This is a genomic window from Leptolyngbya iicbica LK (assembly GCF_004212215.1).
GTDB classification, from domain to species: domain Bacteria; phylum Cyanobacteriota; class Cyanobacteriia; order Phormidesmidales; family Phormidesmidaceae; genus Halomicronema; species Halomicronema iicbica.
Window position 1 is genome coordinate 267,465 of sequence record NZ_QVFV01000002.1, and the last position, 103,722, is coordinate 371,186.

Consider the following 103,722-nt stretch of genomic DNA (forward strand, 5'->3'; position numbering starts at 1 on the left):
ATGAGCTTGCCGGGCGGCACCCGCACCACCGCCGCATCATCCGGCGATGCCAACCCCACCAGCACATGGTCTGTTTGACTCCCGACCGTAAGGTTGTTACCTCCCTTTTTTAAGGATGTGGGGGAAATCGCCAGCCGTGCCAAGGCCCGCCGCAACACGTCACTGCCCACCTTCGAGCCACACCCGGCGCAATACATCGACGGCGCAGGCGCAGCGGCGATCTCTGGCTGTCCTCGACTGGGCGACTCCGCCCCCATGTCAGGAAAGGCGCTGAACAGACTCATGAACTTGCGATCGATGCGATTCTTCCATGCCCGCATGAGCTTGGATTCAAACGTGAAGGGACCACGGGAAGCGATCGCGCTGCCATCCCCGGTATCAATAATGTTGAGGTACTGCTTTTGCGGGGCGAACGGTTGCAGCGGTTCTCGTTTCAGATATGCCTGCAAGTTATGAAACAGCGGCGGCCCTTGCCTTACGGCGAACACGCCTGCCTTGGGCCGGGGATGGTTTTGCATGGTCGCCACATCCCCCGCCGCGAAGACGTGGGGATGAGAACAGCTTTGCAGGGTGTCTTTCACCAGCAGAAAGCCGTCGTCATCGGTGGCGAGTCCGGAACCCTGAATCCAGCCGGGGGAGGAGGCATTCGTAACCCAGAAAACGCGATCGCACTCCACCACCAAGCCCGACTCGCACCGCACCCGCCGCTGGTCATCACCGACGGGCTCGATGGCACACACCGACTCCTGCAAATGCAGTTGCACGCCTCGTTCCACAAAGCGGCGATGCAGTAGCTTGCGAGTGCTGCGGTTGCGGCCATTGGCGATTTCCTCACCGCGATGAAACAGGTGGATGGTGAGGTCGTCGCGCGATCGCCCCAGCTCGTCCAGCAAGTGCCACAGACGCATCTGCATGTTCAACGTCAGCTCGACGCCCCCCACGCCGCCGCCGACTACGGCGAACGAAATCGGTCCTGGAGCCGAGTGCTGCACCTCCTCTAGAAAACCAGCCCAGGCTTTGAGCAAATCGGGCACGGGTTTCGCCGGAATCGCGTATTCCTGGGCACCGGGCACGGCCACCGTCGCTGGGGTGCTGCCCGTGTCGATAGAGAGCACGTCAAACGCTACGGGAGGATGGTGAGCGCAGATGACCTGCTGATTCGCGACATCGATCGCCACGGCTCGATCCATCAGCAGTTGGCAGTTCGCAAATCGGCTTAGGGGGCGCAGGTCAATATGCGACTCATCGAAGTCGTACAGGCCGGAAATGTGGCAGGGCAACATGCCGGAATAGGGCGTATCGACCAGATTCGTAATCAGCGTCAGGCGCACCCCCGGCAGGGGATTCATGCCAAACTTGCGCAGCACGATCGCGTGGGTATGCCCGCCCCCCACAAACACCAAATCTTTGACAATCGGCGTTGCCACCTGCATGTTTCACACCCGGCTTGAGAACCCCTTCAGCATATCGACTCTATTTGAGAGATTCCTGAATGTTCCAGCCTCTTGTCATCCAGTCAGTCGTTCCGCCAGCCCTCGTTTACCTGATTTGACCGCGCCGCCCCAGCTGATGGGCGCACAAGGGAACTTGGCTTGCTATGCTCGTTGCCAGTGACATCAGGAATGTGATTTTTTGTTTGCTGCTATTACCACCACGGCCACGGGGGCGCGATCTCTCATTCTGGTTTGTCAGGCCTTACCAGCGACGCTTTGGTTGCCCGAGACAGTGGCCTCCACGGTCGATCTCCCCGCCGACCTGGCGGTTAAAACCTACTCGGGTTCCCTAAAGGCGGTGGTTGCCCAGTTGTGGCCCGCCCAAACCGGATTCATTTTTGCGCTGGCTAGTGGCGCGGTGGTGCGTCTGATTGCGCCGCTGCTCACTGATAAAGCGACCGATCCGGCGGTGGTGGTGGTGGATGACGCGGGGCAATTTGCCATTAGTCTCTGCGGTGGGCACCAGGGGGGCGGCGATCGCCTCACCCAACGCATCAGCCAGCTGTTGGCCGCGACTCCCGTGATTACCAGCGCCGCCCAGCAGCAACAACTACCCGGAATTGATGTGCTCGGTGAGCCCTTTGGCTGGCAGCGCGGGACTGGCAATTGGACAGGGGTGGCGAGTGCGATCGCCCGGGGTGAGGCCATTCAAGTCATCCAAGAGGCGGGCACGACTCTGTGGCAACAACATTTGCCCGCTCACCATCCGTTTCAGTTTGGCTGGCCCGAAGTCCCCACCCCGGCGAGCAAGACCGCAGTCTCGCCCCAAGCCAGGGTTTGGATTAGTCCGATTCAGCGACGGTTTGATGTCGAAGCGACCATGCCGAAAGTGCAGTGGCATCCGCGCGTGCTTTGGGTGGGGCTGGGGTGCGAGCGGGGTACCTCCCAAGCATTAATGGAGCGGGCGATCGCGGACACATTGCGATTGCGCCATTTGGCCCTAGCCGCTGTGGCGGGCATTGCTACCCTCGATCTCAAGGCTGATGAAACGGGGCTGCTAGCCCTGTGTCAGGCTCATCATTGGCCGCTGAAATGCTTTACTGCCAACGAATTGAGATCGGTGCCCGTCCCCCATCCTTCTCCCGTCGTGGAGCAGGCAGTAGGGACTCCCAGCGTGGCTGAAGCCGCAGCGATTCGGGCGGCGATGGCGATCGCTCCCCCGTCCACCTCAGCAGGCGATTGCCCTGTGAAGACTGCCGAAAACTGCCTTTGCATCACCAAAAAGGTGATCCGCGAAGTGGGGGAACCGGGCGCAGTGACTGTGGCCGTCGCGGAAGCCAATGGAGAATATACCGGACGCCCAGGACAGTTGAGTTTAGTGGGCACCGGCCCTGGCAGCCTCGATCAAATTACCCCTGCCGCCAAAGACGCCTTGTCTCAAGCGGATGCCATTATCGGCTACAGCCTGTATGTCGATCTGATTCGCCCCTTATTGCGACCGGGGCAAATCGTCGAAGGATGGCCCATCACTCAAGAACAGCAGCGGGCGGAGCGGGCGATCGCTCTGGCCCAGTGGGGCCTCACGGTGGCAGTGATCTCCTCGGGCGACTGCGGCATTTACGCGATGGCGGGCCTGGTGCTGGAAACGTTGCAGGCTCAGGGATGGGATGGCCAAACGCCCACCGTGACCAGCTATCCGGGCATTTCGGCGTTGCAGGCGGCAGCGGCCCGAGTGGGGGCACCGTTGATGCACGATTTTTGCGCCATTAGCCTCAGCGATCTGCTGACGCCCTGGCCGGTGATCGAAAAACGATTGGCAGCGGCAGCGGCGGCGGACTTTGTCATCGCGCTATACAACCCCAAATCGCAAAAGCGCACCGAGCAGATTGCGATCGCTCAGCAGCTCATTCTCCAGCATCGCTCGGCGGAGACTCCCGCAGCACTCGTGCGATCGGCCTATCGTCCCGATGAAAGCATCATCGTCACCACCCTGGGAGACCTGTTAGACCACCCCATCGACATGCTGACCACCGTCATCATCGGCAATCGCAGTACACAGCTTTATGCCAATCAGTTGATCACCCCCCGAGGCTATCGGCTTTAGCAGAACTTGACCAGGTTGCGACATTCTCCTCATTGGCAGCGCTCCAGAGCGACGCAGTCAGGCATTCTCGTGAATGAGGCGTAAGCTTTATCGCTCATCGAGTTTTAAGCTCTGGCTGGAGGGCCGCCTGCTCAAAATTTGGGCATCCTGTGGGAAATGATTGCTCTTTCTCGGTCGATGCTGACCGATTTGCCTGATTGCAAGCGAGCCCCCACAACATTGCTATGACTATTGCGGTTTCCGTCATTATTCCGATCTATAACGGCATGCAAGATCTGCCGGATTTAGCCGCCTGTTTACTGGCGCAGACCTTCCCCGCTGCCCAGGTGGAATTTTTGCTGGTGGATAACCATAGTCAAGACGGTACCTGGTCACAGCTACAGGACTTGAGCGATCGCGCCCGCCAGCAAGGCGTCACCGTTCGGCCTCTGTCTGAGACGGCAATTCAAAGTTCCTACGCCGCGAGAAACCGAGGGATTCGCGCCGCCCAGGGCGACATTTTGGTCTTTACCGATGCGGACTGTCGCCCCGAGCCAACATGGCTCACGCGGATGGTCGCTCCCTTCGACGCCGCATCCGTGGGGTTGGTGGTCGGCGAAATTAAAGCCTTGCCCGGGGATTCCTGGCTAGAGCAGTTCGCGGAGCAGCGGGAAATTTTGTCCCAAAAGTTCACCATTGCTCACTCGTTCTATCCCTACGGTCAGACTGCGAACCTCGCCGTCCGCAAAGTAGCGCTGCAAAAGTCTGGCCTGTTTCGTCCCTATCTCACCACCGGGGGCGACGCAGATTTGTGCTGGCGCATTCAAATGACAGGCGATTGGAAAGTGCATTTTGCCCAAGACGCCATCATTCGCCATCGTCACCGCTCAACCCTCAAGGATTTGGGCAGTCAGTGGCGACGCTACGGTCGATCGAATCGGTATCTGCATGAACTCTTTGATGTGCCGCTGCAACCGGAGTCGCCGCGCTTTCATGTGGCGAATCGGCTGACTCGCTGGTTACTAAAAGGATTGCCGGTGGCGGCGTGGCGATCGCTGCGGGGGCAGGCTCCAGCCATTGAAATGGTGGGGCCACCGCTAGATTTATTTTGCGGGCGATCGCGCGAACTGGGGCAGCGCACGGCGAAGTTGCCTGAGGCGGCTCGCGACATTGAGTGGCTAGAGGACGCGGCAGTTCAGCCTGATCCCGCTGCTCAGTCGGACACCCGCAACTAAGATCCCCAAAAAGTGGCTAAACAATGGACCTCCTCTAGCCGTCAAAGTGGGCCGATCAGGGGACGGGTCCCTGTTGGCTCAGCCGATATGGTTAGGAGGTGGCCAAGGGACCCGTCCCCTTTTGATTGCGGCAACAGTTCCGTTTTGGCTGACTGGGTCGATGCCAGCAGGGCTTAGGGATGACCTGAGCGACTGGCTGCCGTGAGGGGAGGACGAGATTTAGACGGTTCCGTGTAGAGTGGGAGGCGAATTTTGACCTCGGTGCCCTGCTGCGGGCGGCTCTGGAGTTGGATGTCGCCGCCGTGATTTTCCACAATGACTTTGGCGATCGCGAGCCCGAGTCCCGAGCCACTGGTGGCCGAGCGCTGCCGAGCCGGATCGACCCGATAAAAGCGATCAAAAATGTGGGGCAGTGCCGCTTCTGGAATGCCCACACCGTTGTCTTTGATGGTGATGGCGATCGCGGCTTGATTTTGCCACTTCTCTTCTTCCAGCGAAATCTCGATGCGGCCATCCTCGGGGGTATATTGCAGGCTATTGCTGATGATGTTGGTAAACAGCCGCAGCAGTTGGTCCGCATCTCCCTGGACTTGCCAATTGGGCAGGGATGTCGGTGGGCAAGGGGCCGACGGGACTCCTGCAAGGGAAACCAGGGCCGTTTCACAGGCTTGGCAGTCAAGTTGAATCTGCTTGTGATCGGCGATCATGCTCTGCTCTTCAATCACGTCGGTCAGGAGCAACGAAATATCCACCGGCTCGGCCTCAAAGGGCACCAGGCCCCCTTCCTGTCGGGCCAGAAACAACAGATCATCCACCAGGCGGCCTAGCCGTCGGGTCAGGCGTTCGATGACTTGCAGTTGCTGCTGTTGGGCAATGGCATCGGGTTCGGGGTCGGCGAGGGCCACCTGAGCATTGGTCTGAATCACCGCGATCGGATTCCGCAGTTCGTGGGAAGCGTCCGCCGTGAACTGTTTCAACTGTTGGTAAGACTCGCGCACGGGGGCGATCGCGATGCCCGACAACAGCCAGCCAATAAAGGCAACCGCCGAAATCATCAGACTCAGGCCCAGGGTGAGATCTTGCAAGAGCTGACGGCTGGGCTTCGTCACCTCAAACCAGGGGTGGCTGACCCGCAGATAGCCCAAAATTTGGTTGCCCGCCACAATGCGATCGGTGACCTGACGCACCACATGTTCTGCGTCAATGGGGACGGTTTTGCCTTCGGGGTTCACTTTGACCGGGAGGTTGAGCGGCTCCGACAAAGTGGACCACAGCAAGTCTCCGGTGGGACTAAACCACTCCAAATCAATGTGGTCGTCTTCGGTCGTAGTGGTGTTGTCTCGAAAGCTGGCTTCCACATTTACCTTGAGAGCCGGGGCAACTTTGCCCACTGCCGTGAGCACCTGCTCGTCGGAGGCGGCACCGGGCTCAATCACCAGCGATCGCTGCACAATTTCCACCACATGGTTAAGGGTGTCATCCACCCGCTCTACCAGCGTCGTGCGCACATACCAATAGACGCCGCTGGCAAACAGCAGCAGCACGATCGCCGTCACGGTGGTGTACCACAGGGCCAAGCGGCGGCGAGTGGTTTGGAACATGGCAGTAGGGGGAGCAACCATAGCTTTATTGTGCCGATAAATCGCTGGCTGAGGCTGAGCTGTGAATGGTCAGGGTGCCGCGATCGCCATCTAAGGTTGCCGATATCCCCACGGGCAGCGCCGCGTTGACGCCATCATGACCAAAGGGCAACTCTGCCACCACGGGAATGCCTAAATCGCTGAGGCGATCGCGCAACACCTCCTCAACCGTGAAGCTGGGCACATTTTCCGGCGGCTCACAGCGGCTAAAGCGACCAATGGCGACGCCCCCCAGGCAGGACAATTTGCCCAACATGCGCCAATGGGTCAACATGCGATCGAGGCGATAGGGCGCTTCGGTCACGTCTTCCAGCGCGAGGATGGCTCCCGTGAGATCGGGTTCATGGGCGGTGCCCAACAGGTGGGTGGCCACGGTTAAATTCGCCGGGAGAAGAGGCCCCGTTGCTTGCCCTGTCACCCAGGTTTGGCCCATGAGGGGCGGCAGCGATCGCCCCGCCACCCAGTCAAATAACCGCTGTTGTGACCAATCTGGTTCCTCGCTGAGGGTCGTCATCAAGGGGCCATGCACGCCCGAGATGCCTTGCTGGCCGAGGCTCCACAGCAAACTGGTAATGTCCGAAAAGCCAATCAGCCATTTGGGTTCGGCCAACGGCCACTGCCACGATTCCAATAAACGGGTGCCGCCAAACCCACCCCGCGCACACAGCACCCCCCGACAATCAGGATCTTGCCAAGCCGTCAGCAATTGCTGACGACGGTGCTCATCCGTGCCTGCCAGGTAGCCCCAGCGCGCGTCAAAACCGGGCATCAGCTTGATGTGATAGCCCTGATTTTCCCAAAGGGTGAGACTGGCTTGCAGGGCTGCCGACTCGCGGAGGGCACCACTGGGAGCCACCACGGTCAGCGCGTCACCGGGTTGCAACGGAGGTGGGCAGGTACAGGCCAGCATGAATCACCACAACTAATGGAAGTCTCACCGGGGGGGCGATACTGTCGCAAGGGGCATCGTCTTTAGCAGAGACGGAACCCTCATGACCGCTTTTCGCGAATCGCAATCGCCTCGTCCTAAGGAGCACAATCGTACCGTAAAACCGCTGCCCCAGCGGGAGTGAGCCAGATTTTGCCGATCTGCTGGCGGGTGATGCGGAGGAGTCCTTGCTCGGCTAATCCGGCGATGAGGGCCTGGCGTTGATCGTGCGGCACTTTGTAAGCAATCTGGTCAGGGTGGATGCTGCGATCGCGGCAGGACCGCAACACCCACTTTTCATCGGGGGTGACGGGCAAAACTGACCGATCTAATTGCAACAGCATCCGACCAGTTGCCGAGAGGCCAAACCGCGTCACCACCACGTCAAAATCGACCAAGCCCTTAGCTTTGAGTTGTTGCCAGAGGCGATCGCGGCGCACGGTCGAAAGTTGCGGCAGCGGCAGCGGAACTGCTAACGCCTCGTGATTGTGCGAGGCGTGCTGCTGTAGCCACCGCAAACACTGCCACTCAGATGCCGATAACTGCAAAGCCACGCCCTCACATTAAGGCCATGATAGTCATTGTGCGAAGGGGTTTATGGGGCCGCTGTAGAGCGAACTCTGCGGCGAATCACCCCAGCTTTTCCGGTTGACAGAGCCCCGGCTGATCGCACTCACGTTAAGGAATCAATGGTTATAGCAATCCAACTTTACGAAAATTTGGACTTTGTTGTCGTCGTTTAGTCAAAAGGGATAAAACTGGGCAAATTGGCAAATATTTGTCACTTTCGCCACAAAGTATCGGGTTCAAAGGCACCAAGCGGGCATTAAATAAAACAGTAGATGCATGATTATCAGCAGCGGAATTATTAATTCTACGATTAACGAATTTAGTGCTCAGGTTTTGCCCAGTGTCCGTCAGGAATCGTCGCAACGGCCACGGAGCGATCGCCTGAATCTATGCCCTGCCAACCATCGGCTGAATGGTTTTTTGACGCCTCTTTTACGCTTGGTTTGGTGTGATGTACGATTCTCTCCCCTCCGATTACGCATCTTCCACCAAGAGCTCGGAAGTTTTGAAAACTGCGATGAGTAGCAATTTAGCGCCTGGTATTCCGTCGGCAGTAGCCACTTTTTTGCCGCTGTTAGAGCAGGTTGGCGAAGGGGTTCAGGTGTTTGACGAGCAGGGCTGTCTGCTCTATGCCAATGAAATGGCGGCCAAGAATCTCGGTTTTGCCACCCAGACAGCTTTTCTCAAAGCCCATCATGATCGCTTTTGTGGCCTGCAAATCGTAAGTTTTTGCACGACCGCCGGGATGCCTCTGGCTCTCGATGACTATCCTTGTGTCCAGGCATTGAAAGGTAAACGAGTCGCCGAGCAAACGCTGCATTTTCGCGATCGCCAACAGCGCGATCGCTGTCTCGCGATCCAGGCGATGCCGCTGCGCGATGACGATGGCACTGTGCGTTATGGCGCTGTATTGAGCCGCGACCTAACCGCCAGCCAAGCGATCGCCCAAAAGCTAGAGCAAAAAACTCGTCAACTGCGTCAGTTAGTTGATGTTGTCCCCAGTTTAGTCGCTTGTTTAGACGCTCAAGAACACCACATTTACGCGAATGAGGCTTATCTCAAAGCGTTTCGCACCAAGGCGGTTGACTTGCCGGGCAGCCTTTTGTCAGAGATTATAGGACCAGTGCTTTATCAGCAGTTGCAAGTGCCTCTAGGGCAAGCCCTGCAGGGCGAAATTGCCGACATCTGCGTCCCCATCGATAGCTGGCAAACCCGTTTACAGTACAGCCGCGTCAGCATCATTCCCCAACTTGAAGGGCAGGCAGTCACAGGCGTTTACTTGATTTTTAGTCAGATTGCGGCTCACAAACACACCAACGATTTATTACAGACTGAGACTAACTTCTTCCGCCATTCCCTCGAGGCAGCCTCGGTCGGCACTTGGGATTGGCACTTAATTCATCAAGAACTGCTGTGGTCTTCGCCCCAAGAACAGTTGTTTGGGTTAACCCCTGGCAGTTTTGATGGCCGCCCCGAGACCTTCTTTAAACTCGTGCATGAAGAGGACCACGATGAACTGAAGGAGGCGATCGCTGAAGCCATGCATACCCATCAGCAATTTGCCGCTGAGTTTCGCGTCAAGCTGCCTAATCAAAACATCCGGTGGTTGTCGCAGCGGGGGCAGGTGTTGCGCAATTCTGAGGGTCAGGTCGTGCGCATGGTGGGGGTCACCTTTGACACCACGGCTCAGCACACTGCCCAAGCATTGCTGGTGCAGCAAATGCAGCGCGATCGCCTCATTGCCAAACTGTCCCAAGACATCAGCCGCACTGATCAGGTCGGCAAAGCCTTACCTGGCATCTTTGAAGCAGTGCGGCAGCATTTAGAGCTGGATCGTCTGGTGCTCATTGACCTGCGTGAAGACGCTGGCAAAGTCATTGCTGAGGCTCAAACCCCAGCGGTTGAGTCCATGTTTGATTGGAAAATGCGGCACCCCTGGTCGGTGAAAGCGGTCTACCTGGAAAAGTTTAAGTTGGGGCATCCGGTTGGCATTGCTGATGTCCAGCAACAGCCGTTAAGCGAGGCTGAACTCAGCTTTTTGAAATTTTTTGACGTGCAGGCAGATCTCTCAATTCCGCTGTTGGATGGTGAGCAGTTGTGGGGACTGCTATCAGCGCAATCACAACAGCCCCGCGACTGGTTGCCAGAAGAAATTCGGCTGTTAGAAACAGTCGGTATGCTCGTCAGTACCGCTATTGAGCGCGATCGCTTACATGCCTATCTCACTCGCGCTAATCGCAAGCTAAAGCGATTTGCCTATCTGGATGGGTTGACCCAAGTCGCCAATCGCCGTCGGTTCGAGCATTTTCTCCATCAAGAGTGGCGGCGACTCATGCGCGAGCAGTCACCGATGGCTCTCATCATGGTCGATATCGATCATTTCAAAGCTTATAACGACGTCTATGGTCACCAAGCTGGGGATGATTGTTTGCGACGAGTTGCGGGTATTTTGCGCAGTGCTGTCCAGCGTCCGGCAGACATCGTTGCCCGTTACGGCGGCGAAGAATTTGCTGTCGTGCTGCCCAACACCGATGTCGAGGGAGCTGAGACCATTGCCGAGAAAATTCGAGTCCTGATTCATCGGGCTCAGATTCCCCATAAGGGCTCACTCGTGAGCAAATCAATCACCCTGAGCATCGGCCTTGCAGCCCTCTATCCACACCCGCTGAAAATGCCTGACGACCTGATTAAATTGGCCGATAAAGCCCTCTATCAAGCGAAAGAAAATGGGCGCGATCGCATCGTTGCCGCCCCCGCTAAACCCCGCCCTCATTAAGGCACCGGCAAGGTAACTGACGAGAGTGGATTGGGGGATGAGTGCTGAGTGCATTTGTTTGGATGCCAGAGCTTTCAAGTCGCTCAAAAAACGCTAGGATTAGCGCCGAGGAAGCCTTTGGGAGAGCGGTTAAATCAGGCTGTTGAACGACAGCGAATTGACTGGGCGTAAAGAGACATCTCTGCTGAGTTTGAACAACCAAAAGGTCGCTGGTCTGTCGTCGTATTTGCTGACTTGGCCGCATCAACTCATGCCCCACTGACCGTCCCATCCATTGGCGTTCGTCACTTTTCCGATAAGATGCCTGCAGAGGTCAACAGGTGATGACAAAATTTATGGTGCCGAGTGGGCAGGAAGCCGATAACCAACCTTTGCATGTCGCCATTTCTGAGCAGTTAAAGGCAAAGATTGAGTCGGGCAAATATGAACCGGGTGAGCGCTTACCCAGTGAGTTTGATTTAGGCGAAGCGTTTGGTGTGAGTCGGACAACTGTGCGAAAAGCGATCGCCAACCTCATCCAACAAGGGTTAGTCACCACCCAGCAGGGCAAGGGCATTTTTGTCACCGAGCAGCACAAAATCACCTTTTCCATGTCTAACCCGCTGATGACCTTTGATGCCGCGCTTCGGCAACAAGGCTACCAGGGGCGGGTGCAGTCGCTCCGATTTCAGCGGGTCAAAGCCAGCCCCGAAATCAGTCATCGCTTACAACTCTCAACTCGTGGCGCCGAAGTCTATTGGCAAGAAAAAATCATCTATGCAGATGAGTCACCCATCGCGCTAGACATGGTTTACTACCCAGAAACTATCGGCAAAAGCTTATCGGCACAGCTACAGGCCGGGTTTACCTACAGCACCCTGCTGGCCAATGGGATCGACCTCAACGCGGCCAAAGTTACTCTAGAAAGTATTCCGGCCACTTACGAGCTGAGTGAATATTTAGCCGTTCCCCTGGGCATGCCGCTGCTGGTCTTTAATTACGTGGCTTATCAAGGCAATCATCAACCGATAGTTTGCGGCAAAACTTTGTCCCGTTCTGATTGGACTTGCTACAACGCTGAAATCAATCTTGATTAATGCGGCACTATCGCGGTGGTGCATTGACCTCAGGAAAAAGTCGCCGTCGCTCACTGGGACTGTGGCCTAATGCTGGAGCATTTGATCCTAGTTTTGTGATGCCGGATTTAGCGATCCTTTAACGCTGCTGGAAGCGTGCCTAATGGTCACGACGCGGGGAAGGCGCTCGCTCGCGCCAATACCAAACGACGTAAGCTAACGCAGCTGTTTGTAACGGCAACAGCAGCAAAAAAGGTTTGGCAAACAGCGGTACTTCTACCTGGCTCAGCGTTCCTAAGCAGGCAGTGCTCATCAGGACAAGCACTAAGTTGACAGGCAGGTTCACTTTCAGCATTAGCCTTTCTGGTTCACAAGTACGGTCAAACAGCGGGAAAAAGTCGCGGATTGATTCACAGCGCGATCGCCCCTGCGACCAATTGCTGCCAGGCGATAGTGTCATCCAAGCCCCAGGGGAGCGAGGGTAACGTGTAGCGAATCCACAGGCGCAAGCCGTAATACATCACATACAAGCTCAAGAGCAGGACCGCCGATCGCGATCGCCATAGCCCCTCATACCAATGGACTAGGGAACGTCGGGTGACCAGTTCAAAGCTAGTGGCCAGGGTTAACGCCGTCGCCAACACCACAAAGACTGGGCCAAACAGGTGATAGCTCAGCGATCGTGACCAATCCCCCGCCATCAGCGCCACCACTGATCGCGTCAGCCCACAACTCGGAGCCGGAAACCCAAACGCCCACTGAAACAGACAGGGCGGAAACGGAAACCGTAGGCCCCACTGGCTGACGGCTATGGCGATCGCTAAAGGACTCAAAAAGGTCGTCAAGGTCACGATGCGCCAAAAGGGTGACCTTAGTTGTGGCAGCACCGCTACCGGCTGATCATCCATTCCCATGGGTGGCCGATGATTTGAACAAGGCAAGCGTAAGAGCCGCTTCATATCAGCATCCCGCTAACAAACACCAGCTGAGACTAAAACCATCCCTTTTTGTTTTGCACATAGGTGGCATCAAATTCTTCATCGGTTTTGGTGAGGTACAGGATGCCCTCAATTAAGCCGATGATGCCCATCACGGCCCCCCCAAAGCCACAGGTCAAGACGGTAACCGCCAGCATGATAATGCCTTCGACCGTGTAGCCCAGCACAAACTTGTGAATGCCCAGAGCCCCTAAAAGGATGCCTAAGACGCCTGCAATAATTCTCTTGTCGCTTTTGTTGCCATCAGGATTGGTCATGCCTGTCGCCTTTGAGTTCAAAATGAATTGACCTGAGCCTAAATACTCGCGGATTTTTGCTGACTCAGTGCCGATATTCAAAACTCTTAAAATTTTTGACCTATCCTGACGCCATGCTGGCCGCTGTAGCGGGTGTCTTAATTCTTCAGAAAGGTCACAAGCGCTTCGACTTTATCCCAGGCGGCACCACTTTGCAGCAGCGATCGCGCCTGGTCAATGCCATTCGCAATTTCGGCCTCAAAGCTGCCGCCTTGGGTGCGCCCAGCTACCTTCAGCGCGAGGGCTGCGTTCAAGCAGACCACATCTTGCTGGGCCTGGGTACCCTTCCCTTGCAGCAAGTCCCGCATGATAGCGGCGTTCTCTTCCAGTTCGCCGCCTCGTAGTGCGGTTTTGTCGGCGGCAACCAGACCAAAGTCACGGGGATTCAGCACTGTCTCTGTCACTGTGCCCTTTTCGAGCACCGCCAGGTCCGTACTGTCGCCTAATCCCGCCTCGTCTAATCCTTCACGCCCGTGTAGCACGATCGCCAGCGGCACTTCTAGCTGATTCAACGCTTCGGCCATCGGCGTAATGACGGCGGGATCAAACACCCCGATCACCTGTCCCGTCGTACGCAGGGGATTCACTAACGGGCCAAGCAGATTAAACACCGTACGCACTTTCAAGGTGCTGCGCAGCGGGCCAACCGCTTTCATCGCTGGATGCCAGCCCCGCGCAAACAAGAAAGTGATGCCCACTTCTTGGAGGGCAGCCTTTGCCTTTTCGGGGGGAGCACTCAGGTCGATGCCCAGCGCTTCTAGCACATCGGCCGACCCCACCTTGCTGGAAGCTGAACGGTTGCCGTGCTTGGCCACAGCGACCCCCGCCGCCGCCGCCACAAAGGCCACCGTGGTGGAAATATTGAATGTGTGCGACCCGTCGCCCCCGGTACCGCAGGTGTCGATGCGCGGCGTGGGCAACTCGGCATCAGCCGACTCGCCGCCTAAAGATTGAGCCTGTAATACCCGTGCCATGCCTGCCAGCTCTGCCGCTGAAACCCCCTTGGCTTGAATCGCGGCCAAAAATGCCCCTGACAATACCGGCGGAATGTCTTCTTGCAACCAACCTCGCATCAAGGCTTCGGCCTGCGGGGGGGTGAGCGATTGCTGGTCGATGATTTGCTGCAACAGAGCTGACCAGTCAAAGGTGGGGGTATCCGCGATCGCAGTAGTCACAGTATTTAGCCGTCAATAAACATCAAAAATGACTGGCCAGACAAAAGTATCTGACCAGTTAAGGCAAGGCTAAGGGCAGCGGCGGCAATTGAGGCAAGCGCCGCTTAAAACGCAGAGTAGGCCATGGTCGCTGCAACTTGGCTGACCCCTTGGGACACCACTTGCAACACCAAAAAGCCCAAGATGGGGGAAAAATCAATGCCGCCCAACGGGGGAATCAGCGATCGGAACAAGTTGAGGTAAGGATCCGTTAACTGACTCAGGGTCGCAAATGGCTGGCTCATCCAGTCCACATTAGGGAACCAGCTCAGCAAAATGCGAATAATCAATAAGACAAAATAGATGTTCAAGAATGTTGCAAATGCTTGCGCAAACATTCCGACAAATGAAGATCCCATGTATCTAATCGACTCCTTGTAGATAGCAGGCTTCTTTACTGGTCTCTAGTGTACTTGATGCCTGTCAAATGTATGTGGTGGAAATATCCTCACCAGGGCTCCTGACTTGTGCTGCTCACCTTGGGCAATGGTTAAGGGATGGCCTATTGACCGCGATCGCACCCTCTCACGACCCTAAGCCATATCCACGTTGAACAATCTGCCCACGTGACAGCTACTAAAATTTTGCGCTTAGCCAGCAGCTGCGCTCATGTTGAGTGCTGCAAGGGAGACACCACTTCCCCTAATCAAACATTGCGCTCACACCGAAACGGATTCTGAAACTGAGACAGACTCCGAGCCTACCAGCACATTGGGATCCATTGGACAGTTGCAAGACTCTTGCTCTAACCACTGCTCGCCCAACTGCTTCAGAGACATCATCAAGGGTTGAATTTCCAGTCCTTTTGCCGTGAGTGAATACTCAACGCGAGGGGGGACTTCAGGAAACACCTTGCGATCTACAAGCCCATAGCTTTCCAGCTCTCGTAGGCGAGCTGTCAGGGTTTTGGTGCTGATGCCCGGTAAAGCGTCTAAAAATTCATGTGTGCGGCGACTACCGGAAAAGAGCTCCCGCAAAATGAGGATTGCCCATTTGCTGCCCACAATTTCCAATACAAATTGAATGGGACAGCGAATTTCTTTGCACTGGGTTTGGTATTCCATAGTTCTTAAGGGGGAGACCGGGGTAAGTACAGCCATCAAGTACAACATTAGCGACCATCATGGCTGCAGCGTGCTAGAAACGCTCAAGACATTACAGTTCTTTTTATTTTTCAATGACCAAAATATCCTGCAAATGTTAAGCACAGGATACTCCGAGAAATCTTTTCGGCCTTCCTCAAATTCCCTGTATTCCAGCACTTAAGCCAGATGACAACAGATCCGGTTTGCCTGCAAAACATTAAGCCGCTGGTTCATTTAGCGATCGCCACTGCCACGTTTTCGGTGCTGTTAGCGAGCCTTCCACTTCTAAAAGTTGCCATTGCTCGTCTGCTGGAGACTCCTGCAAAATGAGCGAAAATGGTACTTCAGATTGGGTTAAGGGCGATCGCTGAGGATACCGCAATTTATACCGATACGTCCCAGTCACTTCATAGGCCAGTTCGTCGGCCACCCGTACCTGGCGCACTCGGTCCACCTGGACGCGATTTACCGATAATTGCGGCAGCGAGGTGTCATTGGCCGATAACTGTCGCCACAAGTCGACTTGTTCCTGCTGGGCTTGCTGCGTCACTGCCGCCGTCACCACATGATGCGGAATGGCTGCTTTCAACTGTCCACATCCCGTCAGGCCAAGCCATAAGACAGCCACCGCCAACAACAGTTGCAATCGCTTAATCATAAGTCTGCAAACTCCTGGGATCTAACGCATCGCGCAGACCATCGCCCAGCAAATTAAAGGACAACACCGTCAAGACGATCAAAATTGCTGGTGGCCAGATTAGCCAAGGATTGAGCACCAAAATTGACGCATTACTGGCGAGCGAGAGCATATTGCCCCACGAAGGATCGGGTTGCTGAATGCCAAGCCCGATCAAACTCAGCACCGCCTCGGCCACAATAAAACTGGGAACGGCCAACGTCGCTGAAATAATCACATAAGTTGCCGTCTGCGGCAGAATGTGACGCACGATGATGTAAATTGATTGCCCACCCATAGCCTGCGAGGCAGTGACAAAGGTCTGCGACTTTAAAGACAGCACTTGCCCTCGAATCACCCTTGCCAACCCCGTCCAACGGACAAATGAAGTAATCACAATAATCAGCAAAAAGCGCTGCGTGCTTGACAGGGTCGCGGGCAATACTGCCGCCAACGCCACCAGCAAGAAAATATCGGGAATCGTCATGATCACCTCGACCAGACGCATCAAGGCAGCATCAATCCAACCGCCAAAGTAACCGGCAATGCCGCCGACCAACATTCCGAGAGGAAAGGTCAATGCGATACCAATCAAACCAATGCTCAGGCTAATGCGACCACCGTGGATGAGGCGACTCAACTGGTCGCGGGCCTGTTCGTCTGTACCTAAAATATGCCAGCGACCGGGACCAATTGTGCCGAATAAATGAATGTTCCCTTGAATGCCAGGAAACAACTCGACCTCCTGGAATCCCGGCGCTGATAACGAAAACTGAGTAGGCAAGGGCACCACCAAGCGCAACCACCGGTATTCGTCGCCCTGGACAAATAGCCGAATGGGGCTAGGTTGCTCAAAATCCACGAATACCTCACGTTCCCCAGTCTCAATCGACACCGGCCCCTGAGTGGTGGGATAGACATGCGGCCCGATGAACTCGCCCGTTGTCTGATTACGCCAATAAACCTCAGTTGGCGGCAACAAGGACGCACTCGGGGCCGAAAAGTAGGGATCATACGGAGCCGTGAATTCCGCCAGCGCCACGGTGACGTAAAACGCTAACAGAATGAGAGCCCCCACCTGCGCTAGAGAATTCTTCCGAAGCTTTTGCCACCAGGTCATGCCGGCCTCAAAGGTGAATTAAGTTGGAACGACGCTTTTTTCGTTCTCAACCATAAACACATTTGAGTATAGATTGGCAATGATTTGTTTGCCTTCTTGGGTGAGCGACAAATATCGTAAGCCGTCTTGGATATAGGGATGCACCACATTCCAATAGAACTTGGGGTAGTTGTGCTTGAGATCGTCAGGGTGGCGATAGTTGAGGTACTTGTTCTGCCCGGTTTCTTCAAACTCGTAGAACAATGCCCCAATTTTCTTGAGGTAGCGAGGGTCGCTCAATTGCCCAATCAGGTCAGCAGCCCGAACTAAGCCAGGGAAATATCGCGTGTCTTGATGATCTTCTTCTTTCGGCACCGGGAATCGGGTCAGTTCGACGTTGCGCTTGATGATTTCCGAATCAATGATGCGATTCTTGCCAAAGCGCTCTTCGATGAAGAGTTTGCCGCGATCAACGTGGTAAGGCGTGAGAGAGGCATCCGAAGCACCGGGGCTGAGTTCCACCATTTCTTCGCCATTGCCGGTGGCGTAGAGATGTTCGCGATCGCGATCCATCCGGCAAACGCCCTTCACATAACCGATGTCGTGACAGACCAACGAAATGATGAAATGGAGCCAATCTTCGGTGCCCACCCCGCCTTCGCGAATTTGTTTGCCCCGTAGAATCTCTTGACCGACTAGCGTCACCAAAATCGTATGTTCTACGTTGTGATAGAGGGCATCGCTGTTGGCAATATTCTCCAGCGCCATGCTGCCCGCCCAAGCAATGATGTCCTCATAGTCAGGATTTAAGCCGCCGTAAGTCCGGTGGTATCCTGCGCGCAGCTTTTCGACGAAATCAGAGATGAGAATCTCAGTTGCATTAAACATGCCGATGCCTACCTAAACGTTCCAAAACCATTGACCGCTCTCGTTTCAGGAACCCTTTCGACAAGATGCTAACGAGTATAGCGATAGTCTCCGTACTCACACCGTTCTTTCTAAAGAATTTAGCAGTGTTGGCAGCTAATGCCTTATGCGGGCTCGCGCTAGCTGCCAACATTGCTCGATTAGCGATCTAAAACGAATTCGCGATCGCAAAGGCTCACACTAAGTTATCTCAGCAGGGAAATGTCGAAGTGTGTGTGATTTCGGTCAAACATTCATCTCCAGTTCAGCTTACCCAGACCATCGGTGTCGCCAACGACCGCTAATGAATCACGACGAGGAACTTTGCAGCTACATGCAGTGATGAGGAGAATCTTGCCCAAAAGATAATTTGCTGCTCGGAGTCTCTACCCCCAGTGAATTTTGGTAAAAATAACTATAATAAAAGTCCTCCTGGTTAGCCTTTTTCACTAAAACACTGTCATATGTTTACGACTGCTCCGTCTAAGTCAGCGACCGCCAACCTCCCGTTAGACCTCTTTGCTGCGATTAATGAACTCAAGCAAGAGTTAAATGCCGTAATTCTGGCGCATTACTATCAGGAGTCCGATATTCAAGACATTGCGGACTATATTGGCGATTCGCTCGGTTTATCGCGCCAGGCCGCTGCTACCGACGCTGAAGTGATCGTATTTGCGGGGGTTCACTTTATGGCAGAAACGGCCAAAATTCTGAATCCTGACAAGCTGGTATTGCTGCCCGATCTGGATGCCGGATGCTCATTGGCTGATACTTGTCCGCCCGATCAGTTTGCCGCGTTCAAGGCGCAGCATCCCGACCACATTGTGGTGTCTTACATCAATTGCTCGGCCGAAATTAAGGCCATGAGCGATATTATCTGCACCAGTTCTAACGCGGTTAGTCTGATTGAGCAGATTCCTGCCGACCAACCCATCATCTTTGCCCCGGACAAAAATCTGGGCCGCTATGTCATGCAGCAGACAGGGCGCGATTTAGTGTTGTGGCAGGGCAGTTGCATGGTGCATGAAATCTTTTCCGAAAAGAAGTTGGTGCAGCTCAAAATGACTCATCCTGAAGCCGAGATCATTGCTCACCCAGAATGCGAGGAGCCGGTACTGCAACATGCTGACTTCATTGGCTCCACGACGGCTCTACTGAAGTATGTGCAACGGAGCGATCGCCCCCAATTCATCGTCGTCACGGAACCGGGAATCATTCACCAGATGGAAAAACAGGTGCCGAATAAGCAGTTTATTCCCGCACCGGCAACGGGCAACTGTGCCTGTAACGAGTGTCCGCATATGCGGCTCAACACTTTAGAAAAGCTATATCTAGCGATGAAACACCGCCAGCCCGAAATCACCATGCCAGAGGCGACTCGTGTGGCGGCGCTTAAGCCCATTCAGGCCATGCTGCGCATGAGCGCATAGCCGTTAACCCTTAGTTAGAGAGGGTTCATGCTCCGGTGCGATCGCCATCCGTGACTTGGAGTCGTTCTTAACTGGCATCGGCCAAGCAAGGCTAATTTAGAGAGATTGTGAGGCTCTACGACTCGGCTAATCGCTTAAATTCGCAATTGCTTGAGCTGATAGGTCAGTCTATAACTTTAATGCGACCATTCTGGATGGCGTCAAAAAGGCGATTAATCTGGCGTAATTCTTCCTCATCAACGCTGCCGTCGGCAAGCACCAGTTGTGAAAGGTTCTGATACTGCTGTTGGGTGATTTTTCTGGCTGCTAATAATTGGTCAACCAGATTGGTTAAAGCACAGGTGTCTTCAAATGCCCCTGACACGATTGCCTCCTGAAATTGCCTTCTACTAGACGTGACGACAAAGTTGTGTCTCCCAGACACTGCACCCTTGGGCCGCATCAACCGTTGAATGCTCTCAATTTAATACGAATTTCTCCATTGCAAGCTAAACGCTTCATGTGCGTTATCATCTGCGGGCTTTGGGCGCTCTGATTCTTGCTGCGTGGCTCGGTTGGGGCTCATAGCTTGCTGATCGCCGATTTCGGGCAACCTGTGATCGGTGCATCGGTAGGACAATTTAGTGACTAAATCGTCGGGATCTGATTTAGCGATCGCTCAAGCTCGACTCCAGAAAATCTGGGGCTATTCAGCGTTTCGACCGCCGCAAGACACGGTGATTCAAGCCCTGTTACAGCATCAAGATGCGCTAATCGTTTTACCGACTGGGGGCGGCAAGTCGCTGTGCTTTCAGCTGCCGGCGTTGCTCCAAACGGGGCTAACGCTAGTGGTGTCGCCCCTCGTAGCGCTAATGGAAAATCAAGTGCAGGAATTGCGCGATCGCCATCTACCCGCCGCAACCTTGCACAGCGAACTGCCTAAGCAGGAAAAGTTTCGGGTGCTCAAAGCGCTAGAGCATCAACGCCTGCGACTGCTCTATCTTTCCCCCGAGACGCTGCTGAGTGCAACGGTATGGGAGCAATTGACCCGAGCCGATCTGCGGATTAACGGCCTGGTTTTGGATGAAGCTCACTGTTTAGCCCAGTGGGGTGAGACCTTTCGGCCCGCTTATCGACGATTGGGCGTGGCCCGCCAAGCCTTGGAACGTAGCAAATCACGACACTCCAAAATTCCTATTGCGGCGTTTACGGCGACGGCTGATCCCCAGGTGCAGTCAAGCATCGGCGATACGTTGGCATTGCGATCGCCCCAGCTGGTGCGGCTGAGTCCCTATCGCCCCAATTTGCATCTCACCGTGCGCTCCGTTTACACGCCCCGGGGCCGCAAACAACAACTGCTGCAGTTCATCAAGCAACATCAACGACAAACTGGGTTGGTGTATGTGCGTACCCGTCGCGACAGTGAGGAATTGGCCAGCTGGCTCCGACAGCAGGGCCACCGAGCCTTGGACTACCATGCGGGACTCGACGCAAGCGATCGCCGCCATCGTGAGCAAGCGTGGATGAGCAACCAAGTCCGCATTGTCGTGGCGACAAATGCCTTTGGCATGGGCGTCAATAAACCTGATCTACGGTGGGTCATTCACTATCATGTGCCAACTTTGCTGACAGAATACGTGCAAGAAATTGGTCGCGCTGGACGAGATGGCAAACCAGCCCAAGCTTTGTCGCTGGTAAGTGAACGGACGGGATGGCTCGACCCGACTGACCAGCAGCGATCGCAATTCTTCCGCCAACAAACTCAGCAATTGCAAACTAAGGCAGGGCAACTTAGCCGCAAAATTCCTACTGAGGGCAGCTTGGCAGATGTGCAAAAGCAATTCAAAGACGGCGCGATCGCCTTGTCTTATCTGCATAGCCAAGGCCAATTGCAATGGACAGACCCGTTTCATTACCGACTATTGCCTACCCCAGCTGCAGTCCCCGTCGTGAAGACCACGGATGATCATTCGATCAGAAAATTGCTGTATGGCCATGGGTGCCGATGGCGCACTATTGTGCAGCAGTTTGGGTTTCGTCCGGCGCGACCCGATTGGCGCTGTGGTCACTGCGACAACTGTCAGCGATAAGTGTCGGCCCCAAAATTCCCCCATCCTAAAGACAGCGGTGGTGAAGGCAACCGATACAATAAGGACTCTGTTGCCATTGATCGCTCCTATGGAAGTTATTCCCGCTATTGATTTGCTTGAAGGTCGTTGTGTTCGTCTGTATCAGGGCGACTACAACCAGTCTGAGGTGTTTGGTGAAAATCCGGTTGAGGTAGCTCAGCGCTGGGCTGATGAAGGGGCTACCCGGCTGCATCTCGTGGACTTGGACGGAGCGAAGGCCGGTAAACCGGAAAATATGCAAGCGATCGCGGCGATCGCCGCCGCTCTCAACATCCCCATTGAGGTCGGTGGGGGGTTGCGTGACCGAGATCGGGTCGCCGCCCTGTTTGACCTCGGCGTGCAGTACGCCATCCTGGGCACAGCCGCCGTCGAAAATCCAGATTTAGTTCACACCTTGAGTCAAGAATTTCCCGGCCAAATCATTGTGGGGATCGATGCTCGCGATGGCAAAGTCGCCACTCGGGGCTGGCTCGAAACCTCAGAGCTAGATGCGATCGCCCTCGCCCAAGACATGGCTGAGCGCGGCGCCGCCGCTGTTATTTACACCGATATTAAGCGCGACGGCACCCTTCAAGGCCCCAACCTAGAGGCCCTACGGGCGATCGCTGAAGCTACCTCGATTCCGATCATTGCGTCTGGCGGCATGAGTTCCGTTGCCGATCTGTTGAGCCTATTGAAACTAGAACGGCTCGGCGTCAACGGCGTCATTATCGGCAAAGCTCTCTACACGGGGGATATTGTGCTGAAAGAAGCATTACGTGCAATCGGGCCGGGGCGTTGGCAAGACGTACCAACAGATATCGGCTCTTCTTTCGCCTAGCCCGCATCATTTCATCAATTGCTTGCCATCACGATTGATAATGTTGATGGCCTAATCTCAGCAACATCCATAAAACAAAAGGTCAGCAGTGTTGCTGACCTTCCCGGCATCCTAAACATTCAAGTAACGCAATCTAGCCGTTGCCTGGTTGTGACTTGAGCGCTTCCAACTCAGCTCGTAAAGTCGATAATTCTTGAGTCAACGCCTCGAGCTCAGTTTGCACAGACGCATCAGCAACGGGACTGGCATAAGCATCCACCGTCGCCTCTGATGCCGGAGTCGGCGCGAATGGGTTAGGCATCTGCCCCATCTGACTCATCAAAGAATCCACTACGGCCCGGGCTTCTCGCTCGGCATCAGTGCCTTTGGCCTCTAACTCTTGAGCCAGCACTTCAAAATCAGAAATATTGCCAAACTTCTCTTGAGAAGCCTGCGGATCTCGCAACGCATCGACCAAAGAAGCGGTTGCTCCCAAAGTGACACGGACGCCTTTTTGAATCGTCTCAGTCAGCGTCTCTGAATTCATAAGGAACCCTTGAACCTCCATATGCTGTCATTAGCGATCACGCTAGATTCTAGCGTGGAGTGGTCTTGCCTGATGCCAGGTACTGAGCAGCGAGTCCTCAACCTGCTGACTAAAAAACCAGCATGCATCCAGGCCCAGACTTCTTGAATGACCGCCACAAGCCTTGTCCGATCATGATTTTTGATGCATGGACATTTTACTTATAAGTTCTTGATAATCGTAAAAACTCACTGTCAAAACTACTTAAAAGCGCTTTCAGCCCCACCAAAATGAGGCTTGTAAGGCGAGATCGAGGTTTACCGCAGCTTCTGGATAGTACGGGTAAACTATAAAAAAGTGTGTTTTTTGGGTGAATTCTGTCGGATTTTTGCGGAAAAAGAGTGGTAGTCAACTTGTTAGTGCGGCTACAATCATGTGAGGCAGGTCACAAACTTAGACTCAGAAGGGTCTAATTTGCTTGCTGTAAACCAGAAGGTTTTTGTTTAGCTTTAATCTGTTGCAGTCTGTCTTTGGGTTTTAGAGACATTTTCTCGCCGCGTTTTAAGTATGGCGGTCAGGGATCTTGCTCGTTTAACCACATCTGGCCCTGAGGCCATCACAAAAACAGGGTGTTAAGCTGAACGGGCCTTTGATTTGAAAGCATCACGCACGAAGGAGCACGAGGAACGCGGCATGACTCAAGCGAAAGAATTGCTCGGAGCAATCAAGCCCCAAAACGAGTTGGAGCTCTTAATTGATAGCGATAGTAGCTCATCAAAATTCGATGATTCTGACGATGCTGGCGCAGCCAAAGCTCCCGCAAAAGCGGCCAAGAGCAAGACAACTCGCCGTAGCCAAACTAAGAAGAAGCATTACACAGAAGATTCGATCCGCCTCTATTTGCAAGAAATTGGCCGCATTCGCCTCCTGCGGGCCGAAGAAGAAATTGAGCTTGCTCGTAAGATTGCTGACTTGCTGGAGCTAGAGCGCATCCGCGATGAGTTGATGGATGGCTTGGACCATGAGCCGACTGATGCTGAATGGGCTGAAGCCGTCGATATGCCTTTGCCCGCTTTTCAAAAGCGGTTGCATCTGGGTCGCCGCGCCAAGGACAAGATGGTGCAGTCCAACCTGCGACTGGTTGTTTCCATTGCGAAGAAGTACATGAATCGTGGTCTGTCTTTCCAGGACTTGATTCAGGAAGGCAGCTTGGGCTTGATTCGGGCGGCTGAAAAGTTCGACCACGAAAAAGGCTACAAGTTCTCCACCTACGCTACTTGGTGGATTCGCCAGGCAATTACTCGAGCGATCGCGGATCAGTCCCGCACGATTCGCCTCCCCGTCCACCTTTACGAAACTATCTCGCGGATTAAGAAAACGACGAAGCTGTTGTCGCAAGAGTTGGGCCGCAAGCCAACTGAAGAAGAAATTGCCACCAGCATGGAAATGACTATCGAGAAGCTGCGGTTCATCGCCAAGTCGGCTCAGCTACCAATTTCTTTGGAAACTCCCATTGGTAAGGAAGAAGATTCTCGTTTGGGCGACTTTATCGAGTCGGACGGTGAGACACCTGAAGATGAAGTTTCCAAGAGCTTGCTGCGGGAAGACTTAGAAGGTGTTTTGGGTACCTTGAGCCCGCGTGAGCGCGACGTTTTGCGTCTGCGCTATGGCCTAGATGATGGCCGCATGAAAACTCTGGAAGAAATTGGCCAGACTTTCAACGTGACACGCGAACGGATTCGTCAAATTGAAGCGAAAGCGCTGCGTAAGCTACGTCACCCCAACCGCAACAGCGTGCTGAAGGAATATATCCGCTAAACGAGATCGCACTTAAATAGCACACCTGCTGAAACCGCCCTGGAATAGTTTTCCAGGGCGGTTTTTGGGTTGATTGACTATAACTTTCCGGCGGCCTGTCACCTAATGAGAGGTCATGGTTTTTCTTCCTCGACGCCGGAGATGACCGCCAGGGCATGGGCATAGGTGGCGAGTTCTTGCCGTAGGTTTTCCAGTTCGGCGCGGAGGGTGGGTTCTTCCGCCCAGGCTTTTTCGTGCTCCTGCGGGCTCAAGTCCCCAGTGTTTTGCGCTTCCCAGGCTTGCAGGCGCGGGTGCCATTCTGACATAAAGGGGCGCAATCCTTGATTGAGCACGGCGATCGCAATGCCCCCCACCGATTTTCGCGATGCCCCAACCTTGGGGCCCGCTTTGCGCAGAATGTCACGGGTGGTGCCAAACAATGTGTAAAGCGAACTCAGAGCTTCGCGCACGGTGCCCTGCTGGGCATCCAAAGACTGTACAGCGATGCGGGTGACCAATTCGATGTAGAGTTCCCAGGCGGCATTTTGCTCGGTAGGGTCAGCTTCCCAGGTGGCCCCTCCCATGCCAAAGGGCAAGTTCACCGACACGGACTTTAAGATAGCGGGCGGATCTTTAGGCATAAGTCAAAAGAGGGCAGGATTCGTCAAACGGCTGGGCAGATGCTTGCTTCAAGTTTAATCCCATCCAGCGATCGCACTCGGCTGATTACAATGACGGTGCAGTGCGATCGCTAATGTTTATGCCTGAATCCACAAAGATGTCCGTTTGGGATTACAAACCCTGGTGGTGCCAGCCCTGGTCAATTTTGTTGACGGGCGTCAGCATTATTGGCGGCAGTTGGTTCCTGTTTCACCGCTATTGGGTGACCGGATTGGTGGCAGTACCAATCCTGGTTTGGATGGGCTTCTTTTTGCTCGTCTATCCCCGTTTGATGGCGGAAGCGGGGGCATTGCCCGAGCCACCGGATATCCCCACCCCCGATAATCTGCCCAAAATTTAAATCGCTTGCTTGTTTCTGCTCTCAAGCCCCAGCGCCCCGCAGGATTTTCTCGACAATTTGTTTTGATGAATACAACGCCCTAAGCGGCTCCCTCTTACAGTCTCTATTGTGATCTGAAGCACATTTACTCGGCTGAATCAGGAGCAATCGATATGGTGTGGGGTATGAGTCGAAAGGGGCGTTTTGCGCTCATGAGTTTGGGGGCGACGGCGCTATTGATAGCGATCGCCAGTTTGAGTAACGGGGTCGGGTTAGGGCAGCGGGCAATCGCGCAAACTATGGCGGACCATTACCTGGCCGCGACTGCCGATACCGTCCATTGGGGCTATTTCAGCCAAGATTTAGCACCAGAACTCGTCATGAACTCCGGCGAAACGGTGACCGTCGAAACCTTGACTCACCACGCCAACGACGATGCCTCGCTCATGGTCATGGGCGATCCGGGGGCTGAAAGCGTATACGAGTGGACTGAAGATGGCAAAGGGGTTGACCGCCGAGGTGCGGGTTCCATCGACCCTGAAGTGTATACCGTTGGCGCGGGTGAAGGTGCGGGCGTCCATATCTTGACTGGCCCCATTTATGTGAACGGGGCTGAACCGGGCGATGTGTTGGAAGTCGAAATCCTCGATGTCGCGCCGCGTCCTAGTGCGAATCCTGACTATGAGGGCCGCACCTTTGGCAGCAACGCGGCGGCCTGGTGGGGCTTCCATTACAACGACATGCTCGAAGAGTCGCGAGAAGTGATCACCATTTACGAACTCGACTCCACTGGCGAAGAGGACTACGCCACGGCTCTCTACAACTTTCAGTGGACGCCGCAGACTGACCCTTACGGGGTCGTTCACGAAATTATTGACTATCCTGGTGTACCCGTCGACCACGACACGGTGGAAGAAAACTACGAAGTGCTGGAAGGGGTGACGGTGCCCATTCGGCCTCACTTTGGAGTGATTGGGTTGGCCCCCGCCGAGGCGGATATTGTGGACTCGGTGCCCCCTAGCTACTTTGGTGGCAATATTGACAACTGGCGCATCGGCAAAGGCGCCACCATGTACTATCCCGTGGCGGTCGAAGGGGGGCTGCTGTCGATGGGCGATCCCCATGCGGCGCAGGGCGATTCGGAGTTGGCGGGGACGGCGATCGAAACGTCGCTCACGGGCACCTTCCGCGTCACCGTCCATAAGCAGGACGAACTGCCCGACACCGTCCTCGAAGATCTCTACTATCCACTGTTAGAGACGGATACTGAGTACATCGTCCACGGCTTCAGCTATCCCAACTACTTGGCTGACCTGGGGGAGACGGCCCAGCAAGACATTTATGCCAACTCGTCCATCGACAAGGCGATGCGCGATGCCTTCCGCAAGATGCGGCATTTCCTCATGACGACTCAAGGCTTGACCGAAGACGAAGCCGTTTCGCTGATGTCAGTGGCGGCGGACTTTGGCATTACCCAGGTTGTCGATGGCAACTGGGGTGTTCACGGCATCATTAAAAAAGAAGTGCTGCCCATGGCTTGATGTGTTGCGCTCGAAACAGTTGTCGTCGGGCGGTAGACCTTAGCCTTTAGCGGCAGCACGATTTAATTTCAGCGATTAGACGCCTTCATGAACAACAGGTTCATGGGGGCGTTTTTAGTTGTGCTCTACTCTAAATAGGCTGCGGCCAACCCTTCGTCCAGTAACTCCTGGTTGAGGTTGTGCCATTGCTCCGCAACTCGATAGTGGACTGTGCCCAGCAGGCGACCATACTTGCCGGTGCTGTCTTTGTGAGTCTCGATGATCAGGCGGTCAGCCTGCCGGAGGCGCTGCTCCACGATGTCGCGCACAACCAAACCCTGCTCTCGTTCAACGCCGCGCAGCTCTGGGGTGTCGATGCCGTAGAGGCGAATCGGTTTGTTGAGTTGCCAAATATTGAATCCGAGGGAGAGATCGACGCGGATTGTGTCGCCGTCATACACCGAGACTAACCGGGCTTCGTAGTGGTACAGAAATTCATCCATGGCGTTGATCGGGGCTACAGATTGGTTTGGAAGAGATCTTTGAGCAAGTCTTGGACGTTGTCAGTGGTGCCGGTTTTGACGGTGGATTCGCGCAGGGCAGCGATCGCGGCTAGTTCGCCCTCATTGACATCGCCATAGGCAATGGGATAAACGCGAATGCCGCTATAGCTAATCAACTCTTCCACATCATTGAAGTTGTAGCCGCGATTGGCTTCGCCATCGGTGAGCAGTAGCAAATAAAATCGCCCTTCCGGATCAGACTGTCGCTGTTTCATCAACTCGCCCATGCCCATGAGCATGGCGTCATACATGGCAGTGCTACCGTCGGCCCGCAAATTATCGACAGCGGCGAGTAAGCGCTGATGCTGCAGTTGATCAAACGCAGCGAGGGGCAGGCGGTAAACAGCGCGATCGCCAAAGGTAATCAGCCCCACTTGATTGCCGGCATTAATCACCGAACTCGCCACCTGCAAGCCTTCTTGCACGGCATTTAGGGGTTCCCCTTCCATTGAGCCGCTGGTGTCCACCACAGTCATGAGGTAAACCGTGCGGCCCCCGTCTTTCCGAGCCTTCCAATAGCTTTGAGCGGCGGTCAGCACCTCCCCCGAGGGAATCGGCGGAGCTTGGCCGCTTTCTAAATACGGCGTTGGCTCAAAGCCTTGCTGAGCCGCTAGCGCTTGCATCTCGCTGGCCATGGCAAATTCGCCAAACTGCGCCAAGGCTTCGGCTTGAGCGGCAGAGTTCCAATCAAAGCCGACCAGAGGATTGTTGTGGGGAATGCCGAAGGGCACGAACTGCACATTCTCGAAGCCGGGAAGTTGGATCAGGCTCTGATAGTTCTGATACTCCAGCGGAAACGCCTGTAACTTGTCGGGGTCGCGAATAAAGATCTCCTGTAAGTCGAGGGTGGTGGTGGTGGTAATCAAAACCTGCTCTTGGAAGGCGCTGAAGACGGAATTGACTTCTGGGGATTCCAAATTGGCGACGGTTAAAGCAGCGTCTCCCGACAAGCCAGCCGATCGCCAAAACAGGCTGTACAGCAGGTTCAGCGCGGTGGAACTGGTGTAAGGGTTAGGGTAGCCTGCGGTCAGCTGTCCCGAAATCATGGCGTCGAGCACTTGGGCAAAGGTGACTTCGCCGCCACCCAGGGCGTTGTAAGCTTCCCCTTGCAGCACCAGGCCAGCGGTGTTGGGCACCAACCGAGATTGCACCGCTGTGGTGTTGACGCCCTCACTGTTGATCATCTGTACCCAGAGATCGTTGGACGGGGAATAGCCAGCGGGTTGGACGGTCCCTGCGGCCAGTAGCCTCGCCGCCGTACCCGAGGGGATCTGGCGAATCCCCACCTGAATAGGTTGGCCGCCGCTGGTGGTGACGCCCTGTTGGTTAAAGGCGTCGGCCACTTCTACTAGCCAGCGTTCGTTCTGTTTATCCACATTGGCTTTTTCAGAAGAGCTGAAAATTTCGAGATATACCGTCTGTCCATCATTAGGCGGTTGCGCCGCGTAGAGGGGGAAATCTTCGATCGCGGGCAATGGCTCGCTGATCGTGTCGGTGCTGTAACGACTGGCGACGGCATCGGCGACAAAATCTTCTTCCCAATCGAGCCTGGGCATGACGGTTTCCAGTAAAACCGTTTCGGCTTCGGCTTCTGACTCCACCGAAGGAATGCCTCCACCGCCGACGCTTGCACAGCTCCACACCAAAGTCAGGCAAAAGCTGGCTAGCAAGGTGAACACAAAGGGACGCTTGAGCAGGGCGAATAATCGAGGAATCAGCATAGGGGTTAGGTGGGGTCGTCAGCAGCGGTTTGCAAGGTGGTTTTGTTCGCTTCGATGAGCAATTGCAGGCGATCGGGCAGGGCTACACTCGCATTGGCATCGGCGGAGAGTTGCGCCAGGACAATTTGGTCGCGTAAAGCCTGGAGCTGATGATGGGTTTCCTGAAGGCGATCGCAACTCTTCTCCAACTGTTGCTGAGTCAGGGTGCGGTATTGCTCGGTTTGCACTTGTTCCAACGCCACAGTGCTGCCAGCGATGTTGGCGGCGAGCCCTTCGACGGTGTACAGCGCTTCTAACAGATCGGGTATCAGGGTCGAGTCGCGCTCGGCAATTTCGGCAGCGGCGGTCTGACTCTCGCTAGACCATTGATAGGCATTCACCCAGGGACTTTGCATATCGATGCCGGGAAATTTCGCGGAGATCGCATCCAAATGCTCCAACATGACGGTGCGATCAAGCAGATTGCCTGTGGTGTTGAGGCGATCGCCCCGAAACTGGAAAAACCACGCGCCCAACATGCCGACGGCAATGATGGCTCCCACCACTACACCCACCCATTGGAAGCCGGTAAATACGACGAGCGCCAAAAAACCCAAACCGGCCCCGACTAATAAAAAGGTGGTTTGGGGATATCGAAATGCGCTACGCCAGCGAATACTCATGCGATCCAATCGAAAATTGCTGGTCTGATCATACCCATGACTTTGGGTCGCGATCGATTTCTTTACGCGCCGTGAAGGGGAACGAGCTTGCAGTTCCCAAACTGCTTGACCTGATCCCAAGCTTAAGTAAGCTGCAGATGATAGGTGCCGCTGCTCATTCGGGGCTGTAGAGGGCTAGCAGTATCAAACCCCAACAATCGGGGATGCTATGTTCAAGCAATTTCTTAAATGCTCGTGATGATCCTCATCAAAGTCAGCAAATCTCTAAAATAGAGGTTTAGCGATCGCCCATACTTCTGAAGCAGGAGATTAGAATAGTGCGTGTTGCTACAAATTTTGTCGTTTATTGCTTGTGAACACCGATGAGTAACCAACCCCAGCCTGACCGCATCTTAATCTTTGACACCACTCTTCGCGACGGTGAGCAATCTCCCGGCGCGACGCTAAACGTGGATGAAAAGCTTACGATCGCGCGGCAGCTGGCACGACTGGGGGTGGACATCATCGAAGCGGGGTTTCCCTTTGCGAGCCCCGGCGACTTTGAAGCGGTAAACAAGATTGCGGCTCAGGTCGGGACGGAGGATGGCCCCACGATTTGTGGTTTGGCCCGAGCTACTAAGGGCGATATCGAAACGGCGGGTCGGGCGATCGCCCCGGCGGCCAAAGGTCGCATCCATACCTTCATCGCCACTTCCGACATCCACATGCAGTACAAACTGCGCAAAACCCGCGAAGAAGTGCTCGCCATCACGGAAGAAATGGTGGCTTACGCCAAAACCTTCACGGACGACATCGAATTTTCGCCGGAGGATGCCGGACGTTCTGACCCCGAGTTCATGTATCGCGTGTTGGAAACGGCGATCGCGGCAGGGGCCACCACCATCAACATTCCCGATACCGTTGGCTACTTGACCCCGTCAGAATTTGGCGGTCTCATTCGCGGCATTCGGGAACACGTACCCAACGTGGATCAGGCGATCATTTCCGTCCACGGCCACAATGACTTGGGCTTGGCCGTCGCCAACTTCTTGGAAGCGGTGAAAAACGGGGCGCGTCAACTGGAATGCACCATTAACGGCATCGGCGAGCGGGCCGGTAATGCGGCGTTAGAAGAGTTGGTCATGGCGCTACACGTCCGCCGCAGCTTCTATAATCCGTTCTTTGGTCGCCCCGCTGAGTCGGAGGCACCGCTGACGAATATTGATACCACCGAGATTTATCCCACGTCTCGCTTGGTTTCCAACCTGACGGGCATGTTTGTGCAGCCGAATAAGGCGATCGTCGGGGCCAATGCCTTTGCCCACGAGTCCGGCATTCACCAAGATGGCGTGCTGAAAAACAAGCTCACCTACGAAATCATGGATGCGGAGTCCATCGGCCTCAACAAAAACCAAATCGTGTTGGGCAAGCACTCGGGCCGCAACGCCTTCCGCACCCGGTTAAAAGAACTGGGCCATGAACTGGGTGATCAGGAACTGAACCGTGCCTTCTTGCGCTTTAAGGATTTAGCGGATAAGAAAAAGGTCGTCACCGATTGGGATATTGTGGCGCTGGTGAATGACGAAACCCAGCAAGCGCCTGAGCATTTCCATATCGAGTTAGTACAGGTCTCTTGCGGCGACCACGCCTGCCCCACCGCCACCGTGACCCTGCGCACCCCTGAAGGTGAGGAACTGACGGACGCGGCAACGGGGACTGGTCCCGTGGATGCGGTGTATCGCGCCGTCAACCGCGTCGTCAACATTCCCAATGAACTGATTGAGTTCTCGGTGCAGTCGGTGACGGCGGGTATTGATGCGATCGGGGAAGTGACGATTCGCATTCGCCATGAAGAGCGCGTCTTTTCTGGCCATTCCGCGAACACGGACATTGTCGTGGCTTCGACCCAGGCGTATCTGAACGCGCTCAATCGCCTGTACGCCTCGATTCAAGGCGGCAAGACCATCCATCCTCAAAAAGATGAAATGGCCACCGCAGCCACGGCGCGCATCTAGCGATCGTTAGGCTGATCACGATTCTCCCCATAGTTTTAGAAAGGCACGCAGCAATCTACTGCGTGCCTTTCTTTATGGGCTCTAGCCTTGGCTATTACTGAGATCTCTCAGGGGACGTTAGCCCCCTGGAGAGAATTCACTACGCTGGCGTAGATGCCGGTGTAGTTGCGTCTAGCGACAGCACAAAATCATTGAAGTCGAAGTCAGTGAAGTCTTCAAAGCGCCAGACATTGCCATCACGCTCAATGCGACCCATGCCGCCAATGGCATCGTCAATGGTGACCAGGTTATGGATATTGCCATCGACCAGTAGCGCTGGGGCATAGTAAGCGCCGCCCGCTAGCAGGATGTCTTCCTCCACCGTTGAGAGATTCCCCACCGTCAGTTCTATGCCTTCGAGCAAACTGGTGCGGACGGCATCTTCGTAGCCGCTGTCGCCAGGCTTTAGCCCTGCGACTTGGCCTTGAGCGTCGGTTGCATAGAATTGGAGAATGTTGTCGAAAGCTGCTTCGCGAGACAAGGTCAGTTCAGCGGTGACTTCACCATCAAAGCCTGTGAGGTCGAGTAATTCGGCGATCGCGGGTTTATCAGGCGCATCTGATATCGACGCCAGCCCCTGAAAATTGATCTCACCATCATCCCCAATCATGCCCAGATTAGTAGCCAACCCAGTTGCCAGATCAACGGTGTATAGAGAAGCATTCGACACCACAAAGGCCGTGTTGTCATCGGGTGACGCCGACACAATGTCGAAACCGCCCAGGGTATCGATATCGAATCCTAAATCGCCAATAGTTTGCAAGACGCCATCATTGGGTGGATTTTGTAGCAACAGACTGTCGAGGACGGCATCAATGTCATAGAGCTGAGTCGCGTCTGTACCCGCAAAGGCGTTGGTGTAGGCAGCGGCGGTCACGGTGGGATTCACCCCAGCGTTGGCATCACCCGCGGCAAAGGCCAGATCACCATCGACAATCACCTCGCCAGTATCAACATTGATGCGGAAGTCTTGCTCGTTGTCTCCCACCAGGCGGAGGCGATCGGCCACAGGATTAAAGTCAAATCCTGAAATGCTGTCGCCCTCAAACGGTAGAGACAACGTACTCACGAATTCCGCCACATTATCGCTGGTTGCCAGGTTGCGAAGGATGGGGCCATTCTCCCCCGCTGCCCCCTGGTGTAGGTGCACCGCACTTTGAGGATTACCTTCGACATCGGGGGCTCCTACTGGCAGTAGCGGACTGGTCAGCTCGCTAAAGGTGCCCTCAGTGGTGAGCTGGTTAGTTGAGTCGTCGTAGATGATCCCGAAGCTACCGATCGCAGGGCTATCGGGTGGCGTAACGGCCCCCACTTGCTGACTTTCCTCGATCGCAATGCCGCTGGCGACGATATCGTTTTCTAACTCAATATCGACTTGACCGCGCAATTCGCCGCTGCCGAAGTCTGCCGTATGTAGGTTGATGTAAAACGCATCATCCAACAGCAGCGCTTCTTCCTCGTCGGTGAGGGTAAATGCCCCGGAGAAACTGCCGCTGGGATCGACGGTAAAGTTTCGCACGATCGGCCCATTCGCCCCCGCCATGGCATTATGCAGGTGAATCGCACTCTGGGGATTGCCTTCGGCATCCGTTGCGCCCACCGGCAATAGGTCGCTGGTCAAGTCGCTAAAAGAACCCGTAATGGTCAGCGCGTTGGTGGCATCGTCATAGATCACGTCAAACATCCCGGTAGCGGGACCGTCGGGCACCACGGCTCCGACTTGCTGCGCCTCTGACATCACCAGTCCGGTGGCAACGACGTCGTTTTCCAATTCAACGGCTACTTGGCCCCGCAGTTCGCCCCCATTAAAGTCTTGGGTGTGCAGGTTGATGTATAGTTCGCCATCTTCTAACAAGACCTGCTCGGCATCAGTCAGGGTAAAAGACCCGCCAAAGTCGCCACTGGCAAACCCTGTAGGGTCAAGGGTGTAAAGCTCGTTGGTGGACGTCAGGCCATAGATCAACCCGTTAGCCGGTCGAGTATCAATACCCAGCAAATTGCCGTTAATTCCGGTCACGGGAATCGACATCGTGTCTTCTGGGCTGGTCGGGTCGAAGGCCACTAGGGCGTTGTTATCCGTGAGGGCAAAGAGTTGTGTGTTAGCAGCTGCTCCGGTGAAGAGGGGCTGAATCGTGCCTGCTGCGACGGGGGCGGTAATGCGGAAGGCTTCGCCGTTGCCCAGGTCTAATCCGGGAGGGGCGTTGCCCATAGCAGCGGCATCGATCGCCGCTGAAATTTCTGTGGGAATCGTCAACCCGTGCAGCACAATCTCTCGGTTGGGCAGCGGCGTCAGGTTGTTGTACTGACGCAACTGATCCGGATCGCTCAAGTCAAAGGTGTAGGTCGTGTCGAGGTTGAACTCTGAGCCCGAGGGAAACAGCTCAGCCGGGTTGATTTCGCCCGCGCCAGCCAAGTTTAAGAAATGGGTGAGCGGGGGGGTGCCATCAGGGGCGGCTTCAATTTGTTCAGAGGTCAGATTCAGCACTACGGGGCCGTAGTTGGGCCGACCTTCCAAAAAATTGAGAAAGCCATCGCCATCTAAATCGCTATCTGCCAGAGTGGGCAGGATGGAATTAGCCGGATCGCCGCCCGTACCATCAAAGAAGCTGCCATCACCTTGTTGCAGCAGGGGGCGATCGGCATTGCCTGCAAACTGTCCGTGGATATGGGCAACGTGGATACCGCCAATATCCATGAGATCTTCCAGACCCGTCGCTGCGAGCTGTACGCGCAGGGTACGAGTTGTACTGGTGGGTGCATCGAGCGTCAGGATGGCTTCACCCATTGCCATGGAGTTAAAGGGCTGAGCTCCATTTAGCGTGAATAGATTGGTCGTAAACTGTTGCATGAGTAATTTGCTCTAGCTTTTATTTACATCATTCGAGCGATCGCAGACGGCTGGAACAGACCCGCCAGCCGCCACGACAAGCTGTGGGAGATCGGCCACCCTGGGGACGGGATGGCGATGCGATCTCCCCGAGTCAGCAATTTGAAAAAACAGGGTTAGCGGTTTTCGTTAAACCTTCAGGACCCATTGGTCGCGAGTGTCGGCACTGACAAAGGCTGCGGGGACATACTCAATTGCCATGCCCAAACTGATGAAGGCGGCGCGAATCGTAGTAGCGTGGGAAGCTTCGGCGGCGGCGATCGAGGCTCCGGCAGTGACCAGGGCTGGTGTCATTAAGCGGGCCACTTCATTGGCATAGGCGATCGCCGCATCGGTTTCCAGGGCTAGGGCCAACTTGGCGATATTCACATCTGAATCCAGGCCACCATCGCCCCGCTCTAAATAGCTAGAGAGGTCATAGCTAGACTCGGCCATGACGGGCATACCCCCGAGGTCGCCAATCACCTGAGCCAAGGTGTCGCGGTGAATCATGTGATCGGCTTGATTAGCCAGGGCAATATTCAACACCGCTTGTCCCACATCGGAATCACTTAGCTCACCAGCCGCCGCACTGTAGGCCCAAATCGCCTGGTGCTCGTAATACAGTGCCCCGTTCAAAATCTCGACATCATTCATGGCCGCGTCGCTAGACATCATGCCAGCTTGGGCGGGCCGTTTGGTCAAGGCCGCGAAACCCAGGGCCCCCGCGAGCCCGGTGACCGCGCCGCCAGCGACTAATCGACGCCGAGACACCCCTTTGGCCAACTGAGTTGAGGAGTTAACGAGAAACTTGTTCATGGGCTTATCCTTTAAGCGCTAACATCATGGACGGGCTTGCTCTTGCAGAACCCAACCTTCATACGAGCAATCGCTGTAATCGGATTGCCGATTTCTCAAGAAATCCAAATTTCTGCCTTAGTCGTATTATTGGCAGCCCTCATATGCCTCCGTTCATGACCCGTTCAGACGCTGCTGACTCAGATAGCGATCGCGAGTTGGTTCTCAAGCTGCAAGCGGGTGATACTGACGCTCTGGCCCTGCTTTATGACCGCTATGCCCCCATGGTCTACACCCTGGCGCTGAAGATGTTGCAAAATGCGGCGGAAGCCGAAGACCTGACCCAAGAAGCCTTTGTCAATTTTTGGCAGCAGCAAAAATACGACCCCAATCGGGGAAGTGTGGGCAGTTACCTGGCTACTTATACGCGATCGCGGGCCTTAGATCGCCTGCGCGTCGGGGGCGGACGTCGCAACATTATGAAAAAGGTGGAGCGCATGACTGGGGCCACCCCACGTCCCGCGACACCGTTAGAACAGGCGGCCCAAAGCGAACGCCAGCAACGACTGCGAGAGGCCCTCGATCGCCTGTCACCCGCCGAACGAGAAGTGCTCGAAATCGCTTATTTTGAGGGTTTGAGCCAGTCACAAATTGCCCAACGGCTGGGCCTGCCCCTCGGCACGGTCAAAACTCGCTCCCGCCAGGGATTACTCCGGCTGCGCGATGACCTCGGAAATGATCTTCTTTAATGGCGTCCTTTTCTTTCATGAACTCCAATCCGCTCCCCGACAATTGGCGATCGCTCCTGGCTGGTTATGTCCTCAATGATCTGACCGCAGAGGAAACTGCCCAGGTGCAAGCATGGCTGGCCCAGTATCCCGAGGTTGCCACCGAATTAGCGGCGCTAGAGGGATCTTGGCAAGCCCTTCCAGAAAGCTTGCCCCTGCAATTGCCGCCCCCACAATTGCGCGATCGCGTCCTAACTGCTGGGCCGTCTTCACCGGTCAACCGTGAAGCCGCCGCGACCTCTCGCCCATCGACACCTCGCCCCCCTCGTCGCGTTTGGGGGTGGGCTGGCTTGGGCTTGGGTTGGGCCGCCACTGCGGTGGCACTGATCAGCGTGGCAGCAGAAAATCAGCGTCTCCGGCAAGAGCTGATCCAAAGCGAAGCCGTCGTCGCCAGCTTTAGCCAGCCGGACAATCGCCTTTATACCCTGGCGGGAACTGCCGCCCAACCCCAGGCCAGTGGTCGCTTAGTCGTTGATCCAGAGCGTGAAACCGCCCTGATTTTTACCGAGAGCTTGCCGCCGCTGACGGCCAATCAAGCCTATCGGCTGTGGGCGATCGCCGATCAAGAACCGCTCTTTTGTGGGCAGTTCAACCCGATTGCCGAACAGGCGAGCAGTCAGTGGCAATTGCCCGACATCGCGTGCGGCGCCCCCGGCGTACAGATGCTCATCACCGCCGAATCGACTGATGCCCCACCATTACCAGCGGGACCGTTGGTATTACAGAGTCAGTCTTGAGCCGTAGGAATGGGACGCGATCGGAGCAACCGCAACTGCAGTCAGCTTAAGTCAGACGGCAGACACTCTCGCCACCGCGCTCGATATAGCCACAGATCATCCCCGAGGTGGAATGGCCAAACGCACAGCGTCCGTGGCGATCGATAACAATCACGCCCCCCAAGCCCTGCACGCGATCGACGAGATAATTGATGCCGGCAGTGGCTGCCTCAGCCGCATCCATCCCTTTGAAATGGACATAGTCCGAAATCATTTTGCTGAGCACCGTGCGCTGAAACTGTTCGCCATAGCCCGTGGCCGACACCGCACAGGTGGTGTTGTCGGCAAAGACCCCCGCCCCAATAATGGGACTGTCCCCCACGCGCCCCCAGCGCTTATTCACAATGCCCCCAGTCGAGGTGGCGGCAGCAAGGTTGCCTTCGTTGTCTCGGGCGACAGCGCCGATCGTGCCAAACTTGTGCTGGGGCTCAGCATCTTCGTGATCGAGCATCATGCCCCCGGCTTTTTGCGCCTCGCGCCACTGCCGAATCCGCGCATCAACGACGAAATAATCATCCGTCATGATCTCAACGTTGCAGATGTTGGCAAATTCCCGCGCGCCTTTGCCGATGAGCATCACGTGCTCGCTCTTTTCCAACACGCGGCGGGCCAGGGTGATGGGGTTTTTGACATTGGTAATTCCGGCGACGGCTCCCGCTTCCAGCCCGGTGCCATCCATAATGGCGGCATCCATTTCTACTTCGCCATACTCGTTCAACACCGAGCCATGTCCCGCATTGTAGAGGGGATCATCTTCTAAATGCCGTGCACAATATTCCACGGCATCTAAGGCCGAGCCACCTTGGGCCAAAATCTGTCTCCCCCCTTCCAAAATGCGGCGGAGGCTATGGATAAAGTCGTCTTCACTGCCCTCCCGGCGGATATGCTCTAACGCGCCGCAGCCACCGTGAATCATGAGAGAAAAGTTATCAGGCATATCATTAAGGAAGAATGCAGTCGGGAAGTATTTGACGTTACCACACTTAAAATGAGTATGCGCTAAGGAGCGCGTCACCCTTTACATGAAACTGTCATGCTTACTCTTGACCCCACCATTTGTCGAGAATCGACGTTGTCTGAGTGCGAGATCGGCGAAACTGAGACACTCCAGATTCGCACAGCGTTGATGTTGTCATTACAGGAAGCGATCGCACAGCAGGGATGGACTCCTGAAGAAGCCGCCAAAGCGTTAAAACAAACGCTGCCGCGCATGCAAAACCTCATTAATGGCGAAATCAGTCGCTTTAGCATTGAGCAGCTCATTCAACTGCTGGCCCTCACCGGACGGGGAGTACAGATTTCTGTGGTCAACTGAGTGGCACGCCACCCATGACATGATTTTACGAGTGTTTGCTAAAAGACACCGAGAAACGCCTCATTTGGGGCGTTTTTTATTAGGGGATCATAACTTCTTGAAGCCAACACTTAAAAATACGTGTGCTTTCATGACTGCCAGCGGCCTCTTTCGATACGCTTATGAGGCTAGTTTTCGCAACCGTCGAGATGGCTTTGCTGTCTGGTCAATAAGCCTTGTTTTTAGGGCTAAGTGCAGTTCGATTGAGCTGCTAAAAATGGCTCGGCGATCGCCACCATGTCGTCCTTCAACTAGCGTTGTGTTTCCATTGCTAAAAACTTCGGCTCCGGTGGGCACGAGCTAATTGGGGCGTTGTTTGGTGATCTGGCTAATTGGCATTGCTCTATTTCAGTAAGTGATATGGCCCTATGAAAATCTACAACCACGACATTACTCTCTACACCCATGATCGTGACCCCAGCGTCGAACTGTACGCTGGCAGAGCCCTAGGGCTGACGAATACACAAGACAAAATTCAACTAGCTCAGTCTTTACAAAGTGAATGGGATGCCATTGTCGATCACTATGCCCAGATTGGTTTACCCCACACCCACGACGTCATTTGGAATTCATCTTTTGAGGTGATCAATCAGTTCCCCGATCGCGAAATCAGCGTCTACTTTTTTGGCGATGTGATTAATGAGCACGATACCTATCGTCAGCTGTTCCACCAATGGGACGGCAAATACCGCGAAATTGTTGAGTTCGTCAATTCCAAAAACAACTTCATTCAGCTATCAGAAGAAATTGGCATTCCTGTGCCCAAAACTTTGCGCTTTGCCAATTTGGCTGAGGCCCAAGCGTCTGACGAAATCATGTTTCCCTGTTTCATAAAGCCAGCTGTTTCTGATCATGGGGTGGGCATTCAGCGCTGTGCTAATGCTGAGGAACTGGCGCAAGCGTTTGCCACCCTCGTGCCCGAAGAACCCTTACAAATTCAAGAAGAGGTGAATGCCTCGGCCTTTTTGAATCTGCAATATCAGGTGAGGGAAGGGCAGATCGAACCGCTGCTGGTGTCGGAGCAGGTGCTCGATGGCTGTGTTCACAAGGGCAATCGCTACCCTTCGAGTCATGAACCCTGGGACAAAGTCGCGCCGTTTGCTGAGTGGATGGGCGATCGCGGCATGAAGGGGATCTTTGCCGTGGACGTGGCGGTGGTGCCCGAAGCAGCAGGCACTCGCTATGTGGCGATCGAATGCAATCCCCGCTTCAACGGGTCGTCCTACCCAACCATGGTGGCCAAGCGACTCAACATCCCTCAATGGAGCAGCGGTACTTACAAGACCCAGCTGCGATCGCTCAACGAGCTAGATCTCCGAGATATCGCCTATGATCCGGCCACTCACAAGGGCGTGATTTTGATTAACTGGGGCATTATTCAAGCGGGCAAACTGAGTGTGCTCTTTGCGGGCACTGAAGCTGAGCAAGCAGAACTCGAAACAGCGCTCTTACAGCGACTTTGAGCGGCAGCTTGTTGGAACCAATTGGCCCCAGAGCGCTCAAAGTCAGCATCAGATTTTTATCGTATTGCGCAACAATGCTTGCTGCCGCCAGTCCTATTTTGTTGAGCTAAAAAAGGCGCTTCCATCGCTGACGGAAGCGCCCTTTTGGGATTCAAACTGTGCTGACTTGGCATTCGCTTTTAATCGATGAAGATGCCGCCACCTTCGCTAACGACAATGCTTCTCGTGACTAAGTCGGGATTCTCATAAAATGCTGTGGGTTCCAAATGTTGGAGAGAAATCGTGGCACTCATACCGTCCTCAGCGACAGACGACACTTCCGCATAAGTCAAGCCGCCATCTAATTGCCGAAACCCAATAAAGGATGGCAGATCATCAGTCGTAAAACTGACTGACTGATTCGGAGCAATCTCTTCAAACCGACTATTACCCGGCACCATGAAAGAAATCACAGAGGGGCTGTCGTTCATTAGGGTCAGTTCGACCCCACCGTCAACTGGAGTAATGTATGCTTCGGCTTCCTTGCGATCGCTGACGGCAGGCGTGCTCATGAGTGAGATTGACTCTGGCGCTTGAGACGAGCTGGCTTTCAATGTATTTTGGCTAAGTAGTACAGCAGGAGTCGCCACCAAAACAGCTGTACCTAACATCAATATTTTCTTGGATTTGAGAAAGTTCATATGTAACTCCTCTTGCTTCAAAAGCAGATGCATTCTATGGCTAAGCAGGTCGACCCAAATGAACGTAACTCTCTACCGATGAAGACTCCGCCGCGAAACTCAAAGCTCGACTGAGGGATGCGATATTAAACCGATCTTCACGGGCAGCAAACGCCTAAGGCTACCTACTTAAAACCGTGCTCTACTGACTATTAACTTAAAATATTGATGATTTTTTCTAATCCACCGAAATGGGTAAGAAAGTCAAACGCAATACATTGGTTAGAGACCCAAAATCAATCTGTCTGACTTTTGACCAGGGTCACGACTTTGAATCTGTACAACTTTTGACCAGATCGTGAGGCGTGGTTTATGGTGCTGATTTCGTTAACTAATTGATAAATAGAGCTATATAAATGGAATGCTGGGCCAATGGTGCCCATTCGATACGCACGATCATGCTTTCTGGCAATGGTGACTCGACATAAGCCGATCTTTAGCTCAAGCCAGCGCATTTAGAGCACAATCCTCGGACAGTAAATTGACAATCTAAGAGAGAAAAGCCGTGGTCTAAGGCTTCTTTACTGCCTAAAGAGAGAATGGCGCTGTCTTCAAATTCCGTTACCGTACCACATTCAGTACACACCAAATGGTGATGGTCCCCCATGAGCGGATTGCAAAATTCATAATACTTGCGGCCTTCTGACAAGGTCAATTCCCGCAAAATTCCTAGATCTACTAACAAATGCAGAGCTCGATAAATGGTTGAAAATCCAATTTTTTCGCCGCTTGCAGTCAGCTTGTCTTGTACGTCTTCAGCACTCAGATGCTCGCCTTCGGGCACTTCTCGTAGGACCTGCAAGATCTTTTGCCGCTGGTCAGTGATGCGAAATCCTTCCTGATTCAAGAGCATGCGTAGCACTTCGGCTGGATTGTCTTCTAAATAGAGCCTTTCTGAGATGTTAGAGGAATCGGATTGGGTCATGATTGCTAAGCTATTGAAAGCGGTTTTCGATATGTCCTGAAATGGCTTATTGATAATGGTTTTCGCTATAGAAAAATATTTTGAAGAAATGAAGATTTTTGGAGCTTAATTAACTCTCGGTTGAGCAAAATAGGTCAGCTAGTAGCGTTAAGATTGAAGAGCGTGTTGAGAGCTTAATGTCAGATTTATCTCTAAAGACTGCTGTTTGCCCATAACGAAGGAATGACTATGCCGATCACCGAAACTCATTTGCAAGCCTATAGTGAGGTTGCTGACAATCCGATTTTGCTGGAAAAATCGGTTACTGAGCCCATTGTGGAAGGTCTGGGAATTGCATATGCCAGCTTTATGGGGCTGTATATGCAATATCAAAAGCATCACTTTGTTGTGGAAGGTTCGGAGTATTACATGCTCCACAACTACTTTTCTGAAAGCTACGAAGAAGTGCAAGAACATGCCCATGAAGTGGGTGAGCGTCTGCATGGCTTGGGCGGCGTGCCCCCAACGTCGTTTGGCAAGTTGGCGGAGCTGTGCTGTTTTACTCCCGAAGATGACGATGTCTATCGCTGTCGTCTGATGATTGACCATGATTTGAAGGCAGAACAGAGCGTGATTCAAATGTTGCGTCGCTTGGCTGGACAAGCCGAGAGTTTGGGCGATCGCGCGACTCGTTACCTGTTAGAGCAGCTACTGCTCAAAACTGAAGAACGGGCTTATCACCTAGAGCACTTCTTGACACCCGATAGCCTGAAGCTAAGCTGGTAGTTTTCCACCGTCATGGAAGCCATTGTCCCGTACGCTCCCAGTTAGGGGGCTGCGGGCTTTTTAATGCCTAAATAAATGGCGGCTGGGGATATCACGTTAGCTGAAGTAAACGGCTTTGAGAATCCAAGCGCTCATCAGTAGATAGGCCGCAACTAGTAGCCAATGGCTCCAATTTTCGGGGTCAAAGCTGTGGGACATTAGGCATATTTGGTGACTATGGTGAGCGCGTTATCGGGAGTGACCCCGCTGATCACTTTTTTGGAGTGAGAGAGTTTGATATTCGGCCCTTTTTTGCAGGCTTTGAGGCAGCCAACGCCTTCAACTGAGACGTGTTGCAAATTTGGGTCATCAGCGATCGCGGTCTCTAATGACTGCATAATTTGTCGCCCGCCCTGCTTAAAGCATTTGCCCTTGCGGCAGACCTGTACACATAGGGGCTTGGGCGCGGATGCCGATGGCTCAGTTGGTGCGATCGCTGAAGCTTCTGAAACCGCTGCTGTATCGACGTTAGGGGATGAAGTCGGGACGAACTGACGCGCCTGCCAGTTTTCCTGCAAGTCAATCCGCTCAGGCTCTGATAAGGGCAGAATGTTGATGCCGCGCCACTGCTCAGCTTCGCAATAGGCCCAGACCTGCACAAAGTCCCCAGGGGTTAACTCACGCACTAAAACTGGGCGCAGATATTTTGGCAACTTAATTGAGTAAGTTGCGGTCTCGGTTTGCAGACAGACGCCTTTGATTTTGCCTTTGGGCGATCGCAGCACGTCGATAAATTGGCCCTTGAGTACGACGCCTTGAGGACGTTGCAGTTGGGCACTGGCGACACGGTCGAGGTCAGGGGTTCTTTTCATACAGTTACCGTCATTTTCCAACAGGTTTCGAGAGCAGCGATCGCGGCCTCGCGAGGCAACGTCACACTGCGCACCACGCTCCAAATTTGCAATACAGCGGTAGGACTCAGGGCTGCAACTCTTAGCGGTTGGCCGCAGTCACAGGCACAGGGCACCGATAAATCCTGTAAACGGCTGTAAATCATCCAGCGATCAACCGGGTCGAGGGTGAGCGCTACGGTCGGGTCGGGCGATGTCATTTCCATACAGTTAAGTGGCTTTAAAGCGGGTGAAGGTCGATAGTGCGGCAGACAACATTAGTGAAAACTGTTCTGAACAAATAGAGGTGAGTCCTAGGCAAGAGCCGGAGCCAATCAGCCTGAGGGCCAAGAATCCCTTAAGTTTCCGAGGCCTCCGGGACGACTAGAGTTCTCTATAGCCACATCCTCAACGTCTTCCTTAATGACTTTCATTAACAATAAGGTAGCCAATCTCTGGCTTTAATGCAAGCAGTTTGCAATAACGAGTGGCTGATGAGAGCGCTGTTGCTGAATTGCCTAGTTCAAAATCTGGCAGCGAGTCCATGACGGCGACCTTGAGCGTTGCCGTCATGAGGTAACGAAGTATGAATCGATGTTGTAGAGGCAGCGGTTCTCGGTCGGCTCAAACGATTGGCTGAGGAGTGGTCTAAGGAAACCAGCGTCGGTTCTGGTCCCAAGCTTGGGAGAGGGGTTTTGAAGAGATGGGGTTCAGAGACTTGCTCCAAGAATAGGCCCTACCAGGGACCGGGTGCCTTGATTGATGATTGCGGTTTGGCGGCTGAGGCGAATAGGCACCCGGTCCCTAACACCCCAGAGAACGCCCCGTTTGATCGTTGGGGGTGTCGCGACAGTGCCATGGACGGATTGGTATAGTCCGCCCAAAAAACTCCCGCCCCGGTTGCCCAGGGACGGGAGATAACACACCTATTCGGAGGCAAACTGGTGAAGGACTGCGCTGAAATATCTGATCAGCGATCGCCCTTAATGAATTTCTGGCACGGGCACCGCATCACCACTGGCGAGTAACAGCGGGAAGTGGTGAGCATTCGGCGAGTGCATCGCCTGAATCCCTAAATCAGCGCGATTGATAATGTCGGCATTGGTCGCAATAACGCGGCCTTGGGCGTCCAAAATGGAATGCTGAAAGTTGAAACCGTTGAGATTGAACGCCATCGTGCTGACGCCCAGGGCGGCAAACCAGATGCCCAGAGTGGGCAAGGCCGCCATCAAAAAGTGGAACGACCGATGATTTGCACTCGCAGTCGTGGGAATCAACACCCGCCCTAAATAACCGTAGTGGCTGGCGAGATAGTTGTACGTGGGCTCTTGTTGCCCAAATTTATAACCGGCATCGAGCGATTCTGATTCACTGGTCTCGCGCAGCAAACTTGATGTCACGAGGGAACCGTGGAGAGCGCTGAGCAGCGCGCCTCCAAAGATCCCAGTCACCCCTAGCATGTGGAATGGGTGCATCAAAATATTGTGCTCGGCCTGGAAGGACAGCATGAAATTGAAGGTGCCGGCAATGCCCAGAGGCAACCCTTCAGAAAAGCTGCCCTGCCCGATGGGATACACCAAAAGCACGGCGGTGGCCGCAGTCACCGGAGCCGAAAACGCGATCGCAATCCACGGTCTGAGCCCCAGACGATAGCTCAGTTCCCACTGCCGCCCCAGATAGGCCCAGACGCCAATCAAAAAGTGAAACACGATGAGCTGGTAGGGGCCACCGTTGTAGAACCATTCCGCCAGGGAACTGGCCTGCCAGACCGGATAAAAATGCAGGCCGATCGCGGCAGAAGTGGGTACCACTGCGGCGGAAATTAAGCTATTGCCATCGGTCAACGCGCCCATCACTGGCTCGCGAATGCCGTCGACATCAACCGCTGGAGCCGCAATAAAAGCCAACACAAAACATACACTAGCGGCACAAATGGTGGGAATCATCAGGATGCCAAACCAGCCAATATAAATGCGGTTATTGGTGCTGGTCACCCACTGGCAAAATCTTTCCCATAGACTAAACAGATCGAGTTCTGTTTGCCGTCGAGTAAAGGTATTCATCCCCAACTCCTTTTGAGATATTGTTCAGGCAATTCTCAGTAAATCGGCGTCGCTAAATCAGCCATAAGCTGGGTCTGCATAAATCAAGCATCATGAACGATGATCAATATCTAGGCAGCGGCTTGATGGGCAGTGCAGAGAGGGACTGTAGCGACCCGCCGTAGGACAAAACTCCGAAAAATGGCAGAAATAATATAGGCGAAATGGCAGTGCTGAGGAGATTTGTCTTGAGGCTATTTACTGACTTACTTCCTATTTTGCAAAAAGTAAAAGAAGCCACGGAGAGTATGTTGGCAAACTTGAATATCTGTAGCGTTAGTTCATAAATTAGTCTGACTCAATTTATCTAGCCCCCACTGAAGATAACGTGGCGCTGGCGCAGAATATAGCGACGAAGTGACCGCGATCGCCCTACCTGGCCTCAACACATACAACTTCAAAATCCGATAGCTTACTTTGCAAAAATGTGAAAACCCATTACAGCTTTAGGGGGCGCTCGGCAAGGTGGTTCGGGCGATCCCCGACAATGAAAATAACGTCTGATAAGCGTTTGCGGGAAATACTGCTCAATTTTCGGGTGCTACAGCGCCGCGTAGATCGCTCCGTACATCCCCATGCTGCGGACTGCTATAGACCACTGCGGCTTGCAGGCACGGTGTCTGCCCTAGCCCCTGGATGAATTAGCGATTTTAGGATGCGTCCTGAACGAGTGGTATAGCGATCGTTCAAATTTGTTGCTCACGGAGACAATTCTCATGGCAATTTCGCAGGGAATTCGATGTTCGGGATGTTTGCCTGGCCCTGGCAAACCGAGCCCCATGATGTGGGAATTGGTGCCGACCCAAATCAAGATGGTTTTACAACAAGAAGGCTGTAATTTACTGCGGCATTGGGCGCGGCGGCAGCATCGTTCATATGTGCGCTTTCAGTATGCGCCATTGGTTTATAAAGGCGATTTGTTTTATCTACAGCGGTGGTCAGCGACAGAGTGGCATGTCTCGCCGAGTCAGCTCATTTTTCCTAATGAAGGTTGGCCTTGTTCTGAACTGACGCGACAACATGGCGGGCATTTATCTTTTATCGTGCGGCGCACAATTGCTCAGTTATTTCCCGATCCGGAGCTGCACTTTAGCGATCGCACCCCCAACAGCTTAGTCGCCCTCTCGTAGCCGTTTGACCACGCAGCTAGCGTTAGCAGGCTCAGTCATAGAGACGAGCGATCGCGCCACCGATAAATCGAAATAAGGCTGCGTGAGAAAGTGTCCCCAGAGACTCTCGCAAGGTTGGTCGGGCTTGCCCAAATGATTGAGCACGAGGGCGGCGGCGGCAAAATTTTGGCGCTTAGTGTATTCGTTCACTGTAATCACCGTGGTGAGGCCAGCTCCCTGAGCGGCGGTGAGACCGTGTTCGGTGTCTTCAATGACGAGACAGTTCTGAGCGTCAAGGGCCATCTTATCCAGCACGTAATGATAAATATCAGCGGCTGGTTTTTTGCGGGGCACAATGTCCCCCGCCGCAATGACTTCAAACCAGCTGGGGGCGTCGGGCGCTAGAGCAGTTTCTAAAAGCGCCAACGCATTTTCCAGGCGGCTCGTGGTGGCGATCGCTAAGCGGACATTTTGTTGCCGAGCCTCATTGATTAAGCGCTTAATGCCTGGCCGCAGTGAGATCTGACCGGCCTGTAGTAGCGCTGTGTAGTAACCGGTTTTCGCGTGGTGGAGTTCGGCAATAAGGTCATCCAAATCGCGATCGCTAGGCAGCGGCGGCGCATATTTGTCGATAAAGAAGTGGATGCGCTCTTTACCGCCTGCCACTTGCAACAACACGCCGTAAATGCCCTCTGACCAGTACCAAGGCAAGCCCGCTGCGGCAAAGGCTTGATTAAACGCCACTCGATGACCGTCGCGTTCGGTTTCGGCTAGGGTGCCATCCACATCAAAAATGAGCGCTTGCAAAGTCGTCATAATGATTTCTCAGGTAAATACGGGTGATTAAACAGAGTCGTCCGATGCATCGGGATGAAGGGCGATCGCCGCCATTTCCAAAATTATCCTTGCCCGCGACCATTGCCTCGTCTTGACTGAGTCACTTCCCAGCCTGGTGTCAGAGCAGGAGTGCGGGCAAAGGGCATTATCCCTCAAGGTTCCCTCAGTAAACGATTTCGACTCGGCTCAACTCAAACGGGTGCGGCATCGGCGCTCAGAAGCAGTGAGATTTAGGTATATTTACAAACTCTGGCAGAGCTGGCCGTAGGGGGCTTAGTTTAAAAGCACCGAGCGATAATTCCCCAGGTATCTGTTTAGCGTCAGGCTGCTACTGATCCCCCTAAAGCCCTGTGGGCATGGCTGCGCTAAAACAAGGGGGACTTCGAGCCGGCATATTCTGAGCCCCCTTGGCAAGGGGGCAGCGACAGCGGGGGATCTAAAGCCCCGCTAAACAGATACTTCCCTAGCGGCAATGATTGCCTCGGTCTGTAGCCATGGCGTGACGTGATGTGTGAGGATACATCCAGTCTCCGTGTTATCTCGCATGTGAGTGGGTGACTCATTAGCGGTGGCTCAGCGTCAACGCCCCGCGATTTAGGGTGGAATAGGGGACAGCGCATTTCAACAAAAGTCTATGATGACGATGCCACTGGGTGCGTTGGGAGACTCCGCAAATTTATCAAGGATTATTACTGCGTCATGCTTATCGGGACGCCCTAGTGAATCATAAAGATGCGCGAATAGTTAGCTAGTCGTTAGGTCTGAGGATATGGCGATCGCTTCGCCTGGAGGCGGGTCTCATCAGACTTTTCTGTTATGTGTCAAGCTCTAGTTGGGCCGCTAATGTACTATCCCACCTTGGTCCTCGGAGGCGATGGTCATCACTCTCCCCCAGTATCCGTTCTTACAGGGGTGATGTTGCTAAGCGGGCGGCGGTGGTGATGGGGCTTTCTGAATGACTGAACTATAGCGCTCTAGCGATCGCTCATATGACTCTACTCGTCAGCGTCCACCCTGTTTGACCCTTCATTGTGATGCTTCCCCACTCCCCCATGCCGCCGCAATCTAACCTGGTTGATGAAATTGCTGTTCTGATCAACGAGGCGAAAGATCTACCCACACTGCTGCAACAAATCGCGGTTAAAGTACGGGGCTTTTTGGCGGTCGATCGCATCAAGATTTATCAGTTTGCAGCGGATGAGAGTGGCGCGGTCGTGGCCGAAGCGATCGATCAGCAACGGTTGCCTTCCCTGCTGGGGCTACACTTTCCCGCGACCGATATTCCTCCCGAGGCGAGGCGGGAACTGTGCCATTCACCCCACGGCACGCTCATTGATGTGGCCAGCAAATGTAAGATTCGGTGCCAGGGATTACTCGCTCATACCGGGCATGTCCTTCAGCCCACATCAGGCGTCGAGACCTTTGAGCCAGTCGATCCTTGCCATCTGCAATATTTGCTCAACATGGGGGTGCTCACGTCCTTAACTATGCCGATTTTGCAAAAGCAGGCCATGTGGGGATTATTGGTCGCTCACCACAGCTCATCAAAGCGATTTTCCGATACGCAACTCGCCACCCTGGAACTGATCACCAAAGAAATCACCCTCTGCATTGCTCAAAAAACATTGCAGCAAGCGGCCCAGCGCCAACAAGTCGAAGAGGCTTTTTTGCAACGGGTAGAAACCGTGTTTCACGGGTATCAGCCGCACTGGACTCCCAGCTCGCCCCCGGTGGTCGATCGCCTGACTCCCCTACTGAACGAAATGCTGACCCTGTTTCGGGCTGATGGCAGTGCCGTTTATTTTGCTCCGAGCTTGGTTTTAGAGCAGCCGCGCGTTTATAGCCAAGGCTGTGCCACTGAGCAGCTCGCCGCTTTGGTCGATTACATGCCCTGGCAGATCTTGTTGCAGGGCCAGGTGTCGTCCCCTCGCTCGTTAGATCAGGTGCCGCCCGATGCCCCGACGATGCCCCAGATCGTGACGCAAATGTATGAGCGGGATGATCTCGCCGCTGATGAGACGATTCACAACGCCTTAGCGATCGCCCAGGTTGGCGCGTTACTAATCATCCCCATTCACTCGCATCAACACTGGTTAGGCAGCATCGTGTTGCTGCGACAAGAACGGCAGCTCGAAAAACTCTGGGCGGGCCGCCAACGCGACGATGACCGCAATACGCTGCCTCGACAATCGTTTGCCGCCTGGTGCGAACATCAGCACACCACGCCCCCCTGGCAAGCCGCCGATTATCAACTTGGGCAAAAGGTGGGACATCATTTTTATATTGCATTAGTGCGACAACACCTCGCTCATTTAATTGACTATCAAGCCGCTCACGATGGCTTGACGCAGCTGCCCAATGCCGACTTTTTTCGCGGGCAGCTGGTGTTGGCGATCAATCAAGCCATCACGACTGGGGAACTGCTGGCCACTATCATGATTGACCTCAACCACTTTAAGCGGGTGAACAACGCGCTGGGGGTGATGGCGGGTGACTATTTGTTGAAGGAAGTGGCCCAGCGGTTGCAAAGTGGACTGCAAGCGCGATCGCTGACCGATGCGATCTTGTCGCGCTGGCACGGTGACTGCTTTATCTTGCTACTGCCCAATGTGGTCGACAGCCAGAGCGTTAAGCAACACTGCCAGTGGTTGTTAGAACGGCTGCAAGACCGATTTATCGTCTGTGGCGAAACGGTGCAGCTCACCGGCAATGCTGGCATCACCTTTGCCCCCTATGACGGCGATACCTACGAGCTGATCATTCAACATACTGAGCTGGCCTTGAATGAGGCCAAAAAACAGGGCATTGCCGCCTGCGTCACTTACGACGCGGACATGAGTCGCCATACCCTGAGCCCGCGCCTAGCCCTAGAGTCGGCCCTGAGCCATGCCCTAGAGCGGCACGAGCTGCAACTGCATTATCAGCCGCAAGTCAATGTCGAGACGGGCGAAATTTGGGGATTTGAAGGGTTGCTCCGCTGGCATTCGCCTGAGCATGGTCAGGTCTCGCCAGCGGTGTTTATCCCCATGGCCGAAAATCTGGGACTCATTCGCCAGCTTGGTTTTTGGGTCTTTCGCACGGCCTGCACCCAAGTCGTGGCCTGGCAGCGACAAACTAACCTCAGCTGTCGCATCAGTGTCAATCTCTCGCCCCACCAGTTGCGCGACCCGGATTTGTGTCAGCACTTTGAGCGCATTTTGGCCGAGACTGGCGCTCGGCCCCAAGATCTGGGGTTAGAAATCACTGAAAGCACCGTGATGGATGACTATGAGGCTGCCGTGTTTACCCTGGGTAAATTGCGGGCCATGGGGTTTGAGATTGCCATTGACGATTTTGGTACGGGCTATTCTTCCCTCAGCGTCTTGCGAACTTTGCCCATTGATACGTTCAAAATTGCACAGCAATTTTTGCAGGGCATCTTGTCTTCTGCTAAAGATGCTGCGCTCTATCAGGTCATTGTCAGCCTGGGCACCTCGTTAGATTTGACGATCCTTGCCGAAGGCGTGGAAACCCAAGCCGAATGGGATTTTGTGAAGTCGGCTGGGGTGCACATTGTGCAGGGCTATTTTTCTGGCAAACCGATGATGGCGGGGCTGGTGCCGGGCTGGCTGCAACAGCAACGGCGACGGAGTCAGCTGAGTACTGGTTTGGACTCGGCGCCAATCGTGCTACCTAAGCCTGAGGCGGAGGCGACGGCAGCCCTCTCGTTGGTGACTCATTTAACGGCGGAGCCGACTTATCCCAACCTAGAGCAGGCCATTCAACAAGGGCTGATGGAATATCACCAGATTCAAGACCTGATGCAACAGCAAACTGAACGCGAGCATTTGGTGCTGGAAATTGCCAACAAGATTCGCCAATCGCTGGATCTGGGTTACATCCTCGAGACGTTGGTGACGGAGGTGCGCCAGGTATTGGGGTGCGATCGCCTGTTTCTCTTTCAGTTTGATGAGCATTGGGCCGGTGAGGTGACCGTTGAGTCGGTGAGTGATCCGGTTTATTCCATCCTGGGGGAATGGATCGACGAGCCTTGTTTTCGCAATGAATATGTGAAGCTCTATCGTCAGGGCCGGGTTCGGGCGATCGACGACATTACCCAAGTCGGGTTGCATGCCTGCCATTTGCACATGTTGCAGCAGTATCAGGTGAAGTCTAATTTAGTGCTGCCCATTCTGTATCAGGATGACTTGTGGGGCTTGATGATTGCTCACCAGTGTGATGCGGTGCGCCACTGGCAATCGAGCGAAATTACGTTGATGAAAGAGATTGCCGTGCAGGCAGCGATCGCCATTCATCAGGGCGAGATGTATCAGGAGTTGCAGGCCGCCAACGCCAGCCTCGAGCAGTTGGCTCACCTCGATGGGTTGACGCAGATTCCCAATCGCCGCAAATTTGACGAGCATTTGGCCCATGAATGGCGCCGCGCTCTGCGATCGCACCAATCGCTTTCGCTCATCCTGTGTGATATTGACCATTTCAAACAATATAACGACTCCTATGGTCACCAGGCGGGCGATTATTGCCTCCAGCAAGTGGCCCAAACGTTATCGCAATTGGTGCAGCGGCCTAGCGACTTGGTGACCCGCTACGGCGGAGAAGAGTTTGCCATCGTGTTGCCCGACACCACTGCCGAAGGTGCCCTGCATTTAGCACAAAAGCTACAGGCCCATGTGCGGGCATTGTCCCTGCCCCATCAGCATTCCGCGTTGGGCGTCGTCACCATCAGCTTAGGGGTCGCAACCCTGCTGCCCCAGGCCGGTCAGAGCCCCAACCAGTTGATTGAGGCGGCTGACCAAGCGCTGTATCAAGCGAAGGCCGCTGGCCGCGATCGCTGCTGTGTCCAGACTGCCAGCCCGGTATAACGCTGCACCGCTCCATGCTTGCGGCCACCCGACTGGGGCAATTAATGAACCCATTAAGCCGTGATCTCACCGCTTCCTCAACAGCCCGCATCGCCCACGACGGTAATATTCACCGGGCCACCGGGCACCCCTTCCAAAATGAGTTGTCCCTGTTGAATGTTGACCGATTCGTACCCTTTTTCTGACCCGACGCTAGCGGTCACATCCACCTCGAACTGGCCGTCGTTACTGACAAAGCTTTGGGTGGCCGATTGACCGTAAAATTCCGGTCCCGACGCGGCGGTGCGGCGAAATTCCGTCATGGTGCCGTCCAGCTTCATCCACATCGACTCACTCGGCAACCCGTTGAAAAAGATAAAACTGCCGGGCTGGTCGGCGGGCCATAGGGTCATGCCACAGCCGCCACTGCCCATGGCAAACAGTTCGTCGGTAGTAAAGGCATCGACATGCTCGCCAAGGTTCGAGCCAGCGGTGTCGCCACCAGTACTGATAAAGTCGCCACGAATCCAGCCTTCGGCCCCGGACTCATCAAATTTGACGTAATACCAGGTCAAGTCGCCCTCGCCCGGCGCCGCCCGCAGCAACTGCACCGCATCGCCCACCAACCCATAGCCCGGAGAACTGGATTGGGTGGTGGGTTGCGATCGCAAGTTGATTTGCGCCTCGGTTTGTTGCGCGATTAATGTGGCGGCCTGGGGCGGACTAATGGCCGTACCCGCCGCCCCGGAGGATGTCGCGTTCTCAGGAGCCTCGGTTGACGACTCGGTTTCGGGGGGGTCCACGGTTTCCGTAGTGGGTGCTTCCGGCTCAGTCGGGGACTCTGCTGGCGTCGAGTCGCCCCCGCCACAGGCGGCCAGCAGGCTACTACTCAACAGCAGACTGATACTCATGCTGATAATGCGATCGCGGGTCATAGGCAGGTTCCAGGACGATGAATCAATGATAGAAACTGCACCACTGGGATGACGGCACTGCGCAACAATGTTTTGTGATGCCGGTGTTATGGGACAAAAGCGAGCGGTGGCGATTTAGGGCGATCGCCAGGTTTGGCGGATCTGGATGGCCGCCGCCAAGCTCAGCACATCACACTGCCACTCCGGCAAAATCAACGTCATCAAAATCTCTTCAACGCTGTTGATCAAACACAGGGCGATCGCTAACCACACCAGTTGATCATTGCCAAACCCAAACAGGCCAACGGTGGCGACCAGCAGCGTCAACCCCCAGATTTTGGCCGTATAGGTATGCAAACTGGGCAACTTTTGAAACTTGATCAAGTTGATAGCAAATAAACTGAGCTGAGCCGCCACGGCGACTAACAGCGGCATTTGAAACGTGCTCAACGTTTGCGGAAACACCAACCAAACACTGAACGCAATACACACATACAAACTAATATCGGCCCAGCTATCTGCAATGCGCAGCCGCTCGGTGCTGACGCCTAATCTGCGGGCAATGATGCCGTCAAAAATATCGGACAACACCGCAATGACATACCCCACCACAAACGCTATGCCGGTGTGATGATCGAAGGCGTCGAGGAGCAGTAGAGGCGCGATCGCAAACCGCAGGCCCACTAACAGCATGGGAATATTTTCAGGCTTTAGCATCGCAACCTCATCACCAGCTTCAAGGGGTCGATTTCTCTAAACTGCAACAGAGATGCCGTGAAACAGTTAAATCGCTAGCAACTCGTCAAACTCAATCTTGAATGTGGCTGAGCAAATGGCAAGCAATATTGTCCGCTACCCGCGACTGGCACAAAGCCATCCGTGGCAGGGGTCGGTCGGTTAAAATGCCCGAAATTCGGGAGAACTGCTGATGCCAGGATTTTGTGATTATGAAGCGCTTTGCTGATTATCAAGGCCGCCCAATCCGGCTGACAGATGAAAGGTTGGCACATATTCTCCAGCATCCTGAAATGGTTAACATGGAGGCAGCTATTCCCACAGTGCTGAGGCATCCAGAGGTGGTGAGACAATCTCGCACGGACATGACCGTCTCCCTTTACTATCTTTATCAACGGGCGACTTTAGTGGGCGACAAGTGGCTCTGCGTCGTCGTGAAATATCTGGCAGCGGACGCCTTTGTCATCACCGCTTACCTCACTGACAAACTCAAACCAGGAACGCAAGTATGGCCCAATCCGTAAAAATTTGGTTTGATGCGGAAGCAGACTTCTTGGAAGTTCTATTTTCTGATGCCCCAGGGTTCATGCGCGAAACCGATAACGACGCCATCATGGAACGGGTTGACTCGCAGGGCAACATTCTCGGCTTTTCGGTGCTCAATGTTAGCCAGCTCGCCAAAGACAAACCGCTCTATGCCCAACTCCTTGCTGAAAACATGGCATGAGACGAAAAGCGGTATCGGGTAGAGTAACGACGGCATGAGTTTTATTTTCATCAGTTACAGCCGGCAAGACCAAGCCTATGTGAGCACATTGGTGCAAGCGCTACAGTCGCACCGCTTGCCTGTGTGGATTGATGACCGCATCGACTACGGCACCACTTGGCCGAGAGTGATTCAGGATCACTTGGAGCAGTGCGCGGTATTTGTAGTGGTGATGTCGCCGCGATCGGAAGACTCCCACTGGGTGCAATGTGAGCTGAGCCTCGCCCTAGAACTGAAAAAGCCGATTTTTCCGTTATTGCTAGAAGGGCGACGCTGGCTATCGGTGGCGGCGATTCAGTCGGTGGATGTGCTCGGCGGTCAATTACCACCTGCTCGCTTTTTTGACACGGTACGGGGATATTTCCCGACCGCAACGGTGGCCGAATCGCTGCCCGTGTAGACAGTGGTGGAGGAACAAATTCCACCTTCCCCGGCAACTCCGGTTAGGACTGCCAAACAGCCAACACCCACGACTCAAGCAGTGGAGCTGAAATCGGAAAAGGGAGTTGACTATTTGCGATTACAGGACTTGCTGAAGATGGGAGAGTGGAAAGCGGCTGACCAAGAAACCGCTGACCAAATTCTCAAGGCAATGGGCAAAGATAGTTGGTGGCAGATCGAGAGTAAAGACCTATTAAACTTTCCCTGTGCGGACTTGAAGACGCTTGATCAGTTGTGGGTGAAGTACAGCAACGGCAAGTGGGGCTTCAATGTCCAAAAACAGATTTATGTGGCGTGTGGTGCGAAGCTGGATGGGAAGTATCCTGGAAATGAGATCTGGCGAGAATTTTGCTGTCGAGTCGGTTGGAGAAAAGGAGGAAGTTACCTTAACTATTCTGATTTAACCTTTAACCTCAAAAACTCTTCAGCGGGAGAATGTCCCACGGTGTGTGGTGTGAAAGGGTTGTTGGAAGGAGGGTTGGGGAGGGATGGTAAAGGTTTCCTTCTCTTCTCTCGCATCCAGACTTGTAAGCTGTAGCAGATAAGCGCTTCAGCCTGATCTCAAAGACCTATTGTTGACTTCCTCCACACGGAAAACTAGGTGTTTCGGCGATCTCTTACCTGGCACCTGAGATCACGTCGAATCGGTGAATTGCAAGGCAGCAATTTCGGACCGTAGGGTGCGTTCGCGTTTAGCAACGCACCCATTCCCATCGACAGCAACTCAACAACCAGGCGATGGTGCATTACGCTGCGCTTTAGCGTAGCCATGCCCAAAGGGCTATATGACACCCTACGGATGGGAATTTCTTTTCCAGAGGCATCGCGCTGCGCCAACCATGATTCAACGCGGTGGCTCAGAGCCCCGATGGGCCGCTCACCATATGCTTAAGACAATGTGTGAAAAGGTGATGGGCGCAGGTTTCTGGGTTTATTGTTTGGGCAATGAAAAATCTCTGCGGATGGCTGCGATCGCTTCGAAGCAGCCGAGATTTACATCGTGAGACATCACGCAAGATTGTGTGATGGCATCCCATAATATTTATTTATGAATATATACAGATCTTCCAAAATCAGGCTTATCGGAACGCTGATAGTATTCTAAAAAGCATAGGGAATTGCAGGACTCCCGAAATCCAGTACTGGAACCCGACTGAGGCAAGTTTGCCGCTGGGCCGCTGGAGTGCTAATTACCAACTGCCACCTGCCTTGGAGCAAGATTTGCATCTTCAACCCATTGCAGCTTATTGAGGCGTCCCCGTTGTTTTGCAGCGAGGGATTGCGTGGTGTCTTTACGAACCTCACAGGAAGGGAGATATGTCTTACTCACAGACGACGACTCAGTCAAAAGCTGGTTATAGCGCCGGGGTTAAGGACTATAAGCTGACTTATTACACCCCCGATTACACCCCCAAAGATACGGACATCTTGGCCGCGTTCCGGATGACGCCGCAGCCGGGTGTACCCCCCGAAGAATGCGCCGCAGCGGTTGCCGCAGAATCTTCCACCGGTACCTGGACGACCGTGTGGACGGACTTGCTGACCGATATGGATCGCTACAAGGGCCGTTGCTACGACATCGAGCCCGTTCCCGGCGAAGATAATCAATATATTTGCTACGTGGCCTATCCTCTCGATCTGTTTGAGGAAGGTTCCGTCACCAACTTGCTGACCTCCTTGGTGGGTAACGTGTTTGGTTTTAAAGCGCTGCGGGCACTGCGTCTAGAAGACTTGCGCATTCCCGTCGCTTACTTGAAGACCTTCCAGGGTCCGCCCCACGGCATTCAGGTTGAGCGCGATCGCTTGAACAAGTATGGTCGTCCGCTGCTTGGCTGTACTATTAAGCCCAAGTTGGGTCTGTCGGCCAAGAACTATGGTCGGGCCGTTTACGAATGTCTCCGGGGTGGTCTCGACTTCACCAAAGACGACGAAAACATCAACTCTCAGCCCTTCCAGCGCTGGCGCGATCGCTTCCTGTTTGTGGCTGATGCCATCCACAAGTCCCAAGCAGAAACCGGCGAAATCAAAGGTCACTATTTGAACGTGACCGCTGGCACCTGCGAAGAAATGCTGAAGCGGGCCGAGTACGCGAAAGAACTCGAAATGCCCATCGTCATGCATGACTTCTTGACGGGTGGTTTCACCGCTAACACTACGTTGGCTCACTGGTGTCGCGACAATGGCATGTTGCTGCACATTCACCGTGCCATGCACGCGGTCATCGACCGTCAAAAGAACCACGGTATCCACTTCCGTGTCTTGGCTAAGTGCTTGCGGATGTCTGGTGGTGACCACATCCACACTGGTACCGTTGTGGGTAAGTTGGAAGGCGATCGCGCGGGTACTCTGGGCTTCGTTGACCTGCTCCGCGAAAACTACGTTGAGCAAGACAAGTCTCGCGGCGTTTACTTCACCCAAGATTGGGCGTCCATGGGTGGCGTGATGGCTGTGGCCTCCGGTGGTATTCACGTTTGGCACATGCCTGCCCTGGTGGAAATCTTCGGCGACGACTCCGTCCTTCAGTTTGGTGGGGGTACCTTGGGTCACCCCTGGGGTAACGCCCCCGGTGCAACCGCCAACCGTGTGGCACTGGAAGCTTGTGTCCAGGCTCGTAACGAAGGCCGCAACTTGGCTCGCGAAGGTGGCGACATCATCCGCGAAGCTTGTAAGTGGTCTCCCGAACTGGCTGCTGCCTGCGAACTGTGGAAGGAAATCAAGTTTGAGTTCGACACCGTTGACACTCTCTAAACTCGCTGAGCGGTACTTCGGTGCCGTGGCGACAGGTAAGGGCGCGTTAGTCACCTGAATCGAGGGCAGCAAATTCGCAGAAAACTGTGAGATTGCTGCATCAGCTACCGAAACGAAAGAAGTTTCGAGCTTAGATTCAGGGCTACTAACCGCCCAGTGGTGGGGTTGATGTCAACCGTTCGGAAACCTCTGATGGACCTCAAGAAGTCAGCTAAAGACGCCGCCCAGGTGCTCACTAGCTATCTGACGTTTCAAGCTGTGAAAACAGTACTGAATCAGCTGAGGGAAACCAACCCAGCCCACGCCTATTGGCTCAACTCGTTTTCCACCAAAGAGGCATTGCAAGATGGGGAAGCTTATCTGCGTGACCTCTTGCAGGAAAGGCCGGAATTTGCCATCCGAATCATGACCGTGCGGCAAGCAATTGCCGAAGAGATCTGCGAGTTCTTGCCGGAAATGGTTTTGACTGGCATTCAGCAAGCCAATATGGAATACCGTCGTCAGCATTTAGAGCGCATTACTCAGCTTGGTTCGGTGCAGCACGCAGCCGATGAGGAAGTTGATCTGCCTCAAGAATCGGCAGCTGACCCTGAAACGACTTCTGAATAGTGCGCCGTCATCCAAATCAGACTTGTGCATGGTCACTAATCAAGTGCACATGCTTCCGGCGCTAAGCCGATTGTTAATTAGTTAACCCAACGGAAAATCATGAAAACTCTGCCTAAAGAGCGTCGTTACGAAACCCTTTCTTACTTGCCACCTTTGACTGATGCTCAGATCGAGCGTCAGATTGCCTACATCCTCAAGATGGGCTATTTCCCTGCGGTTGAGTTCAACGAGACCTCTGATCCTGAGGTTTATTACTGGACCATGTGGAAGCTGCCGATGTTCAACGCTTCCAGCACTCAAGAGGTCTTGAGCGAAGTGCAAGCTTGCCGCTCTGAGTACCCCGACTGCTACATTCGCGTCGTCGGCTTCGACAACGTGAAGCAGTGTCAAATCACCAGCTTTATCGTGCATAAGCCCGGTGCGAGCAGCTATCGCTACTAACGTGATCTGGGTCAAGTAGTTCTGATGAGTGAAAGGGGCAGCAATGCCCCTTTTTTATGTTTAGCCTATGCTTGGCAGGTGTCTCAGCGTTGACTCAATCACACCTCAAGCTGATCTGCTCTGGATTGGGAAGTCTAGGTTTTCCTGGTGAGGTATTTGCTGGATGACGAATCTGGAAGATCCGAATGCCGTGGCAAGGCAGGTGATGGCGCAAGATGACCAGCATAGTCACGCTGAAATCGGTGCGATTCAACACTTGATGATGTGTGCCAGGCTGACCGAAGCGGGGGTGCGAAAATTTCAGCAGCAGATCCAGCTTTATCAAAGTCGGCATACCTTAAATCGAATGTTGCTGGAGGCTGGCGATCTGAATCTGATTCGTATCAATGCCATCAATATTGCGTTCAGGGTTTTGAACGAGGCAGAAAATCCACCCGTTGATCAGCCAGCTGACAGCCAGCGAGACCATCAACAGAGGGTGAGAGATTATCGCCGATATCTCAAGGTCTTGCTGTCAGATTTCAGTTTGAGCAGTCTTTGAACCCAGCCGCATATTGTAAGGCTGTGAAGTGAGACGAATTTGAGTTAACTGTTAGTCTGACTCTTGACTGTGCTCTAACGATAATGGTGTTAGAAATATTGAGGAGATGACGGTTGCGATCGCCCTTGCCTACCCCTAGCTTGAGCTTGTTCAAACATCGCCCCTGGTTTCGGGTGTTGTTTCGTTGGCGGGGGTCGGTGGTGCCCGCAGTGCTGCCGCGATCGCTGATCTGTGCAGGCTTTGGGCTATTCATCACCTACCTCTATCAAGCCGGTTTCTCGGTTTCGTTTAGCAGTTTGGGCAACATTGTGCCCAGCATTGTGTTGGGTTTGCTCTTGGTGTTTCGCACCAATACGGCCTATGAGCGCTTTTGGGAAGGGCGCAAACTGTGGGGCCAACTCGTCAATACCAATCGCAATTTGGCCCGGCAGATTTGGGTGGCAGTGCAAGAAAATACGGCCAGTGACTGTGATGCTAAGGTCCATCATTTACATCTGCTGGTAGCATTTGCGAGAGCTATGAAGCATCATCTCCGCTGTGAGCCGTTGGATGAGAAATTTGCCGCAGTGGTCAGTACAGAGGAATTTGCCAAGTTGCAAACCATGCAGCACCCGCCCTTGGAGATTGCCTTCTGGATTGCGGACTATTTGCAAGCATCGTTTAATCAGGGGCGGCTGAATGCCTACCAATTAACGACTTTGCATCATCAAGTCGATACCTTAGTGGATGTGTTGGGGGGATGCGAACGGATTTTGAAGACGCCGATTCCGCTGGCCTATGTCATTCACCTGAAGCAGTTATTGCTGCTGTATTGTTTGGCCTTGCCCTTTCAAATGGTGAGTGTGCTGGAATGGTGGACCGCGATCGCGGTTGGCATCATTAGCTTTGCCGTCTTTGGCATTGAACAAATCGGCATTGAAATCGAAAATCCCTTCGGACACGATCCTAATGACCTGCCCCTCGATAGCATTTGCGACACGATGCAGCGCAATATTGAAGATCTGATCACGCTAAAGCCCGACAACTGCCGTTGGCACGAGCCCGACGCAGCCACAACGACCTCTTCTGCTCCGGTTTAGGCTAAAACCGCGACGATTCCTCTCTTCATTGGGGTGTCATTTTAGAGGGAGGACTAACACTCGATCACATTGACTGTGGCGACGTTGAGGGCAAGGCCGCCGCGTGAGGTTTCCTTATACTTTTCGTGCATGTCGCGGCCGGTGTCGCGCATGGTTTTGATCACTTTGTCGAGGTGGACGCAGTGCTCACCGTTGCCTTTCAGCGCCATGCGGGCCGCGTTGATCGCTTTGATGGAGGCCATAGCATTGCGCTCAATGCAGGGCACCTGGACTAAGCCGCCGACCGGATCGCAGGTCAGGCCAAGGTTGTGCTCCATGCCGATTTCGGCGGCGTTCTCGACTTGGGCCGGGGTGCCGCCGAGGACTTCCGCCAGGGCTCCGGCTGCCATAGAGCAAGCGACGCCCACCTCACCCTGACAGCCCACATCCGCGCCAGAGATGGAAGCATTTTCTTTGTAGAGAATCGCGATCGCCCCCGCCGTCAGCAAAAACCGCACAATGCCATCCTCACAAGCGCTGTGGCAAAAGCGATGGTAGTAGTGCAGCACCGCCGGAATGATGCCTGCCGCCCCGTTAGTGGGAGCCGTCACGATGCGTCCGCCCGCCGCATTCTCCTCATTCACGGCCATGGCGTACACATTCACCCAGTCCATGATGGTGAGGGGATCGGCGAGGGAGAAGTCCGATCGCTCTTTCAAATGGCGATACAAATCAGCCGCTCGCCGCTTCACCTTCAAGCCGCCGGGCAGGGTGCCCTCGGTGTGGCAGCCCCGCGAGACGCAATCCTGCATGACGCGCCAGATCCTCAACAATTCCGCCCGAATGTCGGCTTCCGATCGCCACACCAATTCGTTTTGCAGCATCAATTCGCTGATGGCGATGTTGTCTTGCTGGCAGTAGTCCAGCAGTTGGGCCGCCGTGGTGAAGGGATAGGGGACGGGCGATCGGTGCAGCAGCAGGCGATCGATGCTGGCGGCATTTTCATCCACCACGAAACCGCCGCCGATGGAATAGTAGGTGCGAGATCGCAACATCGCTCCCAAACTGTCGAAGACGGTGAACACCATGCCGTTAGGGTGAAAGGGCAACGGCTTCCAGTGAAAATTGAGGTCGGTTTTATCGTTAAACGGCACCGCATTTTGGCGCAGCAGCCAGAGTGAACCTGTCTCGCGCACCCGGTACAGATACCCCTCCACCATGTCGGTGTTGACGGATTCGGGCGATTCGCCTTCGAGCCCTAGCAGAACGGCGCGATCGCTGCCGTGTCCCCGGCCTGTGGCCCCTAGTGAGCCGTGCAGGTCGATCTGGATGCGCCGCACCTGATGCAGCAGTCCATCAGCGGCCAGTCCTTGGGCAAATTGCTGCGCTGCCTTCATGGGGCCGACGGTGTGGGAGCTGGAGGGGCCGATGCCGATTTTGAAGATGTCGAAAACGCTGGTGGACATGGTGGGCAGCGGCGCACGGCCGTGCGCCCGTACAGGATGGTTGGGGGATGGGGTCGGTAGGGGCGAGGCATTTTGTGAATCACATGGTTGGCCAATCCAAGACATGACAACCAAAATGCCTCGCCCGTACAGGATGTTACGGAACATTCGACAGATCACGCGGGAATGGCGATGTCGGATGGGCGGGCGGTGAGCCAATCGCGAGTGCGTTTCACCCCGCCAAACGTATAAATGTGGAAATGGTCGATGCGTCCCGCCAGGCCGTCTACTAGATAATCCGGCGGTTGCACGGTGAGCAGTTTGCCGAGGCGACCCGACTGATTTCGTAACCCTAGCAAACTGGTTTTGACGCCGCAGAGTTGTGCAAACTTCAGTAACGTCGCGGGGGTGGTGGGGCCAGGAATACCGAGGTAAATCGGTAGGGTGTTGAAGGCTTCAATGCGATCGAGCCAGCGATGAATGGTTGGCATATCCAAAGACCATTGGGTCATGACAAACATCTCGGTGCCGGTATCGCGGGCGTACTGATTTTTTAGAGCGAGCAGGCGATCGCACTCCCGTTCATTCAGCACGGGCATTCCCTCCGGGTGTCCGGCCACACCGACCCGCAGACCCCCAAACAGTCCGGTTTCCAGCAGATCCAACGTTGAGGTGAAGGGACCGAGGGGGCGATCGGGACTACCGCCGATCAGCAGCACTTGACGAATATCCGCTTCGGTTTTGAGAGCCGTTAGATAGTGGGTGAGGTGGGGGCGATCGCGCATACTGCGAGCCGGAACGTGAGCGATCGGCTCATATCCCAACTGTCTCAACCGCACCGCCTGCGCCACCACTTCCCGACAGTCCACTCCTGGTAGATAGGTGATCGAGACCTCCCGTACCTGCTGCGGCAAGGCCGAGACATCGACTTTCGGCGTCACTTCCATCGAAAACTGCATAGCGATTGCTCACATCTGGGACTGCAATACATCCAAGTCATAAATTCTGAGCTTTGAGTTGAGCAGCCATTCAAAAGTCAAAACTATGAACTCAAAACTTCCTGCCTACGGCTTCATGCTGAGATAACGTTTGGGGTCAGCCCTGGGATTCCGCCGCTTAAGATTGATCGTGCTTTGATACACCAGCGACACCCCGATCGCGGCAATGACCAAACCCAACCCGTCAATCCACGTAATGCTGTCGCCAAAGAGTAGTGAGCCGAGTACCAGTGTGGTCGGCGGAGTCAGATACATCAGGCTCGCGACACGGGCAGCGGTGCGATGCTCCAGCAGTTTTAGCAGCAGCCCATAGGAGCCAATCGACAACATGATGACCAGCCACGCTAACGCAAACATGAACTGCCCCGTCCACTGCACCTGCACGTCTTCAATCAGCACGGCCAGGGGCAAGAGGAAGATCACACTGGTCGTCGCTTGCACAAATAAACTATTGACAATCCGTAACCGCACGGCTTGGTTACCGTTGAGATGGCGTTGATACAGCGTCGATACGGTCATACTGGCCGCCGCTACAAAGGGCAATACATACCCCCAGGGCGATACGCCAGCACTACCCTCTAGTTTGGTAATCACGACCATTACCACGCCAACAAGTCCAATACAGGTACCCCACCACTGCACGGGCAAAATCTTTTCTCCCAACACTGGGCCGGATAATACGCTGGTCAACATCGGCTGTAGCGCCGTAATCAGCGCCACAATCCACGGAGAAACACCCAATGCAATGCCCCCTAGCGCAGCACTCAGCCACACAGCATGGGCGAGGACGCCAATCAGGGCGGCGCGAGCGATCGCCGCCCGACTAGCAAATTGAAAATCGCCGCGTATACACAACCAGCAGCCCAACAATCCCGCCACAATGGCATATCGAATCAATAACAGCGTGAATGGCCCCGCATAGGGCAACCCATACTTGGCGCCAATGAAGCCAGAACTCCATAGCAGCACAAACAGTAGCTCAAGTCCGATCACCGGCATCTGCAATACCCCACAAAATCGAGTGCAGCACAATCCAGCCCAGGGGGACGCACCCTTCAAAAGGGTGCGTCCCCTCTCGGTGCTTACAACAGCTTGTCCACCACCGTGGCGGCGAAAGATTGACCGAAATACTCCACCGAAACCTTTGTGCCGGGTTGGGCATATCCCAACGGCAAATAGGCGTACACCACACAGCGCCCCAAACTGTAGCCGTAGCCCGCGCTGTTGGCATAGCCCAGCACCTTGCCATCGGCGATCGCGGGCTCCTTGCCCATCACCACCGCTGTCGGATCATCTAGCGTCAGGAAGCACAGCTTGCGGCTGGCGTATTCCTTCCGTTGCAGCAAGGCTTCTTTCCCGATGAAATCCCCCTTGTTCGGTTTCACCGCAAAACCCAATCCCGCTTCGTAAGGGTCGTACTCGGTGTGGATGTCGGTGCCCCACAACAGGAACCCCTTCTCCAATCGCAGCGTTTCGAAGGCGGCCAGCCCCGCCGCAATGATGCCGTGCTCCTGCCCGGCGGCCCAGAGGGTATCCCACAGCTTCAGCCCACACTCCGTTGGCGCATAAATTTCCCAGCCTTCTTCACCAACGTAGGACACCCGCGAGGCCAGCACCGGAATGTTGCCGATGCGGAGCTGCTGGTTGGTGAAGAACTTGAACTGCGGCTTCGACACGTCCGTTTGCGTCACCGCTTGCAACACTGCTGGCGCTTTTGGCCCCCAAAGGCCCACACAGCAGTAGCTCGACGACACATCGATGATGCGCACTGAACCGTCGGTAGGCAAATGCGCCTGCATCCACGCCAGGTCATGCCCGTGAACGGAACCGCCCGTGACGACCCAGTATTTCTCCTCGCCCAGACGGCTCACCGTCAGGTCACACATGATGCCGCCGTTCTCGTCCAGCATGGCGGTGTAGATGACTTTGCCGATGGGCTTATCGACATCGTTGGCGCAGAGGGATTGCAGATAAGCTACGACCCCCGGCCCCGTCACTTCAAATTTGGCGAAGGGCGTGAGGTCGTACATTGCCACCTTTTCCCGCGTTGCTAAATGCTCAGCGCCTTGAATGGGCGACCAGTGCTTCGCTTCCCAGCCATGGCGCGGCGGCACGTCGTACGCTTCCAGCAAGGCAATGTTGGACTTGAACCACTGAGGTCGCTCCCACCCGGCACTAAAGATGAACTGGGCACCGAGTTCCTGCAAACGGGGGTGAAACGGGCTGACCCGTAATTCCCGCGAGTGGAGTTGCTGATCCAGCGGGTGAATGATGTCGTAGACCTCGTCGTACTGCTGGGCTCCGGCGCGGGTGATGAAGTCGCTACTCTTGCATACTTCGGGGAAGCGGTGAATATCCATCTCGTGAATGTCGAGGCTGGGCACGCCCGTGGTCATGAGTTCCGCGACGATTTTGCCCACGCCGCCCCCGTGGGTGACCCACACCGCCTCCGCGACCCAAAAGCCTTTCGCTTGGGTAGATTCCCCAATGACGGAACCGCTGTCCGGCGTGAAGGAGAACATACCGTTGATTTTGTAGGTCAGTTCAGCCCCCTTAAGGGCGGGGAAGAGTTCGGTGGTGGACTCCCAAGCCGGGCCGAAGTGCTCTTCAGTAAAGGGGTTGACTGAGGGCATGACAGGCGCTTCGGCGTAGGGCAGAATGTTGTCTGGATCGACCAACAGCGGTTCGTGTTGGTAGGAGCCGATGCCCCAGCAATCACCATGCTGGCGGAAGTAAATGGCGTGATCCTGATGACGCACCATGGGGAAGTTGACTTCCTCGGTTTCCCCCGCCAGTTCAGGAATCGGCGCGGTTTTGACATACTGGTGCTGCACCGGAGTGAGGGGGATGACTTCACCCACCATGCGGCCAATGCGTGGTCCCCAAATGCCCGCACAGACCAGCACTTTGTCGGTTTCGATGCGGCCTTGGTCGGTGACGACAGCCTTGACCTGTCCATTAACCACCTCAATATCTATCACCGTGGTGTTGCCGTAAAAGTCCGCTGCGCCTGCTGCGATCGCATCATTGGCTAGGGCTTCAGAGGCGCGCAGGGCTTTGGCAATGCCGTCAGAGGGCACGTAGTAGGCCCCGAGGATTTTGGTGGCGTCGATCAGGGGAACCTTGGCTTTGACTTCCTCCGGCGTGAGCAGCATCGCGTCGTCAACGCCCCAGGCTTTGGCCCAGCCTAGCTTCCGCTTGAGTTCTGCCATGCGCTCTTCGGTGTAGGCGACTTCGATGCCACCGACGGGATAAAAGGCAGGGCCTTCATCGGTGCTGAGTTGGCTGTACAGTTCGACGGTGTACTGGGCCAGCTTGGTCATGGTCTTGGAGGCGTTGGTTTGGAAGACCAGACCAGGGGCGTGGGAGGTAGAGCCGCCCGTGGCAAAGAGAGGGCCTTGTTCGACGACGACGATATTTTTCCAGCCTTGTTTGGCGAGGTGGTAGGTGGTGCTACAGCCAACGATGCCAGCACCGATAACGACGAGGGTGGCGTGGGATTTCATGGCAGTCTCCGGGGTATGGGTGGGTAGGAGGGAGGATGGGTGGCAGAGTGGGGGGATATCGCTTCACCCCACCCCCGATCGGTAGGGGCGAGGCATGGTCGGAATCGCTCATCGTACATACCCAAAACGTATTGGCGACCATGCCTCGCCCCTACAGGATGTTTCGGATGGGTGCGATCAATGCTGGCGATTATTCGCCGATCGCCTGAGCGACCATTTGCTGAAAGCGATAGACCGCTTGCTCTAACTCTGGGGAAAAACAGCCGCCATCAAAGCGGGGGGAGTAGCGACCCTGCTGCAGGCGCTCGATCATCTCAATGTCTTCGTCGTTGGTGTCTTGCCAAAGGTCGATGGGCAGGTGGCGCAGCGCCTGATTTTCCGGCGTCATTGCCGCATCACCGACAAAATAAAAGCTCATGCGCTCTCGGGTGGTGTCATGACTGAGGGGATTCACCGAAAACACCAGGAAATAGTCGGGGTGGACGCCCAGCATCAGGTTGGGAAAGACGGTGACATATTCGGCGACGGTGTCTTTATGGTGTGCTTCTAAGTTGGCGAAGGTGGGGAGCGATCGCCCCTCGATCACGCCGCTCTTGTATAGCAGACTGCCCTGACCCACATGGATGTCGCCCACCTCAAAGCGAAAATGATCTTCCATGCGTGAGCAACTGTTCAGCGCTGGATGCACCCAGGTCAGGTGATAGCTTTCAGAAAAGTTTTCGATCGCGAGCTTCCAATTGGCTTTGCAGGTCAGACCGACCTCGCGAGGCTCGCGGCGTAACTGCTGGAGGTCATAGGTGGCCCAGCGCTCGATCACCGGCTGCAAATATTCCTCCAGCGGAGGCGCATCCCCCGCAATATTCACAAATACTAAATCGAGCCATTGCTCACAGCGAATCGGCTTGAGCCCTTTGGCCGTGCGGTCAAAGCCGTCGTAACTGTCCTGGTAGTAACCCCCAAAGTGGGGGGTGCTTTTCAATTGGCCATCTAGCTTGTAAGTCCAAGAGTGATACGGACAGCGAAGATTGCCCTGCACATTGCATGGGGCATTCACCAACTGCAAGCCCCGATGGCTACAAATGTTGTGAAAGGCACGGAGCGTGCCCGCGCGATCGCGCACCAAGGCGATCGGCATCCCTGCCACTTCCGCAGGCAGCACATCCCCAGGATTAGGCACATCTGAAGCCAACCCCACAAAGACCCAATAGTGACTGAACACAGTCTCGCGCTCTCGCTGCAAATAGTGGGCACTGGTATACGCGGCGGCAGGCAAACCCGTCTGGCGATAATCATCTAAGTGGATCACTTCCACATCATTTGATTCCTGAGTGGGCTCAGGACACTCAATCAGAGTCAAATCAGGGGGATAAACTGCAATATTTTCCTGCGTCATATTTTGCCTCGATGGCTGTGCCTGGGTACAAGTTCTGCAAAAACGACCTATAAAAACAGCTCGAACATGCCAATGTCGAGCCAAAACAAAAACCAATCATTTCACTTGTCATCACAAGATCAGAAAACTTGTCATAACAAGACTTAAGAAAGGAAGATAATGCCCTCAAAAAAGCAATAATGTTTTCTGTCTTACAATTCTAAATTTATTTTCTTATGAGTCGCTGACAAATGATCTCCTCAGGGAATCCTGAAATATTCCCTTTTGGCAAGGGTTTGGAGCTGTTGTGGGCATATTGCCCAGGCACTCCGTGTTCAATCCAAGACTTGTAGTGACAACTGTATCGCCAAAGACAGTTTTCTCTGGCTGTAAACTCTAGTTTTGCTTCAGATAGAGTTTGTTAGGCGTGGCTTGCCTGGTTGTAAGTTGCTTTGGAAAGAGTGACTTAATGACTTTTTAGGATGACTGGCTTTCATCTTTATATCTGTTGTTACATCCCTGTAACGGCAGACTGTACTGGCTTGACAAGCTTGCATTGTCTAAGGAATGGTAGTCACGTACAGCAATGATTGGCAGTTAGGAGTCGCGCCGTTACGAGGCATCGCCATTGTTCGAGGCTGGATTTGACGCCTGCGAAGTTTTGCAGGTTCAAGCAGTTGATGGCGATCGCAGGTCTTGCTGTTAATTGATGTGTTGAGAACTGAATAGTGTTATGACGACTCCAAGTAATGGTCATAGGAGGCATGATGAGCATCCCTTTGTGATGCCAGATCATGCCCCCACACGCCACCTCACTCGCCGTCCTGGCGATCGCAATTTCACCGCCAAAGGGTTTGACTTTCACCCTGAGGTCTTCCTGGTTTCAGGTGGGCTAATTTTGCTCTTCGTCGTGTTTACGCTGCTGTTTCAAGAACCGGCAGAGACAGCATTTGGGGCAGTCCAGAGTTTCATTTCTGGGGCTTTAGGCTGGTTCATGATTTTGGCTGTAACGGCATTCTTGCTGTTCACCTTCATCCTTGCCTTCACCAAGTTAGGCAAGGTCCGGCTTGGGGGCCCCGATGCCAAACCGGAGTTTCCGACCTTCGCCTGGATTTCTATGCTCATCAGCGCGGGTATGGGCACCGGCCTCATGTTTTGGAGCGTTGCAGAGCCGATTTATCACTTTCAAGACCCGCCAGTCGTTGTGGGCGCGATCGAGCCCAACACCGCTGATGCGGCTCGACAGGCCATGGGGATTACTTTCTTCCATTGGGGCCTCCATGCTTGGGGTATCTACGCTTTGGTCGGGCTGTCCCTCGCCTTTTTTGCCTTTAATTGGGGCCTTCCCTTAACGATCCGTTCCGTCTTTTATCCACTCCTGGGTGAAAAGATTTACGGCTGGCAGGGCAACGTCATCGATATCCTTGCCGTGGCCTCAACGCTGTTCGGTCTGGCAACGTCCCTGGGTTTCGGCGTTCAGCAAGCCAATGCTGGCTTCAACTTTTTGTTTGGCTTAGAGATCAGTACCCCCGTTCAAGTGGCGCTGATTTTCATCATTACGGGTTTTGCCACAGCTTCAGTCGTGTCTGGCTTGGGCAATGGGGTCCGTCGCCTGAGTGAGTTGAACATGGTTTTGGCAGCGCTGCTATTGACGTTTGTTGTGTTAGTAGGGCCAACCATCTTTATCCTCAACACCTTTGTGCAGACGACTGGCTATTATCTAGCCTCCCTGCCGACCATGAGCTTCTGGACGGAAACGTTTAACGATAACGGCTGGCAGAACGGTTGGACAGTGTTTTACTGGGGTTGGTGGGTTTCCTGGTCGCCGTTTGTGGGCATCTTTATTGCGCGCATCTCTCGGGGCCGCACCGTCCGCGAATTCATCCTCGGTGTGCTGCTGCTACCAACCGCCCTGACTTTCTTGTGGATGTCGGCATTTGGTGGCACGGCCTTGAGCCTCGAACTAACCGAAGGCGCGACTGGCATCATCAGTTCAGCGGTTTCTGAAAATGTGGCTACGGCGCTATTCGTGATGCTGCAACAGCTGCCCTTAACCGGGATTACCTCTTTTGTTGGCATCATCCTGGTGGTCGTATTTTTCGTCACCTCCTCCGACTCAGGCTCGCTAGTGGTCGACAGTCTCACCTCGGGTGGCAAGTTGGAGTCGCCGGTGCCTCAGCGGGTTTTTTGGGCGGTGATTGAGGGGGTTGTGGCCGCTGCATTGTTGCTGGGGGGTGGTTTATCTGCTCTGCAAACGGCGGCCATTAGTGCGGGGTTGCCCTTTGCGGTGATTCTGCTAGTGATGTGCTTCAGCATCTACAAAGGTCTCAGCTACGAGCATGATGTCATTCATGTGAAAAATGCCTTGCAAAAATCTGAGGCTGCTGAAGCTGCCGAAAGCGCGGCTGTTCGCTAGCAGTTTGGAGATGGCGATTTCCGAGGTGCAGTTGATCTAGGGATTGTGCCTCGGAACCTTTAGGGTCAGACGTCACTTTATTGGCGTGAGTTTGTCATTACCCATGGGTTAAGTCCGAAGATTTCGATGAGTCCTGGATTCGCTTTTTTCACCTGACAGCCAGCCTTAGCAGACTCTATCGCAACAACTTTTCTACTAGGAGCGTGGTTTGAGATGGCACAGCATTTTGATGCGATCGTCGTTGGGGCGGGTGGAGTCGGCAGTGCCGCCGCTTACTACCTAGCTAAAGCCGGGCAAAAAGTATTGCTGCTAGAGCAGTTTGAGCTCGATCACCAGAATGGCAGTTCCTACGGCTATTCCCGCGTCATTCGCTACACCTATGACAATCCCATCTATGTCAACTTGATGCGCGATGCTTACCCGCTCTGGTTTGCACTGCAAGATGAAGCTGATGAACAACTCTACATTAAAACTGGCGGCTTAGACTTTGGCTTGCCCACCGAGGATACCTGGCAGCGCATGAAGACTAGCCTGGATGAAGCGAATCTGGACTATGAGCGTCTCAATCAAGCGGAAATTGCTCAGCGCTATCCTCAATTTGCCTTAGATGACGGCATGGAGGGCTTATTCAATCCCGATGCGGGTTTGCTCAAGACCTCGCGCTGCGTTTTGGCTCACGTACGCCTCGCCCAAGCCCGTGGCGCGACCGTGATTGACCAAACTCCGGTACTGAGCATCACGCCCTCTAATGCTGGGGTGACGGTACAAACGGCGAGTGAAACTTATACGTGCGATCGCATCGTGTTGACCGTGGGCAGTTGGGCTAAGGGGGTCTTAGCGGCACAGGGTATCGACTTGCCACTCAAAATCATGCCTTGCCAACTCGGTTTCTATCAGCCCAAAAATCCCAGCCTGTTTGAACCGGGCAAGTTTCCCGTCTTCTTTGCCCACATGAACGGTGAATACGGCGAAATGCCCTATGGGATTCCCCATGAAGACCCCAGCATTGGCTTCAAAATCACCACTTTTTACGGCTGGAACACCGTTGAGAAACCCAGTGAAGTGGACTATACCCCCAGCCAGGTCTGGACGGAGCGAATTCGCGACTGGGCCAGGCAGTACATTCCTGAGGCCGCTGGGCCACTCATTTCTACCCGCCGCTGCCTCTACACGTTGACGCCCGACAAAGATTTTGTGGTCGATCAGCATCCCGACTATCCCCAAGTGGTCATTGGGGCAGGCTTCTCAGGTCATGGCTTCAAATTCACCACGCTCATGGGCAAAATGCTGGCTGATCTCGCGGTGGATGGCAGCACGCCCCATGACACCAGCTTGTTTAAGCTGTCGCGATTTCAATTAGTGGTAGCCTAAAGACTTGAGAACAAACGAGTCAGTCTGTGGGGCGAGTTTTGACAACTCGCCCCACAGATTTGTGTCTAGCAGAGGGTCGAAAGGTCCAAGATGTAGGGTTTACGAAACGCTTGCACCACAGGCAGTGCAGTCGCCGAGTATGACCTGACCTGATTGCGGCTTGCGATAGCAGAGGGTCTAGCCTGCAAACTATTAACATTGAGCAAGCCGTTTTGAAACATGACCCGATGATTGGCTGCTTTAGCGATCGCGATGCATTGGAGCGAACGGTAAAAAGCGTTTCATCGGTCTAGGACCCTAACATTTTATGTTGCGCGTCTAAACCAAATGGCAACGACAGTTCTAGTATTTGTAGTTTAGTTTATGGTGGAAAATCTTGCCGTTTTTCTACCACTTGCAGGGCATTAACCGACCAGGCTAAAGCAATCAGCAATCAGCCGTGAGGCGTCGAGAAAACAGCATCTATTCGCTAACGATCAAGTTGGCAACAGCTAGTGTTTCGGTTAATTACCAGGTATCTTTACTGCTTAAGGATTATCCAACCGTATCAAGTTCGAGGCTGGCGACTAACTGCCAAGACCTAATCAACACAAGGGTTTGTGAAGATATCGGGAAGTTTCAATCGATTGACATTTTTGCGTATATTCGCCCTCTGGTGACCTGGATCACTGAAGTAGACTGATATAAGAACGGTTTCGTTAATGGAACATATTATTTATCTCATCTCCAGTTTTCTCCTGTTCTTCGCCACACGCAACGTCCATGGGCACCTTACCAAAATCAACTCTAGCAACGATGCAAGTGCTCGTTGATGCCCTGGCATCTGGAGAAAATAACCTGTTTGAGGCTTTCCCAATTGGTGTGGTGATGCACGATGCGGCAGGGGCGATCGCATATTTAAACCAAGCTGCCAAAGACCTTTTGGGACTGGAAAATCGCTCCCTTCAACATCTTGGGATCACTAACCTGGTAAACATCTGCGGCTTTCGGCAACTCAATACCCAACACCCCTATGCAACTGATTGCCTGCCTAGTTTTCAGGCCTTACAGGGGAATGCGACGACGGTCGAAGATATTGTCGTGATGCGCGATGATCGCTACTTAATTTTGCATTCTCAAGCCTATCCTTTGCAACAAGATAGCGATCGCATTGTGGGGGCGATCGCCGTTTATCAAGACATCACGGCCCAAGTGCAATGTGCAACGATGGTCGCTAAGTCTGCTACCCTACTCGGAGCACAAATTCAACATCAAACTACGGCTTTAGAACACGAAATTCTCATTCGACAATGGCGTGAGAAAGAATTGCATGATCATCTGAAATGGCAGCGGTTTGCTGAAGCAGTGCCGGGGGGGCTGTATTCCCTGCGAGTTGGCCCTGATCGGTCGATGACCTGTGAATTTCTGAATCAGCAGGCGGCATCAATCTTTGGCACAAGTCAGCAAGAACTTGGTCAAGATCCGGCTCGCGTTGTCTTTAGCCAAATGACGGTCAGCGATCGCCAGGCCCTGCGACGCCAGGCCATTCAGAGTATCCGATCACAATCGATGTTGGTGTATGAATGGCGCAGCGTCGCCCCCGATGGCCAGGTGCGTTGGCTCAAAACACGAGCCCAAGCCGAATCGCGCCAAGATGGCTCAGTCTGCTGGCATGGGCTGCTGTGGACCGACAGCGACCGCGATAACGTCAACCGTGAGGGGCTCAATCCGGCTGCACCTCTGGCGGCGATTTTACGAGCTATTCCTGATCTCATTGTGCGGGCTGATCACCAGGGCTACTACCTCAGTCACGTTCGCACCAATCCCACCGTTGATGTTGTGCCGCACGACTTAGATATTTGTGGACATCACATTACGGATTATCTGCCGCCGTTGGTGGCCCAACAACAGCTAGAACTGATTCGTCAAGCGTTGGCGACAGGACTGATTCAGACGGCTGAACAGGTTGTGCCCATCAATGGCAAACAGCAGTACGAGGAAGTCCGAGTTGTGCCCTGTGGCAACAATGAGGTGTTGCTGATTGTGCGCGATATCAGCGATCGCAAGACTGCTGAGCAGGCCCATGAAAACCTTGCCAGCCAACACCACCGCATCATTGCGGCTCTGCCTGACTTGATGTTTCGCGTCAATCGTGAGGGCTATTGGTTAGGGTATGTGCATTCCAACGCAAAGCTAGACTGCCTGCCAGCGGGGTATGATCCAACTGGACGGCATATTACCGAGAATGTCCCCGCTGCGATCGCTCAGCAACAACTGCACTACATCGAGCAGGCGATCGTCACGGGACAGCTACAAGTTTTTGAACAAACCCTATTTGTCAATAACCGGACGCAACATGAAGAAGTGCGCATCGTGCCCCAAGGGGCGGATGAAGTGTTGTTTATCGTGCGCGATATTACTGATCGCAAAACTGCCGAATTGGCATTGAAACAGAGTGAACAAGAAAAGCAGGCAATTCTGTCAGCTATCCCTGATTTAATGATGCGTTTGCATCGAGATGGCACTTTCCTCGGTTATTTCAGAACTGAAAACACGGGTGATTTGCTCAAAGGGGTGGATGACATTGAGGGGCGCAATATTTTTGAGTTTGCCCACAATGATTTTTATCGTGACCACATCAATCATCAAATGGAAGCCGTGCGGCAAGTGTTAGACAGCGGACAAATGGTGGTTTATGAACAAACGGTGCCGACAGCTTCAGGTTGGCAGCATGAGGAAGTCAGAATCACGCCAATCAACGAAGATGAAGCCTTGTTGATCGTTCAAAATATCAATGAGCGGAAACAAGCAGAAATCGCTTTGCAGAAGAGCGAAGCGCAAAAGCAGGCAATCCTCAAATCTATGCCTGACCTGATGTTTCACATGCGGCAGGATGGCGTGATTTTGGATTATATGGCAGGTCATGACTTTGCCGACCTGCTAGACCATGTGGAAAGCCGAGTCGGTCAAAATCTTTGGGACTTGGCCACAACCGATACGCTGCTGGCACACGTACAGCGCAAAATGGAGGCGACCCAACAAGCACTGGCTACTGGGCAAATGCAGGTCTATGAGCAACGCACCAAAGTAGGGGAGATCTTGCAGCAAGAAGAGGTGCGCATTGTGCCGGTCAGCGAGAGTGAGGTGTTGGTCATGATTCGTGACATTACCGATCGCAAACGCATTGAAGCCGAACTGCGTATGGCCAATGAGCGCTTAGCGAAGTTGTCTTTTACTGACTCGCTCACGACATTGGCCAATCGCCGCCGCCTCGACCAGCATTTGGCACGAGAATGGCAGCGATCGCACCGGCAGCAAGAACCGATTTCTTTGATTTTGTTTGACCTCGATTATTTCAAGCGCTTTAACGACACCTACGGACATCAACGGGGTGATCAGTGTTTGTATGAGGTCGCCCGCGCCGCTGTGGACGTCGTACAGCGATCGTCTGATTTAGTCGCTCGCTACGGGGGGGAAGAGTTTGCCGTTGTGCTCTCTAACACGCCGTTGAAAGGGGCCTTCACCATCGCCCGACGAATTTGTGAGGCGATTCGCGCCCTCCAAATTCCCCATAGCGCCTCTGACGTGGAGCAAGTGGTGACCGCCAGCCTGGGCGTGAGCGCCATCATTCCCACCGCTGAGCAAAAGCCGAATGTGCTGATTCGCCAGGCTGACCAAGCGCTGTATGCGGCTAAGCAAGCTGGCCGCAACAATTGCCAATGCTTTATCAGCCGCTAAGTATCAGCCGCTAAGACGACGGTCAGTTGCCAATCTGGTCCTTGCCCTAGGATCGGGCTCAGGGGGCAGTCGATATGATGAAGGCCGAGGTTGAGGTCTTGAATGATGCGACGACTAACTGCGATCGCGGCCACATTGACAATCAGTACGCTGGCTCTGTCGTACTCGGCGGCGGCGGATCCGAGCCTTGAGGATGCCCTGCAAAAAATTGGATTTGACCTTGACCAGTTAGATGAATGGGGTCTGTATGGTCCTGAGGATGGGAAGCGATCGCTCAGTTATGAATTTTGTGCTCCCAATGATCGCCAAACCCTGGAGACGCTACAAGCGATCGATCCCACGTTGATGATCTATTTACAGTCACCAGGGCGAGTGGGATGTGAAGCCATGGAAGTGCTGGCGATCGGCGAAACCCACCAACCCAACTATCGTGACGTGCTGATCAACTTGGCTAGCCTAGACACCGTCGAACGCATCGAGCAGTTTTGGGGCGAATAGCGCGGCCAGCCAGCGGCTCATCATTTTCTGAACCGTAGTTGAAACTACACCTGAAAAGCGCTGACAGCTTCTATGATCAGTGATTGTGTTGGTTGTAGATGAACGGCTTCAGGAGGGGATGGCTCGGCATGACGGCACAGGAGATTAACACCGATCCGCGGCAATTGTTATCGGCAGACGAATTGAAACAGTTGAACGAGCGATCGAACTGGCGGGGCTTTGGACAATTGGCCGCCCATCTTGCCGTAATGGGCGTAAGTGCTGCAATTTGGGCGACACAGCGAGGCCATTGGGCGATCGCCCTCCCAGCTTTGGTCATTTATGGGTTCAGCTTGGCATCCATGTTTGCCGCCGTGCATGAATGCGTCCATCGCTCTGCCTTTGCCAGCAATCGCGTCAACGATGTCGTCGGGTGGATTGCCGGGGTACTGTCGGGCTACAACAGCACGTTTTATCGGCGTTATCACAAGTGGCACCATCGCTTCACCAAGGTGCCGGGCAAAGATCCCGAGCTGGAAGATCTGATTCCCTCTAACTGGACTGAGTATTTGTGGGTGATGAGTGGCATTCCCTGGTGGTTGGGCAAAATTCAAGGGCACTGGCGGATTGCGCGCGGCAATTTTGAGGGCATGCCCTACGTTCCAGAAACGGCCTATCGAGAAGTGCAGCGGTCAACCTGGTTGCAGCTGAGTGTCTACGGCGCCGCGATCGCCCTTTCCATTGGTTTTCACCAACCGTGGTTTTTGCTGTACTGGGTGCTGCCATTGGCGGTGGGGCAACCAATCTTGCGGTTTATCCTCATTGCGGAGCATACCGGCTGCCCGGATGGCGATGACCCGTTGACCAATACTCGCACCACGCTGACTCTGTGGCCCCTAAAACTCATGATGTGGAACATGCCCTTCCACGCTGAACACCATTTGTATCCGTCGATTCCCTTCCACCGCTTGCCTGCGGCGCATGCAGCGTTATCCCCCCACTTCGCCAATGTGGAGCCGGGCTACCTTTATGTCAATCGCTCAGTCGTTAGCCAATTGGGGCCGTCGGGGACATGACCTCTGATGCTCAAACCTTTGTCATTCCGGACTTTGAGTTGCAGTGTGGGGTGACCCTGCCGGAAGTGCGACTGGTTTACCAAACCTATGGGGAACTGAGCCGCGATCGCCGCAATGTGATTTTGTACCCCACCTCATACGGGGCGCAGCATCACGATATTGACTGGCTGATTGGCCGCGATCGCATTCTCGACCCCACGCGCTATTTCATCGTCATTCCCAATCAGTTGGGCAACGGCCTTTCCACCTCGCCGAGCAACGATGAGCACTGCGGCTTGGCCGAAGACGGATTCTGGTTCACCCACTACGACAACATTCGCGCTCAGGAGCAGATGTTGCGCGAGGTTTTCGGCATTGACCGATTAGCGCTGGTTTACGGTTGGTCGATGGGGGCGCAGCAAGCCTATTACTGGGGCAGCCATTATCCTGACCGCGTCGAACGCATTGCGGCCCTGTGCGGCACCGCCAAAACGACAGATCACAACAAAATCTTTTTATGGAGTTTGCGATCGGCGCTGACCGCTGACCCCGCCTGGAATGGACATCGCTTCACGGCAATCCCCGATCGCGGCTATCCAGCCTATGCCCGCATCTACGCCAGTTGGGCCGCATCCCAGGCTTACTATCGCGAGCAGCCCTATCTCCAGTTCGGTTATGAATCGTTGGAAGATTATTTACTGCGGGGCTGGGAAGCGAATTATCGCAAACGCGACCCCCACAATCTCATCGCCATGATTGACACCTGGCTGCGCTGCGATGTGGGGAACACACCAACTTTTCAGGGCGATTACGCTAAAGCGCTCAGCACGATTCAGGCCCACACGTTAGTGATGCCCGCGACCACAGATCTGTATTTCACCCCCGATGATTGCGCTGCTGAAGCCCAGATGATTGCGAGGGCAACGTACACCCCCATTCCCTCAATTTGGGGACATCGCGCTGGGCATCCTTACCAAAATCCCGAAGATGAAGCCTTTATCCGGCAAGCGGTGACCACCCTTTTGCAGGCTTAGGCACAGCCTCTGGCCCTACTGCAATCAGGGAAACTGGCGCGATCGCACCTCGTCGCAAAACGCTCTGGCGGCCTGAATACCTTGGTCGCGCAGATTAGCATAGCGTTTGGCAAAGGGCGGCTGCCAGTCAGAAAGGCCGAGCACGTCTGCCGTCACGAGCACCTGGGCATCGCAGAATTGTCCGGCCCCAATGCCAATGGTGGTAATGTTCAGCGTTTCGGTAATGGTTCTCGCGAGTTTGGCGGGGATGTGCTCCAGCACAATGGCAAAGGCTCCAGCTTTTTCAATCGCGATCGCCTCTTGCAAAATGCGATCGGCCGCTTCTGGTGACTTGCCCTGCTTCTGAAAGCCTCCCACCTGATTGACTGATTGCGGCGTCAACCCCACGTGCCCCACGACAGGAATCCCAGCCTCAACCAGCCGTTGAATAGTGGCCGCCATGCGCGGATAGCCCCCCTCTAGTTTGATGGCTTGGGCACCTGCCTCTTTGAGTAGGCGACCGGCTGCCTGCATCGCCTCAGCCTCAGCAATTTGGAAACTCAAAAACGGTAAATCAACCGCCAATAGAGCGTTCTTGACGCCGCGTCGCACCGCTTTAGCGTGATGCACCATTTCATCCAGGGTCAAAGGCAAGGTGTTGTCATACCCCAGCGCCACCATGGCTAAAGAGTCGCCCACCAACACCATGTCAGCCCCCGCTTGGTCGGCCATTTGCCCCGACATATAATCCCAGGCGGTCAGCACGGCGACTGTTTGACCTTGCTGCTTCCACGCTGCAAATTGATTGACCCGAACTGCCATGTGATGTCATCTCCCAGAGATTCGGTTGTCAGATTACCAAACCGATTATCTCTATCATCGCTGACCAGCGGTGTTTGGGGGAGTGGGAGCGAATGAGTCGATGAGGGACGTATAAATACTCAATTCATTAAGGCAATAGAGTCCTGAGATGTTTCCTGGGAACACTTTAGGCAGACAGCCGCCAGGCAGTACATTTCATGTGGCAATCTGCGATCAACTACTTTCGGAGTTTACGGACTTATCGGGATTTGAGTCCGGATGCAGGCCTTCGTCGTCGCATCAACGTTCAACTGAGTCGCCGTCCCTCGCTGACTCTGGAAGACTGGTCGTCATTGTTTTCAAATGTCGCTGATGGCGAGGTATCGAACCGCTTGTTTGCTTTCATATACGCGCAGTTGCCGGTATATTCCGGACTGGAAGTGAGCCAAATTCGGCCCGGCGATCGCCTCATCGAAGATCTCCAGTTGCCCTTGGTGTGCTGGTTCGATTGGCCCAATCAACTCTGCTGCGATTTTTACGAAACGTTTCACATCGACATTTCAGAAGAATTTGACGAATCTTTGCTGGAAACGGTGGGTGATCTGGTGTGGTTTTTGCATCAGCAACTAGAGTCTCAGGATTCGATCGCATCGGGATAGCAGCGATCGCCCCAGTGAGCGCTAAAGTAGTTAGAAACTCGTTCACTGATACTTACCGCTCGTTATGCCCAGAAGCCAGCGCAACGACAACTTTATTGATAAGACGTTTACGGTCATGGCCGACATGATCTTAAAAATGCTGCCCACCAAGCAAAGCGCGAAGGAAGCCTTTGCCTACTATCGGGATGGGATGTCGGCTCAGGCCGACGGTGAATATGCCGAGGCGATGGAAAACTACGAGGAAGCGCTGAAACTAGAGGAAGATCCCTACGATAAGAGCTTTGTGCTTTACAACATGGGGCTCATTCATGCGAGTAATGGTGAACATGAAACGGCTTTAGCGCGCTACGAAGAAGCTTTGGAGCTGAATCCTCGCCTGTGCCAAGCGCTGAATAATATGGCGGTGATTTATCACTACAAGGGCGAAAAGGCCGAAGCCGCTGGGGATGACCAAGTAGCCAGCGAGTTGTTTGACCAAGCGGCCACCTACTGGATGGAGGCCATTCGCATTGCGCCCAACAACTACATTGAAGCCCAGAACTGGTTGAAGAATACAGGCCGGATGAAGGTCGATACATTCTTTTAGGTTTGACAATTAGCAATTCTCTCGGGCAGGGGCGCAGGAGAACTGCGGGGCTGGCAGTTTAACGGCTGTCGTCACGACATCCTTAACTTGCCCTCCCACCCATTGCCCAATGCCCACTCCCCATCCCCCCTCATACCCATCAACCCCCTCTACTCATGATTGATCTCGAACAAGTCCGCAAAGTGGCTCACCTGGCTCGGCTGGAGCTAGAAGCGGGAGAAGAAGCGCAGTTCACCACGCAGCTCAACAGTATTTTGGAATATGTAGAGCAGTTGAATGAGTTGGATACGGCTGACGTGCCGCCGACCACTCGCGCTATTGAGGTGAGTAACATTCACCGACCTGACCAGTTAGAAACGTTTGGCGATCGCGAGAGCTTGCTCAGCAATGCCCCAGACCGCGAAGACGACTTCATCAAAGTCCCCAAAATCATGGAAGGCTAAGGTATCTTGACTGTGCGCTAGTGACTGCCCCAGGAACATTGCCCGTAAAGGCTATTTTGGGGTACTTTTATAGTCCATCTAGCCGAGCAAAGCAGCTTGAACCTTAGCGACTTGGCGCGGCGCTTGGATGGCTTCAAAAATTTGCACGGCGGCAGCAACCTGAGTTTGCGCGGCAAGCTGATTAGCCTGAGCTTGGTGAGTCAAGCCAAGCTGCCAATGAGCCTCAGCGAGATCACTTTGAGCCCCTAAATCTTCGAATAGTTCTAGGGCCGTAGTGAGGTTTTGGATGGCACGGTCAATGTCGCCTTGTTGGCGCAGGAGTTGTCCCCAGCCCACCAGTGCTCTGGCCTTGACTTGAATGTAGTGGCTTTCTTCGGCAAAGGCGATCGCCCGCTCGGATAATTCCGTCGCCCGTTCAGCGTCACCCAAATTCGTATAGGTCTGGGCTAGCAGCTGAATGAAGAAGGCAAACCGCCCGGTGTATTCGGGGCAATCGGTGTTGGCAATTTCCCGATAGGCTTGCTCGGCCAGGGTATGGGCCAGGGCGCGAGGTGACTGGTCAGCACAGATGGGCGACAGGTCAATGCGCTCATCGTGCAGGCTATGGGAGGCCACTAAGGCCAGACATAACTGGGCTTTGTCGGCCCAGCTTTGGTGGGCGGTTCCTTGCGCCGCCGTGATAACCGCTTGAAAGAATTGGGCCGCGTCGGTTAATTCCCACAGGTCGAGGTGATAGAGGCCCAGACTCAGCAGGGCATCAACTTCGAGCATCCGCCAGCAGTAAAGACTGTGCGGGTCGGCAGGATTTTTTTCAGTCGCTTCCAGTCCCTGGCGGGCGATCGCTTGCGCCTGCTTTTGCATGGAGATCGCGGCATGAATTTTGCCCGTAATCCAGTAAACATCAGCCAAGATATTGCGCAGTTCGCTAGAGCGCTGGTCGTCGGGCAGTTGGGGCAACAAGGAAGGAATTGCCGCCATCAACGGTTGCAGCAGCCCCATGCGATACAGCGTGCTGCCCAAGGTCAGGTGCTGTCCCCACTGATTGTGGCGACTTTTGAGCAGGACGTCGGCTGCCGTTGAGTAATCAGCGATCGCCAGCGCATGGTAGTACGCCTCCAACGCCTGTATGGCTTCCCCGGTTGAGGTGAGAGTGGTGACTTGCTCCGTCCAAAACTGAATCGCTCGGGTGTGGCTTTTGGGCCAATCAGAACTCTGGCGCAATCGTTCCAGAGCTTCGGCTTGCACCACGGGATGGAGCCAATAACAGCCCTTGTGGCTTTCCAGCAGCGATCGGTTGCGCAGGGAGGTGATCACCTGGCGATGCCGACTAGGATCAACGTCCCATAAGAGCGCCAGCAAGCCATCCGTCGGCACCCGGGGCACATCCTGATAGCGAAACGCGCCCAACCGGCAAAACAGCTGATACGCATCGGCATCCAAGTCTTTGAGGCGATTGACCTGACTCGTGACCAGATTTTTTAAGTCCAATGCCATGAGCGGGTCGGTGCCCACTTCTTGCCAATAGGCCTCCCCATCGCCGTCAAAATCGCCCGCGATCGCCCCCCGCATAATATTCATCGCTTTGGCGTTGCCCCCATAGGCCCGGTGCATGACTGCCAGAGTTGATGAGTTAACCGCGATCGCTCCCTGGGTAAAGAACTGCTGCCAGGTTTCCCGACTGAGGCCGGGTAGGCGGTAATGATGAACCGAGACGCCCGGTTCGCAAAGGCGATCGCGGCTGGTCAGCAGCGTTACGGTTTGGCCTTTGGGGTCACACAACACCCGCATCAGATCGCCGTAGCGCGCATATTGCGGCCAAAACCGCCCCTGAGCATCTAATGCCGGTTCAAGGTTATCGATGAGCAGGCCGACCCGTTGCTCGCGCAGTTGTCGCTTGAGCCGATCTAGCGTGACGCCAAAGTCCTGACCTGGCTCAACTTGAAAATCCTGTCGCAGCCATTCTTCTACGACCTGTTCTGCTGGGGTAATATTGGAGGTTTCCTTGGCCATCAACAGTTCTAAGACCACATCAAAGGCGTGATGTTCGAGATATTGCTGGGCCAGCGTGGTTTTGCCAACACCCCCTTCACCTTGCAGCACGATCGCTCGATGGCCCTGGGCGACGAGTTGATCGAGATGGGCGATCGCCGTTTCGCGCCCGATAAAACTCTGGGCCTCCGCCATTAGCGGCTCGGGCAGCGGCTGAATCAGCTTGACCCTGGCTTTTTGCAAATACCGCTCAAGTACAGCTAAGCTGTTGCTTTTCGTCACCCGCTCATCGAGCGCTTGCGATAATGCCTGCCAAAGCTGCGACGCTACATCTTTGACATGCCCTTCGGTATAGCGCAATCGCTGGGCAATTTCGCCATAGGTCTGACGCCGCCAAACAGCTTGCAAAATTTTGCGTTGCAGGTCATTCAAATGTTTGCCAGTGGCACGAAACACCAGCGCATCTGCCTGCTCTAGAACCTTGTCTGCGCTCATTTTAGGCTTCCTGAGCTTTGGTCTAATCTAGCCGACGGGAGAGGGGAAGGCATGTAGGGGGGCAGAGCAGAACACTTGCAAGCTCCCGTCCCTTAGCCCTAAAGCCTACCCCCAACTTCACTGACCATAGCGAGAATTACTGATTACTGAGTACGAATAAGCACAAGACGGACCTTTTCCGACTTTTTGGAGCGATCGCAGGCTGCAGCAGACTTTGACCAACCGCTATCGGGACCAGTTGCCCAGCATAAAGAAGTTCATAAATTCACCGATTCATCGGAAGGGGGAGAGCTGCTCTCACACCCGCCCATCATCCGCAATACAAAATTAAGCCTTGCCCCAGTCCAGGGGATCAACAGATGCTTAAGCATGATTTATTTTCATTCCGCAGAGAAACCCCGGCCCTGAAAGTAGTTTATTGAAATTAATCATTTCAGCAAAGATTTGTTGGATTTTATCGGCAAGCGATCGCGATTTTCTTACGATAAAAATATACGGTTGACTCACAAAATTTGAATATTTTTTGAAGAGAAAATTTTGACCAGGCGAAAGATTAAATTAGCCTGCAGGTTGCATGAGGACTCACTGATGAATAGCGAGGCAGAACTGATCCCAGTTTAGTTTTTGTCATGAAGATGATTGATTGCTCACTTTGAAGCGAGTAATTTTTGAATAGCTGCCTTCGTGACCGTCTGCTGAATCTTCTCAAGCTATTAGATAAGTGGTGTTGCTGGACTTTGGCTTGGAGCCGTTAGTCCCATCTAAGTTGATAAGCGGTTTGCAATTTTGCTGGGGTTGTTGCTTGGGTAGCATTAAGTATTTCAGACAGGAGTTAGTAAATGATTTCTACAACAGTTGAAAAGGCTCAAGATCTCGTATTGTGGCTCGATCAAATTCGGCTAGGGGATGTGCCGATTGTGGGCGGCAAAAATGCCTCTTTGGGCGAAATGATTCAGCAGCTAGTGCCGAAGGGCATCAATGTGCCGTCGGGCTTTGCCACTACGGCCCACGCCTATCGTCAGTTCATTCAGTTCAATGAGCTGGATGAAAAGCTGCGATCGCTCTTTGCTGACCTGGACGTGACGAATGTGCCGAACTTGCAGGAACGAGGCAGGCAGGCGCGATCGCTGATCCTCCATGCGCCCTTTCCTCCCGAGTTAGAGGTGGCGATTCGTGACGCCTATCGAGAGATGTGCAATCGCTACGGGGCAGATACCGACGTGGCCGTCCGCTCCAGCGCCACTGCCGAAGACCTGCCCGACGCCAGCTTTGCCGGACAGCAAGAAACCTACCTCAACGTCCACAGCGAGTCGGAAGTGATTGAGTCTTGCAAGAAGTGCTTTGCGTCGCTGTTCACCGATCGCGCCATTTCCTACCGTCAGACCAAGGGCTTCGACCACTTTGAGGTCGCCCTTTCGGTCTGTGTGCAAAAGATGGTGCGGTCTGATCTGGCCACTTCCGGCGTCATGTTTTCCATCGATACCGAGACCGGTTTCAAAAATGCCGTGCTGGTGACCGCCGCCTACGGCTTGGGCGAAAACGTGGTGCAGGGTACCGTCAACCCTGACGAATATCGCGTCTTCAAGCCCACCCTCAAAACCGGGCATCAGCCCATTTTGAGCAAACGCATGGGCAGCAAAGCCCTGCGCATGGTTTACAACACCGGCGGCACCAAATTGGTCAAAAACATTCAAGTCCCCCGTTGGGAACGCAATCGCTACGCCATTTCTGACTTTGATGTGTTGCAACTCGCCCAGTGGGCCTGTGACATTGAAGATCACTACAGCGAGCTGCGCGGCGTCTATTCGCCCATGGATATTGAGTGGGCCAAAGATGGCCAGTCGGGGGAACTGTTTATTGTGCAGGCGCGACCCGAAACCGTGCAGTCGCAACGGCAGGGCAATGTGCTGAAAACCTATCAGCTCGAGAAAACCGCTGATGCCCAAGTGTTGACGAGGGGGCGGGCAGTGGGGGCGATGGTTGGCAGCGGCAATGCCTGTGTCATTTTAGATGTGGACGATATTGAACAGTTTCAGCCGGGAGAAGTACTCGTCACCGTTAAGACCGACCCGGATTGGGAGCCGATCATGAAACAGGCGGCGGCGATCGTCACTGACCAGGGGGGACGCACCTGCCACGCAGCAATTATTGCGCGGGAGTTGGGCATTCCGGCGATCGTGGGTTGCGGCGATGCCACAGCGGTGATCCATACCGAGCAGGCCATTACCGTTTCCTGTGCGGAGGGCGAAGAGGGCCAAGTTTACGAAGGGGAATTGCCCTTTACGGTCGAAGAGACCACGCTGGATGATTGCCCGACGCCGCGCACCCAGATCATGATGAATGTCGGCAACCCCGAAATCGCCTTCAGCGTTTCGGCGTTACCCAACGCGGGGGTCGGCTTGGCGAGGATGGAATTTATCATCGCAAATCACATCAAAGTGCATCCCATGGCGCTGATCAACTTTGAGGTGTTGACCGACAGTTCGGCGAAGCGCAAGATTGCTCGCCTGACGGAGCAATACGATGACAAGCCCCAATACTTTGTGGATAAGCTGGCCCAAGGCATTGGCACGATCGCGGCCGCCTTCTATCCTAAGCCAGTTATTGTCCGCATGTCCGATTTCAAGAGCAATGAGTATGCCCACCTGCTCGGCGGCGCTGCCTTTGAACCGGATGAAGAAAACCCGATGATCGGTTGGCGGGGCGCTTCTCGCTATTACGACGATCGCTACCGCGAAGGCTTTGCGCTGGAATGTCAGGCTCTCAAGCGGGTGCGTGAGGACATGGGGTTGACTAACGTCATTTTGATGATTCCCTTCTGCCGGACGCCGGACGAAGGTCGCCGGGTCATTGCCGAAATGGCCCAACATGGTTTGGTGCAGGGCGAAAACGAGTTGCAAATCTACGTGATGTGCGAACTGCCCAGCAACGTCATGATGGCGGAAGAATTTGCCGAAGTCTTTGACGGTTTTTCCATCGGCTCCAATGATCTGACCCAGTTAACCCTCGGATTAGATCGTGACTCTGCTTTAGTAGCTCACCTGTTTGACGAACGCAATCACGCCGTCCAACGCATGGTGGCCAAAGCGATCGCTACGGCGAAAGCGAAAGGCCGCAAGATTGGGATTTGCGGTCAAGCCCCCAGCGACTATCCCGAGTTCGCTCGCTTTTTGGTCGAGCAGGGCATCGACTCCATCAGCCTGAACCCCGATGTAGTGGTGAAGACGACGCTCGCGATCGCGGAACTGGAACAGTCTCTGTAGTCAACGACTGACGCCGCGCAGGAAATTTGCCCCCCTGATTGACGAGATAATCGTTGTCAGTCAGGGGGGCGAGTCATGCTTTACCGAACCCTGAGAAAGCTCATGATGAGTCAAGCGTATCCCAGCCCTCTTTTGTCGCTAACCAAATATGGGGGACCTCTAGGCACCTCAGCGGTTGATGCAATGCCGAAGTTTGGGTAAGAGTACTTGCCAGAGAACCTCAGAAACCTTCATCCACCTCGCTCTGATCGGCATCGTGGTCAGGCGCTGGGCATGAAATTTGTCCCGCGAGAGCTTTCAACACCCCCTCGATGCTGTGTTGCGGTAGGGGATCGATTAGTTCACTCTCCTCGTAGTGTTGCAGCCCAGAGATGAAGGCTTTAGCCCGATCGCTATCCATTAATTCTCCGGCGCGGAGCTTGGCGAGAAACATCTGCTGCACGGCGCGGGCTAACTCATAGTTTTTGCTGGCAAAAATGCAGGTGATGTCGGTGCCGTAAAGGGAAAACCAGGTCTGCCAGTTGTGGGTAACGGGATGAAGCACGACGCCGCAAGCCAGCTGGTGATCTTGTAAAGCAGCCGCGATCGCCGATTGCTGCCAGAGCAAATCACTCATAAATCAATCCCGATTAGAGTCTCTCTGAGAATAGCTTGCTGAATGGCATCTGTCAGAATGCCGTGGCAGTCAAGACTGTAGCAAGTCTGTAGCTTCTTGGAGCTGAGTCGCCCAGACGCGATCGCCGAGAGCGGCCAATAACAGGGCGGTGGTGGCGACCGTAAATGCCCCCGCAATTAAAAATTCGCTCATGATCGGTTCTACCCCCAAGGCCAAAATCATTTCTGAAATAGCCAAGTAAGCAAAATACATGAAAATGCTGAGTTCGACCCAAGAGCCCACGGCGGTAAAACGAGCCAGCCCTCGCGGGTTATCAAATTTTTGGTCTTGCCAATACCGCCGCAGAATGATCGCCGGCCAAGCACTCAACATCACCAAGCCAAACACCACCAATCCAACCAGGGGAAAGCTGCCCAACACTTGCGCTTGGCTCCACTGAGCTGTCGCCGCCGTTTTGCCAGGGCCGGTCACCAACGCATCGATCGATACCGCCCAAACCGCCGCCCAAAACCGCGAGTGTTTAGCTAAAAATTGGTAGAAGAAATCATTGTCATCGATCTCGTCGTCATCATCGTCATTATCAAGTCCGGCAATGTCGCGCACTACATCGTTGATGAACCACACCATCGCGAGAAAACCGGCCCCATAAATGCCCGCCTTGAGGGATGGAAAGGAACTGGCGGCGTACCACAAGCCAATCAGACCAATCATCGGAAATACGGTGTGGGTAAACCCGATCGCCGCCGCCCAAGTAAGCGCATCACGGACAGTTTCAAACCGCTTAAAGCGGCCAATCGTGGCAATCACAGCATCTGCAGCAATGCCAATCCCGATCGCAGCATTAATAAGTAGGTATTGCCAATGACCCGGGGCTAAAACCCATACCTTGAGGCCAACGTCTTCCATCATTGAGAGTTATCGCACCAGATGTCTGCAATCACTGTCACAATATCTTATCTTCAAAAATGAGAAGATTATGAAAAGTCCGTCAATAATTCTGGCGCACCGCTCTCGTTGCAAGAATGCCGTCGCTGCCGATGGTAAAACAGGCAACAAGCAGAGCCGCGCTTGAGCTGTTGCTGACCGCTAAGGGAGTTGCTAGCAAATAGCATCCCTGATTGTTGGGGTTTGGCACGTATCTGTTTAGCGTCAGGCTGCTACTGTTCCCCCTAAATCCCCTTAAAGCCCTGTGGGCATGGCTGCGCTAAAACAAGGGGGACTTCGAGCCGGGATATTCTGAGCCCCCTTGCCAAGGGGGCAGCGACAGCGGGGGAGCTCAAACTCCGCTAAACAGATACTTTGGCACTGCCAAACCTGTACAGTTGCTTTGATGTTCTGGGAGCTTATTTAAGCGCGTAGCCCTAAATTAATTGTCACCCACCATTCTCAGCCATGAAACTCGTCCTCTTAATTCGCCGGTTGCATCGCACGGTGGCACCGATTGTTTTACTGCCGCTATTGGTCACGGTAGCTACCGGGGTGGTTTATCGTCTGTCTAAGGACTGGTTTGGCCTGTCTCGCGATCAAGTGCATTTCTTGATGACTTTGCACGAAGGAGAGTATCTAGGCCCGACCCTAGAACCGATTTATGTCTTGCTCAACGGCTTGGGGTTGTTGTGGATGCTGATCACCGGCAGCGTCATGCTCTGGCAGAATTTTAGACGCTCACTGAAAAGTAAGGCTAAGCCAGAACCCAGCAGCTCAGAAGCGTAAATGCCAACTCTCACTAAAGCGATGATTCCGGCTAGAAGGTTTAATCGTTAAACCAGCGCTCGCTGATGGCAGCTAGGGGGATTGTGGCTCGGCCAACTTGCAGAGGTAGTAACTGAACATGACCGTCCAGCCTAATTACATGATTCATGATCGCGCTTACCAAGCTAAGCGTCAGGACTCTACCTTTTCTGGATGGAGCAAACAGGACGAATGGGCCGAAGATTGGCAGCAGACTTGGCTACCTTTGATGTCTCATCCGACATTTCCCAATCGGGGGCGATTGCTAGAGTTGGGGTGCGGTGCGGGTAATGTGAGTATCGCGTTTGCCCAAGCCGGATACAACGTGACGGGCATTGATATTGCGCCCACCGCGATCGCCTGGGCCAGAGAAAACGCCACGGTGGCAGCGGTAGATGTGACGTTTGTGGAAGGGAACGTGTTGACCTTAGCAGCGTTTGCCGATGCTTCTTTCGATGGGGTGCTAGATGGCCGGTGCTTTCATTGCATTATCGGCCGCGATCGCACTCAGTTCCTTAGCTCAGTGCATCGCGTTCTTAAACCCGGCGGCACCTTCACAGTCTGCTCGATGTGTAATGACGTGCCGGATACGCCATTCTTTCAAGAATTTTTTGACCCAGTTTCCCGTTGCACCATTCAACAGGGAGTGGCCACGCGACATATCGGCGATTCGAACCAGATCTTGCAGGAAGTAATCACGGCGGGCTTCCGCATTGTGGCCGTCACTTTAGTACCACCACAGCATGCTATTGATTTGGCTGATATACAAATCATTGCTACTAAAAGCTGACCTTCATCATTGGTTAGCTTTTAGTGAACTGTCTGCCCTAATAAGCTCTGCTCGCGGCTGGATTGCGAAGTAATTCGCCTGTCTCCGTTGGAAAAAAATACCTGTGCTACCATCGGTGCAATATTCTTCAGATCATCAACAATGAGTAAGGTTCTAGTGCTTAACGCCTCTTATGAACCGCTCAACATCACCAGTTGGCGTCGAGCGATCGTGCTTGTCATCAAGGGCAAGGCTGAACAGGTGGAGCATAACGGCAGATTTATCTATCCAGAAATGCCGTTGCCGACCGTGATTCGCCTGCGGAACTATGTTCGGGTGCCTTACAAAGAAATCCCCTTAACTCGCCGCAATATCCTGCAGCGGGATGACCATACCTGCCAATATTGCGGGTTATCAGGAGATGGACTGACATTAGATCACGTGGTGCCGCGATCGCGGGGAGGCGGTGACAAGTGGGACAACATTGTGACTGCTTGTGTCCGCTGCAATGTCAAAAAGGGCAATCGCACGCCTCGCGAAGCCTCGATGCCGCTGCGCAATCCTCCTCGACGGCCCCACAGCAGCCTCTATTTTGAGGTCACGCGCCAGGTCAAGAGTGGCACCCACGCTGAGTGGAAAAAGTACGTCATTGGCGTTTAGCGATCGCTGACTGGCTGACGACAACATCCAGGGGATGCTCTGAGTGTCGCGATTTCCTCGATAGCCAAAACGCCCTGCAGCTAGTGACTAGCTGCAGGGCGTTCAACAAATCGGTCGAGGTTAGTCACAGCCAACCTTCAGCCTAAACTGGCGCATTAACGCTGGGCGATCGCCTTATCTATGGACGTGAGGGCCGCAACTGACGGGGCAGCTGCAGGCGATTGCTGTTGTTCAATCGATGCTCGTAGCAAAGGCGTATGACTCACGGAGTTATTGGCCAAGGTGAACAACGGGTTAGACAGAATGCCCGCTAAAGAGGTTGCTACTACCGCTAAGACCAAGCTCACTTGCAGCGGGCGCAGGCCTGGCAAATCCCACCGGACTTCGGGATAGTTAGCCACCACGTCAGACATCTCTTGGGGTTCTTTCACCACCATCATCTTGACGACTCGGATGTAGTAGTAGATCGAGATGACGCTAGTCACCAAGCCCACCAGCACCAAGCCATAAGCACCTGCCTGCCAACCGGCCCAAAAGATGTAGAGCTTACCAAAGAAACCAGCGAGTGGCGGAATGCCGCCCAGCGATAGTAGGCAAATACTCAAGCCCAGCGTTAAGAGAGGATCCTTCTGATAGAGACCGCTGTATTCGCTAATTTGATCAGTGCCCGTACGCAAGGAGAAGAGAATGACGCAGGTAAAGCCGCCCAAGTTCATGAATAGGTAAACCAGCAGGTAAAAAATCATGCTGGAATAGCCCGCTTCTGTGCCAATCACCAGGCCAATCATCAAAAAGCCAGCCTGGGCAATGGACGAGTAGGCGAGGAGTCGCTTCATGCTGGTTTGGGCCAGGGCCACGACGTTGCCCAGCACCATGCTGAGAATTGCCAATGCCGTAAAGACAAAATGCCATTGCTCAGAGACGACCGGGAAGACAGCTACCAACAGGCGAATCGCCAGGGCAAAACCAGCGGCCTTGGAACCCACCGAGAGAAACGCCACGACTGGCGTTGGTGAACCCTCGTAAACGTCGGGAGTCCACTGGTGGAAAGGCACTGCCGCAATCTTGAACGCGATACCCGCAATGACAAATACCAAAGCGACGATGATACCAATGGGGGCATCACTATCGGCAGCGACGAAGCTTTCGGCGATTTCCAATAGCTGCATCTTGCCGCCAGACAAGCCGTAGAGCAGCGACATGCCGTAGAGGAAAATCGCAGAACTCGCCGCCCCGATCAACAAATATTTGAGTGCGGCTTCGTTGGAGCGGGGGTCACGCTTCATGTAGCCCGTCAATAAATAGGACGAGATACTTAGGGTCTCTAGCGCCACAAAGATGGTGACTAAGTCGTTCGCCCCGGAGAGGAACATGCCGCCGAGGGTCGCGGTCATCATGATGACCAAAAATTCCGCCAGAGAGGTGCCTGACTGCTCGACATAGCGAATGGACATGGGCACGGTGGCGATCGCTGACAATGCGATAATGCCGCGAAATACGATACTGAGGTCATCGCCAATGAAACTGCCCAAAAAGCTCAGGGGCGTGGCGGTATCCCACTGATAAACCAACGCCACGATCGCGAGTGATAGGCCCCCCATGGTGGCATAGGGCGTCCAGCGGGTTGAGGCTCGGCCCGCAATCAAATCACCGACCAAAACCACCAGCAAAGTGATCACTACGATGCCTTCTGGCAGAATGATGCCCGCATTCAATTGGGAGGCAAGATTCGCAACATCCATCCGGTCAATTGCTCCAGCGCTAACTACGTCCACTTTCTCAATACCATCGCTGCTAATCCTCAAGGACTCAAGGCTATCAGCGATCGCAAATCTTCAGCTTTCCATTGGCATCTTACCCTGCGTACTCCGGTTTAGGGGTACTTCTGGGGGGATGAATTCTCCCTATCAGCCTGATTAGCGAGGCGAAAGTGAGGCGTTCTGGCATCTGTTATCCCTCTAACCCCTCATGGGTCAGTAATGAGTGGGTTGCCATGAGCGCACTTTCATGATGAAAAGCCAGGTTAGGGCTACTGGTTCCAGAGAGCTGATGAGTCAACCGCGGATTTGGGTACTCTCCGAGACAAATGCGCTAGGGTCAATTTAGCGATCGCAGAGATGATGTGTTAGGAGTGGACAGGAAAGCGCTTGCAGAAGTATCGAAGCGAGCAAAACCTGAAATCTTAGTTAACAATCCTTTCTGTCTGCGCCACTGATCCGCTAACGTCACGAAATCCCAGAATCTTATATCCCGATCAATCTATGTCCACCCTCGTCATCGTTGAGTCCCCCACTAAAGCCAAGACTATTCGGAATTACTTGCCTTCCGGGTATCGCGTCGAGGCGTCAATGGGGCATGTGAGAGATTTGCCGCGATCGGCGAGCGAGATTCCGGCCTCGGTCAAAGGTGAAAAGTGGGCCCAGCTGGGGGTGAACCCTGACGCTGATTTTGAGCCCCTGTACGTGGTGCCTTCGGACAAAAAGAAGGTCGTCAAAACGCTGAAAGATGCCCTCAAAAGCGCTGACGAACTCGTCCTTGCGACTGACGAAGACCGCGAAGGTGAAAGCATTAGCTGGCACTTATTGCAGGTGTTGAAGCCCAAGGTGCCGATCAAGCGCATGGTGTTTCACGAGATTACCGAAGAAGCGATTCAGGCAGCGCTGGATAATTGTCGGGATATCGACGACCAGCTCGTGCGGGCGCAAGAGACCCGCCGCATTCTTGATCGCTTGGTGGGCTATACGCTGTCACCGCTGTTGTGGAAAAAGATCGCCTGGGGCTTGTCGGCAGGGCGAGTGCAGTCTGTGGCGGTGAAGCTCTTGGTGGAGCGAGAGCGGGCCCGGCGAGCCTTCCGGCGCGGGTCGTATTGGGATCTGAAAGCTCAGCTGCTGAAAGACAGCGAATCGTTTGAAGCGAAGTTGATCACGCTGGATGGCAAGCGCCTCGCCACCGGCAGCGACTTTGACGAAAATACAGGACAGGTTGCCGCTGGCCGCGATGTTGTCTTGTTGAATGAAGCGGAAGCTACCGCTCTGCAAACCCGATTGGAAGCCGGAGCCTGGACGGTCGCGAATTTAGAAGAGCGCCCCTCCACCCGGAAACCTTCGCCGCCCTTCACGACCTCCACCTTGCAGCAAGAGTCGAACCGCAAGCTGCGGCTCTCGGCTCGCGACACCATGCGCGTCGCCCAAAGCCTGTATGAGCAGGGTTACATCACCTATATGCGTACTGACTCGGTGCACTTGTCTCAACAAGCGATCGCCGCTGCTCGCAACTGTGTTGAGCAAAAGTACGGCAAGGAATACCTCAGCCCCAAGTCGCGCCAATACGCCACGAAGAGTAAGTCCGCTCAGGAGGCGCACGAAGCGATTCGGCCTTCGGGGCAGACTTTTCGCACGCCTCAAGAGACGGGACTGAGCGGTCGCGAACTCTCGCTCTATGACCTGATTTGGAAGCGCACCGTCGCCACCCAAATGGCAGAAGTGCGGCAGACCAACATCACCGTGCAAATCGAAGTCGATAATGCGGTCTTCCGGGCCAGTGGTAAGCGGATTGATTTTCCCGGTTTCTTTCGCGCCTATGTGGAAGGATCGGATGATCCCGATGCGGCGATCGAAAACCAGGAAGTGTTGCTGCCCCGACTGGCGGTGGGCGACGCGGTGAACTGTAACGAACTGGAAGCCGTGGGCCATGAAACCCAACCACCGGCCCGTTATACCGAAGCCACGTTGGTGAAAACCTTGGAGAGTGAAGGCATTGGCCGTCCGAGCACCTATGCCAGCGTCATCGGCACCATTATCGATCGCGGCTACGTCACTGCGAACGGTAGTAGTCTGACGCCGACGTTCACGGCGTTTGCGGTGACCGATCTGCTGTCCAGTCACTTCCCCGATTTGGTCGATGTCGGTTTTACGGCTCGCATGGAGCAGACGCTTGACCACATTTCGACGGGTGAAGCCGATTGGCTGCCGTACCTAAAAGATTTTTACGCGGGTGATGAGGGGCTGGAAACTCAGGTTCAGGAGCAGGAAAGTCAAATCGACCCGGCGGAAGCGCGCACTGTGGCGCTAGACGGTTTAGAGGCCAAGGTGCGGATCGGACGCTATGGCCCTTATGTGGAAACTGAAGACGAAGAAGGCCCAGTCAAGGCCTCAGTGCCGATTGACGTGTCGCCCGCTGATTTAGACGCGGATCAGGTCGAACTGCTGTTAAAGCAAAAGCGGGAAGGTCCGGAAAAACTGGGGCTGCACCCCGAAACGGGCGAGCCGATTTATGTGCTGGTGGGAGCCTATGGGCCCTATGTACAACTCGGTGACGCCACTGACGAGCGGCCCAAGCCCAAGCGGGCTTCTCTGCCCAAAGGCAAAAAGCCAGAAGACGTGACCATGGAAATGGCCACGGGTCTATTGGCGTTGCCGCGACTGCTCGGGCCGCATCCAGAAACGGGTAAGCCGATTAAGGCCAGCTTGGGGCGGTTTGGCCCCTACGTGGTGCATGATCAGGGCAAAGACGGCAAAGATTATCGATCGCTCAAGGGCGACGATGATGTGCTGACCGTGACCTTGGAGCGGGCGATGGAACTGTTGTCGCAGCCGAAGGCCGGACGCGGTCGCCGCAAAGCCGAACCCTTAAAGGAACTCGGCAAGCACCCTGACGATGATGAGCTGATTGCGGTTTACAAAGGCCCCTACGGTTTGTACGTCAAGCACGGTAAAACCAATGCGGGCTTACCAGAGGGCAAAACCGAGAATGACATTACATTAGAGGAAGCGATCGCCCTCATCACCGCCAAAGCAGGCGCGAAGAAGAAAACAACGCGGAAAAAGGCCACCACCGCCAAGAAATCCACAGCGAAGAAAACGACGGCGAAAAAGTCTACCGCCAAAAAGACCACGGCAAAGAAAACCACGACTCGCAAGGCTTCCACCACTAAGCAAGCCGCCGCGTCAAAGTCAACCGGGGCCAAAACCACCACGGCGAAAAAGACGACTCGCAAACAATCCACCGCGAAGGACAAATCCTCATCCGAAGCCTCAGAGAGCTGAAATTAACCTACGCTGAAGACTGGATCACATCATCAGCGTAGGGATTAGCTATCAAGGTTATGGATACTCAGACTCAAGCGTCACCACGAGTCGTTGTCGTGGGGGCTGGTTGGGCCGGCTTAGGGGCCGCCTATCACCTTGCTAAACAAGGATATGCCGTCACGCTGTTGGAGGCGGGCAGCTATCCAGGCGGGCTGGTGGCGGGTTGGCAAACCGAGCAAGGGCGATCGGTCGAGGCGGGTATTCACGGTTTTTGGTATCCCTACCGCAATATTTTTAGCCTGGTGGACGAGTTAGGCATTCAGCCTTTCACGCCCTACACCCGCTCCAGCCAATATTCCCCCCACGGCTTAGAGGTCGAGTCGCCGCTGTTCCAGATGGAGCCGTACTTGCCGAGTCCGTTGGGCACCTTTGTCTATACCGACTTCAAGCGACTGCCGCTGAGCGATCGCCTCTCGGCCTTGCCGCTGCTGTATTCCGTAGTGGACTTCGATAACTCAGACGACGCTTGGCGACGGTACGATCGCCTCTCCGCGCGAGAACTTTTTCGACAGTTTGGCGTGTCAGAACGGCTGTATAAAGAAGCCTTTGAGCCGATGTTGCTGGTGGGTTTGTTTGCCCCGGGTGAGCAATGTTCCGCCGCCGCGACCTTGGGAATGCTCTATTACTTCATCCTGGCTCACCAGCCCGACTTTGACGTGCGCTGGTGTCGGGGCACCGTGGGTGAGCAAATCTTCCGCCCCTGGACCCAGGCGATTGAGCAGGCGGGAGGCCAGATTCTCGCCAATCATCGCGTCACCGATGTGATTGAAGGGGAGGGCGATCGCCTCACGGGCGTCGTCTGCGGCGATGAAGTGTTTGAAGCCGATGCCGTCATCTTTTCCGTCGGTATCACGGGGCTGAAGAAGATTGTCGCCAGCAGTCCCGCTCTGCGCCGCCGCGAAGAGTTTCGCAATGTGCAAAATTTAGGTGCGATCGACGTGCTGGCCACCCGGCTCTGGTTCGATCGCAAAATCGACATTCCCCTTCCCTCTAATGCCTGCTTTGGCTTCCATCAAACGACAGGCTGGACCTTTTTTGACCTCAACGCTCTCCACGACGAATATCGTGAGGAACCCGGTAGCGTGGTCGAAGTCGATTACTATCACGCCAATCAGTTGCTTTACCTGGATGATGAGGAAGTGCTGCCGCTGGTGCAGGCAAATCTGGCGGGCTGTCTGCCGGACTTTGGCGAAGCTCAAATTGTCGATCACAGCGTGATTCGCATTCCCCAGGGCGTCACCCACTTCGCCCCCGGCAGCTATCAATACCTGCTCCCGGGGCAAACCAGCTTCCAAAACGTGTTTATGAGTGGCGACTGGGTGGTGACCCGCCACGGCTCTTGGTCCCAGGAAAAAGCCTACGTTACTGGGCTGGAGGCCGCAAATCGAGCGATCGCCCTCTGCGGCCTGGGGCAAACCGCCGATATCATCCCCATTGTGCCCGACGAGCCTCACATTCAAGCGGCGCGACAGGTCAATCGCTGGGGGCGATCGCTGCTCTCGCAAATGGGCCTACCCCTTTGAGTCGCCACCGATCCGCTGGTGCTAACAACGCGACATGACTCGTCTTTATCAGAATGTTGCGAATGGTATACCCGGTAAATCGGTTGCTATGATTGAAAAACTGAATTTTTGCAGCAACCGGGAGAACCCGACTTTGACCTTTTCGACTGAAGATTTCGCCCGCGCCCTGGCCGACCACGACTACACCTTCCAAACCGGCAGTACGGTTAAAGGCACAGTGATTGGTCATGGTTCAGAGGGGGCCATGGTAGAGATTGGCGGCAAATCCGACGCCTTTTTGCCCCTTAAAGAAGCTGCCCTAGAGCGGGTCGAAAACCTCGAAGAAACGCTGCCCTTGGGTGAAGAGTTCGAGTTTTTGATTATTCGCGATCAGGACAAAGAAGGCCGGGTCGTCTTGTCGCTGCGTCGCCTCATGGTGCAGCGCGTGTGGGAACGCCTCACCGAAAAAGAAGCCAACAAAGACATCCTGGATGTGAAGGTGACCGGCACGAACAAAGGCGGCGTCATTGTGGATGTGGAAGGATTGCGCGGATTTGTGCCGCGATCGCATCTCGCCCAACCCGATGATCTGGATGCCCTCGTGGGCACCACATTGTCCGTCGGCTTTTTGGAAGTCAATCAAGAAGGCAACAAATTGGTGCTTTCTCAGCGTCAAGCCGCGCGATCGCAAGCTATGTCCACTTTGGAAGTGGGCCAACTGGTGCAAGGCAAAATCGCTAGCCTCAAACCCTATGGCGCGTTTGTCAGCTTCGACGGGGTTACGGGGCTACTGCACATTAATCAGATCAGCCAAAACTACGTCGATTCCTTACCCAACCTGTTGAAAGCCGGGCAAGACATCAAGGCCATCATCGTCAGTTTGGATGAACAACGCGGTCGCATTTCTCTCTCCACGAAAGTGTTGGAAAAGTATCCCGGAGAAGTGCTCAAAGAATTTGATACCGTAATGTCAGACGTTGACAATCGCTTGCAAAATGTCGGCAAAATGCTGGCTAATAGCGAGCTATAGAGAACGATCTGAGCAGATCCGAGTCGAGATGACAGTCACATGACACAGCCGCGATCGCGCTTCTGTGTTACTTGGCCGCAGCGCTTTGACGACTGGTCTGGGGATCATTGAGGGATCCTAGCTGTGCTGTTATTCATCTTGGCGATCAGTCATTCACCGTAGCAGGCTTATAAAACACTTATGGGTACCGTTTGGGAACTAGACTTTTACTCGCGTCCGCTGCTGGATGAGAACAATAAAAAGCGCTGGGAAGTGCTGATCAGCGAAGGACTCCAGACTATTGACGCCAACCCTGACAGCCTCTTTCGCTTTAGCAAGTTTGTTGCCAATACGGAAGTCAATTCCATTGAGTTAAAAAAGGCGATCGAAGAAGCGATCGCTCAAGCTCCTGAGCCCCCCAGCCGCATTCGCTTCTTTCGGTTTGCGATGCAAAACATGATTACCCGGGCCTGTGAAGACTTGGGGATTGCGGCTCAACCCAGTCGCCGCACCCTGGCCCTGCAACAGTGGATGGACTATCGCCGTCGCGAAGTCTATCCCCACGAGCCCGGCTACACCGATAAGCCCTCGCCTAGCGTCGGTGCCCCACCCCCCGCGCCGAAATCATTGCCCGACGCCCTGATTGGCCAGCAATGGGCACTCGTTTCGTTGCCGGCCAAAGACTTTGCTGATATGTCAGAGTGGCCGATTGATTTTGGTGAAGCCTTTTCACCGCAACTGGTTGGCGTTGCCGATGACACGATGGTGCCAGGGTTGGTGATTTTTTCCCCTCGGGCGCAACCGATGGCGGGTTGGTTGTCTGGCTTGGAAGTCAGTGAGTTGCGCGTCGAACCGGGCAAGACGCCGCGACTGATTTTGGAAACCGGGAGCGCCGACAGTTGGGTCATTGCTCCCCTGAACTCACCGGAGTTGCAGCAGGAAGCCGACAACTTTGAGACGGCAAAACAGCAGGCAAATCAAGTGCACTTCCTAGCGGTGCAAGCTGATCCCAACACCGAAGCCTTTGCCGGATTCTGGCTCATGCAGAGTCTTCAGTTGGGCTGAAACCATGACAGCAACTCCTAATCCGTCACTCATGCAGCGACTCAGACAGGCCACTTGGGTGCGGTTGACGGTGACTTATGGGGTCTTGAGCGCGATCGCCCTGGCCATGTTGTTGCCATTGCTCTGGCTAGTGAGTACCGCTTTCAAATCTCCTGACGAAAACATTTTCGCCTTTCCGCCCCAATTTATTCCCGCCTCGCCCACCCTTAACAACTTCATCACCGTTTGGCAGCAAAACCCCTTTGGGCAATACTTCGTCAACAGCATCATCGTGGCAGTTTTGACCGTCGGGCTAAATTTGCTGTTCTGTTCCCTCGCGGCTTATCCCCTAGCTCGATTGAAGTTCAGGGGACGACAGTTTTTGTTTGCGCTAATTGTGGCGACGATTTTGATTCCCTTTCAAATTGTCATGATCCCGCTATATGTGCTGGCCGTTCAGCTCGGTTTACGCAACACCTACCTGGGCTTAATTTTTCCGTTCATTGCTTCAGCCTTCGGGATTTTTCTGATGCGTCAAGCCTTTCTCGGCGTCCCCAAAGAGTTGGAAGAAGCCGCGCGGATCGATGGCTGCTCAGAGTTGGGCATCTGGTGGAATGTGATGATTTCCTCTACGCGACCGGCTCTCGTCACATTGGCGATTTTTGTTTTCATTGGTGCCTGGAGCGATTTCCTGTGGCCCTTGATTTTGCTCGATCGCCCTGAATACTACACCTTGCCGCTTGGCGTCGCCAAGTTGGCGGGCAGCTTTTCGCTAGACTGGCGTTTAATTGCCGCCGGTTCCGTCATTTCCATCTTGCCTGTGCTGATTTTCTTTGTGGTGATGCAGCGCTACATCGTCCCCACCGAGTCGGGTAGCGGTCTGAAAGGGTAGGGGGATCCACCCATGTCTGCAAACGGAGATACAATACAACTCTCTAGTTATAGAGTATGCTAGGGTTAATTGATAATTTGCCCTCACGGCTAAATTCTGCTGTTGCCTACGTTTTAGGAACTCTGCAAGATGGTTACAACTCCGCAGGTCATGAATCAGCAATCCTCTGTTGTTGGTGATTGTGAAGACGACTGCATGCTGTCGAAACTCTCACCCGCTGCCTTACAGCTGGTTGCAGAGTTTTTCAAAGTGCTGTCCGAATCTAGCCGCTTGCAAATTGTGTGTCGGTTACGCAACGGCCCGAAAAATGTCTCCGAAATCATCGAACTGACAGGGTTAGGTCAAGCTAACGTTTCTAAACACCTGAAAATTCTGGCTCAAGCAGGTGTAGTCACCCGCGAGCAGCAGGGCGTTTGCGTTTTCTATCAAATCGCTAATCCGTTTGTTTTCGATCTGTGCGAACTCGTGTGTAACTCGCTGGCTCAGCAAATTCAGCAGCAGACAGCCCACCAAGCGGCTCTAGACGAGTTTCGTCAAACGATCAGCTAGGCTAGCTGTTTTTGGAGTGGAAGCAAGGTCGGGAAAAGGGTCAAGCATCTTAATCGTCATGCTTGACCGTTGATTTCAAACCATCTGAAACGCTACGTGAATGTTGCATTTACGAAAGTAAGCGATCGCCTATTGGACTGATTAGACGTCTTCAATGGTGCTAGCCTGTCCGGTGGACAATCGCCCCTCCCACTTTCGCGATCGCCTACTTCCCAAAAATTCTTGCTGCACCCTCAACCAGAATCTCAGCTTTGTCCAGCAAACTGCCAAAGATCACAACCGTAGCAGCAGCGATGATGACAGTTCTTGAGATTGCCAAGTTATCTTTCGACAGTTGCAGAAACCGCTCTTCCCATTTGTCGGTGCGTTCATCAAGACGTTGAACGTCGGTATCCAGTTTTTGCTCTAGGCGTTTGATGTTATTGTCTAGCTGCTCTAAGCGATCAAGCACTTCAGTTTGAAAGTCTCTAGGTTCTGGCGTTGCGGTCATGGCAAGTGGCCTATCCTGATGCTGCTGTCTCAATCATAAGCGGATGTATGGGGCTTGGTTGATGTTGTAGAAAGGTGATCACTCCGCGATCTCCCTTACCCTCAATCGCGGTTGCCTCCACTTTCCCCGCGATCGCCTCTCACCTTCACTCACTGCTCTCTTTACAGCTCCTCAAAAATTGTAGGCAGATCACGATAGCCACTGATGACTCTCACGATTTCAATGCCGCCATTGATGGGGCGATAGAAGATGATGTAACTCTTGAGCAGAATTCCGCGCATACCGAGCAGCAAGTCATCGTAGCTACGACCGATATTAGGAAATTGCACCAATTTCCGACACTTTTGGTCAAATTCAGCTAAAAACTGTTCTCCGGCATCAATGCTTTGTTCTGAAAGGTTAAGCAATGATGTCTTCTAAGTCGCGACTGGCGCTGGGAGAAATAATGTAGCGGCTCATCGCGATCGCTCGCGAGCCTGTCGCAATTTCTCTTGCAGTCGCCCAATCACGACTTCACTGTCAAGACCTTCGCCGCGATCTAGCTCAGCGATGCCGACTTGAAGTTTCTCGCGGGTTTCAGTGACCCACTGCCCGTATTGCCGATCGCGCTCTTCTAACAGTTCCAAGGCAGCAGCCAGAGCTGCATCGACGCTATCGTAGTGGCCTTTGTCTACCAACTGTTGGAGTCGGTTTTCTTAGTTGGGAGTGAGCGCGATCGCCATAACCAGTTCACTCTTGAAGCGTCGGGAAAGATTGTTGCTACAAGCTTAGCACTGCCGCGTTGACGCTAGCCCGTCCTAAGGACAATCGCCCTTACCGAGAGCTCCATACACCCTAGGAAGCCTGATTTGCCATCACCAGTGAAGTAATGGGTAAAGCATTCGTTTCGAGTCGAGAAATGTCAACGACTTTGCTGGCATGTTCAATATCCAACCCGACCAGATTTCCTTGGTCATCAAAATCTAAAACAATGCCCGTAGCAACTTCTTGAGAATCAACGCTCGGGATATCTGTCAGGCTGATATAAAGGGAATCGGTTTCGGGATAGTAATGGAATTTCATCGCTGCGATTCCTTAAAGTTACGGTCGGGGAAGGCGTTCAAGATAGTCTCTCCATCTTCGAGGGTGACAACTCTTAAGTATTTGCCAAGTTCTTCGATAAAGCACCAGTGGCGGATCCGACCATCCGGTTGAACTTCTTTTCTAATGGAATTACAGATGGTTCGTTCACACCATTCTCGCTGAAGATACGGACGTCTGACTAAAACCTGCTCTTCAAAGTAGCGTGTGGTTTTCACAGACCCGATCGCCCCTTCAGACCTAAAATCCAATTCTAGACGCGTTGGCGCTAGTGCAACGTCAACGCAAAGAATTAGGGTAGTCAATACTGTTGTAGAAGATGAAACTGAGACGATGAAAGCCTTACCCCATGCCCAANNNGATTGGCAGATGAAAGTTGATGATGCCAGAAGCAAGTTGACCTCTGTCTACCCTAAAATCAAGCTTTGACGCTGCACTAGCCTGTCTGGAGGACAATCGCCTTCATCATCCCGAGATCGCCCCTCACCTCAACCGAGATCGCTCCTCACCCTCCCCAGATCGCCCTTCACCCCCAATGATCGCCTTTGGCAGTGACGTGTCCGGAGGACGATCGCCCTTCACACAGATTTACTTCTCGTAAATGTTGCCTCTGAAGTCGATGTCGTAGATGAGCAAAATCTCGATTTCGTTATTGACTAACATAAAAATGACTCGGATTTGCCCAACTCGCAGTCGAAAGTAGCCCTCCCATCGCCCTTTGAGCTTTTTGATATCTAGCTCTGTGAAGGGAATGATGCCATCTGCTTCAAGAATGCTGTGGAGTTGAAGGATTTTTTGCCGGACTCTTTCAGTGGTTTGGGCATCGAGCTTCTTCAGAAATTTGACGGCTCGCTTACTGAATTGAACCTCCATGCCGCACCCAATCGGTAAGGTTGATCAGTTCCTCGTCTGCGTAGTCTTCTGGAGAGCCTAAGGAAGCGTCAATTTCAGCTTGTTCTTCGTTGCTGACGAAGGGCATCAGCAGTTGACTCAGGTTTAGCCGCTCTTCCCGCAACACTTCTCGCAGACTTTCTTTGATTAGCGCTTTGAGGGTGTCAGTTGTCAGGGCGTCGGTGGACTCCATACAATCGGAAACTCCTGAGTGTCTGTACCCACTATCTTAGTTAGGAGTTGGCAGATTGGGATACCCTACATTGGCGCTGGCCTGTCCAGAGGAGACTTGCCCTCACCCTGCCCGCGATCGCCCCTGCCATCTCCGCGATCGCCCCTCACTTCGCCGCGTTAGCTACCCCGTAACCTACAGAAAAAGTACTAATCTCAAACCTTCATCTACATCTGCTTGAAGGTTGCTAGAAAGTGAGCCCACTCGCTCAGTCAGAAGACTCTTATCAATAGTCAAAATTTGGAAACATTGATAACTGAATCACGGGTCAAGCCTGATTCTTGGCTGGCCAGGAAAATGTTGTCAGGCGCATTAGCAAGTCTCAGGTTGGATGTGATAACGGCAATGATGAGGGTATTGATGTTGCTTTGATTGAACGTGTCGTCTTGAATCACCAGGACGGGTCTACGGTGGCCGGGTTCTGAGCCTGTGGGATCACACCAAATTTCGCCACGATACACTTACCATTCCTCGCGGGGGAGTGCTGCGAACTGGGCCTGAGCTAATGCCGGATCAACTTCTGAGGGTTCCTGGCTGTAGATAGCGTTGAGGGTTTCCAGGATGGAGTGAGCTTGGCTGTCTGGGGTGGTGTTTTGGCGCAGTGACTCTAAAATACTGTGGACGAGTTGCCAACGATCGCGCTCTGACAGTTGCAATGCTTGGTTTTCAATATCCTGAAGCGTCATGGCTCAATAGAAGTTACAAGTATCTTTATTGTACTGATCGCCCCTCATCTCCCGCGATCGCTCTCATCCTCACCGCGCTCTCCTTTCACCACCCCCGTGACTGCTTTTCCCCTCAACCGAGATCACTTCTCCAGCCTGGAAAATCATGGCTTGTTCCAATAGTGTCTTTCCCTGTGTACAGCATTTCTCACTCTAGTGAGGTGCAGTAGCAGCAATTTGTAAACCAGTTTTTAATGTCTGTCAAAGAAACTTCCTTGAAT

At 54.0% G+C, this 103,722-nt stretch carries 94 protein-coding genes and 1 pseudogene (1 of these 95 cut by a window edge); 47 read left to right on the top strand and 48 right to left on the bottom strand.

Features of this window, described 5'->3' with window-relative positions; all coding sequences use genetic code 11:
• Window positions 1-1,433, bottom strand: partial view of a selenide, water dikinase SelD gene (gene selD / locus DYY88_RS08275; RefSeq protein WP_039728528.1) — the 5' portion only. It extends 880 nt beyond the left edge of the window; 1,433 of the gene's 2,313 nt are visible here — the first part of the coding sequence; it begins with the start codon at window positions 1,431-1,433; its stop codon lies beyond the left edge, outside the window.
• A gap of 199 nt (window positions 1,434-1,632) precedes the next feature.
• On the opposite strand from selD, the gene cobJ reads away from it, so the two are divergent.
• Window positions 1,633-3,537: a precorrin-3B C(17)-methyltransferase gene (cobJ, locus tag DYY88_RS08280; protein ID WP_052288577.1), complete on the top strand. Its 1,905-nt coding sequence runs from the start codon at window positions 1,633-1,635 to the stop codon at window positions 3,535-3,537.
• Window positions 3,538-3,761: 224 nt separating this feature from the next.
• Window positions 3,762-4,751: a glycosyltransferase family 2 protein gene (locus tag DYY88_RS08285; RefSeq protein WP_044151358.1), complete on the top strand. Its 990-nt coding sequence runs from the start codon at window positions 3,762-3,764 to the stop codon at window positions 4,749-4,751.
• A 173-nt stretch (window positions 4,752-4,924) separates the two neighbouring features.
• Here DYY88_RS08285 and DYY88_RS08290 read toward each other — a convergent pair whose 3' ends face one another.
• The 3 genes from DYY88_RS08290 to DYY88_RS08300 form a co-directional block, all read right to left on the bottom strand.
• The gene (locus DYY88_RS08290) at window positions 4,925-6,373 is read right to left on the bottom strand and encodes a sensor histidine kinase (RefSeq protein WP_367889277.1); all 1,449 of its coding nucleotides are present in this window, start codon (window positions 6,371-6,373) and stop codon (window positions 4,925-4,927) included.
• Between the two features lie 4 nt (window positions 6,374-6,377).
• On the bottom strand, window positions 6,378-7,301 hold the full coding sequence (locus DYY88_RS08295; RefSeq protein ID WP_039728527.1) for a S66 peptidase family protein: 924 nt from the start codon (window positions 7,299-7,301) through the stop codon (window positions 6,378-6,380).
• 116 nt (window positions 7,302-7,417) lie between these two features.
• Window positions 7,418-7,867: a hypothetical protein gene (locus tag DYY88_RS08300; protein WP_152624696.1), complete on the bottom strand. Its 450-nt coding sequence runs from the start codon at window positions 7,865-7,867 to the stop codon at window positions 7,418-7,420.
• Window positions 7,868-8,406: 539 nt separating this feature from the next.
• On the opposite strand from DYY88_RS08300, the gene DYY88_RS08305 reads away from it, so the two are divergent.
• Entirely contained in the window at window positions 8,407-10,665 is a 2,259-nt protein-coding gene (locus tag DYY88_RS08305; RefSeq protein ID WP_052288576.1) for a sensor domain-containing diguanylate cyclase, read from the top strand.
• Between the two features lie 323 nt (window positions 10,666-10,988).
• The gene (locus tag DYY88_RS08310; RefSeq protein WP_201279060.1) at window positions 10,989-11,741 is read left to right on the top strand and encodes a GntR family transcriptional regulator; all 753 of its coding nucleotides are present in this window, start codon (window positions 10,989-10,991) and stop codon (window positions 11,739-11,741) included.
• Window positions 11,742-11,880: 139 nt separating this feature from the next.
• Here the strand turns inward: DYY88_RS08310 and DYY88_RS24060 are convergent, their stop codons facing one another.
• The 9 genes from DYY88_RS24060 to DYY88_RS08350 all read right to left on the bottom strand — a co-directional run bounded on the left by DYY88_RS24060 (window position 11,881) and on the right by DYY88_RS08350 (window position 17,976).
• Window positions 11,881-12,075, bottom strand: a complete 195-nt coding sequence (locus DYY88_RS24060; protein WP_039728525.1) for a hypothetical protein — start codon at window positions 12,073-12,075, stop codon at window positions 11,881-11,883.
• 55 nt (window positions 12,076-12,130) lie between these two features.
• On the bottom strand, window positions 12,131-12,634 hold the full coding sequence (locus DYY88_RS08315; protein ID WP_165390106.1) for a DUF2752 domain-containing protein: 504 nt from the start codon (window positions 12,632-12,634) through the stop codon (window positions 12,131-12,133).
• Window positions 12,635-12,711: 77 nt separating this feature from the next.
• Complete coding sequence (locus DYY88_RS08320; protein ID WP_039730262.1) at window positions 12,712-12,975, bottom strand: TM2 domain-containing protein; 264 nt, start codon at window positions 12,973-12,975, stop codon at window positions 12,712-12,714.
• Between the two features lie 137 nt (window positions 12,976-13,112).
• Window positions 13,113-14,189, bottom strand: a complete 1,077-nt coding sequence (gene trpD, locus DYY88_RS08325) for an anthranilate phosphoribosyltransferase (RefSeq protein WP_242517588.1) — start codon at window positions 14,187-14,189, stop codon at window positions 13,113-13,115.
• A gap of 104 nt (window positions 14,190-14,293) precedes the next feature.
• Window positions 14,294-14,587: a YggT family protein gene (locus tag DYY88_RS08330; protein ID WP_044151357.1), complete on the bottom strand. Its 294-nt coding sequence runs from the start codon at window positions 14,585-14,587 to the stop codon at window positions 14,294-14,296.
• A gap of 300 nt (window positions 14,588-14,887) precedes the next feature.
• Window positions 14,888-15,292: a winged helix-turn-helix transcriptional regulator gene (locus DYY88_RS08335; protein WP_130199369.1), complete on the bottom strand. Its 405-nt coding sequence runs from the start codon at window positions 15,290-15,292 to the stop codon at window positions 14,888-14,890.
• A gap of 238 nt (window positions 15,293-15,530) precedes the next feature.
• A complete protein-coding gene (locus tag DYY88_RS08340; RefSeq protein ID WP_039728520.1) occupies window positions 15,531-15,971 on the bottom strand; it encodes a hypothetical protein in 441 nt (146 codons plus the stop codon).
• Window positions 15,964-17,109, bottom strand: a complete 1,146-nt coding sequence (locus tag DYY88_RS08345; RefSeq protein WP_039728518.1) for an ABC transporter permease — start codon at window positions 17,107-17,109, stop codon at window positions 15,964-15,966. Before DYY88_RS08345 ends, DYY88_RS08340 begins: the two co-directional genes overlap by 8 nt.
• 18 nt (window positions 17,110-17,127) lie before the next feature.
• Complete coding sequence (locus DYY88_RS08350) at window positions 17,128-17,976, bottom strand: Npun_R2479 family HD domain-containing metalloprotein (RefSeq protein WP_039728516.1); 849 nt, start codon at window positions 17,974-17,976, stop codon at window positions 17,128-17,130.
• 482 nt (window positions 17,977-18,458) lie between these two features.
• Here DYY88_RS08350 and nadA point away from each other — a divergent pair, with 482 nt between their 5' ends.
• Window positions 18,459-19,424, top strand: coding sequence for a quinolinate synthase NadA (nadA, locus tag DYY88_RS08355; RefSeq protein ID WP_039728514.1), 966 nt, complete (start codon window positions 18,459-18,461; stop codon window positions 19,422-19,424).
• Between the two features lie 163 nt (window positions 19,425-19,587).
• Here the strand turns inward: nadA and DYY88_RS08360 are convergent, their stop codons facing one another.
• Window positions 19,588-19,788, bottom strand: a complete 201-nt coding sequence (locus DYY88_RS08360; RefSeq protein WP_039730258.1) for a hypothetical protein — start codon at window positions 19,786-19,788, stop codon at window positions 19,588-19,590.
• 259 nt (window positions 19,789-20,047) lie between these two features.
• On the opposite strand from DYY88_RS08360, the gene DYY88_RS08365 reads away from it, so the two are divergent.
• Together DYY88_RS08365 and hisA are read left to right on the top strand one after the other, a co-directional pair.
• Window positions 20,048-21,493 carry a RecQ family ATP-dependent DNA helicase gene (locus DYY88_RS08365; protein WP_039728512.1) on the top strand — a complete coding sequence of 482 codons (1,446 nt, stop codon included), beginning with the start codon at window positions 20,048-20,050 and terminating at the stop codon, window positions 21,491-21,493.
• Window positions 21,494-21,581: 88 nt separating this feature from the next.
• Complete coding sequence (gene hisA / locus DYY88_RS08370; protein ID WP_039728511.1) at window positions 21,582-22,352, top strand: 1-(5-phosphoribosyl)-5-[(5-phosphoribosylamino)methylideneamino]imidazole-4-carboxamide isomerase; 771 nt, start codon at window positions 21,582-21,584, stop codon at window positions 22,350-22,352.
• A 133-nt stretch (window positions 22,353-22,485) separates the two neighbouring features.
• Here the strand turns inward: hisA and DYY88_RS08375 are convergent, their stop codons facing one another.
• Window positions 22,486-22,878: a hypothetical protein gene (locus DYY88_RS08375; protein WP_039728510.1), complete on the bottom strand. Its 393-nt coding sequence runs from the start codon at window positions 22,876-22,878 to the stop codon at window positions 22,486-22,488.
• Window positions 22,879-23,511: 633 nt separating this feature from the next.
• Here DYY88_RS08375 and rpoD point away from each other — a divergent pair.
• Window positions 23,512-24,675, top strand: a complete 1,164-nt coding sequence (gene rpoD / locus DYY88_RS08380; protein ID WP_302849233.1) for an RNA polymerase sigma factor RpoD — start codon at window positions 23,512-23,514, stop codon at window positions 24,673-24,675.
• A gap of 113 nt (window positions 24,676-24,788) precedes the next feature.
• Here the strand turns inward: rpoD and DYY88_RS08385 are convergent, their stop codons facing one another.
• Window positions 24,789-25,295: a hypothetical protein gene (locus tag DYY88_RS08385; protein WP_039728508.1), complete on the bottom strand. Its 507-nt coding sequence runs from the start codon at window positions 25,293-25,295 to the stop codon at window positions 24,789-24,791.
• A gap of 137 nt (window positions 25,296-25,432) precedes the next feature.
• Between DYY88_RS08385 and DYY88_RS08390 the strand changes: the two genes are divergently transcribed.
• Window positions 25,433-25,675, top strand: a complete 243-nt coding sequence (locus tag DYY88_RS08390) for a DUF6737 family protein (RefSeq protein ID WP_236146385.1) — start codon at window positions 25,433-25,435, stop codon at window positions 25,673-25,675.
• A gap of 164 nt (window positions 25,676-25,839) precedes the next feature.
• Window positions 25,840-27,195: an acetamidase/formamidase family protein gene (locus tag DYY88_RS08395; protein ID WP_201279059.1), complete on the top strand. Its 1,356-nt coding sequence runs from the start codon at window positions 25,840-25,842 to the stop codon at window positions 27,193-27,195.
• A 125-nt stretch (window positions 27,196-27,320) separates the two neighbouring features.
• Here DYY88_RS08395 and DYY88_RS08400 read toward each other — a convergent pair whose 3' ends face one another.
• The 3 genes from DYY88_RS08400 to DYY88_RS08410 are packed head-to-tail and all read right to left on the bottom strand — an operon-like array spanning window position 27,321 to window position 30,120.
• The gene (locus tag DYY88_RS08400; protein WP_039728506.1) at window positions 27,321-27,677 is read right to left on the bottom strand and encodes a thermonuclease family protein; all 357 of its coding nucleotides are present in this window, start codon (window positions 27,675-27,677) and stop codon (window positions 27,321-27,323) included.
• Window positions 27,678-27,691: 14 nt separating this feature from the next.
• A complete protein-coding gene (locus DYY88_RS08405; protein ID WP_084607140.1) occupies window positions 27,692-29,458 on the bottom strand; it encodes a VWA domain-containing protein in 1,767 nt (588 codons plus the stop codon).
• 5 nt (window positions 29,459-29,463) lie between these two features.
• On the bottom strand, window positions 29,464-30,120 hold the full coding sequence (locus DYY88_RS08410; RefSeq protein ID WP_130199371.1) for a hypothetical protein: 657 nt from the start codon (window positions 30,118-30,120) through the stop codon (window positions 29,464-29,466).
• Window positions 30,121-30,482: 362 nt separating this feature from the next.
• On the opposite strand from DYY88_RS08410, the gene DYY88_RS08415 reads away from it, so the two are divergent.
• Entirely contained in the window at window positions 30,483-32,114 is a 1,632-nt protein-coding gene (locus DYY88_RS08415) for a 2-isopropylmalate synthase (protein ID WP_039728505.1), read from the top strand.
• A 139-nt stretch (window positions 32,115-32,253) separates the two neighbouring features.
• On the opposite strand, the gene DYY88_RS24460 is transcribed toward DYY88_RS08415, so the two are convergent.
• Both DYY88_RS24460 and DYY88_RS08425 read right to left on the bottom strand, forming a co-directional pair.
• Window positions 32,254-35,001, bottom strand: coding sequence for a DUF4394 domain-containing protein (locus DYY88_RS24460; protein WP_052288573.1), 2,748 nt, complete (start codon window positions 34,999-35,001; stop codon window positions 32,254-32,256).
• A 168-nt stretch (window positions 35,002-35,169) separates the two neighbouring features.
• Window positions 35,170-35,838, bottom strand: coding sequence for a DUF4439 domain-containing protein (locus DYY88_RS08425; RefSeq protein ID WP_039728502.1), 669 nt, complete (start codon window positions 35,836-35,838; stop codon window positions 35,170-35,172).
• Window positions 35,839-35,993: 155 nt separating this feature from the next.
• Between DYY88_RS08425 and DYY88_RS08430 the strand changes: the two genes are divergently transcribed.
• Window positions 35,994-36,566 (top strand): sigma-70 family RNA polymerase sigma factor, encoded by a 573-nt coding sequence (locus tag DYY88_RS08430; protein WP_201279058.1) that lies wholly within the window; start codon window positions 35,994-35,996, stop codon window positions 36,564-36,566.
• Window positions 36,566-37,342 carry an anti-sigma factor gene (locus DYY88_RS08435; RefSeq protein ID WP_052288572.1) on the top strand — a complete coding sequence of 259 codons (777 nt, stop codon included), beginning with the start codon at window positions 36,566-36,568 and terminating at the stop codon, window positions 37,340-37,342. Before DYY88_RS08430 ends, DYY88_RS08435 begins: the two co-directional genes overlap by 1 nt.
• A 46-nt stretch (window positions 37,343-37,388) precedes the next feature.
• On the opposite strand, the gene DYY88_RS08440 is transcribed toward DYY88_RS08435, so the two are convergent.
• Entirely contained in the window at window positions 37,389-38,318 is a 930-nt protein-coding gene (locus DYY88_RS08440) for an isoaspartyl peptidase/L-asparaginase family protein (RefSeq protein WP_039728499.1), read from the bottom strand.
• Window positions 38,319-38,414: 96 nt separating this feature from the next.
• On the opposite strand from DYY88_RS08440, the gene DYY88_RS08445 reads away from it, so the two are divergent.
• Window positions 38,415-38,696, top strand: coding sequence for a helix-turn-helix domain-containing protein (locus DYY88_RS08445; RefSeq protein ID WP_039728498.1), 282 nt, complete (start codon window positions 38,415-38,417; stop codon window positions 38,694-38,696).
• Window positions 38,697-39,103: 407 nt separating this feature from the next.
• Window positions 39,104-40,198, top strand: coding sequence for a CarB family protein (locus DYY88_RS08450; protein WP_039728497.1), 1,095 nt, complete (start codon window positions 39,104-39,106; stop codon window positions 40,196-40,198).
• 179 nt (window positions 40,199-40,377) lie between these two features.
• On the opposite strand, the gene DYY88_RS08455 is transcribed toward DYY88_RS08450, so the two are convergent.
• Together DYY88_RS08455 and DYY88_RS08460 are read right to left on the bottom strand one after the other, a co-directional pair.
• Window positions 40,378-40,749, bottom strand: a complete 372-nt coding sequence (locus DYY88_RS08455; protein ID WP_039728496.1) for a hypothetical protein — start codon at window positions 40,747-40,749, stop codon at window positions 40,378-40,380.
• A gap of 604 nt (window positions 40,750-41,353) precedes the next feature.
• Window positions 41,354-41,842, bottom strand: coding sequence for a Fur family transcriptional regulator (locus DYY88_RS08460; RefSeq protein ID WP_084607139.1), 489 nt, complete (start codon window positions 41,840-41,842; stop codon window positions 41,354-41,356).
• A gap of 228 nt (window positions 41,843-42,070) precedes the next feature.
• On the opposite strand from DYY88_RS08460, the gene dpsA reads away from it, so the two are divergent.
• Window positions 42,071-42,607 carry a DNA starvation/stress protection protein DpsA gene (gene dpsA / locus DYY88_RS08465; protein ID WP_039728495.1) on the top strand — a complete coding sequence of 179 codons (537 nt, stop codon included), beginning with the start codon at window positions 42,071-42,073 and terminating at the stop codon, window positions 42,605-42,607.
• 197 nt (window positions 42,608-42,804) lie between these two features.
• Here dpsA and DYY88_RS08470 read toward each other — a convergent pair whose 3' ends face one another.
• From DYY88_RS08470 to psbA, 3 genes are all read right to left on the bottom strand, one after another.
• Window positions 42,805-43,458, bottom strand: a complete 654-nt coding sequence (locus DYY88_RS08470) for a (2Fe-2S) ferredoxin domain-containing protein (protein ID WP_039728494.1) — start codon at window positions 43,456-43,458, stop codon at window positions 42,805-42,807.
• Complete coding sequence (locus DYY88_RS08475) at window positions 43,455-43,703, bottom strand: Asr1405/Asl0597 family protein (RefSeq protein WP_039728493.1); 249 nt, start codon at window positions 43,701-43,703, stop codon at window positions 43,455-43,457. Before DYY88_RS08475 ends, DYY88_RS08470 begins: the two co-directional genes overlap by 4 nt.
• A gap of 756 nt (window positions 43,704-44,459) precedes the next feature.
• Window positions 44,460-45,539, bottom strand: a complete 1,080-nt coding sequence (psbA, locus tag DYY88_RS08480) for a photosystem II q(b) protein (RefSeq protein ID WP_039728492.1) — start codon at window positions 45,537-45,539, stop codon at window positions 44,460-44,462.
• Window positions 45,540-46,294: 755 nt separating this feature from the next.
• Here psbA and DYY88_RS08485 point away from each other — a divergent pair.
• On the top strand, window positions 46,295-46,708 hold the full coding sequence (locus DYY88_RS08485; protein ID WP_130199372.1) for a hypothetical protein: 414 nt from the start codon (window positions 46,295-46,297) through the stop codon (window positions 46,706-46,708).
• Here the strand turns inward: DYY88_RS08485 and DYY88_RS08490 are convergent.
• Window positions 46,691-47,503: an HAD-IA family hydrolase gene (locus DYY88_RS08490; RefSeq protein ID WP_044151355.1), complete on the bottom strand. Its 813-nt coding sequence runs from the start codon at window positions 47,501-47,503 to the stop codon at window positions 46,691-46,693. The two genes, DYY88_RS08485 and DYY88_RS08490, sit on opposite strands and share 18 nt — an antisense overlap.
• Window positions 47,504-48,558: 1,055 nt before the next feature.
• On the opposite strand from DYY88_RS08490, the gene DYY88_RS08495 reads away from it, so the two are divergent.
• The gene (locus DYY88_RS08495) at window positions 48,559-52,386 is read left to right on the top strand and encodes a diguanylate cyclase domain-containing protein (RefSeq protein ID WP_084607138.1); all 3,828 of its coding nucleotides are present in this window, start codon (window positions 48,559-48,561) and stop codon (window positions 52,384-52,386) included.
• Window positions 52,387-52,463: 77 nt separating this feature from the next.
• Here DYY88_RS08495 and DYY88_RS08500 read toward each other — a convergent pair whose 3' ends face one another.
• Window positions 52,464-53,300, bottom strand: coding sequence for an SH3 domain-containing protein (locus tag DYY88_RS08500; RefSeq protein ID WP_063776198.1), 837 nt, complete (start codon window positions 53,298-53,300; stop codon window positions 52,464-52,466).
• 114 nt (window positions 53,301-53,414) lie between these two features.
• The gene (locus DYY88_RS08505) at window positions 53,415-53,996 is read right to left on the bottom strand and encodes a CDP-alcohol phosphatidyltransferase family protein (protein WP_039728488.1); all 582 of its coding nucleotides are present in this window, start codon (window positions 53,994-53,996) and stop codon (window positions 53,415-53,417) included.
• A 311-nt stretch (window positions 53,997-54,307) separates the two neighbouring features.
• Between DYY88_RS08505 and DYY88_RS08510 the strand changes: the two genes are divergently transcribed.
• The 9 genes from DYY88_RS08510 (at window position 54,308) to DYY88_RS08550 (ending at window position 60,639) form a co-directional block, all read left to right on the top strand.
• Entirely contained in the window at window positions 54,308-54,538 is a 231-nt protein-coding gene (locus tag DYY88_RS08510; protein WP_201279057.1) for a hypothetical protein, read from the top strand.
• Window positions 54,523-54,741 (top strand): DUF2283 domain-containing protein, encoded by a 219-nt coding sequence (locus tag DYY88_RS08515; RefSeq protein ID WP_039728485.1) that lies wholly within the window; start codon window positions 54,523-54,525, stop codon window positions 54,739-54,741. The genes DYY88_RS08510 and DYY88_RS08515 overlap by 16 nt, the downstream gene beginning before the upstream one ends.
• 34 nt (window positions 54,742-54,775) lie before the next feature.
• Complete coding sequence (locus tag DYY88_RS08520; protein ID WP_039728484.1) at window positions 54,776-55,180, top strand: toll/interleukin-1 receptor domain-containing protein; 405 nt, start codon at window positions 54,776-54,778, stop codon at window positions 55,178-55,180.
• A gap of 6 nt (window positions 55,181-55,186) precedes the next feature.
• Window positions 55,187-55,759: a GUN4 domain-containing protein gene (locus DYY88_RS08525; RefSeq protein WP_160299590.1), complete on the top strand. Its 573-nt coding sequence runs from the start codon at window positions 55,187-55,189 to the stop codon at window positions 55,757-55,759.
• Window positions 55,760-56,538: 779 nt separating this feature from the next.
• Entirely contained in the window at window positions 56,539-57,969 is a 1,431-nt protein-coding gene (locus DYY88_RS08530; RefSeq protein ID WP_039728482.1) for a form I ribulose bisphosphate carboxylase large subunit, read from the top strand.
• 192 nt (window positions 57,970-58,161) lie between these two features.
• Entirely contained in the window at window positions 58,162-58,578 is a 417-nt protein-coding gene (gene rcbX / locus DYY88_RS08535; protein ID WP_039728480.1) for a RuBisCO chaperone RbcX, read from the top strand.
• Window positions 58,579-58,677: 99 nt separating this feature from the next.
• Window positions 58,678-59,019 (top strand): ribulose bisphosphate carboxylase small subunit, encoded by a 342-nt coding sequence (locus tag DYY88_RS08540; protein WP_039728479.1) that lies wholly within the window; start codon window positions 58,678-58,680, stop codon window positions 59,017-59,019.
• Between the two features lie 163 nt (window positions 59,020-59,182).
• Window positions 59,183-59,560 (top strand): hypothetical protein, encoded by a 378-nt coding sequence (locus DYY88_RS08545; protein WP_039728478.1) that lies wholly within the window; start codon window positions 59,183-59,185, stop codon window positions 59,558-59,560.
• A 113-nt stretch (window positions 59,561-59,673) separates the two neighbouring features.
• Window positions 59,674-60,639, top strand: a complete 966-nt coding sequence (locus DYY88_RS08550) for a bestrophin family protein (protein ID WP_242517589.1) — start codon at window positions 59,674-59,676, stop codon at window positions 60,637-60,639.
• Window positions 60,640-60,692: 53 nt separating this feature from the next.
• Here DYY88_RS08550 and DYY88_RS08555 read toward each other — a convergent pair whose 3' ends face one another.
• The 5 genes from DYY88_RS08555 to DYY88_RS08575 all read right to left on the bottom strand — a co-directional run bounded on the left by DYY88_RS08555 (window position 60,693) and on the right by DYY88_RS08575 (window position 67,960).
• Window positions 60,693-62,084, bottom strand: coding sequence for an L-serine ammonia-lyase (locus DYY88_RS08555; protein ID WP_039728475.1), 1,392 nt, complete (start codon window positions 62,082-62,084; stop codon window positions 60,693-60,695).
• Window positions 62,085-62,239: 155 nt separating this feature from the next.
• Window positions 62,240-63,022, bottom strand: a complete 783-nt coding sequence (locus DYY88_RS08560) for a methylenetetrahydrofolate reductase (RefSeq protein ID WP_052288571.1) — start codon at window positions 63,020-63,022, stop codon at window positions 62,240-62,242.
• 105 nt (window positions 63,023-63,127) lie between these two features.
• Window positions 63,128-64,060 carry a DMT family transporter gene (locus tag DYY88_RS08565; RefSeq protein ID WP_044151354.1) on the bottom strand — a complete coding sequence of 311 codons (933 nt, stop codon included), beginning with the start codon at window positions 64,058-64,060 and terminating at the stop codon, window positions 63,128-63,130.
• An 83-nt stretch (window positions 64,061-64,143) separates the two neighbouring features.
• Window positions 64,144-66,567, bottom strand: coding sequence for a GcvT family protein (locus DYY88_RS08570; protein ID WP_039728474.1), 2,424 nt, complete (start codon window positions 66,565-66,567; stop codon window positions 64,144-64,146).
• 190 nt (window positions 66,568-66,757) lie between these two features.
• Window positions 66,758-67,960 carry an aromatic ring-hydroxylating oxygenase subunit alpha gene (locus tag DYY88_RS08575; RefSeq protein WP_052288570.1) on the bottom strand — a complete coding sequence of 401 codons (1,203 nt, stop codon included), beginning with the start codon at window positions 67,958-67,960 and terminating at the stop codon, window positions 66,758-66,760.
• A 712-nt stretch (window positions 67,961-68,672) separates the two neighbouring features.
• On the opposite strand from DYY88_RS08575, the gene DYY88_RS08580 reads away from it, so the two are divergent.
• From DYY88_RS08580 to DYY88_RS08605, 6 genes are all read left to right on the top strand, one after another.
• Complete coding sequence (locus DYY88_RS08580) at window positions 68,673-70,355, top strand: BCCT family transporter (RefSeq protein WP_236146383.1); 1,683 nt, start codon at window positions 68,673-68,675, stop codon at window positions 70,353-70,355.
• 213 nt (window positions 70,356-70,568) lie between these two features.
• Window positions 70,569-71,726 (top strand): N-methyl-L-tryptophan oxidase, encoded by a 1,158-nt coding sequence (gene solA, locus DYY88_RS08585; RefSeq protein WP_039728472.1) that lies wholly within the window; start codon window positions 70,569-70,571, stop codon window positions 71,724-71,726.
• Between the two features lie 762 nt (window positions 71,727-72,488).
• On the top strand, window positions 72,489-75,443 hold the full coding sequence (locus tag DYY88_RS08590) for a diguanylate cyclase domain-containing protein (protein WP_084607137.1): 2,955 nt from the start codon (window positions 72,489-72,491) through the stop codon (window positions 75,441-75,443).
• Window positions 75,444-75,545: 102 nt separating this feature from the next.
• Window positions 75,546-75,941, top strand: a complete 396-nt coding sequence (locus tag DYY88_RS08595; protein WP_044151353.1) for a hypothetical protein — start codon at window positions 75,546-75,548, stop codon at window positions 75,939-75,941.
• Window positions 75,942-76,069: 128 nt separating this feature from the next.
• Window positions 76,070-76,996, top strand: a complete 927-nt coding sequence (locus DYY88_RS08600; protein ID WP_039728470.1) for a fatty acid desaturase — start codon at window positions 76,070-76,072, stop codon at window positions 76,994-76,996.
• Window positions 76,993-78,009, top strand: coding sequence for an alpha/beta fold hydrolase (locus DYY88_RS08605; protein WP_039728469.1), 1,017 nt, complete (start codon window positions 76,993-76,995; stop codon window positions 78,007-78,009). The genes DYY88_RS08600 and DYY88_RS08605 overlap by 4 nt, the downstream gene beginning before the upstream one ends.
• A 24-nt stretch (window positions 78,010-78,033) precedes the next feature.
• Here the strand turns inward: DYY88_RS08605 and panB are convergent, their stop codons facing one another.
• Window positions 78,034-78,810 carry a 3-methyl-2-oxobutanoate hydroxymethyltransferase gene (panB, locus tag DYY88_RS08610; RefSeq protein WP_039728468.1) on the bottom strand — a complete coding sequence of 259 codons (777 nt, stop codon included), beginning with the start codon at window positions 78,808-78,810 and terminating at the stop codon, window positions 78,034-78,036.
• A 197-nt stretch (window positions 78,811-79,007) separates the two neighbouring features.
• On the opposite strand from panB, the gene DYY88_RS08615 reads away from it, so the two are divergent.
• The 3 genes from DYY88_RS08615 (at window position 79,008) to gatC (ending at window position 80,477) form a co-directional block, all read left to right on the top strand.
• Window positions 79,008-79,448 (top strand): hypothetical protein, encoded by a 441-nt coding sequence (locus DYY88_RS08615; protein ID WP_039728467.1) that lies wholly within the window; start codon window positions 79,008-79,010, stop codon window positions 79,446-79,448.
• A gap of 64 nt (window positions 79,449-79,512) precedes the next feature.
• Window positions 79,513-80,034, top strand: a complete 522-nt coding sequence (locus DYY88_RS08620) for a photosystem I assembly protein Ycf3 (protein ID WP_039728465.1) — start codon at window positions 79,513-79,515, stop codon at window positions 80,032-80,034.
• 155 nt (window positions 80,035-80,189) lie between these two features.
• Window positions 80,190-80,477, top strand: coding sequence for an Asp-tRNA(Asn)/Glu-tRNA(Gln) amidotransferase subunit GatC (gatC, locus tag DYY88_RS08625; protein WP_039728463.1), 288 nt, complete (start codon window positions 80,190-80,192; stop codon window positions 80,475-80,477).
• Between the two features lie 78 nt (window positions 80,478-80,555).
• On the opposite strand, the gene DYY88_RS08630 is transcribed toward gatC, so the two are convergent.
• A complete protein-coding gene (locus tag DYY88_RS08630; RefSeq protein WP_039728462.1) occupies window positions 80,556-82,961 on the bottom strand; it encodes a helix-turn-helix domain-containing protein in 2,406 nt (801 codons plus the stop codon).
• Between the two features lie 839 nt (window positions 82,962-83,800).
• Here DYY88_RS08630 and ppsA point away from each other — a divergent pair.
• Complete coding sequence (ppsA, locus tag DYY88_RS08635; protein ID WP_039728461.1) at window positions 83,801-86,224, top strand: phosphoenolpyruvate synthase; 2,424 nt, start codon at window positions 83,801-83,803, stop codon at window positions 86,222-86,224.
• Window positions 86,225-86,444: 220 nt separating this feature from the next.
• Here the strand turns inward: ppsA and DYY88_RS08640 are convergent, their stop codons facing one another.
• Window positions 86,445-86,840 (bottom strand): hypothetical protein, encoded by a 396-nt coding sequence (locus tag DYY88_RS08640; RefSeq protein ID WP_039728460.1) that lies wholly within the window; start codon window positions 86,838-86,840, stop codon window positions 86,445-86,447.
• Between the two features lie 69 nt (window positions 86,841-86,909).
• Complete coding sequence (locus DYY88_RS08645; RefSeq protein WP_130199374.1) at window positions 86,910-87,749, bottom strand: hypothetical protein; 840 nt, start codon at window positions 87,747-87,749, stop codon at window positions 86,910-86,912.
• A 483-nt stretch (window positions 87,750-88,232) separates the two neighbouring features.
• Here DYY88_RS08645 and DYY88_RS08650 point away from each other — a divergent pair, with 483 nt between their 5' ends.
• The 3 genes from DYY88_RS08650 (at window position 88,233) to DYY88_RS08660 (ending at window position 90,000) form a co-directional block, all read left to right on the top strand.
• On the top strand, window positions 88,233-88,553 hold the full coding sequence (locus DYY88_RS08650; RefSeq protein WP_039728458.1) for a hypothetical protein: 321 nt from the start codon (window positions 88,233-88,235) through the stop codon (window positions 88,551-88,553).
• Window positions 88,554-88,671: 118 nt separating this feature from the next.
• Window positions 88,672-89,361, top strand: a complete 690-nt coding sequence (locus tag DYY88_RS08655) for a class I SAM-dependent methyltransferase (RefSeq protein WP_052456701.1) — start codon at window positions 88,672-88,674, stop codon at window positions 89,359-89,361.
• A gap of 141 nt (window positions 89,362-89,502) precedes the next feature.
• Window positions 89,503-90,000, top strand: a complete 498-nt coding sequence (locus DYY88_RS08660; protein ID WP_039728457.1) for an HNH endonuclease — start codon at window positions 89,503-89,505, stop codon at window positions 89,998-90,000.
• A gap of 155 nt (window positions 90,001-90,155) precedes the next feature.
• Here DYY88_RS08660 and DYY88_RS08665 read toward each other — a convergent pair whose 3' ends face one another.
• Entirely contained in the window at window positions 90,156-91,742 is a 1,587-nt protein-coding gene (locus tag DYY88_RS08665; protein WP_039728456.1) for an NAD(P)H-quinone oxidoreductase subunit N, read from the bottom strand.
• Between the two features lie 519 nt (window positions 91,743-92,261).
• On the opposite strand from DYY88_RS08665, the gene topA reads away from it, so the two are divergent.
• From topA to DYY88_RS08695, 6 genes are all read left to right on the top strand, one after another.
• Window positions 92,262-95,045: a type I DNA topoisomerase gene (gene topA, locus DYY88_RS08670; RefSeq protein ID WP_039728455.1), complete on the top strand. Its 2,784-nt coding sequence runs from the start codon at window positions 92,262-92,264 to the stop codon at window positions 95,043-95,045.
• A 59-nt stretch (window positions 95,046-95,104) separates the two neighbouring features.
• Entirely contained in the window at window positions 95,105-96,610 is a 1,506-nt protein-coding gene (locus DYY88_RS08675; RefSeq protein ID WP_039728453.1) for a hydroxysqualene dehydroxylase, read from the top strand.
• 133 nt (window positions 96,611-96,743) lie between these two features.
• Window positions 96,744-97,619, top strand: coding sequence for a S1 RNA-binding domain-containing protein (locus DYY88_RS08680; RefSeq protein ID WP_236146382.1), 876 nt, complete (start codon window positions 96,744-96,746; stop codon window positions 97,617-97,619).
• Window positions 97,620-97,799: 180 nt separating this feature from the next.
• Window positions 97,800-98,663 carry a Tab2/Atab2 family RNA-binding protein gene (locus DYY88_RS08685; RefSeq protein WP_039728449.1) on the top strand — a complete coding sequence of 288 codons (864 nt, stop codon included), beginning with the start codon at window positions 97,800-97,802 and terminating at the stop codon, window positions 98,661-98,663.
• 4 nt (window positions 98,664-98,667) lie between these two features.
• Window positions 98,668-99,534, top strand: a complete 867-nt coding sequence (locus DYY88_RS08690; protein WP_367889278.1) for a carbohydrate ABC transporter permease — start codon at window positions 98,668-98,670, stop codon at window positions 99,532-99,534.
• Window positions 99,535-99,663: 129 nt separating this feature from the next.
• Complete coding sequence (locus DYY88_RS08695; RefSeq protein ID WP_039728445.1) at window positions 99,664-100,083, top strand: ArsR/SmtB family transcription factor; 420 nt, start codon at window positions 99,664-99,666, stop codon at window positions 100,081-100,083.
• 205 nt (window positions 100,084-100,288) lie between these two features.
• Here the strand turns inward: DYY88_RS08695 and DYY88_RS08700 are convergent, their stop codons facing one another.
• The 6 genes from DYY88_RS08700 to DYY88_RS08730 form a co-directional block, all read right to left on the bottom strand.
• Window positions 100,289-100,573 (bottom strand): hypothetical protein, encoded by a 285-nt coding sequence (locus tag DYY88_RS08700; protein WP_039728444.1) that lies wholly within the window; start codon window positions 100,571-100,573, stop codon window positions 100,289-100,291.
• Between the two features lie 161 nt (window positions 100,574-100,734).
• Window positions 100,735-100,980 (bottom strand): type II toxin-antitoxin system RelE/ParE family toxin, encoded by a 246-nt coding sequence (locus DYY88_RS08705; RefSeq protein WP_236146381.1) that lies wholly within the window; start codon window positions 100,978-100,980, stop codon window positions 100,735-100,737.
• A 48-nt stretch (window positions 100,981-101,028) separates the two neighbouring features.
• Window positions 101,029-101,250, bottom strand: coding sequence for a hypothetical protein (locus tag DYY88_RS08710; RefSeq protein WP_052288567.1), 222 nt, complete (start codon window positions 101,248-101,250; stop codon window positions 101,029-101,031).
• Window positions 101,251-101,407: 157 nt separating this feature from the next.
• Window positions 101,408-101,635 (bottom strand): DUF2283 domain-containing protein, encoded by a 228-nt coding sequence (locus DYY88_RS08715; protein ID WP_039728443.1) that lies wholly within the window; start codon window positions 101,633-101,635, stop codon window positions 101,408-101,410.
• A 606-nt stretch (window positions 101,636-102,241) separates the two neighbouring features.
• Complete coding sequence (locus tag DYY88_RS08725) at window positions 102,242-102,526, bottom strand: type II toxin-antitoxin system RelE family toxin (protein WP_039728441.1); 285 nt, start codon at window positions 102,524-102,526, stop codon at window positions 102,242-102,244.
• Complete coding sequence (locus DYY88_RS08730; protein ID WP_039728439.1) at window positions 102,507-102,737, bottom strand: hypothetical protein; 231 nt, start codon at window positions 102,735-102,737, stop codon at window positions 102,507-102,509. The genes DYY88_RS08725 and DYY88_RS08730 overlap by 20 nt, the downstream gene beginning before the upstream one ends.
• Window positions 102,738-102,784: 47 nt before the next feature.
• Here DYY88_RS08730 and DYY88_RS24865 point away from each other — a divergent pair, with 47 nt between their 5' ends.
• On the top strand, window positions 102,785-102,910 hold the full coding sequence (locus DYY88_RS24865) for a hypothetical protein (RefSeq protein WP_302849234.1): 126 nt from the start codon (window positions 102,785-102,787) through the stop codon (window positions 102,908-102,910).
• A gap of 1 nt (window position 102,911) precedes the next feature.
• Here DYY88_RS24865 and DYY88_RS25055 read toward each other — a convergent pair.
• Together DYY88_RS25055 and DYY88_RS08740 are read right to left on the bottom strand one after the other, a co-directional pair.
• Window positions 102,912-103,237, bottom strand: a pseudogene (locus tag DYY88_RS25055) (type II toxin-antitoxin system PemK/MazF family toxin).
• Window positions 103,238-103,462, bottom strand: coding sequence for a hypothetical protein (locus tag DYY88_RS08740; RefSeq protein WP_039728435.1), 225 nt, complete (start codon window positions 103,460-103,462; stop codon window positions 103,238-103,240). It lies immediately after the preceding pseudogene.
• Window positions 103,463-103,722: the final 260 nt, after the last annotated feature.

Excerpts from the sequence above, each read along its gene's own strand:
- DYY88_RS08285 (WP_044151358.1), top strand. The coding sequence starts at position 3,762 with ATGACTATTGCGGTTTCCGTCATTATTCCGATCTATAACGGCATGCAA.
- DYY88_RS08290 (WP_367889277.1), bottom strand. The coding sequence starts at position 6,373 with ATGGTTGCTCCCCCTACTGCCATGTTCCAAACCACTCGCCGCCGCTTG.
- DYY88_RS08295 (WP_039728527.1), bottom strand. The coding sequence starts at position 7,301 with ATGCTGGCCTGTACCTGCCCACCTCCGTTGCAACCCGGTGACGCGCTG.
- DYY88_RS08305 (WP_052288576.1), top strand. The coding sequence starts at position 8,407 with ATGAGTAGCAATTTAGCGCCTGGTATTCCGTCGGCAGTAGCCACTTTT.
- DYY88_RS08310 (WP_201279060.1), top strand. The coding sequence starts at position 10,989 with ATGACAAAATTTATGGTGCCGAGTGGGCAGGAAGCCGATAACCAACCT.
- DYY88_RS24060 (WP_039728525.1), bottom strand. The coding sequence starts at position 12,075 with ATGCTGAAAGTGAACCTGCCTGTCAACTTAGTGCTTGTCCTGATGAGC.
- DYY88_RS08315 (WP_165390106.1), bottom strand. The coding sequence starts at position 12,634 with ATGGGAATGGATGATCAGCCGGTAGCGGTGCTGCCACAACTAAGGTCA.
- DYY88_RS08320 (WP_039730262.1), bottom strand. The coding sequence starts at position 12,975 with ATGACCAATCCTGATGGCAACAAAAGCGACAAGAGAATTATTGCAGGC.
- DYY88_RS08330 (WP_044151357.1), bottom strand. The coding sequence starts at position 14,587 with ATGGGATCTTCATTTGTCGGAATGTTTGCGCAAGCATTTGCAACATTC.
- DYY88_RS08335 (WP_130199369.1), bottom strand. The coding sequence starts at position 15,292 with ATGGAATACCAAACCCAGTGCAAAGAAATTCGCTGTCCCATTCAATTT.
- DYY88_RS08340 (WP_039728520.1), bottom strand. The coding sequence starts at position 15,971 with ATGATTAAGCGATTGCAACTGTTGTTGGCGGTGGCTGTCTTATGGCTT.
- DYY88_RS08345 (WP_039728518.1), bottom strand. The coding sequence starts at position 17,109 with ATGACCTGGTGGCAAAAGCTTCGGAAGAATTCTCTAGCGCAGGTGGGG.
- DYY88_RS08350 (WP_039728516.1), bottom strand. The coding sequence starts at position 17,976 with ATGTTTAATGCAACTGAGATTCTCATCTCTGATTTCGTCGAAAAGCTG.
- nadA (WP_039728514.1), top strand. The coding sequence starts at position 18,459 with ATGTTTACGACTGCTCCGTCTAAGTCAGCGACCGCCAACCTCCCGTTA.
- hisA (WP_039728511.1), top strand. The coding sequence starts at position 21,582 with ATGGAAGTTATTCCCGCTATTGATTTGCTTGAAGGTCGTTGTGTTCGT.
- DYY88_RS08375 (WP_039728510.1), bottom strand. The coding sequence starts at position 22,878 with ATGAATTCAGAGACGCTGACTGAGACGATTCAAAAAGGCGTCCGTGTC.
- DYY88_RS08385 (WP_039728508.1), bottom strand. The coding sequence starts at position 25,295 with ATGCCTAAAGATCCGCCCGCTATCTTAAAGTCCGTGTCGGTGAACTTG.
- DYY88_RS08390 (WP_236146385.1), top strand. The coding sequence starts at position 25,433 with ATGTCCGTTTGGGATTACAAACCCTGGTGGTGCCAGCCCTGGTCAATT.
- DYY88_RS08395 (WP_201279059.1), top strand. The coding sequence starts at position 25,840 with ATGAGTCGAAAGGGGCGTTTTGCGCTCATGAGTTTGGGGGCGACGGCG.
- DYY88_RS08400 (WP_039728506.1), bottom strand. The coding sequence starts at position 27,677 with ATGGATGAATTTCTGTACCACTACGAAGCCCGGTTAGTCTCGGTGTAT.
- DYY88_RS08405 (WP_084607140.1), bottom strand. The coding sequence starts at position 29,458 with ATGCTGATTCCTCGATTATTCGCCCTGCTCAAGCGTCCCTTTGTGTTC.
- DYY88_RS08410 (WP_130199371.1), bottom strand. The coding sequence starts at position 30,120 with ATGAGTATTCGCTGGCGTAGCGCATTTCGATATCCCCAAACCACCTTT.
- DYY88_RS08415 (WP_039728505.1), top strand. The coding sequence starts at position 30,483 with ATGAGTAACCAACCCCAGCCTGACCGCATCTTAATCTTTGACACCACT.
- DYY88_RS24460 (WP_052288573.1), bottom strand. The coding sequence starts at position 35,001 with ATGCAACAGTTTACGACCAATCTATTCACGCTAAATGGAGCTCAGCCC.
- DYY88_RS08425 (WP_039728502.1), bottom strand. The coding sequence starts at position 35,838 with ATGAACAAGTTTCTCGTTAACTCCTCAACTCAGTTGGCCAAAGGGGTG.
- DYY88_RS08430 (WP_201279058.1), top strand. The coding sequence starts at position 35,994 with ATGACCCGTTCAGACGCTGCTGACTCAGATAGCGATCGCGAGTTGGTT.
- DYY88_RS08435 (WP_052288572.1), top strand. The coding sequence starts at position 36,566 with ATGGCGTCCTTTTCTTTCATGAACTCCAATCCGCTCCCCGACAATTGG.
- DYY88_RS08440 (WP_039728499.1), bottom strand. The coding sequence starts at position 38,318 with ATGCCTGATAACTTTTCTCTCATGATTCACGGTGGCTGCGGCGCGTTA.
- DYY88_RS08445 (WP_039728498.1), top strand. The coding sequence starts at position 38,415 with ATGCTTACTCTTGACCCCACCATTTGTCGAGAATCGACGTTGTCTGAG.
- DYY88_RS08450 (WP_039728497.1), top strand. The coding sequence starts at position 39,104 with ATGAAAATCTACAACCACGACATTACTCTCTACACCCATGATCGTGAC.
- DYY88_RS08455 (WP_039728496.1), bottom strand. The coding sequence starts at position 40,749 with ATGAGCACGCCTGCCGTCAGCGATCGCAAGGAAGCCGAAGCATACATT.
- DYY88_RS08460 (WP_084607139.1), bottom strand. The coding sequence starts at position 41,842 with ATGACCCAATCCGATTCCTCTAACATCTCAGAAAGGCTCTATTTAGAA.
- dpsA (WP_039728495.1), top strand. The coding sequence starts at position 42,071 with ATGCCGATCACCGAAACTCATTTGCAAGCCTATAGTGAGGTTGCTGAC.
- DYY88_RS08470 (WP_039728494.1), bottom strand. The coding sequence starts at position 43,458 with ATGAAAAGAACCCCTGACCTCGACCGTGTCGCCAGTGCCCAACTGCAA.
- DYY88_RS08475 (WP_039728493.1), bottom strand. The coding sequence starts at position 43,703 with ATGGAAATGACATCGCCCGACCCGACCGTAGCGCTCACCCTCGACCCG.
- psbA (WP_039728492.1), bottom strand. The coding sequence starts at position 45,539 with ATGAATACCTTTACTCGACGGCAAACAGAACTCGATCTGTTTAGTCTA.
- DYY88_RS08485 (WP_130199372.1), top strand. The coding sequence starts at position 46,295 with ATGGCAATTTCGCAGGGAATTCGATGTTCGGGATGTTTGCCTGGCCCT.
- DYY88_RS08490 (WP_044151355.1), bottom strand. The coding sequence starts at position 47,503 with ATGACGACTTTGCAAGCGCTCATTTTTGATGTGGATGGCACCCTAGCC.
- DYY88_RS08495 (WP_084607138.1), top strand. The coding sequence starts at position 48,559 with ATGCTTCCCCACTCCCCCATGCCGCCGCAATCTAACCTGGTTGATGAA.
- DYY88_RS08500 (WP_063776198.1), bottom strand. The coding sequence starts at position 53,300 with ATGACCCGCGATCGCATTATCAGCATGAGTATCAGTCTGCTGTTGAGT.
- DYY88_RS08505 (WP_039728488.1), bottom strand. The coding sequence starts at position 53,996 with ATGCTAAAGCCTGAAAATATTCCCATGCTGTTAGTGGGCCTGCGGTTT.
- DYY88_RS08510 (WP_201279057.1), top strand. The coding sequence starts at position 54,308 with ATGGTTAACATGGAGGCAGCTATTCCCACAGTGCTGAGGCATCCAGAG.
- DYY88_RS08515 (WP_039728485.1), top strand. The coding sequence starts at position 54,523 with ATGGCCCAATCCGTAAAAATTTGGTTTGATGCGGAAGCAGACTTCTTG.
- DYY88_RS08520 (WP_039728484.1), top strand. The coding sequence starts at position 54,776 with ATGAGTTTTATTTTCATCAGTTACAGCCGGCAAGACCAAGCCTATGTG.
- DYY88_RS08530 (WP_039728482.1), top strand. The coding sequence starts at position 56,539 with ATGTCTTACTCACAGACGACGACTCAGTCAAAAGCTGGTTATAGCGCC.
- rcbX (WP_039728480.1), top strand. The coding sequence starts at position 58,162 with ATGGACCTCAAGAAGTCAGCTAAAGACGCCGCCCAGGTGCTCACTAGC.
- DYY88_RS08540 (WP_039728479.1), top strand. The coding sequence starts at position 58,678 with ATGAAAACTCTGCCTAAAGAGCGTCGTTACGAAACCCTTTCTTACTTG.
- DYY88_RS08545 (WP_039728478.1), top strand. The coding sequence starts at position 59,183 with ATGACGAATCTGGAAGATCCGAATGCCGTGGCAAGGCAGGTGATGGCG.
- DYY88_RS08555 (WP_039728475.1), bottom strand. The coding sequence starts at position 62,084 with ATGTCCACCAGCGTTTTCGACATCTTCAAAATCGGCATCGGCCCCTCC.
- DYY88_RS08560 (WP_052288571.1), bottom strand. The coding sequence starts at position 63,022 with ATGCAGTTTTCGATGGAAGTGACGCCGAAAGTCGATGTCTCGGCCTTG.
- DYY88_RS08565 (WP_044151354.1), bottom strand. The coding sequence starts at position 64,060 with ATGCCGGTGATCGGACTTGAGCTACTGTTTGTGCTGCTATGGAGTTCT.
- DYY88_RS08570 (WP_039728474.1), bottom strand. The coding sequence starts at position 66,567 with ATGAAATCCCACGCCACCCTCGTCGTTATCGGTGCTGGCATCGTTGGC.
- DYY88_RS08575 (WP_052288570.1), bottom strand. The coding sequence starts at position 67,960 with ATGACGCAGGAAAATATTGCAGTTTATCCCCCTGATTTGACTCTGATT.
- DYY88_RS08580 (WP_236146383.1), top strand. The coding sequence starts at position 68,673 with ATGACGACTCCAAGTAATGGTCATAGGAGGCATGATGAGCATCCCTTT.
- solA (WP_039728472.1), top strand. The coding sequence starts at position 70,569 with ATGGCACAGCATTTTGATGCGATCGTCGTTGGGGCGGGTGGAGTCGGC.
- DYY88_RS08590 (WP_084607137.1), top strand. The coding sequence starts at position 72,489 with ATGGGCACCTTACCAAAATCAACTCTAGCAACGATGCAAGTGCTCGTT.
- DYY88_RS08595 (WP_044151353.1), top strand. The coding sequence starts at position 75,546 with ATGATGCGACGACTAACTGCGATCGCGGCCACATTGACAATCAGTACG.
- DYY88_RS08600 (WP_039728470.1), top strand. The coding sequence starts at position 76,070 with ATGACGGCACAGGAGATTAACACCGATCCGCGGCAATTGTTATCGGCA.
- DYY88_RS08605 (WP_039728469.1), top strand. The coding sequence starts at position 76,993 with ATGACCTCTGATGCTCAAACCTTTGTCATTCCGGACTTTGAGTTGCAG.
- panB (WP_039728468.1), bottom strand. The coding sequence starts at position 78,810 with ATGGCAGTTCGGGTCAATCAATTTGCAGCGTGGAAGCAGCAAGGTCAA.
- DYY88_RS08615 (WP_039728467.1), top strand. The coding sequence starts at position 79,008 with ATGTGGCAATCTGCGATCAACTACTTTCGGAGTTTACGGACTTATCGG.
- DYY88_RS08620 (WP_039728465.1), top strand. The coding sequence starts at position 79,513 with ATGCCCAGAAGCCAGCGCAACGACAACTTTATTGATAAGACGTTTACG.
- gatC (WP_039728463.1), top strand. The coding sequence starts at position 80,190 with ATGATTGATCTCGAACAAGTCCGCAAAGTGGCTCACCTGGCTCGGCTG.
- DYY88_RS08630 (WP_039728462.1), bottom strand. The coding sequence starts at position 82,961 with ATGAGCGCAGACAAGGTTCTAGAGCAGGCAGATGCGCTGGTGTTTCGT.
- ppsA (WP_039728461.1), top strand. The coding sequence starts at position 83,801 with ATGATTTCTACAACAGTTGAAAAGGCTCAAGATCTCGTATTGTGGCTC.
- DYY88_RS08640 (WP_039728460.1), bottom strand. The coding sequence starts at position 86,840 with ATGAGTGATTTGCTCTGGCAGCAATCGGCGATCGCGGCTGCTTTACAA.
- DYY88_RS08645 (WP_130199374.1), bottom strand. The coding sequence starts at position 87,749 with ATGATGGAAGACGTTGGCCTCAAGGTATGGGTTTTAGCCCCGGGTCAT.
- DYY88_RS08650 (WP_039728458.1), top strand. The coding sequence starts at position 88,233 with ATGAAACTCGTCCTCTTAATTCGCCGGTTGCATCGCACGGTGGCACCG.
- DYY88_RS08655 (WP_052456701.1), top strand. The coding sequence starts at position 88,672 with ATGACCGTCCAGCCTAATTACATGATTCATGATCGCGCTTACCAAGCT.
- DYY88_RS08660 (WP_039728457.1), top strand. The coding sequence starts at position 89,503 with ATGAGTAAGGTTCTAGTGCTTAACGCCTCTTATGAACCGCTCAACATC.
- DYY88_RS08665 (WP_039728456.1), bottom strand. The coding sequence starts at position 91,742 with ATGGATGTTGCGAATCTTGCCTCCCAATTGAATGCGGGCATCATTCTG.
- topA (WP_039728455.1), top strand. The coding sequence starts at position 92,262 with ATGTCCACCCTCGTCATCGTTGAGTCCCCCACTAAAGCCAAGACTATT.
- DYY88_RS08675 (WP_039728453.1), top strand. The coding sequence starts at position 95,105 with ATGGATACTCAGACTCAAGCGTCACCACGAGTCGTTGTCGTGGGGGCT.
- DYY88_RS08685 (WP_039728449.1), top strand. The coding sequence starts at position 97,800 with ATGGGTACCGTTTGGGAACTAGACTTTTACTCGCGTCCGCTGCTGGAT.
- DYY88_RS08690 (WP_367889278.1), top strand. The coding sequence starts at position 98,668 with ATGACAGCAACTCCTAATCCGTCACTCATGCAGCGACTCAGACAGGCC.
- DYY88_RS08695 (WP_039728445.1), top strand. The coding sequence starts at position 99,664 with ATGGTTACAACTCCGCAGGTCATGAATCAGCAATCCTCTGTTGTTGGT.
- DYY88_RS08700 (WP_039728444.1), bottom strand. The coding sequence starts at position 100,573 with ATGACCGCAACGCCAGAACCTAGAGACTTTCAAACTGAAGTGCTTGAT.
- DYY88_RS08715 (WP_039728443.1), bottom strand. The coding sequence starts at position 101,635 with ATGAAATTCCATTACTATCCCGAAACCGATTCCCTTTATATCAGCCTG.
- DYY88_RS08725 (WP_039728441.1), bottom strand. The coding sequence starts at position 102,526 with ATGGAGGTTCAATTCAGTAAGCGAGCCGTCAAATTTCTGAAGAAGCTC.
- DYY88_RS08730 (WP_039728439.1), bottom strand. The coding sequence starts at position 102,737 with ATGGAGTCCACCGACGCCCTGACAACTGACACCCTCAAAGCGCTAATC.
- DYY88_RS08740 (WP_039728435.1), bottom strand. The coding sequence starts at position 103,462 with ATGACGCTTCAGGATATTGAAAACCAAGCATTGCAACTGTCAGAGCGC.